Here is a 115,343-nt window from a genome sequence, read left to right on the forward strand (position 1 = left end):
TTGGGTTAAGTCTTCATTTAAAACCAGCGATTAATCGCTATAAGTTTGGGATGAATATACGGAATCCGATGCTTTCGGATATTAAGAAAAACTATCCCCTTGCCTTTTCTGCAGCAGTCATTGCCGGTAGTGCCATTGGGGAATTAACCGGAACAGAAATTGACGAAAACGAAATCGGTTATCTCGCCTTACATATCGGCGCTGCGATCGAACGGAAAAAGATGCAATCGGGTCCGAAGCGATGTATCGTCGTCTGTGCATCCGGATTTGGAACCGCCCAATTGATATATTATAAACTAAAGGCGTATTTTGGGAATAATTTGGAAGTCGTGGGGACGACCGAATATTACAATTTACATGATATGAATTTACGGGATCTTGACTTTATCGTAAGTTCCATTCCAATTGAAGAATCCTTTTCGATTCCGGTCATTGAAGTGAATGCCGTTTTAGGTGAACAAGATTTGAAAAAAATCGAAACGTTTATCGTTGAAAAAAACCAACCGTTACAACATTATTTTTACAGGGAATTTATGTTTTTAAGACAAAACTTTTCTACGAAAGAGGAAGTTTTGCAATTTTTGAATGATGAATTAATGAAAAAAGGACTAGTGGATGAGACCTTTCTCGAATCGGTATACGAAAGGGAGAATGTAGCACCGACTTCCTTTGGGAACTTAGTTGCCATTCCCCATCCGATCACACCAAAGACGGAGAAAACCTTTATGGCCGTCTGTACCTTAGAAAAACCAATTGAATGGAGTGGGAAGCCCGTTCAACTCGTTTGCATGCTTTGTGTAAAAAAGAATAGTCAGGAAGATTTACAAGAAATGTACAATCTGATGATTCATATTATCGATCATTCCGAAATCGTTGATAAATTAATTAAAGCTAAATCCTATGAAACATTTATGAAAATATTATTGGAAAAAGAATTAAGATAAACATGATGGGGATTTTGCGTTAAGATTGGATGAATTAATCACAAGAAAAGAGTTTTAGCTTATTTAAACAATCACCGATTCACAATTAGGAAAAATCATGTGGAAAAGTCCAAGGGGATATTTTTGAAGATTTCTATGAATTATTTTGCTATTCGTTACACGGATATAATGAAAGGGGAAGAAAGAAGAGTAGAAAAAATCCCGGCCGGTTTCGGTCGGGTTTTTTCAGTGAGTGGTTTGAATTCCTCGATTCCATTCATTTAAAAAGTCGCCAATTTTTTCTTTATTAATGACTACATCTGCATACATATCAAAGGAAGTCGATTCCATATTCACAATCATTAATTTCGCTCCACTTTCTTTTGCAATCAATGGGAACTGGTTCGCTGGTGTAACGGAAAGGGATGAGCCGAGGACGATGAACAATTCCGCCTTTTGTGACTCTTCCAAAGCCCGTTGAAATGCATCTTGAGGCAGTGGCTCACCAAATAATACGACGGATGGACGCAAGATTCCCTCGCAAGTACAGTAATAGTCTTTATGAACGTATTGTTCACTATCGTATTCTTTTCCACAAGACTCACAATGAAGTTTTTGCAACGTACCGTGTAGTTCGATTACTTGTTCACTTCCTGCTTGTTGATGGAATCCGTCGACATTTTGAGTAATAATCGATTGAACCAATCCCTTTTTCTCCCATTCTGCTAAAATGTGATGTCCTTTATGGGGACCAAATTCTTTTACTCCCAAAACCCGTTCTCTGTAAAATTCAATAAACTCTTCCACATTGTGATTTAATGCATCGATGGAAGCAATTTTTCCCGGAGCTTTTTTCTTCCATAGTCCTGTTTTTTTCGAGCGAAAATCAGGCAACCCGCTTTCTGTTGACATGCCTGCACCGGTAAAGACGACGGTGTAATTTGAATCGAGAAGCCAATGTTTCCATTGCATCGATGTCACCCCCGTTGAAAATGAAAAGCATTGAAAAAAGCGACCTATTATAGGTCACATCTAAAAAGATTGGAATGAATTAGAATTTTTTACATGGACCTTGAAAAACCTTCCATCTTTAGTATGAATAAAAAGAATCGAAAAATCAATAATTCATATTTTACAAAAACGGTTATTTGTTCGTACCGTTGGACCTGTTTATTGGTAATGTTAATTATCCTCCTTGAAATCGAACCATCTTCAGCTTAGATCATTGACAGAACGAAAAATATATGATATGACAAAATGTGTATTAGCACTCGATTATTCAGAGTGCTAAATCTATGACCTATTTTTGAAAAGGGGAGTGAACGCCATGGAAAAGAAACAATTTCAAGCGGAATCGAAACGACTATTGGAAATGATGATCAACTCCATTTATACGAAAAAGGAAATTTTTTTACGGGAGTTAATTTCAAATGCCAGCGATGCGATCGACAAAATTTATTACAAAGCGTTAACAGATGACTCGTTAACCTTTGATAAAGATCAATATTACATAAAAATTATCCCGAATAAAGAAAATCGGACGTTAACCGTTTTAGATACGGGAATTGGTATGACGAAGGAAGAGTTGGGAACGAATCTCGGTACCATTGCAAAAAGCGGCTCCCTTTCTTTCAAAAAGGAACATGAAATGAAAGACGGGTTTGACATCATCGGTCAATTCGGTGTCGGTTTTTATGCAGCCTTTATGGTTAGTGATGTGGTAACAGTCAAATCAAAGGCTTTTGGGGAAAATCAAGCATACGAATGGCAATCGGAAGGAACTGAAGGATACACCATTTCACCATGTGATAAAGCTGATGTCGGAACGGAAGTGATTTTAAAATTAAAGGAAAATACGGAAGATGACAATTTTGATGAATTTCTCGAAGAATGGCGATTAAAAGAAATCGTGAAAAAATATTCAGATTTTATTCGTTACCCGATTAAAATGGATGTCACAAAGCATAAACCGAAAGAGGAAGGTAGCGACGAATATGTTGAATATAAGGAAGAAGAAATTATTAACAGTATGGTTCCCATTTGGCGGAAAAACAAAAACGAATTAACGGATGACGACTATATCAATTTTTACAATGAAAAACGATATGGATTTGACAAACCGTTAAAACATATTCATTTATCTGTAGATGGTACCGTTCGTTATCAAGCGATTTTATATATTCCGGAACGGGCTCCTTACGATTATTACACCCCTGAATATGAAAAGGGACTGGAGCTCTATTCAAATGGTGTCCTCATTATGGGAAAAAGTCCGGATCTATTGCCTGACTACTTCAGTTTTGTAAAAGGAATGGTCGATTCGGAAGATTTGTCGTTGAATATCTCGAGGGAAATGTTGCAACATGATCGGCAATTAAAGTTCATTGCGAAAAATATTAAAAATAAAATTAAGCGGGAACTCGAATTAATGCTGAAAAACGAACGGGAAAAATATGAAACCTTTTATAAAGCCTTTGGTAGACAATTGAAATTTGGTGTCTATTCCGATTTTGGTGCAAATAAAGATATATTACAAGATTTATTAATGTTCTATTCATCAAAGGAAAAGAAACTCGTCACACTAGACGAATACGTTTCCCGCATGGCTGAAGATCAAAAATATATTTATTATGCGACGGGAGAGTCGATTGATCGGATTGAAAAATTACCACAGACTGAACTCGTTTTGGAAAAGGGATACGAAATTTTATATCTCACAGAAGATATCGATGAATTTGCCATTAAAATGTTAGTGAAATACAAAGAAAAAGAATTCCGATCCGTATCCGGCGATGATTTAGGCATTGAAACGGAAGATGAGTCAAAAGAAAACGAATCACAAGAAGAAGAAAATAAAGAAATGTTTGCTTACATGAAAGAAGTTTTAGGAGACAAGGTGAAAAGCGTAAAAGCATCAAAACGGTTAAAAACCCATCCTGTCTGCTTCTCAACGGAAGGGGAAATTACAATTGAAATGGAAAAGGTTATAAACAGCATGCCGAATAGCCAAAAGGTGAAAGCGGAAAAAGTATTGGAGATCAACCCGAATCACGAAGTATTCCAATCGCTGAAAAAAGCCTTTGAAACGGATAAAGAAAAGCTCGCCCTTTATACGAAACTCCTTTATAACCAAGCTTTGCTGATCGAAGGATTGCAAGTGGAAGATCCAGTGGAATTTACGATCGATATGTGTAAAGTGATGGTTTAAAAATCATTCTCATTTTAACGGCTTTCTGGGAAATTACCTAGAAAGTCGTTTGTTTTTTTGAATAAATAGGGGTTTCATGAGCAGTTTTAACGGATAATCGTTTGAAAATTCTGTCGAATATTTGTCCTCCATCCTGATTTCTGGTATATTATTAATATATTGTTCTAGTAACGGAGGGCCAAATATGTTTAAATTTATCCATTGTGCCGACCTTCATTTAGATAGTCCATTAAAGGGGCTTCAATTGGAAGATGATGCTCCATTGGAAGAAATCCGAACGGCAACGAGAAAAGCGTTGGAAAACTTAGTGGACGTAAGTATTGAAGAATCTGTGAAATTTATTGTTATTGCAGGGGATATTTACGATGGGGATTGGCAAGATTATTCCACCGGATTGTTTTTTAATTCGATGATGGCAAGACTTCGTGACCATGGCATAAAAGTATTTATCATTAAAGGAAACCACGATGCGGCAAGCCAAATTTCGAAACGACTCGTTTTGCCGGATAATGTCGTCGAATTTCGTACGGACAAACCGGAAACATATAAAATTGAAGATCTCCATGTTGCCATTCATGGTTGGAGTTATAAAGAACGGGAAGTATGGAGCAATATGGCCATTCAATACCCGGATGCTCTCCCGGGCTATTTCAACATCGGTCTCCTTCATACATCCTTGGAGGGACAAGCGGGACATGAACGGTATGCCCCGTGTAAAAGGAGTGAATTAATCGAAAAGGGATACGATTACTGGGCACTCGGTCATATTCATAAGCGACAAGTCGTTTCTGAAAAACCGTATATCATTTTTCCCGGGAACATCCAAGGCCGACATATCCGTGAAACAGGGGAAAAAGGTTGCACCCTCGTTACAGTCGATGGTAGGGATGTAACGGTTGAACATCGAAATTTAGATGTTCTACGCTGGTACCTTTGTCAAGTCGATTTGTCGGACGTTACGACTGATGTGGATTTTACAGCAAAAGTTTCCGACGTAATCAGTGAAACGATTGAAAACGAACCTCATCCGGTAGCTGTCCGGGTCGTCCTCCATGGTCGAACGGATTTGCATAGTCGCTTATTACAAGAAAGGGAAAGATACGTATCGGAAGTAAAAAATGCCGCACAAATTTCTGGTGGGAATCAAATTTGGATTGAAAAAGTAAAATTTAAAACGGAACCTCCCTACGAAGAAAACTGGCAAGGTGAACATAAAGATGCAATATCTGAAATGATCAATGCTATCGGATTGGACGAATTGGAAGATGATTTTATTGATTCCTATATTCAAGATATAAAGGCGATTCAAAATCGGCTGAGTTCTTATATTAAACAAGAGGATGCAATTCGAATCGAAGGAAAGGGAGATATCGATTCGATTTTAAATGACGCGAAGGAATTATTGTTAGGAATGGTTTCGAAGGGAGGAAGCGCCCGATGAAAATACAAAAGATTGGTATTGAATCGGTTTTGCATTTTAAACGTTTTGAAATCGATTTAGGAAGGGACAATTCCTTTCATATCTTTTATGGACCGAATGAAGCTGGAAAAAGTACACTACTGAAATTACTTATCGACTTATTATTCGGTGGTAAAATCGACGAAGATTTAAAGCAGCACTTTGATACCCGTTCCAGACTCGAAGCCATCCTCCATCATACTTCTTTGCCATTGATTCATTTCTATCGAAAAAGGCGATACAGTAAGTTAGTCCTTGTCGGAGAGGACGGGAAAGATTTAAGTCATGACATATTGTCCCCTTATTTAAGTGGCTATCAAAAGGAACAATATGCATTACTTTTCGGATTTGACCATGAGCGTTTACGAAAAGGTGGTGAAAGTTTACTACAATCGGGGGGGCATGCAGGAATTAGTTTATTTGAATCCGGAGGCGGCATTCAATATTTACAGCAAATTTTACAACAGTTAAATGACCGAACGAAGGAGTTACTCGATCCAACTTTTCGAAAAAGTTCATCGAAATTATTAAATAAATCATGGAAACAGTATAAGGATTCGATGAATGCTGTTAAAGAAAAGGGCTTACGGGGAGAAGATTGGCATAAAAAGGCAAATGAGATTGATGAGAAGAAGAAAGCCCTAACCCTACTTCAAGAAGAGTTAGAAAAGATTCAAGGGGAAATCGCTAAAAAAAGGAGAGGGCAACGAATTTGGAAGCCGTATCGAGACCGAAAAAATTTACTTTCCCAATTCGAAACGTTGAAGGGAATCCCAACCCTTTCTGAAGAAATGATTCAATATGTAACCGATGTTTTAGAAAATTACCAAAAAGTAAAAGGGGAAAAGGCGAAGGGGAAAGCAAAATATACACAGAAACAATCGTTAGAAGAACAGATCCGTTATGATCAAAAAATCTTGCAACTCGGTACGGAAATTCATTCTTTAAATGAGAAGGTGCAACAATATATTACAAGGAAAATGAAAGAGATTCCTGAAGATCGTCGTTCGATGAATGAATGGAAGGAAGAAGCACGTTTATTACTTGCATCGATCGCTCCTTCTGTACCGATTCAAGAAGCAGATCAGCTCCAAATCCCTTATTCCGATGAAGAGGATATATTAATGTTAGCTGAGGATATTAAAAAATGGGAATTAAGCCTTCAAGGAGAAAGGGAACGATTGGACGAACAATCCTTTGAACGTTCAAAGATTCAAAGGGAATTGGATGGGATGAAAGATCCGGTTGATCCCGCTCCATTTGAACAACTTATTCGACAAGTACAAAGGGAAGGGGATATCGACGATCAAATTGAAAAAACAAAACGTGAATGGGAAATGGGGAAACAGACGATTCGTCGAATTCAAAAGGAACAAAATATCTGGACGGAAAGCATACAGAAATTAGCTGATATATCCATTCCCCTTCAGGAAACGATCGAAAAATACACCGAACGATGGACTGAATTAGAAAAGAAAAAGGAAGAGATCGAACAAGGTTTAGTAAAAGAAAAACAACAGTTGAAGGATACAATCGACCGGTTGGAACAAATCGAACTAGGTGGATACGTGCCAGTGGAGGATGATTTAAAAAGGGCACGGATGAATCGGAATGAACATTGGGATCAAGTAAAATCCGTTTGGTTGGAAAACCAGAAGGAAGAGAATTGGGATTTTTCCGATATCGAGTCCCTTGCTACTACCTTTGAACGATCGATGGAAGAGGCGGATGAAATTGCGGATTTGATGAGAAGGGAATCGGATCGATCGGCAAAAAGGGCGAATCTTCTTTTACAAAAACAGCAAACGGAAAAGGGGATTGGTCAATTAGAAGAACGATTACTAGCAAATGAGCGGGAATTTTCCGCTCTTAAGGAGAATTGGGAAAAAGAATGGGAAATCAGTGGTATTGAACCGAAATCTCCAAGGGAAATGAAAGAATGGTTAAATGCCTTTTATCGTCCGGTTTTAGAAGAATGGAAGAAAGTGAAGGAGTCGGAACACCAATATGATGACATGCTGCGCAAAAAGGCTACTCTTCTCAACGAGTTAAAGAATGCGGTTCAAACAATTGGTTTTCAATCCCCTTCCGATGAAGAACATATTGAAATCTTTCTTCAAAAAATTGAAACCTTTGTCAAAAAGGCTGAGGAGAAACGGATCAATATTGAAAATTTGAAAAATCGATTGAAAGATTCCGAATTAAAAATTGCTGTACAAAAACAAAAGGTGGAACAGTTGGATAAACAACTCCAAATTGCAAAAGAAAAATGGGAAAAAATCCAACGAAAATATCCCCATTTGGGGGAAAATCCAGAGGTTGCGAAAAGTACGATTGAAAAACTTCGGAAATTGTTCCAAATCATATCGAATATGAATCGCACAGAGCAATCGATTCGTAACAAAAATGCAGACTGTGAGGATTTTGAAAATCAGGTGAAAGATTTAGCCAAACGTCTTTCTGAAAACCTATCTGACTATCCGTCTATCGAAAGTTTCGTTCGGACATTAAGAGAAACATATGAGATGGAAAAGGAGAAAAAAACGAAGGCCGATGAAATTCGAAAACAGTTAAAAGAAATTGAGATGGAAATTTTGGAAAATGAACAAAAGGAAGCGGAATACAAACAAATTCTCGAATCGTATATGAATACGTATCATTGCACAACTTACGATGAACTTCAAGAACTCCTTCACCGAGCCATTCATAAAAAAGATCTTGAAGAAAAAATACAGGATACTGAAGAACGGCTCATGGAAGCGGGTGACTTTTTACCCCTTGACCAATTGGAAAAGGAAGCGGAATCCATTGAAAATCCGGATATTCTTCCAAATCAAATCGAACAATTGGAAGAAAAATTCGAGGAACTTGAAACACGGATGAAAGATGAAAAGGAACATTTATGGCAATTGGAACGGGAATTTGAAGAAATGAATGAAACAAAAACCGATGCGATTATGTATTCACAAAAGGCTGAATCGTATTTAGCAGAAGTGGATCAATATTGGAATGAATATCTTCGATTTGAACTGGCAAAGCGTTTATTACAACGGGCGATTGATCAATATCGACGGAAAAACGAATCGACGGTGATTAAAAAGGCGAGCAATTTCTTTCAACAACTAACGATCGACCATTATAAACAATTAATAATTGACTATGAGGAAAATGTACCGTTGCTCGTTGCGATTGACAGAAGGGGAGAAAAACGAAAGGTGCATGAAATGAGCGATGGCACAAGGGATCAATTATATCTTGCTTTACGGCTCGCTTTTGTCGAAAACCATCTCGATGATTCCGATCCACTCCCATTAATTATGGACGATATTTTCGTTCATTTCGATGACGAAAGGACGAAAGCAACGTTGGCAATTCTAAATGAGTTCGCATCGAAAACGCAAATTTTATATTTCACCCACCATCAATTTGTTGTGGATGCGGCAAAGCATATCGGAGCAAATTTACGCATTCACCATATTGAAAATAAGCAAATGGAACCGGTTGAATGATCAAAAGGGGGGATTTGGCCTCCCTTTCTAATTGATTTTTTTCAATAACTCCACTTCTTTTTTTATCGATTGAATTAATATAAAGTACGTGTATCCAAAGGGAAAGGAACGAAAAATCTGGGGGGAGAATGGTGAAGTTTGTTATTGCAGGGGGAACTGGATTCATCGGTGATCATTTATCCAATAAATTACTTGAACAAGGGCATGATGTAACGATTTTAACAAGATATCCTCCAAAAGGAAAAAGTGGAACAATGAAGTATGTAAAATGGCTTGGAAAGGGAGATAAACCGGAAAAAGAAATGGAGGATATCGATTGCCTGATTAATCTTGCAGGAAGATCGTTAAATCAAGGTCGTTGGAATGAAAAAGGGAAGGCAGAAATTTTAGATAGCCGCATCCATTCGGTAGAAGAATTGATTCGCATCGTCTCAAAACTTAAAACTAAACCAAAAGTTTTTATTAATGCGAGTGCCATCGGGATCTATCCACCATCGGAACATGCGGTTTATACGGAACGATCGGAAAATAGGGCAGAGGATTTCCTAGGAACGGTTGTAAAAAAATGGGAAGAAAAGGCAAAACGTTTGAATGATCTACAAATACGAACGGTATTAGCCCGCTTTGGAGTCGTACTGGCAAAGGACGGAGGAGCTTATCCCCTTTTGAAAATACCTTATCGACTGTTTTTCGGTGGCAAAATCGGTTCAGGAAAACAATGGATGTCATGGATTCATATCGACGATGTCATACGGGCCCTTTTGTTTATCGTGGAAAACGAGCAAATTAAAGGACCCGTCAATATAACTGCACCAAATCCGGTGAGGATGGATAAGTTTGGAAAAACCATTGCTCGAGTTTTAAAAAGACCCCATTGGTTTTCAGTTCCTTCAAATCTAGTGAAAATGGTTCTTCGTGAAAAAAGTACCCTCGTTTTAGAAGGCCAATATGTACTACCAGAAACATTGACGACGAATGGTTTTTCCTTTTTGTATCCGAATTTATATTCAGCATTACAACATTTAGAAAACATCGGTTAAAAACAACTTTAAGAAAAAATACAACGGACAGGTTCTTTGTCATTAAAAATTAAAAGTTTTTTCCTTCTTTTTTTTGATAAAATAAGAAAGTGATTTAGGAACATGAAAGAAAAAAGAGGGTTGTTGCTTTGGAACTTACGATTACGTTCATCATTTTATCGATTACGATTTTTCTTTTTATTATTGGAAAAATAAGAGCTGATCTCGTCGCTTTATTATCTCTACTCGCTTTAACCGTTACAGGAATTTTAGATGTTCAAGAGGCATTAGCAGGATTTGCAAATTCCACGGTCATCATGTTAGCGGGTTTATTTATCGTCGGTGGGGGAATCGTACGTACAGGTCTTGCTCAAATGGCCGGCAGATTTCTTTTACGCTTTGCTGGAGAAAGTGAAACAAGATTATTCATCTTGCTTTTTCTTGTCGTAGCGATTGTCGGTTCATTCATTAGTAACACAGGTACAGTAGCGATTATGTTACCGATTGTTGTAACGATGGCCATCAGTATGAAATTGAGTCCTTCTACATATTTAATTCCATTAGCCTTTGCCAGTAGTTTATCCGGATTTATGACGTTAATTTCTACGCCGACGAATTTAATCGTTAGTGAAACATTAGTTGAAAATGGATTTGAAAAACTGAGCTTTTTTTCTATTACACCGTTAGGAATCATCGCTTTTATCACTGGGATTGTATACATATTGTCCGTCCGTCATTTACTCCCGAAAGACGATCGAAAAAAAAGAGCGAATCAAAGTGGACGATCACCAAATGAATTAATTAAACAATACCGTTTATCGGAAAAATTACATCGGGTCATCATTCCTTCCCATTCAAAACTTGTTAACCGAGTGTTAGGTGAGCTAAATATTCCTTCCCGCTATCATGTCATCGTACTTGCAATCGAACATAAAAACGGGGAAGGTTTTTCATTGCTTAATCATCCTCAACAGGAAATGGCAGGTCCTGATAGCAAACTACAACCGAATGATATTTTATATTTGGAGGGGGCTCCAGAAAACGTCGCCCGATTTGCCGTCGATTACGAATTACAGATCGAGCCTCACGATGAAACTGAACAATTTGTGTCAAAAACGATCGGTATTGCAGAAGCCTTGTTAACACCAAACTCCAAATTTATCCATAAAACTATCAGTGAAGCAGGTTTTCGAAAACGATATGGGGTAAATGTAATAGGTGTGAATCGAAAGGGACAATATATATTGGAAAATATTTCTGATTTGTCCCTACGCTTTGGTGATGCCCTTTTATTACAAGGGACATGGGAAGATATCGAATATTTATCCCAGGATACAAAGGACATGGTCATCGTCGGTCAGCCGAAAAAACACGCATCAGAGGCTGCCGCAATGGGAAAGGCGCCGATTGCCTTTGGGATATTGTTTATGATGGTCATGTTTATGGTATTGGATATTTTTCCCACGGTCGTTTCCGTTTCGATTGCAGCTATTGGGATGATCTTAACCGGGTGTTTGCGAAATATGGACGATGCGTACAGTCATATTAATTGGGAAAGTCTCGTATTAATTGCGGCCATGTTGCCGATGGGTACGGCGTTAGAAAAAACGGGGGGGATTGCCCTTCTATCCGAATTTGTTATTCATTATTTAGGTGAATACGGTCCGATCGGTATCCTTGCCGGGATTTACTTATTAACAGCCCTATTTGGTCAGTTTGTTAGTAATACGGCAACAGCAGTTTTATTTGCCCCCATCGCGATAAATGCTGCTGTAGGAATCGGTGCAAATCCAATTCCGTTTGTGATGGCGGTGGCGGTTGCAGCAGCCACATCCTTTGCTACTCCTTTTTCGACGCCAGCCAATGCCCTTGTCATGACAGCGGGTAATTTTACGTTTATGGATTTCTTTAAAGTTGGGATGCCATTAGTACTCATTATGTTTATTGTGATGATCATTTTTATCCCAATCATTTATCCTTTCTAAGTTAAACGGGAAGCTTTAGAAACATTTACATAATTGAAAAGGAGAAGTAACGTTCCGCTTATATGGGTTTGGAGTGTTATTGATCGTTGTGATTTATTAGGATTAATGGAACATGACCACTTCATCTAAAGGAGTTATTCTTAAAAATCGAAGAAATTGACAAAATTCAGCAATCTCTGTCATTGAGATTGCTATTTTTCTGCCATATACTAAAATTATGAAATATTACAATTTTTTTGAAAAGGAGCGATAATATGTTAAATGTTTCTAATGAAGAAAAAGGTTTGGCACAGATTCAACGGATTCGGAGAAATACATTAGGGGATCTGTTAGCACGCACAAGGGACAGGTTTCAAAATAAATTCGCAATCGCTTACAAAAATATTCGCCTTACCTATTCGGAGTTGGATGATCTCGTCAATCAAACCGCACATGCCTTTTTAAATGATGGGATTAAAAAAGGGGACATGATTGCAATTATGTCGAAAAATAGTCTCGATTTTGTAATCTCCACCTTTGCATTGGCGAGAATCGGTGCAGTTATGATTCCGATCAACTATATGTTAACGGACTCAGATGTTCGCTACATTTTAGACCATGCGAAAGTAACCGGTGTGTTGGCAGCTGACGAATATACACCAATTATTGACCAAGCGGGAGAAGGATTAATGATCAATCATCGATTTTTGATGGATAAATGGGAAGGAGAGGATGATAAAAATTATTCTTCTAAATGGACTCCCTTATCCGTTGCAAGGAAGGATGAATCAAAGGAGTTTATCGATGCGGACATCGATGATGAAGATCTTGCACATGTTTTATATACGAGCGGAACAGAATCGAGACCAAAAGGGGTAATGCTCACCCATAAAAGTATCGTGAGTGAATACGTAAGTACGATCGTTAGTGGTGGAATGTCGGAAACCGATGTTTGCATACACGCACTTCCCCTTTATCATAGTGCCCAACTCCATTGCTTTTTAGGTCCAAGCATTTATCTTGGTTCGAGTGGAATTATTTTAGAAAATGCAAAACCGGACAAAATTTTAGAGACGATAGAAAAGGAAAAAATCACCCAACTATTTTGTCCTCCTACCGTTTGGATTGCCCTATTGAGACATCCAGATTTCAACAAACGTGATTTATCATCCTTGCAAAAATGTTACTATGGTGCAGCAATTATGCCTCGAGAAATATTAAAAGAATTATCCGAACGACTTCCAAATGCACGTTTTTGGAATTTTTACGGACAGACGGAAGTAGCTCCCCTTGCAACAGCTCTTCAACCGGAGGATCAAATGCGCAAACTTGGATCTGCAGGAAAACCGACATTAAATGTTCAAACAAGAATTGTTGATGAAAATGGAAATGAAGTTCCTCCAGGTGTGATTGGTGAAATTGTTCATCGAACGCCCCATGCGATGAAAGGCTATTTGCATGATACGGAAAAAACCCTCAAAGCCTTTCGAAGTGGATGGTTTCATAGCGGTGACTTGGGAGTAATGGATGAGGAAGGTTATATTACCATCATCGACCGAAAAAAAGATATGATTAATACGGGCGGAGTGAACGTTTCCAGTAGGGAAGTGGAAGAAGTAATTTATCAAATGGAAGGGGTATCGGAAGTTGCAGTGATCAGCATTCCGGATCCGTATTGGATTGAAGCAGTAACGGCTGTCATCGTTCCGAAAGAGGGGGTAAAGTTGACTGAAGAAGATGTAATTTCCTTTTGTAAAGAACGACTATCAACATTTAAAGTACCGAAATATGTGGAATTTACCGATCGCTTACCGAAAAATCCGAGCGGAAAACTATTAAAACGAAAATTAAGGGAAATGTATCGTCACTTAAAGGATAAAAGAGAATAATAACCGTTTTATTCAATGAAAAGACGATTGCGCATTTAGCAATCGTTTTTAATATGTCGGCCGAAAACAATCTCCAATGGAAGGGCATAAGACATCCATACAAACTAATACATTATTAACGTGAAAAGAAAGGGGGAAATTTCAATGGCTGAGGCTAATTTTGACAATCGAAATCCGTATTCTCGAAACCCACAATTACGATCCTATGTCGATCCGTATCTTTATCAACGTTTAAATCAGTTACTTAATCGAAACCTTGTCGTCCAAACGGTCAAGGATTCGGTTCGCGGCACTTTAAAACAAGTGTATCCCGATCATATCACAGTTTCGGTGGATGGAAGTCATTTTTTTGTACGAACCGCCCAAATTATTTGGATCAAACCGGATAGATGAATGAAAAAAGGGGGGATGGAAGTTGATTGAACGGATCAATGAAATTGCAATTGAATTACCTAGGCCAAAGGATCCGGATCCGAATGCCGCATCTGCCGTTCAAGAATTGTTAGGCGGACGTTACGGAGAAATGTCCACTTTCAATAATTATTTGTTCCAATCCTTCAATTTCAAAAATAAGAAAAAATTAAAACCGTTTTATGACTTAATTGCAAGTATTGCCGCGGAGGAATTTGGTCATTTGGAGTTGGTAACCCATGCGATTAATATATTGATGGAAGGTAGTTCTTTTCCAGGGGACCCCGATATTGCTCCATTGCGGAATGCAAAGGATCAACGGAATCATTATGCCTTTATCGATACGGCCCAAAGTGGAAAACCTGGCGATTCCCAAGGAAGACCATGGACAGGTGACAATGTGTTTAATAGCGGAAATTTAATTGTCGATCTTTTGCACAATTATTTTTTAGAAATTGGTGCCCGAACCCATAAAATGCGGGTATATGAAATGACGAGTCATCCGACAGCGAGAGAAATGATCGGCTATTTGCTCGTTCGAGGTGGAACGCATATTGTCGCTTATGCAAAGGCGTTGGAAGTGGCAACAGGTGTCAATGTTACGAAAATGTTACCCGTACCAAATTTATCGAACCGATCCTTTGATACAGCTAGGAAATACGAGGAAAAGGGAGCCCATAGGAAATTGTATACGTTTAGTAAAAAGGATTATCGTGGAATTCAACAGATTTGGAAAGGGACTCATCCGGAAACGAAAGAACCGTTGGAAGTGGTGATCGGAACCCCGAAAGGTGCTCCCGTACCTGATTATTCGGAGATTTGTGAAGAATTTGCCCCTGGAATAAGTGCGGAAGACTTTCAAGAAATTGCGAAACGATTGCAAAAAAATGCAGGGTTAACATAATTAAAGAAATACAGTTTCTTTTTTTTTGCCTAAAACAAAGATTGCAAAAAACAGGTGTGATCCATTGGATTTAAATAGGTTTTTAACCCGAATTACAAATAATTATAAATATAAAAAAAGAATAGTACTATTTTAGTATAAAGTTTGACACGGGAAACATTCGTGAGTAAAATAAACTTATAAATGTTGGTTACGGTAAACATTGTAATCCACAGCCAATTTTTCGGTAGGAGGCGTACTGATGTGTAATAACAATCTTATTTCTCTCGACCAAGCAGAAATCGGGGACTGTATAAAAATTAAGAGATTAGAAGTTACCGGAACGATGAGAAGGCGTCTTTTAGATTTAGGATTTGTCCCGTCGGCCAAAGTCGTTGCTGTGCAAAAAAGTCCTCTCGGAGATCCGATTGCATATGAAGTAAGTCAAACGATTATTGCTCTTCGTAAAGAGGAAAGCTCAAAAATTTTCGGGGAGGTTGTGAAAAATGAATCAAAAACAGACGATTAAAATTGCCTTAGCGGGAAATCCAAACGTTGGTAAAAGCACCTTATTTAATACACTTACAGGTTTAAAGCAGCATACGGGAAATTGGCCGGGGAAAACAGTTATTCTTGCAAAAGGTTCTTTTTCATATAAAGGAAAAGACTATACGATTTACGACCTACCGGGTACTTACTCACTCTTGTCCAATTCGACGGATGAAGAGGTAGCAAGAGATTTTATTGTTTTTGAAAAACCGGATATTACTATTGTAGTTTTAGACGCAACGACCATTGAAAGGAATTTAAATCTCGCTTTGCAAGTCATGGAGATCACCGACCAAGTCATCATTTGTATCAATTTAATCGATGAGGCTAAGAAAAAGGGAATTATCATTAATGAAAATGTGATGATGGACAAACTCGGTGTTCCTGTTATTAAAATATCTGCAAGAAACAAAGTCGGGATCAACTTACTTCTCGATACAATCGATCGGATGATTACTGGAAATATTTCAACCACCCCTTATCAAATCAAATATTCCAATGAGGTGGAAGAGAAATTAAAACAATTGATTCCGAAAATGGATAAAATCGTAGGCGATGATATATCTCCTCGATGGCTTGCCTTACGACTATTGGATGGAGATGAATCTATATTAAAGACGTATATGAGAAGGAAACAGATGGGTGAGGGGGAAGAGAAGAGCGATGGGTACAAATAATGAACTAAAACAATATGATGAAATTATCAATTTAGCAAATTCCCTTTCATCGGATAATCTTCGAGATGAAATTGTTACAAATATATATGAACAATCGAAATCCATTTGTAATCAAACCATCCGTTATCAATCACCCGAAAAATTACGTCAAACGGAAAAACTCGATCGAATTTTCACATCGAAAATTTTCGGGTTTCCAATTATGTTAGCAATGCTCGGGGTTGTTTTTTATATTACAATCGCGGGGGCAAATTATCCTTCCTCCTTATTGGCAAATTTATTTAATTGGTTTGAAGGATATTTAACAATGTTTTTTCATTGGATTCATGCTCCTGAATGGCTTTATGGCGTAATCGTTTTAGGTCTTTATCGAGGAACAGCGTGGGTTGTTAGCGTTATGTTGCCGCCGATGGCGATCTTTTTTCCGATGTTCGCTTTACTGGAAAACTACGGGTATTTACCCCGTGTCGCATTTAATTTAGACCGATTGTTTAAACGGGTAGGTGCCCACGGTAAACAAGCGTTATCGATGGCAATGGGATTTGGTTGTAATGCGGCTGCCATTTTGTCAACAAGAATCATCGAATCTCCTAGGGAAAGAATGATTGCCATATTAACGAATAATTTTGTCCCGTGTAATGGAAGATGGCCGACGCTTATATTGTTGTCATCTTTGTTTATGGCTGTTGGATTACCTAAAACAATGGGGACTTTCGTAACAGCTGCGGTAGTTATGGGAATTGTACTGTTCGGAATCGTCGTTACGTATTTCGTTTCATGGGCTTTATCGAAAACTTTACTCCGAGGCGTACCGACCCATTATACGTTGGAACTGCCACCGTATCGGATTCCTAAATTTTGGCAGACCGTTCTCCGTGCAACATTAGATAAATCGTTGTTCGTATTGAAAAGGGCAGTAGTTATTGCAGCCCCTGCAGGTATGTTAACGTGGGTTGCAGCCAATATAATGATCGGAGATACGAGTATATTGATGTATATCGTACAATTTTTCGATCCCTTTGGCCAGTTGCTAGGATTAGATGGTTATATTTTAACTGCCTTTTTATTTGGACTCCCAGCAAACGAAATCGTATTACCGATTTTGCTCATGGGCTATTTATCAACGGGGGCGATGACAGAAGTAGAAGAGTTATCTGCAATTAAACATATTTTTGTTGATCACGGATGGACATGGTTAACTGCATTAAATATGATGCTTTTTTCATTGCTTCATTTTCCATGCGGTACTACGATGCTAAATATTTATAAGGAAACCCATAGCAAGAAATGGACTTTCGTTGCTTTCGCATTACCGACATCCATTGCAATTGTCGTTACTTTGATCGTTGCTCAAGTGGTCAGAGGTTTCGGTTGGGTATAATTGTATATAAAATGTTTTAATCATCCGGTTCGTTGATGAGGAATTCATCAGCAACCGGTTTTTTCGTTTTATTTTTCACAAATAAAGGGAAATGAATAAAGGATCGACTCGGTGGCTTATGATCGATTATTTTAAAATTCATTCGTGGAATAAAAAGATGAAATATCGTTAATTGTTGAAATGAATTGTTTTTTGCAGAAAGAATAAATCGTTTAACGAATGGCAATTTTACCAATAGTGATAAAAGAAGGGGAAGTGGCCAAAACTCGTTAAAATTTTCTAGTTTACATAACATAAATTATACGAAGTTGAGGGGAAAAGAAATCTCGGTATCTCAATACCGAAGTATACTTGTTATTTTGAGACGGAAACAATATTTAATAAACTATATATATTTTAATTTGTTTTGTCCAATTTTTCCAGTCGTAAAATAAAAATGTTACGTAGAAATAAACTAAAATCTTGTAAAAAAAATTGTCCGTTGATTTAACACGGTTTTTATTTCTTGATTTTCTATACAAATTATTTATTATTTGTATTGATCTACTTTCTATTTATTTTTCAAAATTTTAGTTAACATAATATTGTTATGGTTAAAATTTCTATTTTACTTAATTTTTCTTTCACTCACTTCACATTTTCTTCTATTCTTTTATTCGAATAAAAAAGAGTGCGTAAATGCACCCTTTTTTAATCCTTTACATGATTCGTCTATTCATCTTTTTCTTCATTCGGTTTCGTCGGTCCGGTTAATATCTTGTGGATTGCTATTACCGTACCGTCTTCCTTTTCGTCGACAAAAAAGGAGCCGTTTGAATATCGATCGTTTAGTCGTAACGTATCTACAGGAATGATTTCTTGATGTTTTTTATCGGTTTCGATGATTACTTGATCCGATTCTTTACCAAATACGAATCCGACGAGTCGATGAGCATGGTTTTTTAGCTCTCTAAACATGACGACTCCCCGTTTCGCCCGTGACATTCGTTCAAATTGATCGAGAGCCATTCGTTTTACAGCTCCCCGTTGGCTTACAACGATTAGAGATGATTGTTTATCACGTATAAATTTACCTCCGACGACAAAATCTCCTTCTTTTAAATTGATTCCTTTCACCCCTGCTGCTCGGACACCAATCGGATTGATTTCATCGATGTTAAACCGTAAACCGTATCCAAAATAGGAAGCTAAAAATAGATCTTCTCTCCCACTCGTTAAATGTACTTCTAGCAATTCATCTTCTTTTAAATTAATTGCAATTAACGGTTTCGAATGGCGCTGTGCTTTATATTGACTGAGTTCGGTTTTTTTGATTAAACCATTTTTCGTAACAAATAGTAAATATTGGGAGGATGAGAAATCTTTAACCGGGATGGCGGAAACTATTTGTTCATCCCTTTCAATTGGAATCATTCCTGCCACATGTTGTCCCACATCTTTCCAGCGTATCTCTGGAATATGATGGACAGGAAAATACAGATAATTTCCTTTATTTGTGAATAAAAGGAGCACATCGATCGTCGTCATTTCATAGGAAGCTAATATTCGATCGTCCTCTTTTAAACCGAATTCTTCCCATCCGGATGCATTATAGGAACGGATGGTCGTCCGTTTTATATAACCTCCCTTTGTAACTGTAACAATCACATCTTCATTCGGTACTAAAACTTCCAGTCCAATTTTCAATTCTTCTACTTTTTCTTCGATCGTCGTTTTTCGATCGTCGGCGTATGTTTTTCGAATCCCGTTCAATTCTTGCGTAATTACTTTTAATAATTGCTTTTCATTGGATAGGATTTTTGTTAACTGATTGATTTTTTTCTTTAATTCTGTTTCTTCCTTTTTTAATGCGGTAATATCCGTATTCGTTAACCGATACAATTGTAGGGACACGATGGCTTCCGACTGGGGTTCGGTAAATTCGTATCGATTCATTAAATTATTTTTCGCATCCCGTTTATCCTTCGATTTTCGAATTGTTGCAATGACTTCATCTAAAATCGATATCGCCTTTATCAATCCTTGGACGATATGCAACCGTTCTTCCGCCTTTTTTAAATCAAACTTCGTCCGTCTTTTTACGACCTCCTTTTGATGATTGATATACGCATCTAAAAGGCTTGGAAGGTTCATCAGTTTTGGTCTTCGGTTATGGATCGCCACCATATTAAAATGATAAGTAATTTGTAAGTCGCTATTTTTATATAAGAAATTTAGAATTCCTTGGGCGTCTACATCTTTTTTTAATTCGATTACGATCCGTAGTCCCGTTCGATCCGTTTCATCCCGTACTTCCGATATTCCTTCGATTTTTCGATCGTTTCGAAATTCGTCGATTTTTTTTACTAAGTTCGCTTTATTTACGTCATATGGGATTTCGGTAATAACAATTTGTTTACGCCCACCACGAATCGACTCAATTTCTGCCTTTCCTCTGACGATGATTTTACCCTTTCCCGTTTCATATGCCTTTTTAATTCCGTCAAACCCTTGAATAATTCCACCAGTTGGAAAATCCGGTCCTTTAATAACTTTTAATAAATCATCGACGGTACAATGAGGATTTTCAATGCGTAAAATAACTCCGTCAATAATTTCACCTAAATTATGGGGAGGGATATCTGTTGCATAGCCGGCGGAAATACCCGTTGAACCGTTCACGAGTAAATTTGGAAATCTCGAAGGTAATACTACCGGTTCCTGGTCCGTATCATCGAAATTGGGAATAAAATCGACCGTTTGTTTGTCGATGTCTCTTAATAATTCTGCGCTAATTTTTGATAATCTCGCTTCCGTATACCTCATAGCAGCAGGTGGATCTCCATCGATACTTCCGTTATTCCCGTGCATTTCGATTAAGATATTTCGCATTTTCCATTCTTGGCTCATGCGCACCATCGCTTCATAAACGGAGGAATCTCCGTGTGGGTGAAAGTTCCCAATCACGTTTCCGACGGTTTTTGCTGCTTTTCGAAAGCCTTTATCTGCGGTATTTCCTTCCACATGCATAGCGTACAGTATACGTCTTTGTACAGGTTTTAACCCGTCTCTTGCATCAGGAAGGGCGCGGTCTTGGATAATATATTTACTGTATCGACCGAAACGATCTCCTAATATATCTTCTAAAGGTAAATCTTTTAATATTTCCGTTTGACTTTCCATTATCGATCCTCCCGATTCGTTCCTTGAATATTATCGTTATCGAGGAGACTGCCATCATCTTCCATTCCAAAATCAACATGGTTTTCGATCCATTTTCTCCTTGGTTCTACTTTATCTCCCATTAATGTCGTTACGCGTTTTTCAGCGCGAGCGATATCATCGATTCGAACGCGGATCAACGTACGGGTTTCCGGATTCATCGTCGTTTCCCAAAGTTGATCAGCATTCATTTCCCCGAGTCCCTTATACCGCTGAACGTCATATCCCCTTCTTAACTTTTTCGTAATCGCCTTCAATTCATCATCTGTCCATGCGTAATGGATTACTTCCTTTTTTCCAATCCCTTTACTAATTTTATAAAGGGGTGGTAAAGCGATATATACTTTTCCAGATTCGATTAGTGGACGCATATATCGATAGAAGAAAGTTAGCAGTAAGACTTGGATATGGGCACCATCCGTATCCGCATCGGTCATAATAATCACTTTATCGTAATTTACTTCATTCAATTGAAAGTCTGCTCCAACACCCGCTCCAATGGTATAGATAATCGTATTGATTTCTTCATTTTTTAAAATATCCGCTAATTTCGCCTTTTCTGTATTAATCACTTTTCCTCTTAAAGGCAATACCGCTTGAAAACGCCTGTCCCGTCCTTGTTTCGCAGAACCACCTGCAGAATCTCCTTCCACTAAAAATAATTCATTTTTTTTCGGATTTCTCGATTGCGCTGGCGTTAATTTTCCAGAAAGAAGGGCCTCTGATTTTTTTCGTTTTTTCCCATTTCTCGCCTCTTCCCGGGCTTTCCTTGCTGCTTCCCGTGCCTGAGCGGCCTTTATCGCCTTTTTTATTAACATTTCACTAATATCGGGATTTTCTTGTAAATAATAGGACAATTGTTCAGAGACGATGGCTTCAACTGCACTTCTTGCTTCACTAGTCCCGAGCTTGCTTTTCGTTTGCCCTTCGAACTGTAATAAATTTTCAGGGATTCGAACGGATACGACAGCGGTTAGTCCTTCTCGAATATCCGATCCATCGAGTTTCTCTTTTTCTTTCAATAATCCGCTTTTTCTTGCGTATTCATTGAAAGCGCGGGTAATTGCGGTTTTTGCCCCGATTTCATGGGTGCCTCCGTCTTTTGTTCGAACGTTATTGACGAAGGAAAGCATATTTTCCGAATATCCATCATGAAATTGAAAGGCGAAATCGACTTCAATGTCGTTTTGCTCTCCCTCAAAACTAACGACTGGATGGAGAGAATCTTTATCCTCATTTAAATAATCGACAAAGGCTTGAATCCCATTTTCATATTGGAACGTTTCATGGGTTCCTGTCCGTTCGTCGATTATTTCAATTTTTAACCCTTTCAATAAAAAAGCGGACTCTTGGAGACGTTCGGATAAGATTTCATACTGGAACACAGTTGTAGAAAAAACCGTTGCATCTGGTTTGAAATGAATTGTTGTCCCAGTTTGATTCGTTTTTCCAACTTTTTTTAACGTCGTTACCGGCTTTCCACCGTTTTCAAAACGTTGTTCATAAATATTGCCATCCCTTTTGATCGTCACCGTTAAAAATTCCGATAGGGCATTTACAACAGATGCACCAACTCCATGCAGACCTCCACTCGTTTTATAGCTCGTTTGGCCAAATTTTCCCCCTGCATGTAAAACGGTAAAAATAACTTCTGTTGTCGGTTTTCCTGTTTTATGAATTCCCGTTGGCATTCCACGACCAAAGTCTGTGACGCTCACACTGTTATCCTTATGAATTTTAACGATGATCTGATTGCCAAATCCTGCTAATGCTTCATCCACCGCATTATCGACAATTTCAAATACGAGATGGTGAAGACCGCGGGCATCCGTACTTCCAATATACATACCCGGCCGTTTTCTAACAGCTTCTAATCCCTCCAACACTTGGATGGAATCATCATTATATTGAATCGGTTGATTTGTGGCCACTACCATTCCCCTTTCAAACGCTAATCAAATAACTATTGTTTATTTTAAACGAAAAGTTTTCCTTTTGTCCATATAGGCAGGGAACATTTGTTTGTTTTTCTCGGTTTACCCCTCCTTTTGGACATAGAAAAAGGTTGGAACGTAAAAACAGTCCAACCTTTTTTACACCATCCGAAATGGTGGAAGTTCCATATTATGATGCTTTAACTAAGGCATGCATCACTTTAATGCAACGGTCCATAATTACGGGAACGCCTTCCTTTTTCAACCGCTCATAAACTTCTTCATGGATGATTCCTTGTTGTGCCCAAAAAACATCCGCATCAATCTGTAAAAATTCCTCAGCAATGTCAGGTAAAAATTCACTTCTTCTAAAAATATTAACGATGTCAACGTGTCCCTCAATTTCTTTTAAAGATTTTACAGCTTTAACCCCTAACACTTCATCAACCATCGGGTTAACCGGAATAATTTCGTACCCGGCATCTTGCATCGCTTTGGCAATTTGGTAACTCGTTCGTTCAGGATTATTGCTTAAGCCAACAACGGCAATTCGTTTTGCACGGTTTAATATATCACGAATTTCATCCATTGACGGGTTTTGGATCATCTTTATCCTCCTACCTTTCATATCGATTTCCAAACAGTTTCAGAGCTTAAAACTAAAAATTATCTAAGCGTTAAATAAAGGAAATAAGACTGTTATTTATTTTAAAACACAAAAATTGAATTTTGTCTACTCTTTCAACCGTGTAAAAGGGAAAAGTTTTAAAATTGGACGATTTGCAACGTTTCTAATCTTTAATTGAACGAGTACTTATTGTTACCTTTCGGATTTGAATGTATAAATAAGATAGTGAATCGCTTCTTTTTCTTCTTTTGTTAAATTGGCAAATATCCGATCCATCGTTGAAATTTCTTGATAGGTGGCCCGACTTTCATGAATCAATTGGTGAAAATTTGTACGTTCTTCAAGTAGACGAAAAAAATCAACGAGGGACATTTGGCAAATGATGCAAAACCGACTTAGTAATGAAATGGAAACGGGTTGGTTTCCTGTTTCAATCCGAGATAGTTTTGGTTGGGAAATATGTAATTTTTCAGCCATTTTTGTCGATGTGAAGCCTTTATTTTTCCTAATTTCTCTCATTAATTGTCCGACATGTACTTCATCGATCATTTCAATCCACTCCCTACTCGAACACATTTATGCTTGAATAAAGAAATGGAAATAAGGGTTATTTCATCAAACAATTTTTCATTTACAAAACAGAATGAATCATATATTCTAAAATTAGTTATGACGTTTTATATATTCAAATATTGAATAAAGGAGATGTGGGGATGCAGTCTTCTACATTCAATCAACAATTTCAGGCAATTGCTTTGGAACGAATAGAAAATATCCGATTGAAATTTGAAAAAAATAAGAATTTTCAAATATATGGTGAATTCAAAGAAAATATCGAGCAAATTGAAACTCTTTTACCAAAAGATCAGCAGCATTTAGCGTCAAAAATGAAAGATTTACTTATTCAAATGAAAGATGAATATGATGTGCAAATATTCAAGCAAGGTTTTATCGATGGCATGTTATTTTATAAAGAATTCCTTGAAAAAGGATCGTATCATGGATAGGAAATATGTTCTTTTTCATTATATCATGGATCATCTTAGATATCTGTTATTTGAACGAAAGTCGAGGATTTTTCGACTTTTTTTTATCCCTCCTTCATATGATTCAGCTACGAACATCTCGATTCTTCCTTTCAACGATCTCAACGATCCTTTCGACGACAATCCAATTTTTTCGTAAACAATCGATGTCATATCGTGTATGTTATCTTTTTCAAAATTTATTCCCATAACAATGCAAAAAAAGTTTTCTATTGGAAAGAAATAAAATATAATCGGTAGTAGAATCTAACGTTTTACCGATGAAAAAATGATGAAAAAGGGGTAAAAATTATATGTATATGCTTGTTTTTACTATTAGTTACTTGCTTGGTTCCATCCCTTCTGGCCTGATTATAGGTAAGGTTTTTTACAAAACGGACATACGGGAGCATGGCAGTGGAAATTTGGGTGGGACGAACACATTCCGAACGTTAGGAGTAAAAGCCGGATTAATCGTAACTTCGGCAGATATTTTAAAAGGAACATTAGCAGCCGCCTTACCTTTTATCTTAACTAACGTAACCGGTACAGAAATCGATATTCATCCGTTGTTGGCAGGGATGTTTGCAGTCGTCGGTCATATGTATCCGATCTTTGCTGGTTTTCGGGGTGGGAAAGCCGTTGCCACATCGGCAGGTGTTGTTTTGTTTTATCAACCGCTTCTTTTTGTCATCCTTATACTATCCTTTTTTATAAGCTTGTATATTTCCAAATACGTATCCCTTTCTTCGATGATTTCGGCGGTCTTAGCTATTATTTATTCCCTATTTACAAAGGATTGGCTGCTGATTCTCGTCGTTGTGATCTTTAGTGTGTTTATTTTTTATCGCCATCGGGCAAATATTAAACGTATTAAAAATAAAACGGAACCGAAAGTGAAATGGTTGTAAATTCCTTTCGAAGGGAAAATCGAATGGGACAGTCTGATCAATCCCTATGTTAATGAAAGGTGGCGGCGATTTCAGCAGAAGCAGCACGAGCCAAAGCCCCCACAACCGAACTTGCGAGTCGAAAAGACTAGGTCGCGCCCGCGGTGCCTCCACCAAAATGAATCATGCGCATTTTTGAATGGGGCTGTACCTATTGGGCAGCTCCATTATTTCAACCGTTTACTTCGACTGCATCTTTAAAGTAATACTCGGCAAATATTTCTGCAAATAGATCGACAGTGTTATATAATTCGTCTAGTGTATTTTCTGGTCCCCCGATTTCGATAATTACCGACCTTTCGGATAAATCTTGATTATAAACTCCGTTACCAGTCGTTTTATCCTTTCGGGCAATTCCCCTCGTTAAAGTCGGGTATTTTTCTTCAATCATTCGATTTAATTCAATTGCAAATTTTTCATTCTCTTTATAATTCTCGTGGCTTTTTCCGATTACGAAATATATTTTTGCATAGGTTTTTCCGTCAATGGTTGTCGTCGTTGCCTTTCTTCCAACTGAATCTCGATGGATATCGAATAAATATAGGAAATGTTCGTTCGTTGCTAGTGCCTCTTCAACGACTTCCCTTGATACATCATAGGATTGCCTATACTTCCAATTTCTTTCGTATAAGATGGAAGCGACATCCGTCGTATCGACAACGGCACCGATTCCTTTTTTAATTAATTGATCTCCTAAACGTTTTCCGACTAATGTAATATTAATCTCTTTATGTTGAGCCGATGAAGCATCGAAACTATCTTTCAAATGTGGAATGAATGATTCCCGATTATGGGAATGATAAATGAAAACAGTATTTTTCTCTGGTTGGATGTAAGGGGCCTTCGGGGTTTCTTTCGGAATTTTTTCAAGGCTGTTTTCCTTTATTTCCCGATCCTTTAACAATTCTTCAATCGGTGGCGAAGATTCGATCGGTATATTTGTAAAATCCGTTCCCTCTCCGGCGACAATGATTTCTGATGTAATGGTAAACATCCCTGGGATTTCCTCATAAATGAAACTACGAACATCTTTTAAATTAATATTTGTGGTAAGTTGCAATGCATGATGTATAATAGAATCATCGGCACGATTCGATGGGTCGTAAAAATAATGATTCTCTGAAGATAACATCCGAACAAGCGTGTCTATATGTACGTGCTTAGATTTGCGATCTTGGATGAGTGTCGAAAAAAACACATTAGTTTCATTAACGATTATTGATGAAAAAACCGTAATCAGGGAAAAAATTGTAAAAATAAATTTCATCAACTCTTTCATATCCATCACCTATCGTTTTGTTCTTTGTAAATAGATATGAAAGAGTAGACGATCATAGAAGAGAAAAATAGAAATGAATCGTTCTTGACTTTTTTTTCCGATTCGTTAAAATTGAAAACATGTGAAGACGTGATGGGCGGATAACGATAAAAGGAGCTTTTTTATGATTGAGTTTTTCACAAATCATACACAGGAATTCGTTTTTTATTCAATGTATTTTCAATTTGTTTTTTATATATTTTGGATTGTCTCCTATCAATGGGTAAAAAATCATTACTCAACAGGTAATTATCATCGACTTTTTCATATATCCTTTCAATTGAGAAAAAAAACCGGCCAGTTTCAACATCAAACGAATGAATACTTAATGATTCATCTATTGAGATCCATTCGACGGAAGACTTGTCGTGGAGATGATCCAGACGAACCAATATTCCTTTTTCGTAACATTTCATAACATTTCATAAGGAGGAATATTGGTGCGAAAAAAATTACTATTGTTTATTACCCTTACTTTGGGAGTATTTTTGTTGTCTGGTTGTGCTAGTGCAGAAACGGAAGGGGAATTTTTCCATGACTACTTTGTTTATCCCTTTTCATTCTTAATTCGCACGTTAGGAAATATTTTTAACAATAATTATGGGTTAGCCATTATCGCCATTACATTAATTGTCCGGACGGCTCTCTTACCCCTCGCCTTGCGAATGGCTGCAAAGCAAAAGGTTATGAGGGAAAAAATGGAAATTATTAAACCGGAAATGGAAGCCATCCAAAAACAAATAAAGGCAGCAAAAACGAAAGAAGAGCAAATGAAAGCTCAGCAAGAAATGATGCAGCTATATCAAAAACATAATTTCAATCCTTTTTCGATCGGATGTTTGCCTGCGTTATTACAAATCCCCATTTGGATGGGATTATATTATGCAATCCGCATCACCCCTGAAATCGCTGAACATTCCTTTTTATGGTTTAACTTAGGCGAAACGGACCTTGTTTTAGCTGGATTAGCTGCTGTAGCTTATTATTTCCAATTTAAAGTTTCCATGTTCAATATGCCACCGGAGCAACAGCAACAGATGAAAATTATGGCTTTGTTCTCCCCTGTAATGATTTTAATCGCATCCTTGTCCACTGCATCCGCTTTAGCATTGTATTGGGTTGTCAGCGGTCTGTTTTTAATCGGACAAACTTATTTAACGAAAAAGCTATACGGTCCTGTACCGCAAGCAGTTGGAAATGCTAAAGGGATGAAAGATACAAGTGGATTATCTAAGAAGAAATAAAAGGAATGAAAAAAAGAGGGTTGTCATTCAGCGCCCTCTTTTTTATATCCGTTCAATCCGTTTTTAATTTTGATCGTCAGTGATATTAGGATTTCCAACAATAATCGTTTTCTTTGGCATAACGTGCATCCTTCGTGCTGTTACATGGACTTGAACGACATAAACCCCTTCTGAATCAAATTGTAAGTCCAAATAGTATTTTCCATCTTCTTGCTTCGTAAAGTCAATCATGTCACTATTCGCTTTTTTTCCTTCCTCCCAAACTTCAAAAACAACTTCATCGGCATCCGCCACTTCTTCATCCCCTTGAGTCACATGTGCAACGACGGTCACTTCTTCACCGACTTCAGCCTTTTCTGGTACTTGCAAATCAACTTCGACGATTTCCCCAAGTTCATCATCTGTCTCCGTTTCTTTTTCATTACAGGAGGACAGGAGAAAAATTGATGAAAGGAGCAATATGGTAAATAGTGCTTTTTTCAAATTATCCCCTCCCCTTTGGTCATTGCTTTCTAAAGTTTATAATAAAGCCTTTTTTGTACATATGGTTAATAAATTGTGACAAATTTAGTAACATCCCCTTCAGATTTGAATAGGATGTGAAGATTCATCAGCCCTTCTTTTTTCCTAGTAAAAAATCCCTAATTTTTTTACATTTTTTTTAAAAATATTCTTGATTTTAAATTGTTTTTATAATATATTAACTATAACAAAAATTCATTATTGTTATAATATTTTAAGGAGTGGTTTTCATTGAAAGATACAATCCTTCCTTTACTTGAAAATCAATTGATTATTACCGAATTTACATACGCTATTCAACCGGTGTTCGAAGGTGAATACCAATCGATTATTTATTCAGAACACGGTCTTTTTTACTCCCAAAAAAAACCGCTCACATTAATCAAAGATGCTTGCGATGCTAGTTTTTCCACCTTTGAAGAGCGGAGAAGAATGATTATTCGAGAATTTCGATACAACTTTCGTGTCCCGATTCCCGTGTCGCTAGAGCATGATATATTCGCTTTTCCGACGGAGGCGATTCAATCCCCCTTTTGTGAATGGTATTTTGTTAACAATATCGTCAATATCATCCCGGCAAAAGGAGGATCAAAGGTCATATTTCTAAACGGTTCTTCGGTGACGACTAGCATACCCGTTCATTTATTGATTAAACAATTGGAAAGGGCTAGTCGCTGTATGACTGCTTTGAAAAATTATCGAAAAATGATGAAATTCTTAGAAGAAAAGAAAAACAGTTAAATGTTCTAATTTAATATCTGCTTTTTTTTAAAGCATCAACCAATGGATGCTTTTTATTATTTTTAAAAAACGTTTAATCAATATATTCGTTTTTTGAATATATTGATTATCATATTCTTATTATGAATAGATTTAAATGATTCAATCGATTAATATTTCCCCTTCCATTTCTTTTATTTTGTATTATATTTATAGTAAGGGAAAAGGACTGGAAGAGAAATAAGGATTGGAAAAAGGAGTCATTTTATGAGAAAATCGCTTTTATTTATACCTATTTTCATCTTAACGATTTTAACCGTTATTATTTTTATTTATTTTCAAGGGAAAAATCAAGTGGATGCCAATATTGCAGTTGCTTGGAATGGATCAAAACAAATGGCTAATCCTGTTTATAAAACATGGGAATCATCCGCTACGATTGGAAGTATTGGTGATATATTAATCCACGATTGGGTGTATGAGGATGCGAAAACAAATGATGGCTACAATTTTAAACCGATGTTTGAACCGATAAAATTCGCATTAGAGAAACCGGATATACTGATTGCCAATCAAGAAACGGTTTTAGGCGGAGCAGAAATTGGTTTATCGAGCTACCCAACTTTCAATAGTCCGTATGAAGTTGGTGATGCACTAATTGATAGTGGTGTAGATATCGTTTCAACGGCGAACAATCATACGTTGGATCGGGGCGAAAGTGCGATTCAAAATGCGATTCAATATTATGAACGGGTTGGTCTTCCGTATGTTGGCCATTTTAAAGACTTTGAAGACCAAAAACAATTACGCATTTTAACTAAAAATGGGATTCGTTTTGCCTTTCTTTCCTACACATATGGAACGAATGGGATTCCGGTTCCAGAGGGAAAGGAATATTTGGTCAATTTAATCGATCTGGCCAAGATGAAGGAAGAAATTGAACGGGCGAAACAGGAAGCGGATGTGATTGTAATGAGTATTCATTGGGGATATGAATATCATCGGTATCCTTCTGATGAACAAAGGATGATTGCTAATGAACTGGCCTCATACGGTGTGGATATTATCTTTGGGCATCACCCCCATGTATTGCAACCATTCGAGTGGATTCAAACAGATGAAAAACGGGTATTTGTCGCCTATTCGTTGGGGAATTTCCTATCCGGTCAAATGTGGGATTATAAGGATATCGGTGGGGTCGTTTCTTTACAAGTAACGAAGAAGGTAACGGATGAAGGGGTTGATATTCAACTATCCAATCCAAAATTTCAGCCTACCTATGTTTCAAATACAAATTTGAAAAATTACCGGGTCGTTCCCCTTGAAGAGGCAGGTGCTTACGGTTTACAAAATGCACAGGAAAAGTATGATGAAATAATGAACCATATGTTTCAATGGATCGAATAATAATTGGAAAGAAAACCGTTTGTCGAATGAGACAAATGGTTTTTAATCGTCAAATGGATAAGGAATGCCTTCCTGTTGCAATATTTCCCTTTCACGTTTTCCTAATAAGTCAAAATGGGAATAACCGTCATCACGGATATGAATCCATTCTCGTTTTAAGCCGTAACGTTTTCCCCATTGTATTAATTTATTCAAATCTTTACATCCTACTTTTGTGACAGTTTTCATTTCTGGAAACCGAACATCTGACCATAAATGGGTTAAAAAGGCGATTTCGTTTCGGTCGACCTTTTCTTTCCATTCCATTAGTTCTTTCTTTGTAATCCCAAAAGCCATAACCCTCTTCCTTCACATTTATTTTTTCTTCGCTTTTTCATATGCTTCATGCCAAGCTGGAAGAATTTTTCGTACGGATATCGGTTGGAAATTTTCTTTTTTCACACAAACATGGGAGGATGTGCCGGTAGCTGCCAATTCCCCAACTCCATTATATATTTCATATCCATAAACGATGCGGACGCCATTGTAATAATCGATCCATGTACGGATGACGACCTTCTCTCCATATTTACAAGGCTTTTTATAATCGACATTTACATTATAAACCGGTGCTAAAATGCCCATTCTTTCCATATCCGCATAATGGAACCCTAAGTCCTCGATTAATTCAGATCTACCCATCTCCATCCATACTAAATAATTCGCATGATAAACAACACCCATCTGATCGGTTTCTGAGTAACGGACTTTTGCTTCGACTGTTGAAATATGCATGAAGTTTCTCTCCCTTGCTATAATACGTAATTTTTATGTTTATTTACTTATTTTACCATAAAATATTTACGTCGGTTTAAAGATGATTTAAAAATGTAAATTTGTCTTTTTCCGAAAGTAAACGAAATCCTTTAAAATCTTTCAAAAAAGTGGATTTGAACATGAATATGGAAAGAGAAAAAGGTTGTTTCCATTTTAATAAACAAAATCGCGGAAGAAACATACTCGTTCCTTCCGCCTTCTTTGTTTATTCTTTCATGTCTCTATATTCATCTTTAATTTCTTCCCGCATGGCTTCAATACTTTCTCGTCTTCGTTCATTTTTCCTTTGAATTTCTTCCCGCTGTTGTTCGTCAGCAGTTGCCATCGACTGTTCGGATTCGTGAATATTTTCAATCGTATTTTGTATATGTTGCTGGATTTTTTTAATATTATCCGAACGATCCTCCCGTTTAGATGAAGTCATAAAAATACCTCCTTTTTAATAAGGATACATTTTTATTATGGGTTGAAAACAATAGAATATGTAAAAAAACCTCTGGATTTTCATTCCAGAGGTACGTCCCATAAGTAAATTCATGAAAAAGCGTTTACATTTTATGCCAATTTCATTGTGCTTTTTTTACATGTTTTTCTTCTAATTTACGTTCGATTCTTTCCAATTCTCCTCGATCTTTCATAATTTCTATTTTATTTTCATTTACTAATTCAGAAAATGATCGTTTTTTCATCTTCCTCACACGACATCACACTCCTTTACAAGTATAAGTATATCATCTATTATTTCCTAAAAACGTTGTAACTATGACAACTTTTTGAAAATTATTTGTTTAGAAAAGATTAGATAAAAGAAAGTCGTTGATGAGATTACTTTATTATAAAAAAACGGGTCAGGGAAAATCCCTTGACCCGTATAGTGGATTAATTATTTTTCAGTTTGTCTCTTAAAACCATTTGTAAAATTCCGCCATGACGGTAGTAGTCAATTTCTACTTCCGAATCGAATCGAACGAGAGCTTCAAACTGAACAACTTCGCCGTTTTCTTTTTTCGCTGTCACTTTTACATATTCTCTCGGTTTGATGTTTTCGTCAATTTCAATATCGAATTGTTCTTTTCCACTCAGTCCTAAAGTTTCAGCGCTTTCACCTGGCTTGAATTGTAAAGGTAAGACACCCATCAAAACTAAGTTTGAACGATGGATTCTTTCAAAGCTTTGGGCGATAACCGTTTTAATCCCGAGTAAGTTCGTTCCCTTCGCTGCCCAGTCGCGGGATGATCCCATACCGTAATCATGTCCGGCAAGAACGACAAGTCCGGTTCCATCTTCCTTATATTTCATTGCAGCATCATAAATGGACATCACTTCACCTGTTGGCCAGTATGTCGTGTAACCACCTTCTGTACCAGGAGCAATTTGGTTACGGATGCGAATATTTGCGAAAGTACCACGCATCATTACTTCATGGTTACCTCGACGGGAACCGTAAGAATTAAAGTTTCTCGGTTGAACGCCCTTTTCTAATAAATACTTTCCAGCAGGGGTATTTTTGCCGATTGCACCAGCTGGAGAAATATGGTCCGTTGTTACCGAATCACCAAATTTACCGATGACGCGAAGTTCACGTAACGGTTTGATTTCTTCTGGATTTGGTGATAATTGTTCGAAGAAAGGCGGATTTTGAATGTAAGTGGATTCATCATCCCAGTTATATAACGGTTCATCGCTCGTTTCGATCGCATTCCAACGTTCGTTATCATCAAATACCCGTTCATATTCTTTTTGGAACAGTTCTGGAGTAACCGTCCGTTTAATATATTCATTTACTTCTTCTGTTGTTGGCCAAATTTCATGGAGATACACATCTTTTCCGTCTTTACCTTTTCCGATCGGTTCTTTTTCCAAATCGATATCGACGGTTCCTGCTAACGCATAGGCAACAACAAGCGGTGGCGAAGCTAAATAATTCGCTTTCACTAACGGATGAATCCGTCCTTCAAAGTTTCGGTTTCCGGATAGTACACTCGTTACAAGTAAATCATTTTCCGTAATCGTCTCTTCGATCTCTTTAAGAAGAGGTCCAGAGTTTCCGATACAAGTTGTACAACCGTAACCAACGAGATTGAATCGGATTTTTTCTAAGTATTCCAATAAACCGGAATCACGTAAATAGCCGGTAACGACTTTGGAACCAGGAGCTAAAGAGGTTTTTACGTATTTCGGTGGTTCCAATCCTTTTTCGACGGCTTTTTTGGCAACTAACCCTGCAGCAAGCATTACATATGGGTTTGATGTATTCGTACAACTTGTAATGGCTGCAATGGCTACTGCTCCCGTTTTCATCGTTTCTTTCGTTCCATCCGCATATTGGACGGTTCCTTCTTTTTTCAATTCATCCTTAGAAAGGCCGAATCCTTGGTTTCCAGCAGGAGCTTCAATTGCCTTTCTAAAGGATTCTTTCATTTTGGAAAGTGGAATTAAATCTTGCGGTCGTTTCGGACCGGATAAATTTGCCTCAACAGTCGATAAATCGAGCTCTAATACATCGGTATAAATTGGATCTTCTTTTTCAGGTGTAAAGAACAGATCATTCTTTTCTAAATACGTTTTTACTAATTGTATATGTTCTTCACTTCTACCTGTTAGACGTAGGTATTCTAGTGATTCTTCATCTACAGGGAAAAATCCACAGGTAGCACCGTATTCTGGAGCCATATTGGCAATGGTTGCCCGGTCAGCTAACGGCAATGTGGAAACCCCAGGTCCGAAAAACTCGACGAATTTTCCTACGACTCCTTTTTGACGTAACATTTGAGTTACTTTTAAAGCTAAATCTGTTGCTGTAGCACCGTTTGGCAAACGATTCGTTAATTTTACACCGATTACTTCCGGAATTGGGAAATAGGATGGTTGTCCGAGCATACCAGCTTCCGCTTCAATTCCACCGACCCCCCAACCGAGAACACCGAGACCATTGATCATCGTCGTATGGGAATCAGTACCGACTAATGTATCAGGGTAAGTAATTAATTCTCCATTTTCTCCCTTTTCTGTATGAACAACACTTGCCAAGTATTCAAGGTTTACTTGGTGGACAATTCCGGTTGCAGGAGGAACGACTCGATAATTATCAAATGCTTTTTGTGCCCAATTTAAAAATTGATAACGTTCTGCATTTCGTTCAAACTCCAATTCCATATTTAATTGAAGGGCTTCTGGTGTACCGTATTTATCGACTTGTACAGAGTGGTCAATAACAAGATCAACTGGAATTTCCGGATTGATTTTGTCCGGATCTCCTCCCATATCTGCCATCGCTTTACGTAAGGATGCCAAATCGACGACCGCAGGAACTCCTGTAAAGTCTTGTAAAATAACGCGAGATGGTTTAAAGGGAACTTCTGCACCTTTTACTTCTGGAGTTCCCCATTTCGCTAAACTTTCCACATGTTCCTTTTTAATCGATCGACCATCTACTTGACGCAAAACAGATTCTAATAATACTTTAATGGAATAAGGTAGTTTCGAAATGTTTGCAACACCTGCATCTTCAATCGATTTTAATCGAAAGTAGTGATACGTTTTTCCGTTTAATTCAAAGGACTGTCTTGCATCATACAAAACATTTTCAGTCAAAATTCATACCCCCCTTAGGATCAAAACCAAAATAATTGAAAAGTTACAAAAAGACTCCCACCTAACTTTTCTTATATTTTATAGTAATATAAAAATTTATATAAGTAAAATATTAGATTTTTATCGTCAAATATAATTTATTCTTATCAATTTTTTGAAGATCGTAACTGGATTTGTCCATTACTAATGGCATTTTTTATCCCCTTTTATTTCCCTTTTACCAAATGGAAATTAGGGCTTTTCACTCACTATATTAACAAAATAAATTGTTCAATTAAAAAAGAAGTGGAAAACGGAATTTTCAATTTTCAAATCTACCCTGATTTGGAAGACAAAAGAAATCTTACTTTCTATATCGCAAATATTTTCAAACCGTTAAATCTAAACAAAATGATTGTGCTTACAGCAATTCTTATTTTCTTTGGAATCATCGTTAGGAAAAAATGATGAAAACTTACTTAGATCGTCGCCTATTTTTAATCGTGTTTGTCATGGGATTCTTCATAAATCAAATCGTTTTATTTGCTAAATATGTACAGTGATTCGTGAAGGCATTTCAAATATTCAAAATTTAAACGTGTTTAATAGTTTAAAAATTTGATTTTCTCATCTTTGGTCGTTGTTATTCTTATTAAGAAATAAACTTCTTTTTCTAGAGAATTTAACGATCACATTCAAACCATATGAAATGTTTCTATAGCCAGAAGTAAGTTTTGACAGCCAATTCCACGTGGAAATATATTCCTGTAGATGAGTTTCATATCTTCAAAAATTGTTTTTTTATTTGAACCCTTCACTTATCTTTTTTTCTTGTGGTTTCCGGATAAAACGTGCTCTTTTTTGTTTAAAATTGTCTAGAAAACCCAATATTTAGTTATAGAGCCTAAAATAAAAGGACTGTTCAACGACAGTCCTTTTAAGATTAGTATATGGGGCATGCAGGGATCGAACCTGCGACCCGCTTATTAAGAGTCAGCTGCTCTGCCAAACTGAGCTAATACCCCGTTTCTTATTGATAAAAATTATTCTAACATATTTATTTAAAGAGTGCAATACATATTTTCGGTATGTATGATTCATTTCATTGGATCGTTGGATTGTCTTTTAATCTAGTGGTCGATGGACATTTCATTAGCCAGTAGTAAAGGGAAATTTGGATTATAGTTGCGTTACCTTCCGTTGATGAAAAACAATTTCGAAACCTTCTCCCATTACTCATCCTTTTTTTAAAATAATAAAAGAGAAAAAAGCGCCAAAATGAAGACGCTTCGTTCTCATCCTTTTTTATCCACTGAAAAGGTCCAAGATACAGGATGATCCTCCGTCAATTGGAAGATGAATTGATATTCATCTGTATTAACACAGTCGTACACAATTTGTTTCGTAACGGTTTTACCGGCTGGGACTTCAGTTGCTAATTCACTTACCCCTTCAATATACGCCAAGTCTTGTGGTTGATCTACCACAAGTAAAGAAAAATGTCTCAAACTAGAAAGCTCAACTGTCTCTTCCCTTTCATTTGTAATCTCCATTTTAATAGAAATAAATCGATCCTTACTTGCTTGAATCGTTTCAGGAATGTATTCCTGAATTTCGGTAATTTTCAATGTAATACCATCAACCGTTTCTTCTTCCAAATTTAAGGTTTGTTCTTGTTCTTGCTGTTTTTCTTCCGTACCCTCTTTTTCAACAACGGATTCATCCTCTTTTACTTCCTCTTCATTCTCTGCTTTTTGTTCTTTCTCTTCTACTTGTTCGTTTTCATCCTTTGCTGTTTCTTTTTCCGTCGTACTCTTTTCCTCTACTTTATTCGTAGGCTCGTCCATTTGATCGGCCGACTTTGTACTTTGACAACCGACCGATAAAAACAAAAGGAGGAATGCAACAAAACCAATCAGCCCTATTTTTTTCATCATGTACCTCCGCTCGTTCGAAATCTATTCATATTTTAAAATATAATAGAAAAGATGTAAAGAAACGGTACGGCAATTTGCCACGGATTATGAACTTGGTGAATTTTCCTCTATTTTCCATGAAACGTTCAGATATTCCATTGAAACGACGAACTTTACTTTTCCCACTAACAATTTTAAGATGAACGTATAGACGATTATAAAAATTGGAACCCATTTCATAAGGAGGGATATACCGATGAAAGACGCAGTTTCTTCACTTCTTTATCTCGGATTAGGCATTGCAGCAAAAGGGAAAGAACAGATGGAAAATACGTTACAAAACTTGGTCGAAAAAGGAAAAATTACATCCCAACAATCTTCAGATATTTTAAAGGAATTTGTTAAAAAGGGAAAAGAAAGCAGCGAACAATTCGAAAATATGACGAAAGAGCGACTTCAAGAACTATTTCACGAATTGAATCTAGTTACGAAGGATGAATACGATGAATTGAAAAATCGGATTCTTCGTCTCGAAAAACTGTTAGAAGAAAAGGAAAAAGATAATTTGAAATAAAGGATTCCTTTTATATTCCGGGGTGGGTTGAATGGTAAAAAGCAGATGGAAATATTCTCAACGATATCATGAAATTTTAAATGTTTTAATGAAAAATGGTTTCGGTTTTTTTATAAAAGATTTAGGTCCCTTCAATTTTCTATCCAAAAAAAATATGCCCGAATCTTCTGTCCTAACGAAATCGATTAGTGAACGGATTCGATTAAGCTTGGAACAATTAGGACCAACATTTATTAAACTTGGACAATTGGCAAGTACCCGTCTAGATTTGATTCCAGCAGATATCGCTGAAGAATTGGCGAAGCTTCAAGACCATGTTTATCCAACGCCGACGGAGGAAGTAATCACGGTGATTGAGAAGGAACTTGGTCAAAGGGTTGATACATTGTTTTTAGAATTTTCGCCAAAACCCGTTGCATCCGCTTCCATCGGACAAGTTTATCAGGCGAAACTGTTTGATGGATCGGATGTGGCGGTAAAAGTTCAAAGACCGAATATTGAAGAAACGATTGAAAAAGATTTATCGATTTTAACCGATTTGGCAAGACTTATGGAGAATCGATACGAATGGGCGAGAAATTATCAATTAGTAGATATTGTGGATGAACTGGCGAAATCATTAAAAAATGAATTGGATTATACGATGGAAGGAAAACATGCGGAAAAACTAAGACGAAATTTACAATCCTTCGACAACGTTACGATTCCGAAAATCCGTTGGACATATACAACAAAAAAAGTGTTGACGATGGATTTTATTCATGCCAAAAAATTTCGTCAGTTTGTAGAGGAAGCCCTAGAAAGCGAAAAAAAATCCATGGCGAACACGTTTATTCGTTCGATGTTCCACCAAATTTTTTTAGACGGATTTTTCCACGGTGATCCCCATCCCGGAAACTTGTTTATTAAAGATCATAATCATCTAATTTATATCGATTTTGGAATGATCGGTCGAATTCCTACTTCATTAAAATATGACTTGGCCTCCATGATCATCGCTTTAAAAAATGAACAATTGGAGAAACTAACCTATTTAGTCTTAAAAGTCGGTAAGCCATTGCAAACTGTCGACACGATTGAATTGCATTCGGATATTGAGGAGATTATTTTTAAATATATCGATGCCCCTTTAGACAAAATTAGCTTAGGCGAGTTAGTGAATGATTTATTGTATGTGTCCTTCAAACATAAAATTCGAATGCCCAAAGCATTAACCTTACTCGGCAAAACGTTGATCACGATGGAATGTATTATTTCTGAATTGGATTCTGATCTTTCTATGATCGATATGGTTGAGCCCTTTGGAAAAGAGCTCATGAAAAATCGGTTAAAACCGAAAAATGTGTTGAACGATATCGAAGGAAAAATTAGAGACTTTTTTGATATGTTATCCGATACAAAAAAGGCATTAAAATCCCTTTCGAAAAAGGGGAAATTTGAAGTGGAAATGCATGTTCCGGAAATCGAATCGTTTATCCATAAGCTTGATCGAATTAGTAATCAACTATCCTTTAGTATCGTATTACTCGCCTTTTCCATTTTGATGGCTAGTTTAATCATCGGTGCATCCATATCCGGTCAAGGGACTTTTTTATGGGACTTTCCAGTCATTGAAGTAGGGAGTATTGTCGCCACGTTAATGTTTTTATGGCTATTATATGGAATTTTCCGTTCGGGAAGATTTTAAAGAATTCCTTTAAAGGTTCGGATTTTTGAACCTTTTTTTCTCGACAATATGTTTTTCCATATCTCGGAATGAAATTGTATAACCAATACCGGGATTTTTATTAACGGCAATTTTTCCTTCATGATGGTTGATTTCCGGCTCAATAATATCCGTATCCCAATATCGGTTTGATGCTGAAATATCTCCAGGATAGCGGAATTGTTCCAACGAAGCTAAGGCGATATTCATTGCCCGACCAACTCCCGATTCCAACATTCCTCCACACCAAAGGGGGATACGATTTTCTTTGCTGAATTGATGCATTTCAATCGCTTCTGAAAGACCGCCGATTCTTCCAATTTTTATATTAAAAATCTTTCCACTTCCTAGTTTCGTCGCTAATTTCAAATCGTCGATCGTCCGAATACTTTCATCTAAACAAATTGGAGTATGTAACTGCTTTTGAAGTTCGGCATGTTCCAAAAACTCCCTTTCACCAAATGGTTGTTCGATCATTAATAAATGAAAGGTATCGAGTTTCTTTAATGTTTCGATGTCTTTTAATGAATATGCTGAATTTGCATCAACCATTATTGGAATTTGTGGAAAAACCTTTCGAACTTCTTTTAACACATCAATATCATAGCCGGGTTTGATTTTCAATTTTATTCGTTTATAGCCTTCTTGCAAATAATGTTCGATTTTTTTCAATAAAGTTGTAATCGACGGTTGGATACCTATACTAACTCCAACTTCTACTTCCGTACGCACTCCCCCGATCAATTCCCATAAGGGCTGATTGAATCGTTTTGCGTATAAGTCCCAATAAGCCCCTTCTAACGCCGATTTTGCCATTGGATTTCCTTTTACAACTTGAAACCTTTTTGCTACTTCCCGCGGGTGTTGGAATGGATGTTGGAATAGAAGTGGAATTAAAAATACTTCCATCATATGCTCAACGGTTGTTACCGTCTCATCCGTATACCATGGGCTTATAAAGGCGACGGATTCACCGTAACCTATCGTCTTTTGATCATCGATTATTTCAATAATAAAAAATTCCTTTTCCGTTAATGTACCGAAGCTTGTCGAAAAGGGATGTTTTAAATTCATGCGCAACCGATATAATCGGACTTCCTCAATTTGTATATAATTGTTCTTCATTTTTTCCTCCATAAAAAAATTTTTCATCTATATCTTACCAGTTTTTTTGCAAACAGACGAAAGATACGGATAGCTCTAGAATTTTTTATTTTTTTGGAGTACAATCGATAGTAATTCAAAATTCTTTAACCTCGGAGGGATGAAAGGATTATGGGACAAGCGTTTCAACAATATTTAAAAGATCATCGCAATCAACATCTCGAACAATTGAAAGAGTTTTTAAAAATTCCAAGTATTAGTTCCCTTTCCGAACATAAGGCAGATGTAAAAAAAGCAGCAGAATGGTTACAACATGAACTTTCTCTGGTCGGAATGGAAAATGTACAGATCTTTGAAACGGATGGACATCCGATCGTGTATGCCGATTGGCTCCATGCAGATGAAAAACCAACCGTCCTCATTTACGGACATTATGATGTTCAACCGGTTGATCCCATCGATTTATGGGAAACTCCTCCCTTTGAACCGTCCATTCGTGATGAAAAGATTTTTGCTCGAGGTGCCAGTGACGATAAAGGACAAGTATTTATGCATATTAAAGCAGTTGAAGCCCTTTTTCAAACGATGGGACGTCTTCCAGTGAACATTAAATTGATTATTGAAGGAGAAGAAGAAATCGGAAGTCCCCATCTTCCTGGATTTGTGGAGGAATATCGGAACCTTTTAAAAGCCGATTTTCTCGTAATCTCGGATACAGGGATAATTGAAAAAGGAAAACCTTCCATATGTTACGGATTAAGAGGCCTTTGTGGTTTACAAATCGATGTAAAGGGTGCAAAAACGGATCTCCATTCCGGTCAGTTCGGTGGAGCAGTACAAAATGCTGCCCATGCCCTCGTAGAGTTGTTAGCATCTTTCCATGATCAGGACGGGAAAGTAACCGTTGAAGGGTTTTATGATAAAGTCTTGCCTTTGACCGAAGAAGAAAAGAAAGCTTTCCTTGCACTAAACACGGATGAAGAACAAATTCGTGAGGAATTAGGTGTTCCAGAATTATTCGGAGAAAAGGGTTTTAATTTTAATGAGCGTACATGGGTTCGCCCTACATTAGAAATTAATGGAATGGCAAGTGGATTCCAAGGAGAAGGAATTAAAACCGTACTTCCATCTGAAGCCATGGCGAAAATCACTTGCCGACTTGTTCCAGATCAAGATCCGGAGGAAATTTACAATCTTTTAGTCAAACATATTGAAAAACATAAACCGAAGGGCGTAACAGTATCGGTGACTCCATTTGATCAAGGTGCACCATTTCTTACTCCTTTCGATCATCCGGCGATCCAAGCTGCCGGTCGAGCTTATGAAAAAGTTTATGGCGTTCCAACTGCTTTTACAAGAAGTGGCGGTTCCATTCCGATTGTTGCAGATTTCGACCGAATTTTAGGATTGCCCGTCGTTTTGATGGGGTTTGGACTTCCAAATGAAAATTTCCATGCACCGAATGAACATTTCCATTTGGAAAACTTTGACAAAGGTATGGAAACAATTTGTCATTATTGGTTAGACATTTCAACCCTTTCCCTTCGTTAGTTTAACTATTTTAATATCCGAGGTGTTAGAATGGAAATTACATGTATTGCGACTGACATGGACGGCACATTACTCAATGAAAATAGGAAAATTAGTGAAGAAAGTAAGAAAGCAATCTTTTTAGCGAAAGAAGCGGGAATTGATATCGTTATTGCGACGGGTCGTTCCCCAGAATTTGCTCGTGTTCCATTACAAGAATCGGGCATCGAATTACCAGTCATTTGTATGAATGGTGCTCAAATCTATTCGGAAAAAATGGAACGTCTTTTTTCTAAACAGTTGGAAACAAAAGAAATTGAAAAGGTATCCCAAATTTTAACAGAAAAACAAGTGTATTTTGAGTTTTATACGAATCAAGGTCACTATTCTTTCAATCAAGATTTAGCCCTTTTGACTTTAAAGGAAATGATTGAATTTGAAAAAATTCACTCCTTTGATAAAAATGATATTTTGAAATTAGTAAAGGAACGATTTAAAAAAGGAAATGTAACATTTTTAAGCGGATTGAATGAGTTATTCCAAGTGCCGAATTTGGAAATCTATAAAATAATTGCCTTTTCCATGGACATGGATCGGTTAAAACAGATCATGGAGTTATTGTCTGAAAATGAGAATATTGCCGTCACCTCATCTGGACCCGGTAATATCGAAGTGACCCATGTTCATGCGCAAAAGGGATTAGCGTTGGAATGGTTCGTACAGTCAAAAGGCTGTTCTTTGGATGGAACGATGGCGATCGGGGATAGTTTTAATGATCTGTCCATGTTAAAAAGAGTTGCCTATCCGGTCGCTATGGGAAATGCGCCAGAGGAACTTAAAAAAATCGCCCGTTACATCACAGATACGAATCGTAACGAAGGTTTTGCAAAAGCTGTTTACAAAATTTTAGATGAAAAGTTAAAACGATAGTCATTAAAAAGACGTCTAGCCATTATTGATATTGAGGCTAGACGTCGATCTATATTATAATGATTGTTTTATCATTCTCGGTGATGTTGTTAATAACAATCCAATAATTACAGCACAAAATATGCCCGAACCAATTCCAGATAGACCATTTGTCCAAAAGGAAAAAAAGAATCCTTTTTCCTCTGGTATTTTTAAAATATCAACCCAAAAGAAATAGCCTGCAAGAAAATGCCAAAAATATCGGGATAAACTACCGGCTAATATAGCGATCACAGTTATAATTAAACCACTCTTCTTATCTGCAATGACTTCTTTTTGAATCCGATTTTTGAATAAACCAGCTACCCCGATAAATGCTAAGGCTATGATATATTCCATGATTACTTGAATTGGGTGAAGAATCCAAGCCTCACCGGTGATGATTTGTAAAAGCCCCCAAATCATACCAGCTATTGCACTAGGTATGACTCCCCTACGAAAGGCAAGGATAAATATCGGGATCATCGAAAAATTTAAATATACACTAGGTATTGGTTTGATCGATGGAATGAATAGATCGATTACAAATGCCAATGCAGCTAACAAAGCGATTTCTACCATCACTTGCAACGATAGTTTTTTTTCCATAAAAAAACCCCCTATGATTTTATTAAACGTTCCATAGGAGAAGAAGACGGAAAATAGGAAACCGTCTTAATCCACAATCCCTACGCTAGCATTAACTAGACCAGGTTCAAAGGGTCTGAACATTTACCTAGAAAGGCCAATGTTCACTCTCAGCGTACAGCTCCCCCTGTGGAAACGTTTGATTATTAAATTATTAAATTTATTATAATATAAATAAAGGTAAAATCAATACATTTTTTTGAAAATAATGACCAACTCACTGATTACGAGTTGGTCAAAATCGGTACACACTTGTTTAAAAACGATCTCCTTTTTTATTGGGCAGCGGTAAGCCCTGTATCTTTCTGCTCATCTTTCGGTCGTCGTATTTGAACAATGTAAATGGAAACTAATACGATGAAACCTGCGAGACTCACATAAAGGTTCGGTATAATTAAGGACATGCCACCTGCAAATAATAGCCATCGTTCCCACCAAAGGGCTTTTCGAGCAAAGTAACCGATCATCGAACTACTGATTCCGACCATTCCAAGTAGTGCCGTTATAACTGAAAGGGTTAATGAGGAAGATTCGGCACCAATTAAAATTAATTCCGGATGAATGACAAAAATATACGGAATGATATAGGCAGCTGTCGCTAGTTTAAAGGCCGTTAATCCTGTTTTGAACGGATTAGCACGGGCTAAACCTGCTCCTGCATAGGCTGCAAGGCTGACAGGTGGTGTAATATCAGCAACAATACCAAAGTAGAAAACGAACATATGGGCCGCTAATACCGGCACATCCAAACCGAGTACTAAAGCGGGAGCAGCCATGGAAGCTGTCACGATATAATTAGCTGTCGTAGGTAATCCCATACCAAGGATGAGGCTGGCGACCATCGTAAAAAATAGCGTTGGAATGATCATACCACTACCGAGGGCAATAACCCCATTGGCAATTCGGGAACCTAAACCAGTTTGGACGACGACACCGACGATAATTCCTGCAGAACCACAGGCGGCAATAACTGGTAAAGCTGTTCGGGCACCTTCTTCAAAGGCTTTAATAAGTTTCTTTGGAGTAAGTCTCGTTTCCCTTTGAAATAAACCGACTATAAAGGAAACGAGAATGGCAATTAAAGCCGCTCGCATCGGAGTCCTTCCTGATAAAAGGGTATAAAAGATAACGACCAGTGGCAAAATCAAGTATCCTCTTTTAATTAAAAGCCGTTTTAAACTCGGTAATTCGCTTTTTGGGACTCCAACGATTCCTAACTTTTTTGATTCGAAATGAACGCCAAGAAAAACGCCTGAAAAATATAACAGAGCGGGAATAATGGCGGCAAGCATAACGAAACTGTATGGAGTTTCGGTATACATGGCCATAATGAAGGCAGCAGCACCCATGATTGGGGGCATGATTTGTCCTCCGGTAGATGCACTTGCTTCTGTTGCAGCGGCAAATTCCGGCTTATATCCAGCCTTTTTCATCATCGGAATGGTAAAAGATCCACTTCCTACTGTATTCGCAACAGAGCTTCCAGATACCATTCCTTGCATAAGGCTAGCGACAACCGCTGCTTTCGCTTGTCCACCGGTGAATCTTCCGGTCAGTGCATAAGCTAAATCATTAAAAAATTGACCGACCCCTGTTTTTATTAAAATAACGCCGAACAAAAGGAATAAGAAAATAAAGGTTGAGGACACTTGAATGGGGGTACTATATATTCCCTTTGTTGTTAAATGAGTGTTTTGCAAAATTTGATTTTCTACAAAAAAAGCGTTTAAAAAATGCTGATTATAATCAGATGTTTTATTACAATAATTTTGATAAAGTTTAGAAAGGGATCAATCCACAAATTTGAGCATACTTACAGAATTTATGAATTTTTATTATTTTTAAATAGCAATTTGCTTTCTACTTTGCTTGTTCATTGCTAGTGCTGAAGCTATTAACACAATTGCATTTAAATAGATATGGGTTTTTACTTTTTCAATTCCTCTTATGTGTAAAGAATTTGCGGTTAAATAACTTTTCATTCTTGAATTACAGCGTTCTACACTCGTTCGTTCATTATATAGTTCTTTCCAACGCTTTGTATCACGATGAGGAATCGAATATCTTCGTAAATCTTTAAGAGTGTTTACTTTTACAACCATCCCATAGTTGGAAGAAGAACATGCAGTCATGCCCAAAGGGCAATCAACTTTTCCAGTAGCATGGGGACACCTAAACTTAAGTTGATTCTTTTCGGATCCCCAATAAGTCATATGATATCCCATAGAACAACGTGGGGTTCCATTTGAAGCGATTCCTGCTGGAGGTTCTTTTTCATTACGCAAATTCAATGGGATAATTGCTTGTGCCCCAATGTTCTTGGCGGATTCGTAATTTTTCAGTTGGTCATAGCCTGCATCCATAATCAAATATTCGATTTTCGTTTTTACACATTGGTTGACTTGCTCAATTAATTGTGGGGCAACATCTCCGTCATTCATATGAGCGGGGGTTACTTCAATTGCCATCGGCAATTCGCTTTTGGTATCAACTGAAAGGTGCATCTTATAACCAAACCAAGTAATTTTATTGCCAAATGAATCAAACTTAGCACCCCAATTTGCATTGCCTGTATGCTCACATCTTTTCTTAGGTCGTTTCTTTTCATAAGCATCGATGGCAGCACTATCAATGGCTTGATGGCTTCCATCGATTATTCCTTCATCTTGAGCAATTGAGACGAGATCATGAAAAATCTGTTTTGCCAGACCTTTTCGAGTTAGATCTGAAAACACCCGACTTAGCGTAGAAATAGACGGTGCAGGACGACTAATATCTAATCCACATTGGTATCGAAAGCGCACATCATTTTTTAAACGATTGTGAAGTTCAGTGAAGGTATCAATTTTTTCTAATGGGGCGGCGATAAGAGCCCTTAATATCCCCTCTCTACAATAGCCTTCAGCCCCTTGGGGTGAAGAACTTTTCAATTGTTTAGCATAAGGACGCAAATCTAGAGCACTAAAAAAGATCGGTAATTTCTCTTTTGACTCTAAAATTTGCAATTCTTCAAAGGAAAATAGACTTTCTTGTAGAATATACAAAGTGACTTCCTCCTTATGAATTTTGTTTTTGGGTCACTTCAAAATTCTATAAATAAGGGGTGAAGTCCTTTTTTATTTCGTTAAAAACCTTGTAACTCTTGGGTTAAAAAATCTGCAAAATGCTCAAATATAAATCTGTCACAACCGTTTCCCAAGAAAATCCACGATGGGAAAATAGTTTTGTAGGAATATAGTTACCGAACATCGCATAAAGGATGGCGATACTAGCAACAATTACAATCGGAAGCCCGACGCTTCTACGTGCCGCTTCCAATACGAGTAAAACGCCAAGTGAGGCGACGATTACATCGAGCGTATTATAACCGAAAACGATTCGTTCGGTTACAAGTTCTTCATAGAAGATCACATTGTAATAACCTACGAAAAGGGCAGTGAAGGCAAGGATCACATCATACCATGGGACCCCTTTTTGTTTTCGATGTAGCCCTTTTTTTGCGGGATACAATAAAAAAATTAATCCAAGAGCAGTACCGAGATGAATCGGTCCTTGGATTTGTGACGCAAAAGCCCCCCGATATCCGGTGTATAAATGAAAGAGGGTTAAACTAACACCGATAAATGTTACAACCCATGACCATTTACCGAGATTTCTCCGATACGTACTTTCCCTATCGTATTTTTCTAATATTTGTTCAGCGGAAAGTGACTCTGTTTCCATCTCTTTCTTCTTTTTTTTAAATAATGCCATTTACAACACCTCTACTTCAAAATTCTTGTTGCCAATCGATTATCATTTTTCCTTCCTCCTGTAATGTTTAAACATAGTTTTGGAAAAGGCCAGAACAAATGTCTGGCCCAAATGATTTATCGTAATCCGATCTCTTTATAATATCTTTCAGCTCCTGGATGCAGTAGCAAGTCTCCCAATCCATTTAATGCATTTTCCTTCGTTGTATGTTTTGATTGAGGATGGGTGTTTTCGTCAGCATTTTCAATCATAACCTTCGCCAATTGATAAGCAGTATCATCGTCTACTGTATCGGTATTGGCGACTAAGATCGCAAAGGCAGAAACTGTTTGGACATCTTCTTGAAGCCATTCATAGGAGTCTGCAGGAATGGTAAATGCCGAATACCCTCCATTTTCTTCAACATAGCTGAGGGCATCCCCCTCAATATTTAAAATTTTTACGTCTCCAACGGCTACATTTAATTCATCGATACTGGAACTCGGTAACCCGAGGAGTCCAAAGGAAGCATCGATCGTTCCGTCTTGTAATTTCGCCTTCGCATCTCCAAACCCTTCTTGATATTGCTCATAATCTCCATCTTCAATTCCATATGCTGCTAAAACGATTTTCGCTGCTGTTTGCGTACCACTTCCCGGTGGTCCGATGGCGATTCGTTTACCCTTTAAGTCTGCGATACTATTAATCCCAGTACTTTCCCTTGTGACTACTTGCAATACTTCCGGATAAATGTGACCGATAAAGGCAAAATTTTCTACCTTTTTGCCTTCAAACTCACCTTCGCCATTTAAAGCGTTGTAGGCAGGCAAATTTACGGTCATTCCGAGATCGAAATCACCGCTTGCAATTTTTCCTAGGTTTTCAATGGATGCACCGGATTCAGTCGCTGTTACGTTGAGCCCCTCAATGTTGTTATTCCAAACATTCGCCATTTCATTTCCTAACCCGAAATATGTTCCACCTTGAGAACCGGTACCCATTAATAAATCTGACTTACCATCTCCGTCCGAACTATCCGAAGGTTTGGAATTTGAACAAGCGGATAATACGAGCATCAACCCCAATGCAATCATTGCAAAAATTGACCACTTTCTCCTTTTCAATTCGATACCCCTTTCTTTTTTTGTTATGCCCATAATAAAATGAATTTTCTACCATGTCAAAATTATCAAACTTAAAACAACAGTATCGAGATAGAGCTTTCATTTTATTATGGGTAGATAAAAATAAGTATAAAATAGATTCGTATAGTCCTAATTTTATTGATTTCGAGAATATTTCGCAAGTCTTTTACATAATTTTTTCTAAATTCTAAGATTGATCGAGCCTTTTATATGTGCAAATTCACCCTTTGAAAACAAAAAACTCCGAAGCCATTTGCGGCCTCGAAGTTGATTTTTAGTTGGTTCCCGTCTGAACGGATATCGATTGTTTTTTTCCATCGCGGTAAATATCCAACGTGACTTTTTCCCCAGGTTTTACTTGTTGATATAAATATTTCCGTAGATCTGTCGCCGTCTCTACTTCTTCTCCATTAATTGCAACAATTACATCATTTTCTTGGAGTCCCGCCACATCTGCAGGTGATCCTTTTTCCACGCTAGTGATAAAGATGCCCTTTTCTAACGAGCCGACTAAACTTTTCCGATAAAATTCTGCAATATCAGATACATTGTATAGTTGTATGCCTAAATAAGCCCGTTTCACTGCGCCGTGTTTCATTAGTTCCTCAGCGATTGGAATCACATCATTACTTGGGATAGCAAATCCGATTCCTTCCACCTCCGTTTGGGCAATTTTTAAACTGTTGATCCCGATGACTTCCCCTTGACTGTTAATTAACGCACCGCCACTATTACCTGGATTAATAGCTGCATCCGTTTGTAATACCGTTAATTCCCAGTCCCCTGCCGATGTTTCTACCGTAATCGTCCGTTCAGTTCCACTAATAATTCCCCGGGTGACTGTTCGGGAAAATTCCAAACCGAGGGGATTCCCGATGGCAATGACCTCATCTCCTGTACGCAATGTTTGTGAATCTCCAAAAGTAGCCACTTTATCTACATATTTTTCGTCGATTCGAAGAACTGCCATGTCGGTTAGTGCATCGGTACCAACGATTTCCGCTTCAACTTGCTTTCCGTTGTAGAGAGAAACTTTAATATTACTAGCTCCTTCAATAACATGATTGTTCGTAATAATATAACCGTATTGATCATCTTTATAAAAGATCACACCCGATCCAGAGCCCGATTCTACTTCTTTTGTTTCAAGATTAAATCGGTTTTGCATTTCTTGCAAATTGACAACCCCGACTATGGCTGGTGAAACTTCCTCTACAATGTCAGCGATCGTCGTTTCACCCGTTTGTTGAAATGTACTAGTATATTGTGCATCCGATGAATTTTGTAAATGGAGTTCTGCGCTTTCTTCCGCTTGAATAGAAGAATCATCATGAAATCGTGGAAAATCCGTAAAGGAAACAACCGATAAAGTTAATAAGGAACTTGTGACGCCAACGACCACATTCGTCATCAAACCTTTGACAACGGATTTTTTCCCTTTACTATTTTTTTTAGAAGATATTGCCTCTTTTGTTTCATCCTTTTTCTCTCCTTTTCTTTCAATCATTTCATCCCTTTGATTAAATTCTTCTTCTTTGGTAAAAGAGAATTCTATTCCCTCAGATTCATCTCTTTCTTTTTGATTCATCTCCTTTTCAGTACTTTCCTCCGATTTTTTATTTAAATTTTGTTCATCCAATTTACTCACTCCTTGTTATTTGTCATTGCATTCGAAAAGCTTGAAATACAACCAGGAAAAGACTCCGACGGACGAATATCTTTAGATGTTCGCCCATTATGGATATGTTCATGTGAAACCTTTTTTCGTTCTATGTTTTATCGGAGATTTGGTCTTTCTTCTCCTTTAACCACCTCTTCTATTTTGATCATAGTCGAAAAAAATGAACAAATTATGACAGTAGATGGAAATAATTATGAAGTCGTTCCTTTTTTATTCTCCATCATTTATATACCCATTTTTTTTATGATTTTTACAAAAAAGTTGTTCAGGTCTTGAATCGTATTATTGAAACTTTTGTCATATTGGAGTGATCTGGATGTACAACAAAGGATGTCCAAGGGAAAGGGGAGCTTTTACAAACTCTCAAATTAATCAAAGGTTCAACATACTAAGGGATCGAGACTAGTATTTCAACAAATAAGGGTTCTTATGGCGTAGATCCTTCGTTCGTTGACAAGGTCGTTTAAATTCGTAATCGTCGATGAAAAAGTCAAAAAAATATGTATTCGGACTCGGAGAGATATGTTTTCAGATTAAAAAAGGTGTCTCTAAGCCGGCAAACGGCCTTCAAAAGACACCTTTTTCTCCTTTATACGTTTTTAATTCGTTCCGTATTCAAAATGTTCAACAATATGGACATTTCGTTTTTTCATTTCCTTAATATACAAATCCCCAGGGACGATTTCTTCAGGAGCAAAGACACCCCTTTTTCCAATCGTTCCGTTTCCGATCATTTGGGCGACGACGGAAATCGTTCCCGCTGTTGCCTTAGCCATTGCGGTAATTCCTTTTTCCTCATCTTTATACGTCACCATTTCGTAAGTGATTGTCGCCTGTTTATCGGACTTTTTACCGGATACAATTACCCTTAACAATACGACATCTTGATCCTTTTCTTTTAAGGAAAGCCTTGGTGCCAATACTTTCAATAACATCTCTCTAGGGGAGATCGATTTTGAATCACCAAAATGAATCGGTTCGTTGCTCAAAAGTTGAAGATCCTTTAATAATTGAATGTTTTTGGCATGTCCTGGATAGCGAATCGTTTTATACTCTAGTCCATCCAAGTTGGGAAATGTTTTCGGTAATGTGGACGTCCCTCCAGATGTATGGAAAGCTTCCAATGGGCCAAATTTATCAAAATATACCGTTTCAATTTCCGATAAGGATGGAACAGTCATTTGTTTACCATTTCGGATGATTCGTGCTGGATCCGAATAATGATCCATTAAACCATCTAAAGAAAATACATGATTATAGTAAAGGGGTGGTTCCGGTCGTAATGGAATGCCGCCCACATAAAGTTTCACAGACTTTGTTTCTGTTAATTTACTCGCACCGTAACCGGCTAAAATGTTGATCATTCCTGGGGCGACACCGAGGTCTGGAATGATTGTAACGTTTGCCTTTTTCGCTTCTTCCTTCCATTCCAATATTTCATCCGTAATCTGTTGAATATGTCCACCTAAATCAACGGAATGAGTACCGGTTTTGATCGCTGTTTTTGCAACGATTTTATTAAATTTATAAAATAGTGCATTAATGACGACATCATAGTTTTTCATCAGCTTTGCTAAATCATGTTCATTACTGGCATCCAGTTGATAGGCTTTAAGTTTCGGATGATTTATTCCTTGACAGATCTCCTTTGCTTTCTCATAATCGATATCGGCTAATCCGACTTGTTTTACCTCCGAACTTTCAACCAAATCCCTGGCTGCCTCTTTCCCCATCAATCCGGCCCCTAATACGGCGATTTTCAAATCCTTCACCCCTATTCGTTCGATTCTATGTCAATTTGTGCCCGTTGAAGCTTTCCACTGTAATCTACGTAAACGGTACGCCATTCGGTAAAAACATCTAACGCTTGGACACCCGAATCCCGATGTCCATTACCCGTTCCCTTCGTTCCCCCGAAAGGTAAGTGGATTTCTGCCCCGATCGTTCCAGCATTTACATATACGATTCCCGTATCCAAATCCCGTTGTGCTTTAAAGACACGGTTTACATCTCTAGTGAAAATCGAACTAGACAAACCGTAAGAAACTTGATTATTTACTTCAATCGCTTCTTCTAAACTGGAAACAGATATAATACTTACGACCGGACCGAATATTTCTTCTTGAGCGATGCGCATATTTGGATGGACGTTGGTAAATAAGGTCGGTGCGTAAAACCATCCATATTTATATTCATTCTCTGTTAATGGGAAACCTCCTGCAAGTAATTTTGCCCCTTCTCGTTTTCCAAGTTCCACGTATCCATGAATTTTTTCCAAACTGGATTGATTAATGATCGGACCAACTTTTACCTGCTCATCCAGTCCATTTCCAATCGTTAATTGTTCCATCTTTTCCAACAAACGTTTTTCAAGTTCCTTTTGAACATCTTTATGGACAATCACTCGACTGCAAGCGGTACAACGTTGGCCACTCGTACCAAAGGCGCTCCAAATAATCCCATCGACAGCGAGATCGAGATCCGCATCATCCATTACAATCACTGCGTTTTTCCCGCCCATTTCAAGGGATACTTTTTTCAGTTGACGACCACATTCGCTAGCAATTGTACGACCGACTTCATTTGATCCCGTGAAAGAAACGACTTGAATATCCGGATGTTGAACGATCGCTTCACCCACTATTGAACCTTTTCCGAAAACGACATTTAATACTCCCTTTGGAAGACCTGCTTCTTCAAATATTTTTGCCAATTCATACGCCATGATCGGTGTTTCCGTAGCTGGTTTCCAAATGACCGCATTCCCTGCGACAATCGCCGGGAATGATTTCCAAGTGGCAATGGCGATGGGAAAATTCCAAGGAGTTACGATTGCGACAACTCCGACGGGAACCCGGATGCTCATGGCAAATTTGTCCTTTAATTCTGCAGGTGTCGTTTGACCGAAAAGACGTCTGCCTTCACCAGCCATATAAAAAGCCATATCGATTCCTTCTTGAACTTCTCCTCGGGCTTCCTCAATTACTTTCCCATTTTCTAATGTTAATAATCTTGCAAGTTCTTCCTTCCGTTCTTTCATTATGTTCCCAACTTTATACAATACTTCGGCCCGCTGTGGTGCAGGTACTTTCGCCCATTGCTTTTGTGCTATTTTTGCCGCTTGAACAGCTTCATCTACTTCTTTTTCACTTGACAAAGGTACCTTTGCAATAATCTCACCATTCGCAGGATTGATCACATCGGTTAATGTACTGTGTCCTTTCCATTTACCATCAATATAATTTTCCAACATTCGGATTTTTGTCCTTTTCGTTCCCAATTTTATATCCTCCTTTTTCATTTATTTTGTAGTTTTGTCAATGTGTGATGGACAGAAATCTGTTCTTTTCCAGTTATAATTTCGATTACCGATGGTCGAAGATTCCTTAAGGCCAAATGAAGGGCTTGTTCAAATTCCACCCTGTTTTTTGCACGATAGCCATTTGCTCCGACGCTTTTTGCCAAATCTATAAATGAAATGTTGCCTAAGTCTGTTCCAATTGGTCGATTCGGATACTCGATTTCTTGATGCATTCGAATCGTTCCGTACATTTCATTATTAAATACTAACGATATAATCGGTATTTCATATCGTACCGCTGTTTCTAACTCTTGGAAGGTCATGAAAAATCCACCGTCACCGGAAAGGGAAACAACCGTTCGCTGGGGGGTTGCTATTTTTGCCCCAATAGCTGCAGGTAAACCATAGCCCATTGCACCTGAAGTCGGTCCGATATACGTTTGCGGTTTTTCAAAGGGATAAAATTGATGTAGCCAGCCGGCAAAATTCCCTGCATCATTCGTAATGATCGTATTCTTCGGTAAATTGTTCCGTAATACATCGATTACTTGTTTATAGATTGAAGATTGTTCAAAGAATTGTTGACGGACGGATTCTTGATATCTTCTCCCCTTTAACAACGCCCATTCTTTCCACGGAACGGATTTTGGGAAATCGATGTGTAATAATTCCTTCAATCCTTCTTTAATATCCGATAAAATGCCAAGGGTAGGAGGAAAGCTTTTTCCAATCGTGTCATATTCTATGTCAATATGAATGAGTGTTTTATCATGTGTTATGAGTTGATAATCATTCGTTGTAATTTCCGATAATCTCGTTCCTAAGGCGAAAATGAGATCTGCTTCTTGTACGGTTTGAATCACTTCCTTCCCCATTCCTATTCCCATATGACCGACGTATAATGGATGATTGTTTGGGAATACATCGTGCCGTCGAAAGGAGGCGAAAACGGGAAATGAAAATGTTTCAGCTACTTGAACTAGGACTGTTTCCGCCTTCGCTTGTTTAACTCCCCCTCCAGCAATGATTACCGGTCTTTTTGCCCTTTCCATCCAACTTTTTATTTCTTTTAATTCATCGGAGGAGGGCTTTGGTTTTGGTCGCATCATTTTCGGAGCAAAATTCATTACCCCCTCCTTTTTTAATACATCTTCTGGAAGGGAGATGACCACAGGACCTGGTCGGCCGCTTTGAGCGATGCGGAATCCCCGTTGAACGAGTTCAGGAATTCTTTCTGGATCTTGAATCTCCACGGTCCATTTGGCGATCGGTTGGAATAGACGGGGAATATCGATTTCTTGAAATCCTTCTCTCCCTAAAAATTTGCTGTGTACTTGTCCGATAAAGATGATCATTGGAGTGGAATCTTGTTTTGCCGTATGAACCCCAATGGATAAATTTGTAGCACCGACTCCCCTCGTCGCAAAGACAACCCCTGGTTTTAAAGACGCCTTTGCATATCCTTCTGCCATAAAGGCTGCTCCCCCTTCGTGACGGGCGGAAATAACTTGGATTTTTTTTTCGTCATATAAAGCATCCAATATCGGCAAAAAGCTTTCTCCAGGGACAGTGAAAACCTTTGAAACCCCTTCAATTTTTAAACATTCAACAACCGCTTTTGCACCATTGATTTTCTGTTTCATGTTAACCCACCTCAAATGGATCCCACTTTTCTAACCGCTTTTCGATTTGTTCAATGGATTTTTCATTTACCGATAAGGATATGCGTACATACCCTTCACCCCGTTTTCCGAAGGCTGTTCCCGGTGTGACAACAATCCCCCTTTGATCCAATAGTTTTGCGGCAAATGAAACGGATGTGAATGGAGGGGGAATTTTCGCCCAAAGAAAAATCGTTCCTTTTGGTTTTTGGATTTGTAAACCTTTTTTCGTAAATATTTCATACATTTTTTTCATCCGCTTTTCGAAAATTCGGTTGTTTTCAAAAACAGCGGATAAATCACTTGTTAATGCAGTAGCTGCTGCCTTTTGAATCGGTAAAAATTGGGATGTATCCACATGGCTTTTCAAGATCGATAAGGATCGAATTAAATCCGGATTTCCAACAACATAACCGATCCGCCATCCTGTCATATTGAAACTTTTCGATAAGCTACCGAACTCCACGGCTATTTCTTTTGCTTTGGGCACTTGTAAAATACTCGGTGATCGATAATTTCCAAAGGTGACAAGATCGTAGGCATTGTCATGGGCGATGAAAATGCCGTGGACTTTTCCAAATTCGATGGCTTCTTTAAAAAGATTTAAATTGGCCGTAGCTGTTGTAGGATTTGAAGGATAATTTAATATCATCAATTTTCCCGTTTCTTTCTGTTCCTCCGTAATCTTCTGATACATTGGTTTAAATCCGTTTTGTTCATCTAATGGTAAATCGATTACCGTTCCCCGTGCTAAATGAACGGCCGAACGATAGACGGGATACCCAGGATCTGGTACAAGCACACCATCGTTCGGATCAATGACCGCTTGGATGAAATTTGCGATACCTTCCTTTGAACCGATTAAAGCTAAAATCTCTGAGTCTGGATCTAAATTGACATCGTATCTTTTTTTGTAATAATACTGAACGGCTTCTTTAAATTCTTGACAACCTTCATACGGAGAATATCGATGATTCGAAGGATTTTTCGCCTCTTCGATCATTCGATCCACGATAAACTGGGGTGTTGGCAAATCAGGGGAACCGATGCCTAAGTCGATAATTTCGACCCCCCGTTGTTCCAGTTCCTTTTTCTTTTGATGGAACTGGGAAAATAAATACGGTGGTAACGTCCCGATTTTTTTTGAAGCAAATTGCATTCAATTCCCCCTTTCAAAATATATAAGTCCTTTTCGTAACGAACTTTATTTTAATTAATATTAAACTCCCTTTTTTTCATCCGTTATTTTTGGGGAAGTTTTCATTTGGAAAAACAAAAAGATGGCGATTAACATTAGGAAAACAGTTGCGAATCCAACCCAAACATTTCCAGTTAGTCCGAGGACAAGATAGCCGATACTTGCAATAGTTGCTGAAGTAAGCGCATAAGGTAATTGGGTCGTCACATGGTCAATATGATGACAATTGGCACCAGTCGATGACAAAATGGTTGTATCGGAAATGGGTGAACAATGGTCGCCAAATACCGCCCCTGCTAAAACGGAAGCCATCATTGGAAGTATCAATGAGGGTTCTGTATTGGCAGCAATCGTTCCCGCAATCGGTAATAAAAGGGCAAAGGAACCCCAGGATGTCCCGGTGGAAAGGGCGATAAATCCTGCAGTGATAAACATCATAAATGGAAGAAACATCGGATTTAAATTGGACGTCTCGATTACACCTGCTAAATAAGCCCCTGTTTTTAATTCATCGATTAAGGAAGTAATCATCCAGGCGAAAACCAAAATCAATAGGGCAGGTACCATGGATTTACTACCTTCTTTGATTCCTAATAAAAGCAATCGATGTAGTTGATCATTTTTTCGATTTCCAATCAACAACAAAATCATCGTTAAACAGACGGTAAAAAGTCCACCATATAGTAAAGCTAAAGAAACATCCGCACTTCCGAAAATTTGAATGAGGTCACCTTCAGACTCCAAATTTTGCTTTCCGTTCATGTACATGACGATAATTGTGGAAAGAAATAATCCGATAATCGGGATGAATAAATCTCGAATAGTACCGTTTTCATTTATTGGCAACTTTCTTTTTTGTATCGATGGTTGAAATTGTTCTTCCATCCCTTCTTCTCTCTCTGAATGCATCCTTTTTTGTTCGAAATGTTTCATCGGTCCAAAATCTTTTTTCGTTACGATGATTATAAAAAGGAAGCCTAACGCTGCCCATACGTAAAAATTCATTGGAATCATTTCTATAAAACTACCTAAAGCGCTTTTTCCGGTGATGCCAATGGTCATGAAAACTGAACCGATCAAGCCGATAATATAGGCCCCCCAGCTTGAAATCGGAGAAATCACACAAATCGGTGCTGCTGTCGAATCGACGATATAAGCTAATTTCGCCCGTGAAATATGATGACGATCCGTCAACGGTCGAGCAACTTGACCGACAGCTAAACTATTAAAATAGTCATCGATAAAAACGATTATCCCGAGCACCATCGTCATTAGTTGGGCACCGACCTTTGTTTTCACACGCATCATCATCCAATCACCAAAAGCTTTCGCTCCACCGGTCATCGTTACGAAGGTGGTGATGACGCCAAGCATGAGAATAAATAATAAAATAAACACATTCCACGTATTGATCTGACCGTTATCCCAAAATACTCCGAAAAAACTATCCCGAAGGTAAGAGAAAGTCGTGATTGGTTGGAAATTTGCAACAAATAAAGCTGAAAACAAAATACCGATTCCTAAAGAAAGCAAGACCCGTTTCGTTAATAGCACCATGATAATCGCAATCAGTGGTGGTATTATGGACCACACTGTACCTGCCATCGTTTTCCCTCCAGAGTTTTGAAAAAATTTGACAATGAATCTTTGAAATATCCAATTGTTCTACCCTTTTTGTCGATTTCCCTCTTTTAAGTTATCGAAATGATGGGTAGCATATTAATTTTCAAAATGTCCTTCCCACGGGGGCAGTGTTTTATGAAGTGGTTTGTCCTTTCTTATGCCGAGCACGTATTCCGCCTGCATGATCGTATGAATTTCCCGTGTTCCTTCATATATGACCGGTGCCTTCGAATTTCGTAAATAACGTTCAACCGGGTATTCATCGGAATAACCGTATGCGCCGTGAATTTGAACGGCATCATCGGCTGCTTTATTAGCGAAATCACACGCTTGCCATTTAGCTAAAGAGGTTTCACGGGTATTTCGTTTTCCTTGATTTTTTAATTCCCCTGCCCGGTACACAAGTAAACGACTCATTTGCAGGCCTGCTTCCATATTGGCAATCATTTGTTGAACGAGTTGATGGTGTCCAATCGGTTTTCCAAAGGTTTCTCGTTCTTTACAATATTTCACGCTCGCTTCAAGACAAGCGCTAATTAGTCCGACAGCACCGGCAGCAACGGTAAAGCGACCATTATCTAGTGCACTCATGGCAATTTTAAACCCTTCTCCTTCTTCGCCAAGCAAATTTTCTTTCGGTACTTTAACATGATCGAAAAATAATTCCCCTGTATTCCCTGCTCGAATTCCGAGTTTTCCTTTTATCGGACGGGTCGAAAACCCTTCCATTCCTCTTTCAACAATGAAGGCGGATATCCCGTGATGCTTTTTTGATCGGTCCGTATAGGCGAAGACGATAAAATGGTCGGCAAGATCGGAAAGGGAAATCCATGTTTTTTGGCCATTTAATATATACCAATCTCCATCCCTTACTGCTCTCGTTTGTATAGCTGCCACGTCGGATCCTGCTTGAGGTTCCGTTAATCCGAATGCACCGATCTTCTCCCCTTTCGCTTGGGGAACTAAATATTTTTGTTTTTGTTCCTCCGTACCCCATTGAAGCAATGTTAAACTATTTAATCCGGTATGGACGCTTACGGCCGTGCGAAAGGCAGTATCTCCCCGTTCCAACTCTTCACATACGATGGCAAGGGAGTTATAATCCATCCCACTTCCACCGTACTTTTCTGGAATACAAACTCCCATCAAACCGAGTTCGGCTAATCGTTTTAAAATATTCGGATCGAAATATCCTTGCCGATCCCATTTCCGTATATTGGGCATAATTTCCCGATCGACAAACTGCCGAACGGTTTTTCGTAATAAAATTTGTTCTTCTGTAAAATCAAAATTCATCGAAACGTTACCTCCCCTCAACTTCTATAGTTCGATTCCGTATGTTTGTTGAATATAATCGTTGTGCTCACCGACATTCGGTGGATGGTATCGATACGTAACCGGGGTCCGAGAAAGTTTTAATGGACTTCCGATCATTTTTAATTTCCCAGCAGTTGGATGATGGCATTCAATGAACATTTCCCTTTCTCTTAACTGTGGGTCTGTTACCACCTCATCGATCGTTTGAATCGGTCCACATGGAATCCCGTTTTCAATACATTTTTCTTGCCAATAGGCCGTAGATTTCCTTTGAAAGATCGATTGAAGTATTTCCGTCAATCTTTTCCGATTTCGTACCCGATCGGGATTCGTTCGGAAACGGGGGTCCGTTTTGTATTGGGGTTTGTCGATGATCGTACATAGTTTTTGAAACTGATCATCGTTTCCAACGGCGATTACCATTTCTCCATCAAATGTGCGGAAGGTTTGATATGGAACGATATTGGCGTGATGGTTTCCGAGACGTTTCGGTATTTCTCCAGACATGAGATAATTGCTACCGATATTTACTAATGCGCTTACCGCTGCATCGTAGAGGGATATGTCCAACTTCTGTCCCCTACCCGATCGATTCCGTTCAATCAGTGCTCCTTGGATTCCGATGCATGCATATAGGCCCGTTAAAATATCTGTAATGGCTACACCGGTCTTTTGTGGACCAGATTTTTCATCACCCGTAATGCTCATCAATCCACTCATTCCTTGAATAATAAAGTCATAGCCAGGTAAATGTTTGTATGGACCCGTTTCACCAAAACCGGTGATTGTACAATAGATTAATTTCGGATTAATCGAATGTAATGTTTCGTATCCGAGTCCTAATCGTTCCATCGTGCCCGTTTTAAAATTATGAATCAGGACATCGAAATCTTTGACAAGTTCTTTAATTGCTTCTTGTCCTTTTTCTGTCTTTAAATCGATCGTAATACATCGTTTATTCCGATTTACACAAGCATAATAGGCACTGACTCCCTTTTGAAAAGGAGGTCCCCATTTTCTTGTATCATCGCTTCCACCCGGTGCCTCTACTTTGATTACTTCCGCCCCAAGGTCCCCTAAAATCATCGAACAAAGGGGGCCTGCTAAAACTCTTGATAAATCCAATACTTTGATGCGTTCTAAAGCACTTGTCAATACTTGTCCCTCCCAAATGTTCGATTCAATATATTGTATTCAGCAAATAGAAAAAAATATCTAAAAACGGAAAAAAGCCAGTCCGTTTTGAACAACTATGATAGGAAGTTGTAAAAATAACGAACTGGCTTTTTTATGGGAATTTTTCAATATGTACATGTTTAAGTAATGATAAAAAGTAGAATACTTAAAGCAAAACAATAATAGGCAAAGTATTTTAGATTTCCCCGTTCGACAATCCCCTTAAACCACTTTAAAGAAATATAGGAAAAAATAAAGGATAAAATAAAAGCAATCGTATTCGGGATCAACAATTCATTCACTTGAAAATCTTTGAAGGATAAAATTGCTGTTCCTAAACTGACGGGAATGTACAATAAAAATGAAAATAAAAAGGCTGTCTCCCGTTTCATCCCGATTCCTAAAGCAGCAACAATCGTCGCACCGGAACGACTAATGCCGGGGATTAAAGCGAAACTTTGGGCCACTCCAACGACGAGGGCGTCAGTTATTGATATATTTTTCTCCCCTTTTCTCCCTTTTAAGTTTCGAATCATCCATAAAGCGAACCCGGTAATAAATAGGGCACCTGCTAGATAATGCAAATCTTTAAAGGTTTCAGCAATTTCATCTTCAAATAAAATGCCGACAACTCCGGCAGGAACGGTGGCAATGATTAGATAAAAAACAAATAAAAAGGAAGCTTTTTTTTCATCCCTTCTCGTAACGATATAGTCGATTGAACCTTTTGCTAGGGATAAAATATCCTTTTTAAAAAGGAGTAATACGGCCAAAAGGGAGGCAAAATTCATCAAGATTTCAAAACTCATATCTTCATTTGTGCCTATACCAAAAAGCTTTTGGACGATTACCAAATGCCCGCTGGAAGAAACGGGGATCGGTTCGGTAATTCCTTGTAAAATACCAAGGAAAGCATATTTTACTAAAACAATGAACGATTCCAAAGGATTCACCTCAAACAGATAGATTTACGTATTATATCATAGCATACTGCCAATGGATGTAGTAACACTTGTATAAAAATATGCAAAAGGAAAAAATATAAGACATTTCTCAAACATTTCATTTCAAATTTATTTTCCAATATAGGAAAGAAACCCCGATTAGGGAAGATTCTCGCTTCCACTAGTCGGGGTAACTTGTCATCATATAAAATCACTAATTGAAAAAAGTGCAATCCGATTAAAGAGAAACGCTTTTTTGTTCATATAATTCTTCATTGTAAATTTTTTCGGCTCGCTTTTCTTCCCTTGCCCTTTCTGTCTCAGAGACAATCAGAGCACAAACCGCATCTCCTGTCACGTTAACGGCAGTTCTCGTCATGTCGAGAAGACGATCGATTCCAATGATCAAGGCGATTCCCTCAACAGGTAGGTTAACTGTTTGAAGGACCATCGCAAGCATAATCAACCCAGCACTAGGAACACTGGCTGTACCGATACTAGCTAAAACGGCTGTTAATACGACTGCTAAAAGTTGTCCCATCGATAAGTCGGATCCAACGACTTGTGCGATAAAAATCGTTGCGACTCCTTGCATAATCGCTGTTCCATCCATATTTATCGTTGCACCTAACGGTTGGACGAAACTAGATATGGATTTCGGTACATTTAATTTTTTCTGTGCAATATTCATCGACACTGGCAAGGTAGCACTACTGCTCGATGTACTAAAGGCGACCCCCATAGCTGGAAAGAGCGTTTTAAAGACATTGAATGGGTTTTGTTTTGTAAACAGAAATATGGATGTTCCGTACGTGACGAAAAGATGTAAAAATAAAGCTATAATGATGACGATCATATACACGCCCATCGCCTGTATCGCATCGAATCCTTGTTCTCCAATGGCTTTGGCGATGAGTCCAAATGTTCCTAATGGCGCGAATTTCATTACCATATTGACTAGGAACATCATAATTTCATTTCCTTGTTCAACAAAACGATAAACGATATTTGCCTTTTTACCTAAATAGCTTAAAGCTAACCCGATAAAAATTGAAAAAACGATAATTTGCAACATGTTTCCTTCCACGAACGATTGAACTGGATTCGTCGGGATCATATTGAGGAGAGTGTCTATCATGGACGGGGCTTGTTTTGCGCTGAATTCGGCATTGGCTAAATCAAACTCGCCAACTTTCCCAGGTTTTAATACGTAGGCCAATCCGATTCCGAGGCTAATGGCAATACTCGTCGTAATTAAAAAGAATGAGATCGTTTTTAACCCGATTCTACCCAATTTCTTCGGATCGCCTAATCCGGCTGTTCCCAATACGATTGAGAAAAATACGAGTGGAACGACGAGCATTTTAATTAAATTTAAGAAAATGGTGCCTAAAGGGGTGAATACAAATTTGTTCACATACGGGAACATATTGTCAGCATACAAGTTCATGAATAAACCGACGATTGCTCCGAAAATGAGTGCAAAAATAATTTGTTTTGTTAATTTCAATAGAATTCCTCCTTCTTTTTCATGTTAAAATTTCAAAAGTAAGAAATAAATTTCACGATTTAATGAATAAAAAAACACAGAGGTAAAAACTCTGTGCAGGACAAAAGTTTCCCCCTATCGCCTACGAGGTTAGCTGTCGGGTTCGGGTTGAGAGATTACCCTACCTTAAAAAGGATTCACCCCAAAAAATTGGTTCCCCCGCTCAAAAAGATTCAGCGCCATATAAATTATGTAACAAAAAATAAACTAAAGTTTTTAAAATTTTACTGATATAATTAAATCAAATTCATTTCCATTTGTCAAACAGAAATGAATTTCACAGAAAAATTTGAAAAAGAGGCTAAAAAGCCCCTTTTTTGAATCACTGATTTTTTACTAGAAATAATAACGAAATTACCAGCTTCCGAATCCGGATCCATAACCTCCATTATTCCCACCCCATCCGAAGGGAAATCCAATAACCCCCCAATGGTGCGGATGATGAGGATGATGGGGGTGATGGTGAGGGTGATGAGGATGATGGTGGGGGTGATGGTGATGTCCGTGCCAATTGCCGTGCCATGGTCCATACCAATTGCCATGATGACCGAAACCTCCATGCCAATTGCCGTACGGGCGTCGGATGTCGCCTATAAAACTTGGAAAGTGTTGATTCATTTGTCTACCTCCTAATGTTTTTCAACATTATACGTATGTAACGTCCAAGTTTTCGGTGCATGGCTAGGAGGGAAAAAACGATTGAATTCTTATATTTCTTGCAAATTCGATGGATGACGAAAACAAGTAATTTCGTGATCATTGACGATTCCAATCGCTTGCAAGTAGGAATAAATAATCGTTGGACCGACAAAGGAAAACCCACGGGATTTTAGATCTTTACTAATTTTTTTACTCAATTCCGTTTCCGTTGGTACTTGATTAAAACTTTCCCAATGATTTACGATCGGTTTTCCATCGACAAAATTCCATAAATAATTGGAAAAGGTTCCGAACTGTTGTTGAATTTTTAAGAAGGCTTTCGCATTTTGAATTGCCGATCGAATCTTTTTTTCGTTTCGGACGATTCCTGGATTTAATAGCAGTTGTCTTATCTTATCCTCATTGTATTGGGCAATTTTTTCAGGATCGAATTGGTCGAACGCTTTTCGATAAGACTCACGTTTTTTTAAAATTGTAATCCAACTTAATCCTGCTTGTGCACTTTCTAACAGAAGTAGTTCGAACAATTTTTGATCAGAAAATACCGGATTTCCCCACTCCTGATCGTGATAATCAATATATAGAGGATCAGACGTTACCCAACTACATCGATTCATACATTTCCTCCTTGTGTTCCGTTGAAATCCTCTTCAGATTGGGCAAAAAAAGCAATCAGTTCCTTACTCTGATTTTTTCTCGTTTTCCGATATCTCGCTCGCCGTTGTCCCGTCTCGTTTAACCATTTTTCTTGATTCGTTTCAGGGACCACCTTTGGAACTGGTTTCGGCTTTCCACTTTCATCTAAGGAAACAAATGTGAGGAATGAAAGGGCTGCGATTGATTTTTCCCCTGTCATCAAATGTTCGGCGGTTACTTTTACGAGGACTTCCATTGAAGATCGACCGGTCCATGTAACCATTGCTTCTAACGTGACTGAATCCCCCTCTCTAATCGGTTTAATAAAATCTACCGAATCGATGGATGCAGTGACAACCGGTCCCCTACATAATTTCATTGCAGAAATGGATGCGATGTCATCAATATATGCCAATAATTTCCCCCCAAACATCGTCCCATGCATGTTCGTATCTTGGGGAAATACGAGAGCAGTTTTAATCGAGACTGTATCTTTCATTCGTACTGTTTTTTCTTCCATTTTATTCACCTCGAAAGCATTATAGCAAGGATACCGATCCTTTACCACAAATTGAACAAAGGATTCCTTTAAAATTATTTTATTAACATAGAGAAAAGCTTACAAATTTTGTTTGAAAAATTTGTTAAAAATAATATTTCCGATTGTTATGTAAAAGACAACGATTCAAAAGTTCAAATTTTACATAGGAATTCATTCTTTTAAGCTATAAAATATAAAAGATTGCCGCATGCGCAGCAACCTTTAATCTTTGCTCTTCATTGGCTAACCTACGTAGGCGACACCGACAATGATCAACAAAATAAACAACACGACAATTAAGGCAAAGCCAGCGCCGTATCCACCGCTGTGTCCACTCATATGGCTCAACCTCCTTTCTTTCACTTATACACTATGCAAAATTCAATTTTACGGCATTGATATTGGAGGAAAAAAATAAAAATAGATGATTGCCTAGGTTTCATGTTACACTATAGAAAAAGAATTTCCTTAAAGGGAAAAGGAGTTTTGTTGTATGGATTGGAGCATCATAATGGACGATGAAAATTTACTTCATTCTTTCATCGGAATCGGCATTTTTCTGTTTTTCCTCTTATTGCGAAAATTATTTACGAAATATTTGTTCCGAGCGATTTTGAAAATGTTAAAAAAAACACCAAACGAATTCTTTTCTTCCGTTTGGATTTCATTCGAACAACCGGTTCGTTGGTTATTTATCATCATCGGTTTTTATTTCGGTGCCAAGTATTTCCCTTACATACATACTGACGAACCGATGTTTTTAAAAATTTATCGGTCGATCGTCATCGCTTTAATTACATGGGGATTTTATAACTTATCTTCTTCTGCATCGGTAATGTTTCACAAATTAAATCGCCAAATGAATTTTCAAATCGATCAAATTCTCATTCCTTTTCTTTCCAAGACGATCCGGTTTATCATCATTGCTATTAGTTTTACCATTATTATTCAAGAATTCGGTTATAATATTTCTGGTTTTATTGCCGGACTCGGATTAGGAGGCTTAGCCTTTGCTTTAGCTGCTCAAGATGCATTAAAAAATTTCTTCGGTGGAATTGTCATTATTTTTGAAAAACCCTTTTCAATCGGCGACTGGATTTTAACACCGAGTGTCGAAGGAACGGTGGAAGATATTACCTTTCGCAGTACTAAAATTCGTACATTTGCCCAAGCGCTCGTAACGGTCCCAAACTCCACCCTATCCAATGAAACAATTACGAATTGGAGTAAAATGGGAAAACGAAGAATCGATTTTCGTTTAGGTGTGAGCTATCATACACCACCGGAAAAATTGGAAAAGGTTATCCATGAAATCCGAGAATTTTTACAAAATGATCCGGATATCCATAAGGAAACGATTTTTGTTCATTTTGATCGGTTTGCCGACAGTAGTTTGGAGTTGTTTTTCTATTTCTTTACAAAGACGACCGTATGGGGAGAATATTTAGACGTAAAGCAACGAATAAATTTCCGCATTATGGAAATTTTAGCGCGGGAAGGAGTCGATATTCCGTTTCCAACCCAAACATTGTATGTGGAAACCGTGGAAAAATCGAAGGGAGAAAATCAACCGGGTGTACAATAGAAGTCATCAAGCAATCCACAGCGTATCGCTTGTGGATTTTTTTTATAAGGTTTTTTCCTCTTTGATTAGTTCATCATTCAATTGTTTTCGAATGGATTGAATGGTAGTAAAATTGGACGCCTGATCATATATTTCTTTTAATTTGTCTTCGAATTGTTTGACTTCTTTCAATTTTTCAATTCCCTTTTTCATATCTCTTTTATAACGTTCGGTCGTTTCTTGAATATCGGAGGCATATTTTTCATCGGTACCGGGAGTAATTGTTAATGCATATAAATCAAGGATTGTGTCATTTGTTTTCGATGGAAAATATTCATGGGGAGCTGTACTGTCAAATATGGCCCAATCCAGTTCTCGGACAATTACCATATCTAAACTTTTCGGATCGAATCCGCAATGATAAATTTCAGTCGTATATCCTTGATTTAAGGCCGCCTTTGCAATCTTTTTTAACATGGTCGACTTTCCACTTCCCGGCCTTCCTTTAATAAAATATCTGTTCGTTATCGTTTCCGTTATATTTTCAACAAAATCGATCGGTCCATTCGGGGTAGATGCTCCTAAAAATCGGTGCTTCTCGACAGGGTTGGATCCTCTTTTTCCTTCTGGTATATGATCTTTTATCCATTCATTTGTCAGTTGATCCGCTTTGTCTCGGTTGATTTCCTTAATGTAATAGGATTCCAATTGATCGTGTTCTTTTAAAGCCCTTTGAAAGGTCTCGTATACACTTTTGTATCCCCTTTGAATCACATCAAATAAATGGATGATGTCCTCTTTTCTTCGTATCAATGCATCCCGATGATAAGCAACATCGAGATTTACATATTCACCGACTACTATCGGAATGCGAGGTTCAATCATATAGGGATCCGTCCCGTCCACGATTCCTACTTTCAGTTGTGGAATAATAAGGCCATCGATCAAATCAACATCCTTTGTACTTCGAATCCATTCCACATCATATCCCTTTTCATTCCATTCATTTCCGATTGATTTCATGATGGTCGATTTTCCTATTCCTGGTCCACCTTTTAAAATAAATAATCGATTCAATTGTTGGAAATTCGTTTCAAAATAATGTACAAAACCGTATGCAGTATTTCCTCCACCAAAATAATTGATTTCTTTTCCCTTCAATACGCTAGGCTCCTTTCTAAGATGATTCATCTATTTTTTCCTTCCCTTTACCATATGAGATAAAGGGGGAATAGGTGAAAGCCTACTTATATCATGCCTCAAAAAAAGAAGAGGAACCCGTCTTGTCCCATCTTTTTTATAAAAAAATTGATTTGATTGGATAATTTTTATCTGTTCGATAGCTTGTACCCATTGGTGAAAATTATAGCTTCGAAATCCGTTCAGGTAAACGATCGATGGATTGAATTACTTGATCCAATTTCGTTTCAATTCGATAAAGTAAAATTAACGTCACGGCGATTGGAAACCCAACTTCACTAATGAAAGGAAGGACATCCAACATCATTCCACCTCCAAGCTGTTTTTATAAAAAATTTAAAATATAGGTTGAAAGAGGTCTGAGGGATTAATCATTAAGTTTAGAAAAGGGAAGGTGGCGGCGATCCTTTCGGGAACAGCATGAAGCGAAGAGCCTACAGAGGAGCTTCCAAGTCGAAAAGGCTAAGCTGTACCAGGGAAAAATGCCGCCACCGAAATGAACCGTATTTTATGAAAGGAGCTATAATTTATAGATAGCTCCGATAAGATCAATTTTATTCGAGTTCAATCGAGACGACATTCCGTTCGACTAACCGTGCCTCTTTTGCTGAAACAAAGGATCCCGATGTTGAAAAAAATACCCCAGATGAAACGATTTGGTCCATCGCTGCCTTAATTTCAGAACCTGTTAAATCTTCTTTTGGATCATTGACGGTCAAACGGGCTGTTTTTCCTTCTTCTGTAAGGAAATACAGATCCAATGTTTTTTCCAAATGTATCACCTCCTATTAATTTTTTCTAATTACTCGATAATTTCCGTCCGATCGTTTCGCTCAATCGTAAAAAGGGGCAAGCTACAGAGGGATGCTAAAGCTTGAGCAGCAGAATAAAGATCATCGGCCGTCGCATCCGTATGAATGTTGTTATACGTTTTCCTTTTTACGATCATATTTCCTTCTTGATCCGTCCCCGCTTCATAAACGAGGCGAATATTAGAATCAAGAATTTTAGACTCGGCCATTATCTTTCACCTCCCTTTCACTAATGTTATAGATTGAAAAGGGAAAAAGGGATAAAAATACTATTTTTTATAACTTTCCCTTTCCTTTTTCGATTCATTTTTGCTATTTTATAAGGGAACGGAATTGATACTTATAACGAGCGAAAAAAGGAACAAAGGGGGAAAATTATGCTTGAGGGTTGGTTCCTATGGTTTATTTTATTTTGGGTAATCTTTTTAATTTTTTCCATGAGTATCGGTGGCTATTTTATGTTTCGTAAATTTTTAAAGAAATTACCAAAATCCGATGGGAAATCGGATATGGATTGGGAAATTTATTATATTGAAAAGACAAAACATTTATGGACAGACGAAAAATTATCCTTTTTAAATGAATTAGTCAGTCCAGTCCCAGAATTATTTCGTGATACAGCGAAACAAAAAATCGCGGGGAAAATTGGGGAGTTAGCCTTAAAGGAAAAGGCTCAAGAAATGACGATGGATTTAATTATTCGAGGCTATATTTTAGCTACACCGAAGCGGGATCATAAATTTTTACGAAAAAAATTAGACGAATTACAAATTCAAATACAAGAATACGAACATTATTTCTCATAATAGCTCTGTATAAGATGATTTGCACATAATTACCGTGAAAATAGAAAGAACCCTTTGTTATGCATAAAGGGTTCTTTCTGATGTTCAACAAAAGTTATGGTAAAAAGATTATTGGAATTGCGGTTTCTTATGGAGCAAATGCTTTAATAGATTAATATTTGAAAGAATCTATTTTGTTATATGACGGAATTACATCGTGTGGCGTTCGATTGTATCGACGATTCTCATTTCTTCAAAAGGTTTGACGATAAAATCCTTTGCCCCTGCTTCAATCGCATCCATAACAATTTTTTGCTGAGCCATTGCTGAACAAATAATAATTTGGGCATCAGGGTATTCATTTTTAATCATTTTGATCGCTTCGATTCCGTTCATATCTGGCATCGTAATATCCATGAATACTAAGTCCGGTCGATGGAATCTATACAATTGTACAGCTTCCTTACCCGTCTTCGCTTCAGCAGCCACTTCATGGTTTAATTTCCGAATGATATTTGATAACGTCATCCTCATAAATTGAGAATCGTCGACAATTAATATTTTGCCCATACGATGTCATCCTCCTAAACCGTGCAAAAAATTTAAAAGCCCATAAAACCGCCAAAAAAGGGAATTAACCAGTTGATAAATTTTGTCATTAAATCAAAGTACAGCATTACACCGATGGCAATCATAAATCCGCCACCGACTTTCATGATCGTTACGTTATGTTTTTGAATCCAATGCATTCTCCCAATAAAGAAGGAAAGCAAGACAAAGGGTAATGAAAAGCCGAGAACGTAACTAAACATGTAAATATAACTTTGCTCGGGATTGCTCGCTGCCATGGCGAGAATTGCCCCTAAAATCGGACCGGTACACGGCGTCCACCCGGCTGCAAAGGCTAATCCGATCAATACGGAACCGAGATACCCGCTTGGACGGTTTTTAAAAGTAAAACGTCTTTCCTTCATTAACAGTTCTGGCTTAATGATTCCGACAATCATCAATCCGAAAAGGACGATAAAGATCGCTCCAATTTGTCGAATCAAATCGGCACTATCGATAAACACGCTGTAAAAATAGTTCGTTCCATAGCCGATAACGATAAACACAATGGAAAAGCCTATTAAAAAGAAAAGAGTATGTAATAAGCTTCTCCGATGTAAAAAAATGTTTTCATCCTTTAATTCGTCGACACTCATTCCTGTAATATAAGATAAAAAGGCTGGATAAAGCGGCAGTACACATGGCGATATAAAACTTAAAAAGCCCGCACCAAAAGCAGCAAAAACAGTTAACTCGTCCAAAACCATTCCCCCTTTTACATCCCCCGCCCAAATTAAATGGCGTAACTTACAACCATTTTAACAAAAGAAATAAAAAGAAAGGTAGAAAACTGATTGTGAATATTTTGTGACGGTCCAAAGGAGAATCTGATTATTCTTTCACTGCATCAACCATATTTTCCGATAAGCCATTTTGTAACAAATACATTTTATAATACAATCCTTTTTTAGAAAGCAACTGTTGATGGGTACCCCGCTCAACGATTTCCCCTTTGTGCAATACGATAATCTGATCCGCATCTTGGATGGTCGAAAGTCTATGGGCAATAGCAATGGTCGTTCGTCCCTTTCTCATTCGGACTAACGCTTCTTGGATTAGTTCTTCCGTTTCCGTATCGATATTCGCCGTCGCTTCATCTAAAATTAATATTTTCGGATTTATCGCAATCGTTCTGGCGAAAGTGATTAACTGTCTTTGACCGGTGGAAAAAGTAGATCCCCTTTCTGTTACATGATAATTATATCCGTTAGGTAATTTTTCAATAAAGGAATGGGCTTGAACAAATCGGGCAGCATCTCTTATTTGATCATCGGAAATTTGTTCATTATATAGACGAATATTATCTTTGATTGTTCCATAAAACAGAAAAGGATCTTGCAAAACGAGTCCCATTTTTTTCCGAATCTCTTGAATCGGGAAAGTTTTAATCGATTGGCCATCGATATAAATGTCCCCACGGTCAAATTCATAAAAACGCATTAGTAAATTAACAATGGAGCTCTTCCCACTACCGGTATGTCCGACAAGGGCGATTGTTTCACCAGGTTCCGCTGTAAAACTAATATTTTTTAAAACGTCTGTTTTCCCATCATAGGAAAAGGATACATTTCGAAATTCTACCCTCCCGGATGTTATTTTTGCCGCTGGACTTTCCTCTTGGCTTGGAGCTAGTTCTTTCTCATCGAGCAGCTGAAATACCCGGGAAGCAGATACAATGGCCTGCTGGAAAAAGCTCAATTGCTGCATTGCTTGGTTGACCGGTTCAAAAAAACGATTCAAGTAATGAACGAAGGCAAACAAAACCCCGATTTCAATCGATGTATTCATCGAAGTAACCCCAAAAAAACTAAGAACAATGATGATTCCAAAAATATAAACTAAATCTACTGCTGGTCTTAAAAGCAACCCGTCAATTTTAATATTTTTTAACCCCGCTTGGAAATGTTCATCATTAATTTTACCGAACTCCTTTTTCATCCTTTCTTCTTGCCGAAACATTTGAACGATTGCCATACCTTGGAGCGATTCGTTCAATTTCGTGTTTAACTGACTCAGTTTTTCGCGTAAAGTTTGGTAAAATTGGGAACTGAATTGACGATACGATTTGATAATCCAAAACAAAACGGGTAAAAATAATAGACAAAGTAAAGCAAGCTTAACATCAAGATAAAACATAGCGATAAAGGTACCGATAATAAATAACCCACTTTGAAGAAAAATGGCAAGGACGCTAACGAACATTTCTTTAATGGCTTCCGTATCGTTTGTCACACGGGAAACAATCCCCCCACCTGGCGTTTGGTCAAAAAATCGCATACCCAGTTTCTGTACTTTACTAAAGACATCCACACGTAATTGCTGAATTATTTTTAATGCTATTACTTGAAATTGGACCGATTGGAAATACATAAGAAATCCGTTTGCCACGATGATGAAAAAATAAATACTACCAAGAAGAAATAATTCATCAAATGGAAAAACCGCCGGTGCTACGTAATCGTCGATAAAAATTTTCACGAAAATTGGACCGATTACATCACCGATGGTGGCGAGCACAAGTAATAAAAATGCAAAGATCATTTGCTTTTTATGGGGCTTTGTATATGACATTAATCGAATCAAAACTTGTCTTTGTTCCTTAGAGTTCAACTGTTTATTTTCCATTACTGGAACTTCCCCCCCTTTTTACTTCCATTTCCAACTGTTGTTGGTGATACATATCCCGATACCATCCTTCTTTAGTCATCAATTGTTCATGGGTTCCTTTCTCGACCAGTTTTCCATTTTCAATAACGATAATAAGATCCGCATGTTGAATGGCACTTAATCGATGGGATGTAATAATCGTCGTTTTCCCTTTTCGATTCTCTTTTAAAGCGGTTAAAATCGCTTCTTCTGTTTTTGCATCAACACTTGATAAAGCATCATCTAAAATTAAAATTTCCGGATTTAAAAGGAGTGCACGGGCGATCGAAATTCGTTGCTTCTGACCACCAGATAAACTAACCCCCCGTTCACCGACAACGGTCATATACCCATTTGGAAAAGAGAGAATATCTTCGTGAACCGATGCAATTTTTGCTGCCTCTTCAATTTCTTCCATCGATGCATTTGGATTGGCAAAAGCGATATTTTCTTTAATCGTTGTTGAAAACAAAAAATGATCTTGTGGTACATAACCGAATGCCCTTCGATAGAAATCCAATTTCATATTTTGAATGGGAATGTTTCCGATTTTAATTTCTCCTTCAAAATTTTCGAACTCCCGAATGAGTAATTTTAAAATGCTCGTTTTCCCTGCACCCGTTTTTCCGACAATTCCTAACGTTTGTCCCCGTTTAATGGAAAAATGAATCGTATCTAATGCATATCGGTCTGTATTTGGATAGGAAAAGCGATCGACACGATATTTAATATCTCCACTTGGAACGAGTTCGACGGCTTCCGGCTGATCTTTTACATCCGCCCGTTCATTTAATAATGATAAAATCCGATTGTATGAAGCATGTCCCCGTTCCACGATATTGAAAAACCAACCGAACGCTAACATCGGCCAAATTAACATTCCGAGATACGTATTAAATGCGATGAGTTCTCCAATTGTAAGGGATCCTTCCACCACATACTTTGCACCGAAACCGATTGATAAAAAGAAGGATAAACCGACGACAACGGAAATCGTAGGATCATATAAACTATCGATTTTTGCCACAGCGATATTTTTCCGAACAACATCTTCCGATTGATCGCGAAAGGAGGCAATATTTTCTTCCTCCTGTCCAAACGCTTTCAGAACTTTGATCCCGGATATGCTTTCTTGGGTTTTATCATTTAATGAAGAAAAGGCTTCTTGCGCCACACGAAATCGCTTATGGAGCTTCTTACCGTATAAACTCGTTAAGAATGCGATAATTGGCATTGGCAATAAACTTATCAATGTTAGTTTCCAACTAATTGTCGTAGCCATAGCTAAAATGACAAATCCACCGGTTGCAATGGAATCAACGAGGGTTAAGATTCCTGCCCCTGCCGTTTGTTGAACAGCTTGTATGTCATTTGTCGCATGGGCCATTAAATCGCCGATCCGTTTTTTTTGATAAAAGATTGAAGACATTTTTGTAAAATGGTCATACAATTGGGTTCGTAACTGTTTTGCCAATTTCACCGATGAACCAAAAATGTATATACGCCAGTAATACCTTAGCCCATACATGGTAAGCCCAGTTAAAATGAGAAGTAAAAGCCAACCGAAAAGTTCTTTAGCAGTTAAAGTTCTGCCACCGATTTCATCGGCAACAATCCCGATGATTTTCGGGGGGACTAATTGCAAAATCGCAACAAAAAATAACATACCAATACCGATCAAATATGATTTCCGCTCTTGTTTAAAAAACCAGCGCAAAAGAATAAATACTTTCATCGATCTTCCCCCGTATAATTCAAATTCAGTCTTTTCTAAACTCATATATTTTAACAAATTTTTATTTAATCGGGAAGGTGTTTAAAGAAAAATAATTATTAACATATGTTGACTAAATATAATACATGTAATAAAATTATTACATGAAAAACATACAAAGTGGAGATGACCTGTTGCAAGTGTTGGAAGCTTTATCGAACCCCTATCGGCTAAAAATCATTTCCATTCTCTACCAGGAAAGACAATATGTCAGTCAATTAGCAAGACTTTTAGAAATTAGCCGACCTCTTCTTTATTTGCATTTGCAAAAATTAGAGGATGCTGGATTAATCTGTGGAAAATTGGAATTATCCGAGGAAGGGAAGGCGGTGAAATATTACGAACTGATTCCTTTTTCCATACCGTTAAACCCTGAAAAAATTGGGGAATTATCCGAAAGTTTAACATTAAAAAAACAAAAGAAGAATCGATAACGTTTTGTTTTACGGAAGGAGTTGTTATTATATGTTCAACTGGTTCGATGCATTGTATCAATTAATCATGCTTTTCAGTTGGCTTGCTCCGATTGCATTTATTCTTTTCGCCATCATATATGGTTATCGTGTGTTAAAAAGGGTGGAAAAGCGGTCGGAGGAAAAACTTCAGATCAATCGAGAGTCCGTTCATTTACAAAGGAAACAAATGGAAATTATTGATCAGGTGGATCATCAATTGATTACCATTGAAAAAGTATTAAAAAATTTACAATAAAAGCAAAAACAGGAGGGTACGTCATCGATGGGAATGTTAATGGTCGGAATAATCCCTTTCGTTTTCTTATTCATCATCATTCCAATCCTTTTAATGATTTTAATATATCATTTTGTTAAACGTGCTGAAATGCGGGCAGATGAAAAACTAAATATCGAACGGGAGAATTTGAAACTTCAAAAAGAGCAAATTAGTCGATTAGAACAATTACAACAACGGATTCATCAAATTGAACATATGTTAACAAATGTAGATTAAAAAACAAAAATCACCTTGTCGGTCGAATATTTTTCCGGTTCAAGGTGATTTTTCTATTGGTAAGTGTTCTTCGCAAGATGTATTAAGATTTCGTTTGTTGTTTGTTTAATGCATTCATCATTTGGTTAATTTTCTTTTGTGATGGTTTCATACCCATTTGCATCATCATAACACGAATCATTTGCTCATTAATGGGTGGATTTTTCTTTAAATAATCCATCATATATTTTCTGGCAATAAAAAAGCCGATGGCAATTCCTGCAAGCAATGCTGCAGCAACGATTAAATAACCCCACCATTCCATTCATTAAATCCTCCTTCTTGTTGTCTATTTAACAGTGTACTAAAGGAAGTCCATTTTTACAATATATAACAATGATTTTTTTCCTGGACCATCGGATTTCGATTTATCATAATGGTTTCACTTTACATATTTTCGATCTTTTAAAGGTTTTAACCATCCGAATCGTTCATTTTCCAAGTCTAATGCGAAAAAATGAATATCCAAACTTTTCAATGTGTCCATAAAAATGAATTCGGCAAACATATCCCCACTAGATTTCACATGAAGTTTTTTGTGCTCCAAGAAAAGTTCCGTATCTCCCCTTTTGTTTACTATTAGGAAAGATTTCCTTTTAATGATCAAATCCGTTCGTTTACCTAACTCCTGAAGGATATGTGAATATATGTATTTCGTAGGAATTGGCTTTGTAATATATTCCACCTGTTTGATCAGTATATCCTTGATTCCTTCTCCCGATTCATGGCATTCCTTAAATAATTGAAAGAACATTTGTTCCCTTCCGTAAAAGTATATAGCGAATAAATCCTCGATAATATATAAATCATATTGTCGCATTCTTTTATCTCCTTTCCGAATGTTCAACGGCATTTTTCCAATTCATTCATCCATTCTACTAATCTTTATACTAGTTTAACGGAAAGGAAATAAAATGATTGTCGAATTTTACTGGAAAAGGATACAAATTTTATCGAAAATTTACAATTAAATGGAATATATCATTTCAAGTCCTTTTTCCGATTATACAATAACCAATGTTTGAAAGAAAAAATGGGAATTCAAAGAATTAGAACCCTTTGAATTCCCAAGAGGTTTTATGAAAGTAAATGTTTCACTTGTTTCACAACATTTTCCACAGTAAATCCATATTCTTGCATGATTAATTCACCTTTTCCAGATGCACCGAACCGATCGATGGCTAAAACTTCACCCTCATCGCCGATATATCGTTCCCAACCGAGAGATGCACCCATTTCAAGGGCCAAGCGTTTTTTCACTTGTTTCGGTAAAACTGATTGTTTATATTCTTCCGATTGTTTTCCAAAGCGATCCCAGCTCGGCATACTAATTACAGCTACGTCAATTCCATCTTCGGCCAATATTTTTTGTGCTTCTACTGCTAGACTGACTTCCGAACCGGTAGCAAGTAATAATGCTTGCGGTTCTCCTTTCGCAGGTGAAAGAACGTATGCCCCTTTCGATACACCTTCATAAGCCTTTTGATCCGTACCTTCTAAAGTTGGAAGGTTTTGTCTTGTTAAAACTAAGGCTGTAGGCGTATTTTCTGATTCTAAGGCGAGTTTCCATGCGGCAGCTGTTTCGTTTGCATCCGCAGGACGAATGACAGAAAGGTTAGGCATTGCTCGTAATGAGGCCAATTGTTCAATCGGTTCATGGGTTGGTCCGTCTTCACCTACAGCGATACTATCATGGGTGAAAACATATGTGACCGGTAATCCCATTAACGCTGCTAGGCGAATCGCTGGACGTAAGTAATCAGAGAAAACGAAAAAGGTCCCTCCGAATACTTTTAAACCACCGTGTAATGCCATCCCGTTTAATGCAGCACCCATCGCAAATTCCCGAACGCCAAACCAAATATTTCTACCTTCATAAGCATTAGGTAAAAAGTCTTGTCCATCTTTGATCGTCGTTTTGTTCGAACTTGCTAAATCTGCCGATCCACCGAAAAAGTAAGGAACGCGTTTAGCAATAGCGTTCAGTACTTCACCTGATGAAGCACGACTTGCTAATTTGGAACCCGTCTCATATACTGGAATATCCTTGTCCCAGTCTTCAGGTAATTGGCCATTGATCGCTAATTCCAACTGTTTTCCTAATTGTGGATAAGCTTTTTTGTATTGTTCAAATAAACGATTCCATTCCTCTTCCGCCTGTTTCCCTTTTTCAACAACATATTTTTTAAATTGAGCATATACCTCATCTGGAACATGGAATTCGTCATATTTCCAATTATAATTTTCCTTCGTCAATTGTAGTTCATCTTTTCCAAGGGGAGCTCCATGAACACTGGATGTCCCTGCCTTGTTCGGTGAACCGTAACCGATGACCGTTTTCACCTCAATCATCGTCGGTCTTGAAACATCCTTTTTCGCCTCTTCAATAGCCTTAGCAATTTCATCCAAGTTATTTCCGTCTTCCACTAAAATATATTGCCAGCCGTAAGATTTAAATCGGTCGGCGACACTTTCGGAGAAGGATTTATTTAAATCTCCATCTAAGGAAATATCATTTGAATCATACAAAACGATTAACCGCCCGAGTTTTAAATGTCCTGCCAATGAGGCTGCCTCTGCGGAAACTCCTTCCATCAAATCACCGTCACCACAAAGGGCATATGTATAGTGGTTAATGATCTCAAATGAATCTTTATTGTAAGTAGCAGCTAAATGCCGTTCAGCCATCGCCATCCCTACAGCCATGGCAATTCCTTGTCCAAGGGGCCCAGTCGTTGCTTCAACCCCTGGCGTATGTCCAAATTCAGGATGACCAGGTGTTTTACTTCCTAGTTGGCGGAATTGTTTTAAATCTTCCATCGTTACGTCATAACCGGATAAATGTAGAAGGCTATATAAAAGAGCCGAGCCGTGTCCAGCTGACAAAACGAAGCGATCACGATTAAACCATTTTGGATTATTAGGATTATGATTCATAAACCGCGTCCAGAGGGTATATGCCATCGGCGCACTTCCCATTGGCATACCCGGGTGGCCGGAATTTGCCTGTTCAATTGCGTCAATCGATAACGTTCGAATCGTATTGACAGCCAATTCATCAACGTGATTAAACACTAAAATCAATCCTTTCAAAAATATAATCGTACTCTTTTATATTAATATTGATTACAAATATTAACAACTAGAACATTGAAAATAAAGGAAACGTTTTTCGAAAAATCGTTGAACACTTTTTAGAAAACAAGTACGAAGCATCCAACGATTCCATCAAATACCTTCGCACCGAAAAAACTACTTCCCCTAAATATCCATTGATACATAATCGGAGAGTCAATGGCATTTTAAAAGGAACATCCAAAAAAATGCTAAGAAATGATAGCATAAATCCCGTTGAAAAAAGGAAAGGAATTAGAATTTATTCGATTGAAAAAAAGTTGTGACTGACTTTCGAATAGTAGGAAAGGGTTGAAAACTTTTCGAAATCAGAGAAAATCGTAGTACAAATCGTTGGAGATTGATGGTTCTTTTATATGTCGAACCTGTTTCCTAATGGAAATATTTTTTGTTTTTTATCCGTTTGATTTTTTCTGGTGTAACATCATTTCCATTCGGATCGATAATCGTCACATTTTCAATTGTATGTTTCATCGATTGGCGGAAGGCTTGTAAATATTCTGCTCGTAACTTCGATTGTTCCCTTGCCTCGTCCATCGTTAAACCTTCCCGCTTTTTCTTCGCAGCCAGTTCATTAATTCGAGCGATTTTTTCCTTCGACAACATCATAAAAACTCCTTCCTGATGTATATGATTTCATATTATAACGATTTTTATCATTCGTTATGGTAGCTACCGAGTATCACAATCGATCATTATCATACTTTTCCTATCGTACAAAAATGATGAAACCTTTGCAAATGTTCCAACCGATGTTCAGTTTTTCTCATCTTTTTTCTCTTTATATTCTTGGTATCGGCGATGAACGGTAGCTTTTGAAAGATCATATCCAAATCCCCTCAAAGTCGCCGCAATTTCATGGAAGGTAAGCCCCATGTTTCTTAGTCGAACGATTTCTTCGATTGGTACCTCTTTCTTCTCCCTTCCACCTGGATTTCCACGATGTTTTAAATTCTTTTCCGGACGATAACCTAATTCAACAGCTCGTTTCATTCCCCTTTGAATTTTAATATTATGTAATTTCCGTTGATATTCTTCAACGAGACTGATGATTTGCAATACCATGGAATCGGCCTCTGAAATTTGTAATTGACCTTGATGGGAAATTGTATAAATTTGAACACTATATTTTAACAATAAATGTAAAAGGACAATCTTTCCATTCCCCCGCCCTAATCGGGTTTCGTCTTGAACGAGTAGTGCGTTAATCTTTCCATCCCGAGCAAGTTCTAAAATTTCAAGCAATCCTTCCCTTTCTAGGTCGTAGCCACTCGCCTTTTCCTTAATCGTTCGAATCACTTCAATACCGTACGTTTGAGCAAGGGATAATAACTCTTCTTCTTGTCTAGCTAAAGAAGTCTCTTGTGTCTCTTTTGTCGTACTCACTCTACAATAAATGGCTGCTTTCAAAAAATCACCTTCAATATTCATGATGTTTACAATCGGTCTGTTGATCGATTTCCTGCATGGAAGAAATCTTACATCTTACACCCACCACCATACGATAAGATGGGAGTTTAAAAAATGCATCTAAAGTATTAGATTCAATCGAATGGATTCGAATTTAAAGAGTTATCGACGATTTGCATTTCGACCCTTTCCTTTTCCATATTTGTATTAGATTCATTTTTCGTCAATAGATGAACGGAAAGAAGTCCACATATGAAAGTTACAATTAATAATAATATTACATAACTATATCGTTCCCACAACCTTTGGATTAACATACTTTTCACTCCCGTGCGAATATTTGTTCGATATTTACATTTTAGTACGAACATACATTTGTGTCAATAAAAATTCGAACTAATGTTTGCTAGTAAAGTTTGGAATATGGTATACTATTAAAAAATATGTCGCGAGGTGTAATATATGACCAAACTATCGAAACGACAGCAGGAAATATTGAATTTTATTAAAAGTGAAGTGAAAGAAAAGGGATATCCCCCATCTGTTCGGGAAATTGGTGAAGCTGTCGGATTATCATCTAGTTCAACGGTCCATGGTCATTTAGCAAGGTTGGAGAGCAAAGGACTCATCCGTCGTGATCCGACAAAACCGAGGGCAATCGAGATTCTCGACGATTTTCGAGAGGATGAAGAGGATATACCCGTTCGAAAAGTACCGATCGTCGGAAAAGTCACAGCAGGATTACCAATTACGGCGATCGAAAATATTGAAGATTATTTCCCTTTACCGGAAAGGATTGCACCGAGTGGTGAAAAAGTGTTTATGTTGGAAATTATGGGAGATAGTATGATTGATGCTGGAATTTTAGATGGGGATTACGTCGTCGTCCGCCAACAAAATACGGCTGAAAATGGCGATATTGTCGTTGCTATGACGGAAGAAAATGAGGCGACGGTGAAACGGTTTTATAAAGAAAAACATTTTATTCGCCTTCAACCGGAAAATCCGACGATGGATCCCATTATCGTACCAAATGTAACGATTTTAGGAAAAGTTATCGGTGTGTTTCGACACATATATTAAGAAAAAATGTTTATAATACTTACTAGTAATTTTAACCATATGTATTGTGGCACAAAAACACGATGTGTTCATTGTGCCTCATTTCATGTTAAAAGAGATTTTTTGATTAAATCAAATGGATACTTAGACGTATGTGAGGTATGCGTATGAATGTTACAATTTCCATTCATTATAAGAAAAATGATGTGAAGGTTGTTCAACGGGGAACATTTCCAGTTGATTATCGACGGTTTAAAGAAAATGAGCAGTTGGAAGTCACAAACGTAGCCAAAGGGTTTTTGTCTGATATTAAGAAAGAGATGGGAAAAATTGATATTGAAAAAGTGACATACAACGAAAAATACGATATTACAAGTGCACTAATTCCATTTATTTAATTTTTCAATCTTTAACCAGTGAGGGGCGATGAACCTCCGTCCCCCACTGAAAGCTTCCATGCCCTCTGCGATTGTCTCTTTGATGAGGGGTATTCATCTTGATTCAATCAACATATCACAGCTTTCACGTCGATTAAATGGAATGAAAGCTAAATTTCAAGGTAATTCTTTATTCGGGGAAATACAAGTTAAGACACATTACACAAATATAAATATGGTGTTAAAGAGCATTAACTCAATAAACAATCCACTAAAGCTGAAATGAAGTTTATTTTTTTATTGTTTGTGGGTGTTTTGTAGGTGCGGTTGTGAGTGGATATATAAAAGCACGGCTTTTTGGCCGTGCTTAATTTTTAATTATACATTGAAAATAGCCCTTAATATGTAAGATCTAAACTTCTGGGCTGACGAAAGGTATCATCGACACAACAAAGTTTCAATCCCTCATAGGTAAGATCTAAACTGAATTTGTATGCTTCTTTCAGGACAATCCGAGCTTGGTTTCAATCCCTCATAGGTAAGATCTAAACCGTTTCAACCAACGCATAAGCAAACGGGTCAAATGCGGTGTTTCAATCCCTTATAGGTAAGATCTAAACCGCCTGCCGTCCGATATGCCGTATTGCCCTCCGACACAAGTTTCAATCCCTTATAGGTAAGATCTAAACTTTTCCGCCAAAAACGTTTTGAGTGACGCTTGTACATCGTAGTTTCAATCCCTCATAGGTAAGATCTAAACCCAAAAAATGTTGATAAATCAACGTTTTTTATTTATTCAATTTTTCGGGAATATTATAACAAATCGGTTCTTTTTTGACAAGTATTGGTTGAAAAGCGTTGATCTATCAAGGTATAGAAAGGATTGTGAAAAAATCACAAACTGTCGTCGATCCCCAGGGGTTTTTGCACTACTGGAGGTCGACGACAATTTTATTACGATAATTTTATCTCAAATGTTCGTAATGAAATATCCCGACTCATCACATTAAAGAATATGTTTTAGTAGGAATACCCTTTTCTAATGCTTTTGTTCCAAATTTATTGATAGATTATATCATATAAATGAACGACTACATGGTTTTACTTGATCTGTACTTTTTGCACCGGGAAATTATCGGGCATTTTTTTTAAATGAATGTTCAAACCTAAAATCACCCGATAATCAAAAACCCCTTGGCAATTGATTTACCAAGGGGTTTTTGCGATTAATACATCTTCAAATATTGCTCCCGTTCCCAAGGGTGAACTTGTGAGCGGAACATATCCCATTCGATTTCCTTCGCTTCGATAAAATGTTCGACGATATGATCGCCTAAGGCAGATACGATGACCTCATCTTCTTTCATTTTTTGTAATGCTTCAAACAATGTTCCAGGTAGATCAATAATCCCTTCTGCTAGGCGTTCTTCCTTCGTCATCACATATATATTTCGGTCAACCGGTTCCGGTGGTGTCATTTTATTTTTAATTCCATCAAGCCCCGCCTTTAATATGACGGCCATCGCCAAATATGGATTTGCAGAAGGATCGACACTTCGAAGTTCCAAACGGGTACTTAAACCGCGAGATGAAGGAATCCGAACCAACGGACTTCGGTTTTTCGCTGACCAAGCGACATACACAGGTGCTTCATATCCTGGAACGAGTCGTTTATAAGAATTGACCGTCGGATTTGTTACAGCGGTAAAATTCGGTGCATGTTTTAAAATGCCCGCTAAAAATTGATACGCAGTTTCACTCAATTGCAATCGACCATTTGGATCATAAAAAGCATTTTCCTTTCCTTTAAACAGAGAAATATTCGAATGCATGCCAGAACCGTTAATGCCGAATAACGGTTTTGGCATAAAGGTCGCATGAAGATTGTGTTTTCTAGCAATCGTTTTAACTACGAGTTTAAATGTTTGAATTTCATCGCATGCCTTCACTGCATCTTCATATTTAAAATCGATTTCATGCTGACCAGGTGCCACCTCATGGTGAGAGGCTTCGATTTCAAAACCCATTTCTTCCAATTCGACGACGATATCTTTTCGACAGTTCTCCCCTAAGTCCGTGGGAGCTAAATCAAAATATCCACCATTATCGTTTAATTCCAAAGTCGGCTCCCCTTTTTCGTCCAATTTAAAAAGGAAAAACTCCGGTTCAGGTCCTAAGTTAAATTGGGTAAAGCCCAATTCTTCCATTTCCTTTAATACCCGTTTCAAATTATTCCGCGGGTCCCCCATAAACGGTGTGCCGTCCGGATTATAAATATCACAGATCAATCGAGCGACTTTTCCCCTACCGGCTGTCCATGGAAAGACGACCCAAGTGTCCAAATCGGGGTATAAATACATATCCGATTCTTCAATTCGAACAAATCCTTGAATGGAAGAACCATCGAACATCATTTTATTATCTAATGCTTTCGGTAATTGGTTAATTGGGATTTCCACATTTTTAATCGTTCCTAAAATATCTGTAAATTGTAATCGAATAAATTTCACATTTTCTTCCTTTGCAAATCGCATAATATCTTCTCTCGTATATTTTCCCATCGACTTTCCTCCTATTTTTTCTTCATTTAATGATAAAATCGCGACATATCCCCTTGTCTGAGATGGGGTCGGTGGAATTGCCCTTCTCTCATTAATTCTTCCCGTAGGATTTTACGTAACTCTTTGTCGGAAATCTCACCTTTCCTAACCAGAATTTTGGATGCTTGTTCTTTTTGCAATTCTTTCATTGCAAAGATTTGTTTGATTCCTGCAATATTGATACCTTGATCTAATAAATCTTTAATTTCTAACAATTTATCAATATCGTTTAAAGAAAACATCCGCAGTTTTCCTTTCGTTCTCGCAGGTGATACAAGGCCATGTTCTTCGTAATAACGGATTTGCCGAGCACTTAAATCGGTCAATTCCATTACGGTACTGATCGGAAATAAAGGAAGTGAACGGCGGATTTCCTTTCCAGTCAATCCAATCCCCCCCTACTCGCTTTTAATAAAAAGAGTTTATATTATGTTAGGTTATTTGTCAAATTGATGTTAGAAAATATAACATAAGAATCGAAAAAACGTTTGGAAAAATCCAAACGTTTCAACAGTTATTATTCTTATTTTCAAATTAGATGAGTCCTTTTGCTAACAACTGATCGACCGCAGTTATAATCGCGATTTTCACGTGTTCATACGTTAATCCCCCTTGCACGTATGCCACATAGGGCGGACGGATTGGTCCATCTGCAGAAAGTTCAATACTTGCTCCTTGAATAAATGTTCCCGCAGCCATGATTACATCATCTTCATATCCTGGCATTGGACTCGGTAATGGGGTGAAGTGGGAATTGACCGGGGATGCGAATTGAATCGCTTGGCAAAAGGCAATCATTCGATCTTTATCTTGAAACTCGACGGACTGGATTAAATCGGTTCTTTTTGCATCCCATTTTGGTTCGGAATTTAGCCCGATTTCTTCCAACATCGCCGCTGTAAATACAGCACCCTTTAGTGCTTGACCAACGATATGGGGTGCGAGAAAAAAGCCTTGGTACATTTCCAATAAACTATATAATGAGGCACCAGCTTCAGCTCCAATTCCAGGTGCAGTCAATCGATAGGAGCAGGCTTCGACCAGTTCTTTTTTTCCAACAATATAGCCACCCGTTTTAGCGAGGCCTCCACCGGGATTTTTAATCAGTGAACCGGCCATAAGATCAGCCCCGACATGGCAAGGTTCCTGCTCTTCAACAAACTCCCCGTAACAATTGTCGACAAAAACGATAACATCCTCCTTGATTTCCTTAACGAAATCGATCATTTCTTTAATTTCAGCGATCGTAAAGGACGGTCGATTGGCATACCCTTTTGATCGTTGAATACCAATAACCTTTGTTTTTTCCGAAATGGATTTGGAAATTCCTTGGAAATCCGGTTTTCCTTCTTCTGTCAGAGGTACGACTCGGTACCCGATCTGAAATTCTTTGAAACTGCCGACACCCGTTCCTCGAATACCGACGATTTCTTCCAACGTATCGTAAGGATTGCCCGTAATATATAATAGTTCATCACCGGGACGTAAAATGCCGAAAAGTGCTGTTGCGATCGCATGGGTTCCGGAAATAATTTGTGGACGGACAAGGGCACTTTCTCCCCCAAAACAGTCTGCATAAACCTTTTCCAACGTATCCCTTCCAAGATCATCATAACCGTAACCGGTCGATGGGATAAAATGGCTATCGCTCACTTCATTCTTTTGAAAACTTTTTAATACGCGATATTGATTTTGTTCAACGATGCGATCAATTTCCCGATGGATCGGTGTAATTTTTTGTTCAACTTTCTCAATGATCGGGATTAATTTTTCTTTGTTTTCTAGCTGAGAATACATTCTTTTTCCCATCTCCATTTGTATATTTTTTTAATTCACCCATAATCGGATGATCGGGTAAACAAAATCCCCTACATTTATATATGGATTTGTTTTCATCATAGACTAATTCCTTCACTATAGTTTCCTGTTTTAGCTTTACGATCAGTTCTCCCCTATGGTCAGGAATCGATACCGTATAAGGTTTCGTCACTTCCAATACCATCTCTTCGATTTTCTCTTTTAATCTTTGTCGATCAGATGGGGAAAAAGCACATATTTGTATATTTTCTCCATTTGCTGTTGGAAAAAAATGATCCATCATCCGGTCGGCTTTATTATAAACGGTCAAAATGGGAATCTTCTCTGCGTTCAATTCCTTGAGAATCGTCTGTACCGTTTGTTCGTGGCGATCGTAGTTTGGATGGGAACTATCTACGATGTGGAGTAACAAATCTGCTTCTGTCACTTCTTCTAAAGTAGAACGAAAGGCTGCGATTAATTCCGTCGGTAAATCTTCAATAAACCCAACGGTATCACTAACTAAACAAGTATAACCGCTCGGTAACATCATTTTTCTTGTTAATGGATCCAATGTGGCAAATAATTGGTCTTCCTCAACCGTTTGCTCTGTAGTGAGCCGATTGAATAGGGTCGATTTTCCCGCATTCGTATAACCGATCAACGCGATACGAAAACGGTTATTTCGTTTTCTTCTCGTTCGATAACGCAGCCGATGTTTTACGATTACATCCAATTGTTCTTTAAGATCATGAATACGGCGACGGATATACCGACGATCCGTTTCTAACTTCGTTTCTCCAGGTCCGCGGGTTCCAATACCCCCTCCAAGTCTCGAAAGTTCTTTTCCTTTCCCAGCTAATCGGGGAAGTAAATATTCTAATTGAGCTAATTCCACTTGAAGTTTTCCTTCCTTTGAACGAGCACGTTGGGCAAAAATATCTAAAATCAATTGGGTACGATCAATAACTTTTACCTGGAGAACATTCGTTAAGTTCCTTAATTGACTCGGTGTCAATTCATCATTAAATATCACCACATCTGCTTCCCATTGTATACAGAGCTGACCCAATTCCTCCAACTTTCCACGTCCGATATAGTGGGATGGATCGGGTCGTTTTCGCTTTTGAGTGAGAACGAAAATAACATTTCCATTCGCCGTCTCCGTTAACGAGGATAGTTCATTCATCGATTGTTTAAATCGAAAATCATCCATATTTTCCAATTGGCAGCCGACGAGAATTGCCTTTTCCACCATGTGAATCCTACCTTTTTTCTATCGTTTAAAACGATATAAGATTTGGTTTTTGTTAAAAAACACATCTGGTATTCATATTACATGAAAAATAAATCAATGCAAGTGGGCGAAAATCATGGAGATTTAAAAAAAGCCGTTTTCTCCGGCTTGGAGAAAACGGCTTCCGCCTTGTTTTATGAATTAACATGGGTCATAATACCTTCTGGGTCGAATCCTAAAACCCAATGACCGTTCACATTAATTTGTGGCACACCAAGTTGACCTGTCGCTTGAATTAACCGTTGTGCAGCAATTGGATCTTGTTGTACATTAATTTCAGTATAAGGCAAACCTTGTGCTTCTAAAAAATTTTTTACCATTACACAATACGGACAAGTACTAGTTGTATACACTTTAATGTCATTCATCTTACCGAACCTCCTTCTTAATACCCCTATAGGTATAATAAAGAAGAGCGATTAAAAAGTCAATTTTTTGATACGAAAAAAATCGGATCTTTATCTGTGTAGACGTACTGACTAAGGGGTGCGGTTCCCATTTGGAAAAACGAGGTCATCGCTTCGAACGGTCATTAAATCATCCCGTCCATATTGGTTTGCCCGTAACAACCGCATCGCTTGGGAACGGATCGATTTTTCGATGATGTTTCGAATATACCGACCATTAGAAAATCGATTTCTGTGAAAGGTAGATCTCACTTGGATTAAATGATCCTTTAACTTTCGGATCGCTTCCTCACTAAATACATATTCTTTTTCTCCAATCATCTGTTTTGCAATTTGAAGCAGTTCATCAACTGAATAATCTGGGAATTCAATAATGATTGGAAATCGGGATTCAAGTCCCGGGTTCAGAGATAAAAAGGTGTCCATTTCACGGGAATATCCCGCTAATATTAAGACGAAATCATGCTGGTGATCTTCCATATGTTTAACAAGGGTATCGATTGCTTCTTTCCCAAAATCCTTTTCTCCTCCCCTGCCGAGGGAATAAGCTTCATCGATAAATAAAATACCCCCCATTGCTTTTTTTACTAAATCTCTCGTTTTTTGGGCGGTATGTCCGATATATTCGCCAACTAAATCAGCTCGTTCACATTCGATTAAATGCCCCTTCGATAAAACATCCAATTTATAAAATAATTTACCGATGAGCCTCGCTACTGTCGTTTTACCGGTTCCAGGATTTCCTTTAAACATCATATGCAAAACTTGTTTTGATGCTTTTAATCCCATTTCTTCCCGTTTTTTGTTTACGATAATCCACGCATATATTTCTCGAATCATCTGTTTGACCGTTTCCAATCCGACTAAAGCGCGTAGTTCCTCTTCGATCTCTGTTAAGATTTCATGTTCGCCGGTTGTTTCTTTTACCACATGAATATTTGGAACCGATTCAATATTCTCTCTCCGTCTCGGATGTAGTGTGATACTAATTTGTCCGTTATTTTTCATACGAATAGGTTCATTCAATCCGTTCACCTCTCTGTCTTAACTACAGTATATGAGAAGATATAAAAATGGTGACATTCGCCCAATTTTTCCCTGATTGACACTGATTTTGACAAAATATATCCTTTCACGACAAATGGTGGAAAGAAGTTGTCTAAACTTGCGCTTTCCCGAGAAATAGATTTCATCGGAATCCATGTTTGGTGGAAAAAGGAGATAATTTTATGGAGTAAAGTAGGAAAGGATTATCTTTTCATCTAATGTTTATTGTATTCAATCAAGTGACCGGTCATGTCAATGTCAACTAGGAAATGGATTGAAAGGAATCGGGAAATGTGGAAAAATGAAAAAGGATTCAGAGGCGGAAAACCAATGAATCCTTTTTGGAAAACATTTATTCTATTTCAATTTGGACATTACGAACGGGTGAAAAGGTGGAAATGGCATGTTTAAAAACAAGTTGTTGCTTTCCATCAGATTCCAATAAAACGGTGAAATTGTCAAAACCTTTTACAAACCCACGAATTTGAAATCCGTTTAATAAAAAAACAGTGACATTGATATTTTCTTTTCGTAATTGATTTAAAAACTGATCTTGAATGTTTACCGATTGTTTCATCTTTTGTCCTCCTCATGATTCTCTTACTTATTTTATTCGCTTTTTATTTCATCTTTCCTGCTATAAAATTACATATTTTTTCAAAAAAAATTTCATATGTCACATCTGTCGCATCGAACCAATGTACATCCATTTTATTACGGAACCAGGTTAATTGTCGTTTTGCGAATTTCCGAGTGTTTTGTTTTAAATTGGAAATCGCTTCTTCTAACGTAACCTTTCCATCAAAGTAATCGAATAATTCCTTATACCCGATCGCTTGTGTCGATTGGACATCGGTTAATCCTTGATCGTATAACATTTTCGCTTCTTGAACGAGCCCGTTATCAATCATCTCATCAACTCTTTCGTTGATTCGTTCATACAACCGATTTCTTTCCATCGTCAAACCGATGATTAAGGAATCGTATATCGGATCTTTCATTTGGTTTTTTTGCCATTCGGTCATCGTCTTACCCGTTGAATAATACACTTCTAGGGCTCGAATCACCCGCCTTTTATTATTCGGATGAATTAATTGTGCGTATTCGTGGTCGATGTTTAATAGTTTACGATAAAGAAAGTCGATTCCTTCTTGTTCTGCTTGTTTTTCTAGCTGTTCTCGAAGTTTTCCTTCAACATTTGGGAACTGATAATTATAGATGACCGATTGGATGTATAATCCGGTACCCCCAACAAGGATCGGTAAACGACCCCAATTGGAAATTTCCGTAATTTTTTCTCGAACGAGTTGTTGAAATTCTGCAACGGAGAAGGATTCATCTGGATTTTTAATATCCAATAAATGATGGGGAATACCTTCCATTTCGTCGGGGGAGATTTTTGCAGTCCCGATATCCATTCCCCGATAGATTTGCATCGAGTCCCCACTAATAATTTCTCCTGAAAGTTTCTTTGCCAAATCGATACTTAATTTCGTTTTACCGACTGCGGTAGGACCGATAATTACTAGAAGCTTTTCCTTCTTTTCCAACGTATTCACTGCTTTCAATATTTGATAAAATCATTTTACACAAAAATGATCCAAAGTCAAAAAAATTACCACATTTTTCTAAATGAGAGACACTGAAATCAGTGTTTCCATCATACTTTAAAATATACGTATGAAACGTTTGATTCCTTTTGACCATATGTCACATGATTCGCTTAAACATTTTCTCCAAATCATATGTGGAGAAGTGGATGATAATCGGCCTTCCATGGGGGCAAGTAAACGGATCTTTCGTCGTTCGTAACGTATCGAGCAATTGCAAAATTTCATCATTTCTTAACCGATGATTGGCTTTAATGGAACCTTTACAACTCATCATAATCGCGGTCTCTTCTCGTAATTTTTTTAAATCCACATGTTTCATCGTCAACACTTGATCGATGATATGTCGAATCATCGTCTCTTCTTCCCCGGGTGGAAACCATTGGGGGTGGTTTCGGATCATAAAGGTATTTGTACCGAACGGCTCTAAAAATACTCCGAATGTTTTTAATTCATCTAAATGGTCCTGGAGTTTAACATATTCATCATTGGAAAATTGCAATGTCATCGGTATTAACATCTCTTGTAATTCATTTTGTACTTCACCGATTTTTTCCCGGTAATATTCATATTTGATTCGCTCTTGGGCCGCATGTTGGTCAATAATAAATAAACCATTTTCATTTTCAGCTAAAATATAGGTTCCATGCATTTGACCGATTGGATATAATGGTGGAATTCGCTCGGTTTCCTTCGACGGATTCTCTATATCTTCTACCCTTGTTTCTTTTTCTCCAGGCTTTTCTTCAAAGGTTTCCCCTTTTCCTTCTTTTATAAAGGGCATATCCCCTTCAGAAGATATGGTATCTTTTACTGGCGACAATTCGTATGGCTCCTTTAAAGGATCCTTGTTCGTCTTTAGTTGGGGATTAGAATCATCTATTTCTGGTTTTTCTTTCTCATCATCATCCCGTTCAGTGAAGGATTTTAAAAAGGATTGTGCCACCTCCCTTTCTTTTTTAGTTAAATACGATCGATGTTTGTTTTCGTTTCGTTTTTGTAAATGGTCGAGTTGAAATTGAATTTGTTCGGATTTTCTTTTCCCTTTTTCCTTTTTCGCTATCGAAGGAATCAAGCTTTCTTTTCGAAAAGCTTCTTGAATAGTTTTGGTGATCAAATCGCATAACGATTGTTCTTTACTAATTCGCACTTCCATTTTTGCGGGATGAACGTTTACATCCACTAATTTTGGATCCATTTTTATATGCAAAAAAGCAATTGGGTATCTACCGATGGGTAAAAGGGTATGGTATCCGGAAATGATGGCACGATTCAACGCATAGTTTTTAATATATCTTCCATTGATCATCGTTGATATGTAGTTTCTCGATGCTCGATTTACTTCCGGTAAAGCGATATATCCGGAAATTTCAAAGTCTAAAGACTCGCTTGCAATCGGGATCATTTTTTTTGCGGTGTTGATTCCGTAAATGGAAGCGAGAACTTGTAATGTATCACCGTTTCCCGCTGTTTGTAACAATTTTCGACCGTTATGAATGAGTTTCATCGCAATTTCCGGATGAGCCAAAGCCATTTTGTTCATAACATCGGTAATATTACCAAGTTCCGTATGAATCGATTTCATATATTTTAATCTTGCAGGCGTATTATAAAACAAATCGGTGACAATGATTTCCGTTCCTTTTCTTGATGGGGCGATTTCTTTTGCAATACGTTTTCCGCCTTTTATGACAATTCGGATTCCCGGTTTTTCACCGGTACTTGTGATCATTTCCATTTGGGAAACGGAGGCAATACTCGGGAGCGCTTCCCCTCGGAAACCTAATGTTTGGATTCGAAATAAATCAACCTCGTCTTTAATTTTACTCGTTGCATGGCGTTCGAAGGCAAGTAGGGCGTCGTCTTCTTCCATACCGTCGCCGTTGTCGATGACACGAATTTTGGCAAGGCCCGCCTCCTCCACTTCCACTTGAATGACCGTACTATTTGCGTCGATCGCATTTTCAATTAGTTCTTTAACGACAGAAGCTGGACGTTCGACCACTTCTCCAGCAGCAATTTTATTGGAAAGTTGTTCATTCAATTGGATGATTTTTCCCACGGTTTATCCCCTCTTTCTGTCAGGGCTTTTTCATTTATCGTAGTTTTTTTTGTAAGCGATAAAGGTTGTTTAATGCATCGATCGGTGTCATGTTCAATAAATCTAATGATTGCAACTCTTTGATTACTTTTTTCTCTTTATCACCGATCTTTTCCGTTTTCTTTTTGACAATCGGTTCTTCAAATAAGGATAGTTGTGTTTCTTCTATTGGTTCATCCTTTGGCTGATCCTGCTCCTCTGAAAGTTGCTGTTTTTCCTTCGACGGTTTTCCATTTTCCTGTTCCAAAGATTGTAAAATCGTCTCTGCCCGATCGATCACTTCCTGAGGCAATTCGGCAAGTTTCGCTACGTGGATTCCATAACTTTTGTCCGCAGCTCCGTCTTTTATTTTATGTAAGAAGACGAGGTGACCATTTTGCTCGATCGCACTTACATGGACGTTTTTCAATTTCGGCAACTGTTTTTCCAATGCGGTTAATTCGTGATAGTGGGTGGAAAACAACGTCTTCGCCCCTATTTTATCATGAATGTATTCAATCATAGCTTGGGCAAGGGCCATTCCATCATAGGTAGATGTGCCTCTACCGATTTCATCAAATAAGATTAAACTATCCGCAGTCGCACCTGTGATTGCATTTTTTGCCTCCAACATTTCCACCATAAATGTACTTTGTCCACTAATTAGATCGTCTGCCGCACCAATTCGGGTAAATATTTGATCGAAAATAGGTAAATCTGCTTTTTTGGCGGGTACGAAACAGCCGATTTGTGCGAGGATACTAATGAGCGCAATTTGCCGCATATACGTGCTTTTTCCCGACATATTGGGCCCGGTAATGAGTAAAATTTCTTGATCATTTCCCATTTCACAACTATTTGGAACATACGACTGAACTTCCATCACTTTTTCGACTACTGGGTGACGACCATCGACGATCTGTACCCTTCTTTCATTATTAAAGGTCGGTTTGACATACATTCTTTCCTCACTAACCGTGGCAAAACATTGGAGACAATCCCATTCGCTAATTTCCTTTGCTAAAAATTGTAATCGATGAATATGCCCCTTTACTTCATCGCGAATTTTCGTAAACAATTCATATTCCAATTCCATACTTTTTTCTTCCGACTCTAAAATGAGCGTTTCCATTTCTTTTAATTCAGGTGTAATAAATCGTTCCGCATTTGCTAACGTTTGTTTCCGCTCGTAATTCGTATCTTTCAATAAACGTAAATTGGCTTTTGTCACTTCGATGTAATAACCGAATACCCGGTTATATCCGACTTTTAATGATTTAATCCCCGTTCTTTCTCGTTCTGTCTTCTCCAAATTGGCAATCCATGTTTTTCCGTTTCTACTCGCATCGCGAAAACGATCCAATTGTTCATGATAGCCGTCTCGAATGAGATTTCCTTCCTTGACGGAAAGGGGCGGTTGATCGACGATGGCCTGATCGATTAATTCCGCAACTTCCGTACATGGATCGAGTTTTTCCGCTCGCTGTTGAATGGTCTCATCTGGTATAGAACGCAATATATGAATGATTTCTGGAATTTGTTTTAACGTCATTTTTAAACTAACTAAATCCCGAGCATTCGCATTTCCAAAGGCGACCTTCCCCGCTAATCGTTCGATATCGTAAACATTTTTCAGTCGTTCTCGCAATTCTTGTCTTTCAAAATAGTGATCTTTTAAAACTTCGACAAAATGTAACCGTCGTTCGATTTGATCCCTTGATAATAGCGGACGATGAATCCACTGTTTTAACAAACGTCCCCCCATTGATGTCATCGTCTCATCCAATAACCAAAGGAGGGACCCTTTTTTTCCACGGGATCGGATCGTTTCTGTCAACTCTAGGTTTCTTTTCGAATAATAATCGATATTCATATATTGATGGATTTGATACGTCTCAAAAGGTTGGATATGATCTAAACTTCTTTTTTGCGTGCGAAATAAATAGTGTAAAATACGGGCAGCCGTCAGCTTAAGTTTTTCCTGTTGTAAGGATTGTAATGTCTCGGCAAATTCAATTTGTTCATTTGTTTGATCCTCTTGGGAAATCGTTGTAACACCACGAGTTTTTATTTCTTTAACGAAATCTTCAGGAAAGTCAGAGGAAAGGACGACTTCCTTTGTTTGAATTGTACTAATTTCATCCAAAACCATCGTCCAATGATCCGTAATTAAGGTGACACGACTTTCGCCAGTGGATAGATCAACATAGGCTAAACCGTATGTTTCATCTGGGAAAAGGGAGATGGTAGCGATAAAATTATTTTCTTTATCACTCAAGTTCTTTCCTTCCATCATCGTACCCGGGGTGATCAATTGGATGACTTCCCTTTTCACAACCCCTTTTGCTGATTTTGGATCTTCCACTTGTTCACAAATTGCTACCTTATATCCTCTTTCAATTAACGTTTCTATATATCCTTGAGCCGAATGGTAAGGGACGCCACACATCGGGATCTTTTCATCCACTCCCCCATCACGGGCGGTTAACGTAATTTCCAATTCTCGACTCGCTTTAATAGCATCATCAAAAAACAATTCATAAAAATCGCCTAAGCGAAAAAATAAAAAGGCATCTTCATATTCTGCCTTAATTTTTAAATATTGTTGAATCATCGGCGTATATTTTTTCATTTTCCCAACACCTTTTCTTTCTTTTCAAAAACTAATTATAACATAACGCTCTTCCTTTTTGCATGATTGGAAAAATAAATGCTCTCATCCGTTCAAAGGGATGGACGTCATGGACATAAAAAAAGCCGATGATTCGGTTAGTTCCAATCATCGGCGCTGATTCGTTTTTATTTAAAGGAATCGGGAAATACTGATGGTTCAATTCCCCATGCGAAAGGCAAATAAAAGTAGACAAAAATCGAAATGATGATAATGGAAACGATATTCATCCAAAATCCAGCTTTAACCATATCGGTAATTTTTAATTCTCCTGAACCAAAAACGATTGCATTTGGTGGAGTAGCAACGGGCAACATGAAGGCACAGGAAGCAGCTAAACCTGCAGCTACCATTAAAACAAAGGGATGGACGTTGATGGCAATTGCTAAAGATGCCATAATTGGAAACATCATCGTTGCTGTTGCCGTATTAGACGTAATTTCGGTTAAAAAAATGACTAAAGCCGTTACGATGACGATCATAAATATGAAATGAATATTTTGTAAAACGGTTAATTGTTCTCCAATCCATTGGGCCAGACCTGTTGTACTAAACCCTTTGGCGATGGCTAGACCTCCACCAAACAGTAATAAAATCCCCCAAGGAACTTTTTTTGCATCGTCCCAGTTCAGTAATGTCCGATTTTCCGATTGTTTAGATGGAAGTAAAAATAAAACAACTGCCGCTGTTAAAGCGATCAATGTATCATCGATTCTCGGAATCAATTTTTTTAATAGGAAGGATCTTGTAATCCAAGCAAAGGCAGTCAGTGAAAATACGGTTAAAACTAACTTTTCTTCAAAACTCATTCGACCAATTTTTCGTTTTTCATATACGATTGCATCCCTTCCGCCAGGGATTTCTTTCATTTTTAATGGAAAGGCGATTTTGATTAAATAAATCCAAGTAAAAGCAATTAATATAACGGAAAGAGGAACACCAAAGGCCATCCAAGTAGCAAAGGATATTTCCTCATGAAATAGTTCTTCCACTACACTCGCAAAGATAACGTTCGGCGGAGTACCGATTAACGTTCCTAATCCACCGATGGATGCAGAATAAGCGATTCCAAGCATGATTGCCTTTCCAAAATTTTCCCCCATCATCGTTTTCTTTTGTTCCTCAAGTAATTTCGTCACATGGGTAATGACTGCTAAAGCGATCGGTAACATCATCATTGCAGTAGCCGTATTAGAAATCCACATCGAAATAAAGCCTGTGGCAACCATAAAACCTAATACTAGACGATTTGTGTTCGTCCCTACAAACAAAATAATGTTTAATGCGATTCGTCGATGAAGATTCCATTTTTCCATTCCGATTGCAATGATAAAACCACCTAAAAATAGAAAAATATTTTTATTTCCATATTCTGATGTGATTGATCCAATATCATCAATCGCACCTGTTAACGGAAATAAAATGGCCGGTAAAAGACTTGTAGCTGGAATCGGAATTGCCTCTGTAATCCACCATGTTGCAATCCAAACGGTCGAAGCGAGAACACCAATGGCCTCATCGCTCATCCCTTTTGGAGATATACCAAATAAAATGAAAAAAAACAGTATTGGTCCTAAGATTAGCCCCAATCTTTTCCGCATGTTATTCCGAGGCTTTTGAACAACATTCTTTTTTGCTGCCATTGGTTGTGAAGAATCGGTATTCCTTTGTGGAGTTTGTCCCATCGCTATAAATCGTAATATCGTTTTTGTTTGCTCATGCATCCCCCATAATTGTTCTTGCAACATTGAAAAGGTTCCCATCATGCTCCTCCTGTTCGTAAATTACTCAACCGGTATAAAGTATATATTATTTTATAATTATGTTATACTATTTTTGTAGAATATTGTCAAACTATTCTCTTTTTGATGAAAAAATATCATTCTTTTCTTTTAAACTTGTCATTTTTTTCGAAAGGCAAACAAAAAAGGCTATCTAGTTGGTAGCTAGCATAGCCTGTAAAAAGGAATAGATCGGTTAATTTTCCATTTGTTTTCCACTTTTTCCTATTCTTCCTCTCCTTTTGCAAGAAAGTCTGGATTTAAATCTTCCAGCTCTTCATCATCCACATCAAGATCCCAATCGTCATCTTCTTCCTCGTCATCTAATAACATGACCATAACCTTCGTTTCACCAATTAACTCGACAAGCAATTCCCGTTCAGCCGTTACCACAATTTTATTCCCGTTAGAAGAGATGACCGCCTCTGAACAATTTGGTTGCTGTAAAACTTTAACGATTACATCCTTGTCTTCAATCGTTTTGTCATCTTTATACTTCAATTTTATTACATCTTTATAAGACACGCGCTCGGTTGCCACTTCCGTTTTCGTATTCTCATTGCATGAATACCAGCAGTTGATTTCATACTGACCGTAAACTTCGACGGCACCTTCGACTTTTTTCGCTTCGAATGTATGGTTGATTATCCAACAACCGAGTATGCTTGACGGGGCATGGGGTGGACGGATCGTATGATTGGAAGTCGTAAATTTACGTCCCTTGGCAACGACCGCTTTTGTAATAATCTCTCTTTTATCTGCCATGCGAGCGTAACCTCCTCAAGTGTTATCACTTCATCCTATGCGGGGCAATAGACTATTGTGCAATACATATTTCGGATTTTGACCGTGTAAAAATAAAAAAACATAAAATGAAGTGGTACCTTCACCTTATGTTTTTTCATGAAAAATGTTCCGTTTTTCCTTTTATATGAATGAGGTGCGTTTCCGCCCTTGCCCAAAATCGTAGTGGAAGCATCGTCGTTCCATAGCCGTTGCTAATTAAATAATCGATTCGATCTGTTTGGACAAACCTTCCCTTCGGATAAGGGGATAGTCCGAAAAAATTTATTTGTCCTCCGTGGGTATGTCCGCTTAAAAGTAGGTTGATTGAATGGTCTTCTGGTAGTTTTGAAAGGATGGCTGGATTATGGCAAACACCTATTTTAAATGCATCCTGATCCACATTTTGAAGGGCCAGCCAAACACTATCCAACTGAAAACTGACTTCTCCAAATCCAATTAAATTTACACGTTTTTTGCCATTACAATCGATTGGGACACTTCGATTTTCTAATATTTCGACCCCGTTTTGAATGAGCAGTTTTCTGAATTCACTTTCATGGACTTCGTAATCATTATTTCCCCACACGAAATAAATTGGGCCAATTCGGTTCAGTTGGTTCAAATTGTCCTTGGTCCGTTTTAATGGTACTCCTTTTTCCGTTAAATCGCCTCCAATAATGACTAAATCTGCCTTCCCAACTACTTGATCGATGAAATTCGTCGAAATCCGTCTCCGATGTATATCTGTAATAAAAAAGATTGAAAGGGTACAATCCGTTTCGGGAAATTGTTCATAATGGAGGGTGATTTCGTTGATATGATTCCGGTAGGCCTCTTTAAACATATACAGCAAAAGAAGGGTGAAAAAAGATAAAGAAACTATAATCGTAATCGTCATACAGACACCTTCAAACTTCTTGGGAATTTGTATCGATGGAGGGGATGGATAAAATAAAAAAACACCTATTATTCATCAATCGAAAAAAGGGTACGGAAAAATTCCAACCCTTTTTTCGACGAAATGTTCGAACGGTGATCTTAATCCGTTGGTCCTTTTAAAGTTTGTTCATCCTTCATTTTTGTTATTTCTTCCGTTACCGTTTCTGCGATTTTTTTCGTCACAATTTGTAAAAGTTCATTGACTTCATATTGGGAATCTTTAAAATCTTGAACAATCGGAATTTCGTTAATTTCCTTTTCCAATTGATCGATTTTTTCTTCCACCCGTTGGAGGGCGTTCGTTTTTCCATAGTTTTGTAAGTTCACCGCTTGCTTTTGTAGCCCCTTTATTTCAGCAATCTTTTCTTGAACTTTCCGATTCCCATTGATTTTCGCTTCTACTTTTTTAAAATAATTTACTTCATCCGTTTCTGCAATCATACGGGCGAGTTCTTCCGCTTTTTCGAGAATCATTTCTCTTGAAAATTTTCCCATGTTCATCCCACCTCGATCGTTTCATCGACCATGACTCCACTTAATGTCCACGTTTTTGCTTCCGTAATCTTCACTTTCACCAATTTTCCAATGGCAGACTTTGGACCATTGAAGTTCACCAACTTATTTTTTCTCGTATATCCGGATAAAACGTCCGGATTATTTTTCGATTCACCTTCGACTAACACTTCCACAACTTTTCCTTCCATTTCTTTCATTTTCTTTAAGGAAATTTCATTCACTAAGTCATTTAAACGTTGTAGCCGTTGTTTTTTAACTTCCATTGGAACGTTATCTTTCATTTTTGCCGCTGGTGTACCTTCCCTTGGAGAATAAATGAACGTGAAGGCTGAATCGAATTCCACTTCCCGATAGAGGGATAAGGTTTCTTCAAATTGTTCTTCCGTTTCATTTGGAAAACCGACAATAATATCAGTCGTTAAGGCGACATCTGGAATCGCTGCTTTAATTTTTCGAACGAGCTCTAGATAGGATTCTCTCGTATATTTTCGTGCCATTATTTTCAAAATCCCATTTGAACCGGATTGCACGGGAAGATGAATATGTTCCACGAGGTTTCCACGTTTAGCCAACACTTCGATGAGGTGGTCATCGAAATCGCGGGGATGGCTCGTTGTAAATCGAATTCGAGGAATATCGATTTTTCGCAAATCGTCCATCAAATCCCCGAATCGATAATCGATATCTTCAAAATCCTTTCCATAGGCGTTGACATTTTGACCGAGGAGAGTGATTTCCTGATACCCTTTAGCAGCCAATTCCCGTACTTCCTGAATAATATCTTCCGGTCGACGACTTCTTTCTTTCCCACGGGTATATGGAACGATACAGTAGGTGCAAAATTTATCGCAACCGTACATAATATTGACCCATGCTTTAATATTTCCTTTGCGAAGTTTCGGAAGGTTTTCGACCACGTTTCCTTCCTTGGACCAAACTTCCACAACCATTTCTTTCGACATATATGCTTCTTTTAAAATATAAGGGAGTCGATGGATATTATGGGTACCGAATACCATATCCACATGTTGATACTTTTGTAAAATACGATTAACGACCCCTTCTTCTTGGGCCATGCAACCACAAACGCCTAAAAGCAAATCCGGTTTTTCTAATTTTAATGATTTCAAATGACCCAATTCACCAAATACCCGATTTTCCGCATTTTCTCGAATAGCACACGTATTAAGCAAAATGACATCGGCATCATCTGTATTTTCCGTCGGTTCATAACCTAATTCAACGAATATACCTGCCATTACTTCCGTATCATGTTCATTCATTTGACAACCGTACGTACGAATAAAAAATTTCTTCCCGTTTCCCATTCCTTTTAATTCTTCCGGGACTTCATAATCCTTTAAATACTCAATTTGTTCTTTTCCACGTCGTTTCGCTTCCTTTAAGGAAGGAGGCATATACACCCGTTGAAAATATTTGCTGTAGTCCTTTTCTCCGGAAGCGGATTTTTTGTCCGTCGGAGATAGTTCTTTGTCCTGTTGACCATTTGTCAAATTCTGTTTGTTATCCATGTTAAATCTCCTTTCAAAAACCGACTATAAATCCTATCCAAAAAATGATAATAACAAGTAAATGGTAACGGTAAATCGTCAGTTTCAATTTAACATTATAACTGTTTCAACGGAAATAAACAACAACCATCTTTATTTTGTTTTCACTGAAGAATTGCATAGTTTTCGTGGAAAGAATATTGATCCGTGTGGCATGGAAAAAAGCAAGAAAAAAACAGGCATCGAATGTGCACCTGTTTCATCAATCCTATCATTTACATAAATTCTGTGATCAATTGATGAAATTCCTCCGTAGTTAAATGAAGATTTGCCTTTGTTAACGGTTGGTCACTATAATCAGGTAACAGATCTTGATAGGATAGTTGATTTTTATTTTGATAAATTAAACCGGTGATTAACCCGCCCGTTTCCATCACTGTTTTCATCGCCATTTGTCGATCGAAAGGATGATAGTTTTCAATATCCGATACTTTTTTCAAATGGGTTTTAAACCATTGATACGTATTTACTTTATTGTACGTTACACATGGACTGAACACATTAATAAAGGAAAACCCTTTATGGCGAATTCCTTCTTCAATTAATGAGGTTAACTCTTTAACATTTGAAGAAAAGCTTTGAGCAACAAACGTAGCACCGGAAGCTAAAGCGACCTCTAAAGGAGAGATCGGTTGATCAATCGATCCGGTCGGTGTCGATTGGGTGATGAAACCCGAATCAGATCGAGGCGATGTTTGCCCTTTCGTCAATCCATATACTTGGTTATCCATGACGATATACGTTATATCCATATTTCGTCGAATCGCATGAATCGTATGTCCCAATCCAATGGCAAAACCGTCTCCATCTCCTCCAGAAGCAATAACGGTTAAATCCCGATTCGCCATTTTTAATCCTTGGGCGATTGGCAAACTTCTACCGTGAATGCCATGAAATCCGTATGCGTAAATATAACCGGAGATACGACCCGAACAACCGATCCCTGAAACGATAACGAGATTTTCTGGAGTCAATCCGAGATTTGCCGCTGCCCTTTGTATACTCGCTTGTACGGAAAAGTCCCCACAACCGGGACACCAATTTGGTTTTACTTGATTACGAAAATCTTTAAAAGTGACCATTTTTCGCCTCCTGTCCTAGGCCCGGTTTTATTAAATAACCCTTTAATCATAAAGGGAAAAATTTCGTTTCCTCATATGATTGTTTGCGAACCTTTTCTATGTTTCTTCCTTTTTCGTTTTTATCATCCCTTTAATACGATGAAATAGCTCATTCGGTAATAATGGTGTTCCATCATATTTATTAATAGAAAACGTTCGATCGAAAAAACCGAGATGCATATGGATGAGATTTTTTAGTTGTCCGGTAGCATTTTGTTCGATGATTATAATCTGCTTTGCCGCTTCCATATACGGTTTTATTTCCTCTTTTGGAAAGGGATGTAGAAGGCGGATATGAAGGTGATTGACAACGTATCCTTCCGAGATCAGCCTTTCTGTTGCCTCTTCGATCGCCCCCCTAGTCGAATTAAATCCTATCAATAAAAGATCCGGATGTTCCCCATAAATTTTTTTTACGAAGGGGGATTGGATTGTAAACGTTTGTAATTTTGTCATCCGTTTATCCATTTGTTTTTTCCGATTTAATGCCGATTCTACCGGTCTTCCCGTTTCGTCATGCTCCACCCCTGTTACATGGTGAATGCCACCTCTCGTCCCAGGAAAAACCCGGTTTGAAATACCGCTTGGGACAAGTTCATACCGTTTAAAGTATGATTTGTTTTTTTCGTCTTTTTCCCCTTCCATTTCTTCCGTTATTTTTCCACGCCGTATTTCCGTACGCTCAAGTTTAAAAGGTTTCGTCGTTTGTTTTCCGAGGGATAATTGTAAATCCGTCAACAAGATGACAGGTATTTGATATTCTTCCGCTATATTAAAAGCTTCCACCGTGTCATAAAACGCTTCCTCCACCGTACTTGGAGCGATGACCACCTTTGGTATTTCCCCGTGATTACCAAAGATCATGGCGAATACATCGGAATGTTCTTGTTTTGTCGGTAAGCCGGTTGAGGGACCTCCCCGTTGGGTGTTAACAATTACAACGGGGGTTTCCGTCATCCCGGCCAAACCGATGGACTCCATCATTAATGAAAGTCCTGGACCACTGGATGCAGTAAAGGCACGAACACCCCCGTAATTAGCTCCGATCGCCATCGTACAGGCGGCTATTTCATCCTCCGTTTGAATAACGGTTCCCCCAAATTTCGGCAATTTTTTAATTAAATATTCCATAATATCGGAAGCAGGTGTAATTGGATAGGCGAACATTAAGCGACATCCTGCAGCGATGGTTCCGAGTCCGATGGCTTCATTTCCCGTTAAATACATTTTCTGTTCCTTTTTTGGTGGGGCCAAAGGGATAGTTTGTAAAGGATGGATCTCTCTCTGGACATATTCATATCCTTCTTGTAAAGCTTTTACATTCCGTTGAATGATTGTATTTCCCTTATGTTGGAACATATCTTCTATAATCGGTTTAAACATGCTCGGTTGAAGATCTAATATGGCACAAGTTGCACCGATGGCAACCATATTTTTCATGACCACATTTCCTAGATTCATAGCGATCTTTGTAAAAGGAATCGGATAAAAGCGGGCAGGACAATCGGCAGGTTTTTTCGGACTCCCTTTTAAATCAACGAGGATGAAACCATTTTTGTTCAATTCTCGATAATTTATATCGATCGTTTCCTGATCAAAAGCAATGAGGATGTCCAAATCATCGTTAATTGTATAAATCGGTTTTGTGCTGATCCTGACCTTAATATTGGTATGGCCCCCTTTAATGCGGGAGGAAAAATGTCTGTATGCATTTAAAAAATAACCGAGCTTATGAAATCCAGCGGAAAAAATTTCCCCCGTACTTTCGATACCTTCTCCTTGCTGACCCCCTATTTTCCAAGAAAGCTGTCTCATGAAATATTTCACCTCTCATTGTTAAAGGAAAAACTTTCTCCCAAATAAACGTACCGAATTCGACAAGATGATGTGAAAAATAGGGCCTGTTTGCACGGGCAAAACAGGCGAATGATCAATCCTATCGAAAGGTCATCTTGGCTCGACGATCAGTTTAATGGCCGTTCGCTCTTCACCATCAATTTGAATATCGGTAAAAGCGGGAATACATATTAGATCCACACCACTTGGGGCAACAAATCCCCTTGCAATCGCCACTGCTTTTACCGCTTGATTCAAGGCACCGGCTCCAATCGCTTGAATTTCTGCGCCTCCCCTTTCCCGTAAAACGCCTGCAAGAGCACCGGCTACGGAATTCGGATTTGATTTTGCTGAAACTTTTAATATTTCCATACTTGCTCCTCCTTGAATTTTAACTAGTTTCAATTTAATTTAGGACTGACCTTTTGCGATAAATCATTCCATTGCTACTATATTCAAAAAAAGATAGCCTTATGCCAAGCATTCATTTTTTCTCCGAATTGTTCATGGCCAATTTTACATAAAAAAAAAAGCCAATGTTATTGAAACATTGACTGATCATCATTTATTAGAATTCGTTTAATTCCTTTTGCCAACCCGGTTTTTTCATCGATTTCAATCAGCACCCCATTTAACTGGGTGCGACCATTTTTCGGAATTTCAAATTTGGTAGGAAGACTTGTTAAAAATTTACGCAAGACAGCCTCTTTATCAACACCGATAATCCCATCGTAAATTCCCGTCATTCCGACATCGGTAATATACGCCGTTCCTTTTGGTAATATTCGATTGTCTGCCGTTTGTACATGGGTGTGGGTGCCGACAACAGCGGTTACCTGTCCGTCAAGAAACCAGCCCAACGCCTGTTTTTCACTCGTCGCTTCCGCATGGAAATCGACAAAAATAAATGGGGTTCGTTTCTTTGCCTCAGTAATCAAATCCTTTGCCTTTTGAAAGGGACAATCGATCGCAGAGAGAAAGGTTCGACCTTGTAAATTAATGATCGCAATTTCCAACGCGTTTACTTTCAGAAAAATCATCCCTTTTCCGGGTACACCTTCTGGAAAATTTGCAGGACGGACTAAGTATTTTTCCTCATCGATAAACTCAAAAATTTCTTTGTTATCCCAAGAATGGTTTCCTAATGTAATGGCATGTACACCCATCTCTAAAAATTGTCGATATATTTTTTGGGTAATCCCTTTTCCACTGGCCGCATTTTCACCGTTTACAATCGTTATCGTAGGGTGATATTTTTCCTTTAGTTTCGGCAATTGTTCTTTAAGAGCCTTCCTTCCTGGAGCACCAACTACATCACCGATAAATAAAATATTCATTTGTATTCCTTTCTATTTTTCCAATTTCTTGTAATATAAAGTCATTTGAAATGTACTAGTTTTATCATATCAAATCAGAGAATAAATGGAAAGGTTGATGTGGTAAACACATCAACCTCCTCCATTATTTTGCATATTCAACTGCTCGAGTTTCACGAATGACCGTCACTTTAATATGACCAGGGTAATCCAATTCTTCCTCGATCCGTTTCCGTATATCCCGAGCTAAACGGTGAGATTCCAAATCGTCGATCATATCGGGTTTAACGATAATACGCACTTCTCTACCCGCTTGAATAGCATAGGATTTTTCCACACCGTCATAGGATTCCGAAATTTCTTCGAGTTTTTCCAAACGACGGATATAGTTTTCTAATGTTTCACTTCTTGCCCCTGGTCTTGCGGCAGACAACGCATCTGCTGCAGCGACGAGGACTGCAATGATCGAGTTCGGTTCCTGATCACCATGATGGGAAGCAATACTGTCGATTACAACCGGATGTTCTTTATACTTTGTGGCTAATTCCACGCCAATTTCTACGTGGCTACCTTCAATTTCATGGTCTACAGCCTTTCCAATATCATGAAGCAATCCAGCCCTTCTTGCGAGCATTTCATCTTCACCGAGTTCAGCAGCCATCAATCCGGATAGGTGAGCGACTTCGATGGAATGTTTCAAAACATTTTGCCCGTAACTTGTACGGAATTTCAGTCGACCGAGAATTTTAATTAAATCCGGATGTAAGCCGTGAACCCCTACCTCAAAGGTTGTCTGTTCGCCGATCTCGCGGATATGTTCGTCGACTTCTCGCCTTGCCTTTTCCACCATTTCTTCGATCCTTGCCGGATGAATCCGACCGTCGAGAACGAGTTTTTCTAAAGCAAGTCTTGCCGTTTCTCTTCGAATCGGGTCGAATCCGGATAAAATTACCGCTTCCGGTGTGTCATCGATGATCAAATCAATACCGGTTAATGTCTCAATCGTACGAATATTTCTTCCTTCTCTTCCGATGATTCGCCCTTTCATTTCATCGTTCGGCAAGTTAACGACAGAGACGGTTGTTTCAGCTACATGATCGGCAGCACAACGTTGGATGGCAAGGGAAAGAATATTTTTCGCCTTTTTATCCGCTTCTTCTTTTATACGATTTTCCGCTTCTTTCACCTTAAAGGCGATTTCGTGGGAAAGTTCTTTTTCCACCCGTTCAAGAATGATGGTTTTCGCTTGATCCCTTGTCAATCCGGAAATTCGTTCTAATTCCGATTGTTGAATACGTACCATCTCTTCCACTTTGCTTTCCATCTGTTCAATATGCTGTTGTCTTTGGTTTAGAGAATCCTCCTTTTTTTCTAATAAAATTTCACGTTTATCTAACGTTTCATCTTTACGATCAAGATTCTCCTCTTTTTGCAACAAACGGTTTTCTTGTTTTTGCAGTTCGCTTCTCCGTTCTCGGAGTTCACGTTCCGTTTCTGTTCGAAGTTTGTGAATTTCATCCTTTGCTTCTAACAGGGCTTCTTTCTTTAATGATTCCGCTTCTCGTTTTGCATCATCTAATATTTTTTCAGCGGCATCTTTCGCTCCTGTTATTTTCGCTTCAGCAATGGATTTTCGAATGAAATACCCAGCAATAAAACCGACGGGGAACAGCAAAATGGAGATGATGATTTCATTTAATCCCATCATTTCACCTCCTCTTGCTATGAACTTTTCACCTTTCATTTCGTGTCGGTATGTTCGTTTCATACACTCATCTTTATACAGTTCATACGGTATACTGGATGAAAAAAAGTTGACCAAACACAAGAAAAAATTGTAAAATATACAATCTAATTTTAAAGGCGTGAAAATTGATTGTCAAGGGCAACGGATTTTTGAAAGGATATGGAAAGGAAAAATCGGAGTTAGGACTGGTTATTTATAAAAAAAAAGTAAGTGGTGAGAAATATTCTTTTTTCCACTTACTTTCATTTAAACAGGACGCCCGAATCTTCCTTTTAATTTAATTCTTTAAATTAAATCTTCTTGATTTTCCTGTTCGGGTTCGGATTTAATTGGAGCGAGCTGATAATGCTCACGAATTTTACCTAAAATTTCTTTCTTTAATTCCGGGTGCTCTTTGATAAATATCTTTGCATTTTCCCTTCCTTGACCGAGCCGTTCACCCTCATAGGAATACCATGCACCACTTTTTTGGACGATATCAAGTTCAGATCCGATATCGATGATCTCCCCTTCTAATGATATTCCCTCACCGTACATAATATCCACTTCAGCTGTTTTAAATGGTGGAGCAACTTTATTTTTTACAACTTTTATTTTCGTCTTATTTCCAACCATTTCATTTCCTTGTTTCAATTGTTCTGCTCGACGAACTTCTAATCGAACGGTACTATAAAATTTCAATGCTCGGCCTCCCGGTGTTGTTTCCGGATTTCCGAACATGACACCGACCTTTTCGCGAATTTGGTTAATAAAAATGGCGATCGTTTTCGATTTATTGATGGCACCAGACAATTTTCGTAACGCTTGAGACATAAGTCGGGCCTGCAAACCGACGTGGGCATCCCCCATTTCCCCTTCGATTTCCGCCTTTGGAACTAAAGCGGCAACCGAGTCGACGACGATAATATCGATGGCACCACTGCGCACGAGTGCTTCTGCAATCTCTAACGCTTGTTCTCCTGTATCCGGTTGGGAAAGAAGCAATTCATCGATATTTACACCTAAATTTTTCGCATATTGGGGATCTAATGCATGTTCGGCATCGATAAAGGCGGCTTGACCACCTTCCGCTTGTACTTGGGCAATGGCATGTAAAGCAACGGTCGTTTTTCCGGAACTTTCCGGACCGTAGATTTCAATAATCCTTCCACGGGGATAACCACCGACACCTAATGCGATATCGAGGGCTAAAGATCCGCTGGATACGGTGGAAACTTGTCGATCCGTTTGTTCGCCTAATTTCATGACCGATCCTTTCCCAAATTGTTTTTCGATTTGTTTTAACGCCTGTTCTAAGGCGGCTTGACGATCACTCACTCAATTTCCTCCTTACATTCCTATTAATTCAAATCATTGCATGTCCTCTTTTCATACCTAAATATACTATATACTTTTTTCATCTTCTTGCCAAGTATTTTACCGAACATTCATTCGTGAATTTTCCAAGGAAAAAGTTCAAAAATGGAAAGGGTTTTTTTTACAAAAATGAAAAACCCCCCTATTTTTTCAGCAATATTTTATTTTTAAAAAAACAAAAATTTCATCTAAAAAATGTTATAATATTTAGCAATCAATACAATTTCCATTTTTCTGTAAAGGAGGACATGTAATGGATGTTCATCAAATTAATCAACATCTTGCATTACGGCTCGTCGATCTCGATGACGCAGAGGGATTGTTTACTTTAACAAATACAAATCGAGACTATTTAAAGCAATGGCTTCCTTGGTTAAACGGAACAAAAAGGGTAGAAGATACACGGGCCTTTATTCATAAAGCGAAACTTGCTTACGATGATCAAAAGGGAATGACTTTTGTTATTCTTTGGAAGGAAAAAATCGTCGGGGTTATTAGCTATAACTCGATCGATTGGACGAATAAAATTGCATACATCGGTTACTGGCTAAGCGCAGCCGTTCAAGGGAACGGGATTATGACAAAATCGACGAAATTTTTGACAGACTATGCCTTTTCTCATTTAAACATGAACCGTGTTGAAATCGCAGCTGCTGTGGAAAATAAAAAGAGCCGAGCAATTCCCGAACGACTCGGTTTTCAGTTGGAAGGAATTCGCCGTGAAGCAGAATGGTTGTATGATCATTACGTAGATCATGCCATATACGGGATGTTGAAAAGGGAATGGGATACGAAAAAGAAGAAAATGGAATAAATAAAGGCACCAATGTTTTGCCAAGGTCCAGTTCAAAACACAAGCCGTTTACAAAAGATTAAAAGTAAAAGAACCATTCGGTGATGAATCGATTATAACCGTTTAGATTTCTCACATCGAACGTTGACTACAAATCGTGCCTTGAGAACCGATCCGCTGAAAAAATACGTAGAAAAAGTGGGGAGAATATGAATACAAATATAACGATCCGCTATAAGAAACGATTTCATGTCGATCTACGAGATGTCGACTTTATGAAACAATTAAAATTAAGTTCACTATTTTCCTATTTTCAAGAAGTAGCAAGTGAAGCGGCTGATTCATTAGGCTTTGGAATCGACCGCTTGCAAAAGGAATTCAATGTAGCATGGGTGTTAGTTCGGATGCGAGTGGAAATTATCCGTAATCCGAATTGGAACGAAACGATTACGATTGAAACATGGCCACTGGAACCAAATCGGTTGGAGTTCCACCGGGATTTTCTCGTCTATGATGAAAGGGGAAACATTCTGATCAGAGCTATATCTGACTGGGTGATTATGGATATTGACCAACGGAAATTGAAGCGAAGTGAACATATCGGTATCGTTTATCCTGAGATGATTAAAGAACGGGCAATCGATAAAAAATTAAGTAGATTGAAGGATTTTGGCAATCTACAGGAATCGTATAAAAAGGTGATCGGTTACAGCGATATCGATATTAATGGGCATTTAAATAACTCCAACTACGTGGATTATATTATGGATTGTTTCCCTGTTGAGGAACATAAAAAATATAAAACGAAAGCCATTGAGGTTCATTTTCTTCACGAGTTATTACCTGGAGAAACACTCACATTACGTAGGGATGTATCTGCTTTTAATTCCCACCTCGTATATATTGATGGAGTAAACGGTCGAGAACAAACGGTCTTTAAAGCCCAACTAGAAATTGAAAATCGTTAATTGGTCTTTTCTGTTGTATTTCCTTAGGGAATTTATAGGACGGTTGATTCGATTTATCGGGAAAGATACGATAAAATAGGGATGAAATACCCAAATGGGTATAAAACAGAAAATGCGAATAGGTGATCGGAATGACGTATATACAAATTGGAAATATTACCATCTCTTCCCTTTGGTTAGCCGTCTTTTTAGGCTTGTCCACCGCCTATCTTTTCCTTCGGTTTGTCCTTAGGAGACCATTACATGATTGGTATTGGAATGCCTTTTTCCTATATTTTATTATATGGAAATTTAGTTATATTGTATTTGAATTTCCCATGTTTGTAAAAACCCCTCTATCTGCCCTATATTTCAGTGGTGGCATTCGTGGACATATATTGGCTATAAGCATCGTTATCGTCTATTTGTTTTTACGGATGAGAAAAAAGGATTCCACATTCAAACGGGAAGGATTGAACGTACTCATCCTTTTTTTCATCAGTTTTGAATTCATCTATCATTTATTGGAGCAAAATCTTTTTGTCATTTACGCACAGATTTTACTCATTATCTTAGGTGTCGGAATACATATTTTTTGGAAAAGACAAGGAAAACAAAATGAAAAGGTGCTTCTCCTCCTTCTCTTTTTCGGTCAGTTAGTGATCAAAATTTTATTTCAAACATTCTTTTCTACTACGACATGGACCTTTAGTCTGTTGGCGCTTCTCTTTTTCATTTTTCTTGAAACAAAAGAAAAAAAGGTTGAAATATGGAATTTAAAACAATTTCGCCTTCCCTTTTTAGCGTTAATCGCCTTTTCCATCCTATTTTTACTCCTTCAGCCATCCTTTCCAGACGGTGGCGTGGAAGCGAAAGGAACAAAAACTGAAAAGGCAGCCGTCGGTTATCTTGCACCCGATTTCGAATTAACGACATTAGATGGAAAAACGGTTCGCCTTTCCGATTACCGGGGAAAAAAACTCATCGTGAATTTCTGGGCATCCTGGTGTCCACCATGTCGATCGGAAATGCCCCATATGCAAGCATTTTATGAAAAACAAAATCAAAATCAAATTGAAATATTGGCTGTCAATTTAACAACGAAAGATGATGGAATTGAAAAAGTACAACAATTCGTTTCCGACTTTGGACTGACTTTCCCGATTCCGTCAGACGAAGAAGGGAAAGTGGGAAAAATCTACCCATCGGTATCGATACCGACAAGTTATTTCATTGACTCAAAGGGAATAATTAGGGGTAAAATTGTCGGTCCAATGGATCAGGAAACGATGAAAAAAATGATAAAACATATGGAATAGAGGGGACTGTCCCCTCAATGTCCCTTTACCCCGTATAAGATGCATGCAACACCGATAAAAATCCAAAAAATACCTGAAAAAGAGATTTTTTCGCTAAGACCGACTACACCGATTGAAGTCGTGACAATTAAAATAATTGGTCCAATGATAGCTAAGGAACTGTTTACTAATAACGCCTTTTCAATATCGTTCAGTTTTAAAATGATAAAAGCCACAATGATTTCTATACTGCCAGAAAACATTCGAAGGAATGCCATGCTTAAAATCGCTTTCTCAAACATAATGCTCCTCCTTTCCATTCTTACTGTCAATGTATGCGTAATAGTTGGAAACAAGGACAAGTTTCAAGCATGGCATTTTCCATTTTTCATGATTCAAATAGGTTAGTCCATCTCTAATGTGACCATTAATTCATTAAGTGAAATATTCTAAGGCTGCATTTGGGAAAAACTTTCTCATGTACCCAAATAAAAGCGTTTTGATCTCCTCCTCCGCTTCCTTTTGGTAAATAAACTTTCCAATACCATATTTCCCCCATTTAATCCGTCTTGCATCTTCGTCCAGTTCCAATTTCGTCTTTGGATAATTTTTTTGAATCATTCGTTTCGCTGGTTGGGTAAAACGATGCTGGATGAATTCAAATGTAATCCTGTCCTTCACAACTTGGGGGAGTTCGGACTCTAGACGTTCAAACATGTCATAATATCCCTTTTGCCAACCGTCGTGTAAATAAATGGGGGCCACAATAAATCCAAGGGGATACCCTGCCTCTGCTACTTTCTTTGCAGCATTAATTCGATTCGATAAGGAAGATGTCCCTGGTTCGAACTGTTTAATCACATAATCGGCATTTATACTAAAACGAAAACGGGTGTTCCCATTATGTTTAGCATCGAGCAAATGGTCCACGTGATGGAATTTGGTCACAAAACGGAGCCTTCCCAATTCCTTTTTCCCAAAAAATTCAATAGCTCGTTTGAGCGTATGGGTAAGATGATCGATTCCAACGATATCCGATGTACATGAAGCTTCAAATCTGGTGATTTCCGGTGCTCTTTCTTTCATATACTGGTCCGCCCGTTCCAAAATTTCATCCACATTCACATAAATACGGATATAAGGTTTTGTTCCCATCGTCGTTTGCAAATAACAATAATGGCAATGGCCCATACATCCCGTCGCAAAAGGAATGGCGTATTCGGCTGACGGTTTGGACGAATCGAACCGTAACGTTTTCCGGATGCCGACGACTAACGTTGATTTGGCAATTCGATATTTTTGAAAATCCGTATCTCCGGGTAGATCGCGAATTTGATTGTGGGACGTTGTATATCGGATTTCAACTCCCATCTGTTGAAATTTTGAAAATAGTTGTTTTCCAAGGGGATAGTCTAAGGCTTTCGGTTCAAAATAAACTAGTTTTGGTTCAAAAGGTCCTCTACTCATCGATGAAATCTCCTTTCAAATATATTCCCCTTTTCCCCTCTTTTCTCGAAACGATCGTGACAGTGTAAGAAAATAATCATTCCCTTTCCATCGCTCAATCACTATAACTACATAAATAGAATTTGAAAAAATGATGCCTAAGATTCATCATGCTTCATCCTTTACAACTACCGCCTTTTTACAAGTACGATTATTTTTCCTATTTTTTAAAGAATATATTTGTCATTTTCCTTTCATCTTTTTGAACAAAATCCAATGATTACATGGAAATAAAAAAGCCATTCATTTTGATTCAAATCAAAACGAATGACTCTTCCCTTTAAAAAGGCTTTTAGATATATGATGTGCAATTGATTCCAAATCTTATTTTAAATGACCATTTCCCTTTTCTGTTGACTTTTGGCCATTTGATCACTTCGGTAAGCCGCATAAGTCATCCAACCACCGTCGATATTTTTCACATTGAAACCGTTACTCTTTAAGATCCGATAAGCAATATAGCCCCGTAAGCCTACTTGACAATATACGTAAATCGGTTGCTGTTTCGGTAATAAGGATATTTTTTCCCTCAATTGACCGAGGGGGATATTGAACGATCCCTCGATTTTACCGACGGTCAACTCTTCTTCCTCCCGAACATCAATGATGATTCCTTTATGCTTCACTTGATCAACGTCATACCATTGAATTTGTTCCAAATCCCCCAATCGGATATTGGACGCCACATAACCAGCCATATTAACCGGATCCTTTGCAGAAGAATAGGGTGGTGCATAGGCGAGTTCCACATTTGTTAAATCTTCTACAGTCAAGCCACCTTTAATCGCCGTTGCAAGTACATCGATTCGTTTATCGACCCCTTCCATTCCAACGGCTTGAGCACCGTATATTTTCCCTGTTTCTTTATCAAAAATGAATTTCAAATTAATCGGCATAGCTCCCGGATAATATCCTGCATGGGATAAGGGATGGATGTGTATCACTTCATAAGAAATACCGAGCCTTTTTAATGTTTTTTCATTATTTCCTGTTACCGCAACTGTTAAATCAAAAACTTTTGCAATGGAGGTTCCTAAAACACCTTCGTATTTTTCCCGTTTCCCCATCATGTTATTGGCCGCAATCCGACCTTGCCTATTCGCCGGACCTGCTAAAGGAAGCTGGGTCTTTTCACCGTTTAAAACGTTTGTTACTTCAATGGCATCACCTACAGCATAAATGTTTTCATCTGACGTTTGTAAATATTCATTAACGATAATGCCGCCTTTTTCCCCGATGGAAAGCTCCGCCTTTTTAGCCAAATCATTTTCAGGTTGAACACCGATCGATAGAATGGTCAAATCCGTTTCTAGGATGGTCCCATCCGACAATACGATTTTCTTGCCACGATCTTGAAAAGCTTTTACACCATTTTCAAGTACTAATTTGACGCCCTTTTCCCGTATATGATTGTGAAGGAGGCAAGCCATTTCATAATCGATCGGTGTCATAGTCTGTTGTGCCATTTCGACAATCGTCACATCTAAACCTCTACGGTGAAGATTTTCCGCCATTTCAATCCCGATAAAACCGCCTCCGACAACGACCGCCTTTTTCGGTTTCCGTTCATCTACAAAAGATTTGATTCGATCCGTATCAGGAATATTTCGAAGCGTAAATACACTTTCGTTTTCATCCATTCCTGAAATAGTTGGAACGATCGGCTTTGCGCCAGGTGATAAAAGCAAGCGATCATATGTTTCATCATAGATTTCACCTGTTTTCAAGTTTTTAACGGTGACCGTTTGTTCCTTTCGATTTATGCTCATTACTTCACTTAAAGTACGGATGGTCATATTAAATTTCTTTGCCATTCCTTCCACCGTTTGGACAATTAATTCATTTCGTTCTTTAATCGTTTCTCCGATAAAATAAGGTAGTCCACAATTGGCGAAGGAAATATATTCTCCTCGCTCAAACATAACGATTTCCACATCTTCACTAATTCTTCTAAGTCTTGCAGCAGCCGATGCACCACCTGCTACTCCACCAACAATGACAATCTTTTTCACCATTTGTAACCCCTCCTATATGAATTTCTAATTTGCTCATTCTTTCACTTAAAATGTTCTAATTTGGTTTGAAAAATCCATCCGATCGTTCAATCGGGTTCAACATACATGATTGGAATATAAATTTAAACGTGATTGTTTTCACATATATTTGCATGCTTTTAAGCAACATTCTTTCCTTGTCCTCACCCTTCCGTTAACAATCATTTCTTTTGTCAGGAAATGTTCTTCATACATGATCTTATACCGGTATAGGTATTTTTGTCAATTGTTGAATTCTTAACAAATTCTATTACAAGTTAGTCATACGCGAATTTTGAACTTTTTTTCACCCTTTTTTACGTCTTTTTAAAGGCTTAACGCCGATATGAATTATATGTGAAATATTTTCAAAATTCCCCACTTTGTGTCGTTTCAGGAATATAATTATACCTATAGAAGTATTTTTTATTCCGATATGATTCCATTTTAAAAAGGGAGGAAATAAAATGGCCGTACTTCCGAAAAAAAATGATTTAGGATTTTATGAAATTCGCTTGGAATCGATTGGAGGACTCGGTGCAAATTTGGCCGGTAAAATGTTGGCTGAGGCAGGCGTGATCGGGCAAGGGTTAAATGGTACGAATTTTTCCTCCTATGGTTCAGAAAAAAAAGGTACTCCTGTGAAAAGCTTTATTCGTTTTGCCGAACCTGGTGTGGAAATACATGATCATAGTCCTGTTTTAGAGCCACATGTGATCGGCATTTTTCACGAAGCCCTTTATAAAACGGTAGATGTCCTTCGCGGGCTTCGAAAGGATGGAATCGTCCTTGTCAATTCGGCCCGAACCTTTGAAGAAGTAAAATCCGATTTCAATCTATCCTATGGAACTTTAGCCATTGTCGATGCACTTGGAATATCCGTAGAAGAGCGAACACGGGTGAACACCGCTACCATATGACAACTACATCTGGCGTAGGAAAATACCAACGGGGAAAAACGTTCCATCATAAAGATACACCACAAATTATGGCGGCAACAGGCATCCCGTATGTATTTACAGGAACGGAAGCTTATCCACAAGATTTAATTAAAAAGGCAGCAAAAGCCCAATGGTATGCGCAGCACGAAGGTGTCGCTTATGGAAA

102 protein-coding genes, 1 tRNA gene, 3 pseudogenes, 1 CRISPR repeat array and 2 riboswitches (2 of these 109 running past the window's edge) are annotated in these 115,343 nt (G+C 38.0%); of the genes and pseudogenes, 33 read left to right on the top strand and 73 right to left on the bottom strand.

The window, feature by feature from the left end:
• Positions 1–944, top strand: partial view of a BglG family transcription antiterminator gene (locus OE105_RS04830; RefSeq protein ID WP_275421607.1) — the end only. Its footprint begins 976 nt before the window's first position; 944 of the gene's 1,920 nt are visible here — the last part of the coding sequence; its start codon lies beyond the left edge, outside the window; the stop codon is at positions 942–944.
• A 225-nt stretch (positions 945–1,169) separates the two neighbouring features.
• Here the strand turns inward: OE105_RS04830 and OE105_RS04835 are convergent, their stop codons facing one another.
• Positions 1,170–1,895 (bottom strand): NAD-dependent protein deacylase, encoded by a 726-nt coding sequence (locus OE105_RS04835; RefSeq protein WP_275421608.1) that lies wholly within the window; start codon positions 1,893–1,895, stop codon positions 1,170–1,172.
• 355 nt (positions 1,896–2,250) lie between these two features.
• Between OE105_RS04835 and htpG the strand changes: the two genes are divergently transcribed.
• The 11 genes from htpG to OE105_RS04890 all read left to right on the top strand — a co-directional run bounded on the left by htpG (position 2,251) and on the right by OE105_RS04890 (position 17,872).
• On the top strand, positions 2,251–4,131 hold the full coding sequence (gene htpG, locus OE105_RS04840; protein WP_275421609.1) for a molecular chaperone HtpG: 1,881 nt from the start codon (positions 2,251–2,253) through the stop codon (positions 4,129–4,131).
• Between the two features lie 184 nt (positions 4,132–4,315).
• On the top strand, positions 4,316–5,572 hold the full coding sequence (locus tag OE105_RS04845; protein WP_275421610.1) for a metallophosphoesterase family protein: 1,257 nt from the start codon (positions 4,316–4,318) through the stop codon (positions 5,570–5,572).
• Positions 5,569–9,099, top strand: a complete 3,531-nt coding sequence (locus OE105_RS04850; RefSeq protein WP_275421611.1) for an AAA family ATPase — start codon at positions 5,569–5,571, stop codon at positions 9,097–9,099. Before OE105_RS04845 ends, OE105_RS04850 begins: the two co-directional genes overlap by 4 nt.
• A gap of 128 nt (positions 9,100–9,227) precedes the next feature.
• A complete protein-coding gene (locus OE105_RS04855) occupies positions 9,228–10,139 on the top strand; it encodes a TIGR01777 family oxidoreductase (RefSeq protein ID WP_420842572.1) in 912 nt (303 codons plus the stop codon).
• Between the two features lie 128 nt (positions 10,140–10,267).
• The gene (locus OE105_RS04860; RefSeq protein ID WP_275421613.1) at positions 10,268–12,103 is read left to right on the top strand and encodes an SLC13 family permease; all 1,836 of its coding nucleotides are present in this window, start codon (positions 10,268–10,270) and stop codon (positions 12,101–12,103) included.
• Between the two features lie 254 nt (positions 12,104–12,357).
• Positions 12,358–13,971, top strand: coding sequence for an acyl-CoA synthetase (locus OE105_RS04865; protein ID WP_275421614.1), 1,614 nt, complete (start codon positions 12,358–12,360; stop codon positions 13,969–13,971).
• Between the two features lie 144 nt (positions 13,972–14,115).
• Positions 14,116–14,364 carry a YuzF family protein gene (locus OE105_RS04870; RefSeq protein ID WP_275421615.1) on the top strand — a complete coding sequence of 83 codons (249 nt, stop codon included), beginning with the start codon at positions 14,116–14,118 and terminating at the stop codon, positions 14,362–14,364.
• 22 nt (positions 14,365–14,386) lie between these two features.
• Positions 14,387–15,286 (top strand): manganese catalase family protein, encoded by a 900-nt coding sequence (locus OE105_RS04875; protein ID WP_275421617.1) that lies wholly within the window; start codon positions 14,387–14,389, stop codon positions 15,284–15,286.
• 241 nt (positions 15,287–15,527) lie between these two features.
• Positions 15,528–15,794: a FeoA family protein gene (locus tag OE105_RS04880; protein WP_275421618.1), complete on the top strand. Its 267-nt coding sequence runs from the start codon at positions 15,528–15,530 to the stop codon at positions 15,792–15,794.
• On the top strand, positions 15,772–16,491 hold the full coding sequence (locus tag OE105_RS04885; RefSeq protein ID WP_275421619.1) for a FeoB small GTPase domain-containing protein: 720 nt from the start codon (positions 15,772–15,774) through the stop codon (positions 16,489–16,491). The genes OE105_RS04880 and OE105_RS04885 overlap by 23 nt, the downstream gene beginning before the upstream one ends.
• Positions 16,478–17,872, top strand: coding sequence for a nucleoside recognition domain-containing protein (locus OE105_RS04890; RefSeq protein ID WP_275421620.1), 1,395 nt, complete (start codon positions 16,478–16,480; stop codon positions 17,870–17,872). The genes OE105_RS04885 and OE105_RS04890 overlap by 14 nt, the downstream gene beginning before the upstream one ends.
• A 16-nt stretch (positions 17,873–17,888) precedes the next feature.
• Here the strand turns inward: OE105_RS04890 and OE105_RS04895 are convergent, their stop codons facing one another.
• From OE105_RS04895 to OE105_RS04915, 5 genes are all read right to left on the bottom strand, one after another.
• Positions 17,889–18,167, bottom strand: a complete 279-nt coding sequence (locus tag OE105_RS04895) for a hypothetical protein (RefSeq protein ID WP_275421621.1) — start codon at positions 18,165–18,167, stop codon at positions 17,889–17,891.
• 416 nt (positions 18,168–18,583) lie between these two features.
• A complete protein-coding gene (gene parC / locus OE105_RS04900; protein WP_275421622.1) occupies positions 18,584–21,034 on the bottom strand; it encodes a DNA topoisomerase IV subunit A in 2,451 nt (816 codons plus the stop codon).
• Positions 21,034–23,004, bottom strand: coding sequence for a DNA topoisomerase IV subunit B (gene parE, locus OE105_RS04905; protein ID WP_338030925.1), 1,971 nt, complete (start codon positions 23,002–23,004; stop codon positions 21,034–21,036). The genes parC and parE overlap by 1 nt, the downstream gene beginning before the upstream one ends.
• A gap of 193 nt (positions 23,005–23,197) precedes the next feature.
• The gene (locus tag OE105_RS04910; RefSeq protein WP_275421624.1) at positions 23,198–23,614 is read right to left on the bottom strand and encodes a CoA-binding protein; all 417 of its coding nucleotides are present in this window, start codon (positions 23,612–23,614) and stop codon (positions 23,198–23,200) included.
• A 213-nt stretch (positions 23,615–23,827) separates the two neighbouring features.
• Positions 23,828–24,184, bottom strand: coding sequence for a helix-turn-helix domain-containing protein (locus OE105_RS04915; protein ID WP_275421625.1), 357 nt, complete (start codon positions 24,182–24,184; stop codon positions 23,828–23,830).
• Between the two features lie 164 nt (positions 24,185–24,348).
• Here OE105_RS04915 and OE105_RS04920 point away from each other — a divergent pair, with 164 nt between their 5' ends.
• Together OE105_RS04920 and plsY are read left to right on the top strand one after the other, a co-directional pair.
• On the top strand, positions 24,349–24,642 hold the full coding sequence (locus OE105_RS04920) for a hypothetical protein (protein WP_275421626.1): 294 nt from the start codon (positions 24,349–24,351) through the stop codon (positions 24,640–24,642).
• 332 nt (positions 24,643–24,974) lie between these two features.
• Positions 24,975–25,571, top strand: a complete 597-nt coding sequence (plsY, locus tag OE105_RS04925) for a glycerol-3-phosphate 1-O-acyltransferase PlsY (protein WP_275421627.1) — start codon at positions 24,975–24,977, stop codon at positions 25,569–25,571.
• A gap of 211 nt (positions 25,572–25,782) precedes the next feature.
• On the opposite strand, the gene spoIIP is transcribed toward plsY, so the two are convergent.
• Positions 25,783–26,604 (bottom strand): stage II sporulation protein P, encoded by an 822-nt coding sequence (gene spoIIP, locus OE105_RS04930; RefSeq protein WP_275421628.1) that lies wholly within the window; start codon positions 26,602–26,604, stop codon positions 25,783–25,785.
• Positions 26,605–27,368: 764 nt separating this feature from the next.
• Between spoIIP and yidC the strand changes: the two genes are divergently transcribed.
• Entirely contained in the window at positions 27,369–28,172 is an 804-nt protein-coding gene (gene yidC / locus OE105_RS04935) for a membrane protein insertase YidC (protein ID WP_275421629.1), read from the top strand.
• A gap of 63 nt (positions 28,173–28,235) precedes the next feature.
• Here the strand turns inward: yidC and OE105_RS04940 are convergent, their stop codons facing one another.
• Positions 28,236–28,655 carry a FixH family protein gene (locus tag OE105_RS04940; RefSeq protein ID WP_275421630.1) on the bottom strand — a complete coding sequence of 140 codons (420 nt, stop codon included), beginning with the start codon at positions 28,653–28,655 and terminating at the stop codon, positions 28,236–28,238.
• A 270-nt stretch (positions 28,656–28,925) separates the two neighbouring features.
• On the opposite strand from OE105_RS04940, the gene OE105_RS04945 reads away from it, so the two are divergent.
• Both OE105_RS04945 and OE105_RS04950 read left to right on the top strand, forming a co-directional pair.
• Positions 28,926–29,435 (top strand): competence protein ComK, encoded by a 510-nt coding sequence (locus OE105_RS04945; protein WP_275421631.1) that lies wholly within the window; start codon positions 28,926–28,928, stop codon positions 29,433–29,435.
• A 246-nt stretch (positions 29,436–29,681) separates the two neighbouring features.
• Positions 29,682–30,821, top strand: coding sequence for a CapA family protein (locus OE105_RS04950; protein WP_275421632.1), 1,140 nt, complete (start codon positions 29,682–29,684; stop codon positions 30,819–30,821).
• Positions 30,822–30,863: 42 nt separating this feature from the next.
• Here OE105_RS04950 and OE105_RS04955 read toward each other — a convergent pair whose 3' ends face one another.
• The 7 genes from OE105_RS04955 to OE105_RS04985 form a co-directional block, all read right to left on the bottom strand.
• Positions 30,864–31,157: a hypothetical protein gene (locus OE105_RS04955; protein ID WP_275421633.1), complete on the bottom strand. Its 294-nt coding sequence runs from the start codon at positions 31,155–31,157 to the stop codon at positions 30,864–30,866.
• Positions 31,158–31,175: 18 nt separating this feature from the next.
• Complete coding sequence (locus OE105_RS04960) at positions 31,176–31,595, bottom strand: acyl-CoA thioesterase (protein ID WP_275421634.1); 420 nt, start codon at positions 31,593–31,595, stop codon at positions 31,176–31,178.
• Between the two features lie 247 nt (positions 31,596–31,842).
• On the bottom strand, positions 31,843–32,061 hold the full coding sequence (tlp, locus tag OE105_RS04965; RefSeq protein ID WP_275421635.1) for a small acid-soluble spore protein Tlp: 219 nt from the start codon (positions 32,059–32,061) through the stop codon (positions 31,843–31,845).
• 142 nt (positions 32,062–32,203) lie between these two features.
• Positions 32,204–32,326, bottom strand: coding sequence for an FbpB family small basic protein (locus tag OE105_RS04970; RefSeq protein ID WP_420842587.1), 123 nt, complete (start codon positions 32,324–32,326; stop codon positions 32,204–32,206).
• Positions 32,327–32,516: 190 nt separating this feature from the next.
• Entirely contained in the window at positions 32,517–35,231 is a 2,715-nt protein-coding gene (acnA, locus tag OE105_RS04975) for an aconitate hydratase AcnA (protein ID WP_275421637.1), read from the bottom strand.
• Between the two features lie 930 nt (positions 35,232–36,161).
• Positions 36,162–36,235, bottom strand: a tRNA-Lys gene (locus OE105_RS04980).
• Positions 36,236–36,505: 270 nt separating this feature from the next.
• Complete coding sequence (locus tag OE105_RS04985) at positions 36,506–37,144, bottom strand: hypothetical protein (RefSeq protein WP_275421638.1); 639 nt, start codon at positions 37,142–37,144, stop codon at positions 36,506–36,508.
• 238 nt (positions 37,145–37,382) lie between these two features.
• Between OE105_RS04985 and OE105_RS04990 the strand changes: the two genes are divergently transcribed.
• Both OE105_RS04990 and OE105_RS04995 read left to right on the top strand, forming a co-directional pair.
• Positions 37,383–37,700: a phasin family protein gene (locus OE105_RS04990; RefSeq protein WP_275421639.1), complete on the top strand. Its 318-nt coding sequence runs from the start codon at positions 37,383–37,385 to the stop codon at positions 37,698–37,700.
• A gap of 31 nt (positions 37,701–37,731) precedes the next feature.
• The gene (locus tag OE105_RS04995) at positions 37,732–39,387 is read left to right on the top strand and encodes an ABC1 kinase family protein (protein WP_275421640.1); all 1,656 of its coding nucleotides are present in this window, start codon (positions 37,732–37,734) and stop codon (positions 39,385–39,387) included.
• A 9-nt stretch (positions 39,388–39,396) separates the two neighbouring features.
• Here OE105_RS04995 and menC read toward each other — a convergent pair whose 3' ends face one another.
• Positions 39,397–40,530 (bottom strand): o-succinylbenzoate synthase, encoded by a 1,134-nt coding sequence (gene menC, locus OE105_RS05000; RefSeq protein WP_275421641.1) that lies wholly within the window; start codon positions 40,528–40,530, stop codon positions 39,397–39,399.
• Positions 40,531–40,680: 150 nt separating this feature from the next.
• Here menC and OE105_RS05005 point away from each other — a divergent pair, with 150 nt between their 5' ends.
• Together OE105_RS05005 and OE105_RS05010 are read left to right on the top strand one after the other, a co-directional pair.
• Entirely contained in the window at positions 40,681–42,060 is a 1,380-nt protein-coding gene (locus tag OE105_RS05005; protein ID WP_275421642.1) for a dipeptidase, read from the top strand.
• Between the two features lie 30 nt (positions 42,061–42,090).
• Entirely contained in the window at positions 42,091–42,969 is an 879-nt protein-coding gene (locus OE105_RS05010) for a Cof-type HAD-IIB family hydrolase (protein ID WP_275421643.1), read from the top strand.
• 54 nt (positions 42,970–43,023) lie between these two features.
• Here the strand turns inward: OE105_RS05010 and thiT are convergent, their stop codons facing one another.
• The 19 genes and pseudogenes from thiT to OE105_RS05105 all read right to left on the bottom strand — a co-directional run bounded on the left by thiT (position 43,024) and on the right by OE105_RS05105 (position 65,138).
• Positions 43,024–43,596 carry an energy-coupled thiamine transporter ThiT gene (gene thiT / locus OE105_RS05015; RefSeq protein WP_275421644.1) on the bottom strand — a complete coding sequence of 191 codons (573 nt, stop codon included), beginning with the start codon at positions 43,594–43,596 and terminating at the stop codon, positions 43,024–43,026.
• 59 nt (positions 43,597–43,655) lie between these two features.
• Positions 43,656–43,773: riboswitch (TPP riboswitch) on the bottom strand.
• A gap of 137 nt (positions 43,774–43,910) precedes the next feature.
• Positions 43,911–45,335 (bottom strand): annotated as a pseudogene (locus OE105_RS05020) (TRAP transporter permease); the annotation flags it as partial.
• Between the two features lie 141 nt (positions 45,336–45,476).
• Positions 45,477–46,679 (bottom strand): transposase, encoded by a 1,203-nt coding sequence (locus tag OE105_RS05025; RefSeq protein ID WP_275419523.1) that lies wholly within the window; start codon positions 46,677–46,679, stop codon positions 45,477–45,479.
• A gap of 103 nt (positions 46,680–46,782) precedes the next feature.
• Positions 46,783–47,388 carry a hypothetical protein gene (locus OE105_RS05030; RefSeq protein ID WP_275421645.1) on the bottom strand — a complete coding sequence of 202 codons (606 nt, stop codon included), beginning with the start codon at positions 47,386–47,388 and terminating at the stop codon, positions 46,783–46,785.
• A gap of 116 nt (positions 47,389–47,504) precedes the next feature.
• On the bottom strand, positions 47,505–48,491 hold the full coding sequence (locus OE105_RS05035; RefSeq protein ID WP_275421646.1) for a TAXI family TRAP transporter solute-binding subunit: 987 nt from the start codon (positions 48,489–48,491) through the stop codon (positions 47,505–47,507).
• A gap of 295 nt (positions 48,492–48,786) precedes the next feature.
• Positions 48,787–50,160 carry a S1C family serine protease gene (locus tag OE105_RS05040; protein WP_275421647.1) on the bottom strand — a complete coding sequence of 458 codons (1,374 nt, stop codon included), beginning with the start codon at positions 50,158–50,160 and terminating at the stop codon, positions 48,787–48,789.
• Between the two features lie 632 nt (positions 50,161–50,792).
• Positions 50,793–51,956 carry a saccharopine dehydrogenase family protein gene (locus OE105_RS05045; protein ID WP_275421648.1) on the bottom strand — a complete coding sequence of 388 codons (1,164 nt, stop codon included), beginning with the start codon at positions 51,954–51,956 and terminating at the stop codon, positions 50,793–50,795.
• A gap of 11 nt (positions 51,957–51,967) precedes the next feature.
• Positions 51,968–53,446 (bottom strand): aldehyde dehydrogenase family protein, encoded by a 1,479-nt coding sequence (locus OE105_RS05050; RefSeq protein ID WP_275422097.1) that lies wholly within the window; start codon positions 53,444–53,446, stop codon positions 51,968–51,970.
• 44 nt (positions 53,447–53,490) lie between these two features.
• Positions 53,491–55,137, bottom strand: coding sequence for a thiamine pyrophosphate-dependent enzyme (locus tag OE105_RS05055; RefSeq protein ID WP_275421649.1), 1,647 nt, complete (start codon positions 55,135–55,137; stop codon positions 53,491–53,493).
• 1 nt (position 55,138) lies between these two features.
• Positions 55,139–56,314 (bottom strand): aminotransferase class I/II-fold pyridoxal phosphate-dependent enzyme, encoded by a 1,176-nt coding sequence (locus OE105_RS05060; protein WP_275421650.1) that lies wholly within the window; start codon positions 56,312–56,314, stop codon positions 55,139–55,141.
• Positions 56,315–56,374: 60 nt separating this feature from the next.
• Entirely contained in the window at positions 56,375–57,958 is a 1,584-nt protein-coding gene (locus OE105_RS05065; protein ID WP_275421652.1) for a Na+/H+ antiporter NhaC family protein, read from the bottom strand.
• Between the two features lie 114 nt (positions 57,959–58,072).
• A complete protein-coding gene (locus tag OE105_RS05070) occupies positions 58,073–59,272 on the bottom strand; it encodes an acyl-CoA dehydrogenase family protein (RefSeq protein ID WP_275421654.1) in 1,200 nt (399 codons plus the stop codon).
• Positions 59,273–59,296: 24 nt separating this feature from the next.
• Positions 59,297–60,448, bottom strand: coding sequence for a CaiB/BaiF CoA transferase family protein (locus OE105_RS05075; protein WP_275421656.1), 1,152 nt, complete (start codon positions 60,446–60,448; stop codon positions 59,297–59,299).
• Positions 60,449–60,609: 161 nt separating this feature from the next.
• Positions 60,610–61,413, bottom strand: coding sequence for an undecaprenyl-diphosphate phosphatase (locus OE105_RS05080; RefSeq protein WP_275421658.1), 804 nt, complete (start codon positions 61,411–61,413; stop codon positions 60,610–60,612).
• A gap of 238 nt (positions 61,414–61,651) precedes the next feature.
• Positions 61,652–62,923 carry a dicarboxylate/amino acid:cation symporter gene (locus OE105_RS05085; protein ID WP_275421660.1) on the bottom strand — a complete coding sequence of 424 codons (1,272 nt, stop codon included), beginning with the start codon at positions 62,921–62,923 and terminating at the stop codon, positions 61,652–61,654.
• Between the two features lie 103 nt (positions 62,924–63,026).
• Positions 63,027–63,151: riboswitch (cyclic di-AMP (ydaO/yuaA leader) on the bottom strand.
• A 71-nt stretch (positions 63,152–63,222) separates the two neighbouring features.
• On the bottom strand, positions 63,223–63,504 hold the full coding sequence (locus OE105_RS05090; protein WP_275421661.1) for a hypothetical protein: 282 nt from the start codon (positions 63,502–63,504) through the stop codon (positions 63,223–63,225).
• A 165-nt stretch (positions 63,505–63,669) separates the two neighbouring features.
• Positions 63,670–64,239: a DNA-3-methyladenine glycosylase I gene (locus OE105_RS05095; protein WP_275421662.1), complete on the bottom strand. Its 570-nt coding sequence runs from the start codon at positions 64,237–64,239 to the stop codon at positions 63,670–63,672.
• Positions 64,236–64,778: an acyl-CoA thioesterase gene (locus tag OE105_RS05100; protein WP_275421663.1), complete on the bottom strand. Its 543-nt coding sequence runs from the start codon at positions 64,776–64,778 to the stop codon at positions 64,236–64,238. The genes OE105_RS05095 and OE105_RS05100 overlap by 4 nt, the downstream gene beginning before the upstream one ends.
• A 264-nt stretch (positions 64,779–65,042) precedes the next feature.
• Positions 65,043–65,138 carry a YjcZ family sporulation protein gene (locus OE105_RS05105; protein ID WP_275421664.1) on the bottom strand — a complete coding sequence of 32 codons (96 nt, stop codon included), beginning with the start codon at positions 65,136–65,138 and terminating at the stop codon, positions 65,043–65,045.
• A gap of 154 nt (positions 65,139–65,292) precedes the next feature.
• Here OE105_RS05105 and OE105_RS05110 point away from each other — a divergent pair, with 154 nt between their 5' ends.
• Positions 65,293–66,384, top strand: coding sequence for a mechanosensitive ion channel family protein (locus OE105_RS05110; protein WP_275421665.1), 1,092 nt, complete (start codon positions 65,293–65,295; stop codon positions 66,382–66,384).
• Between the two features lie 42 nt (positions 66,385–66,426).
• On the opposite strand, the gene OE105_RS05115 is transcribed toward OE105_RS05110, so the two are convergent.
• The 4 genes from OE105_RS05115 to OE105_RS05130 all read right to left on the bottom strand — a co-directional run bounded on the left by OE105_RS05115 (position 66,427) and on the right by OE105_RS05130 (position 68,584).
• The gene (locus OE105_RS05115; RefSeq protein WP_275422098.1) at positions 66,427–67,524 is read right to left on the bottom strand and encodes a PRK06851 family protein; all 1,098 of its coding nucleotides are present in this window, start codon (positions 67,522–67,524) and stop codon (positions 66,427–66,429) included.
• 202 nt (positions 67,525–67,726) lie between these two features.
• Positions 67,727–67,867 carry a YvrJ family protein gene (locus tag OE105_RS05120; protein ID WP_275421666.1) on the bottom strand — a complete coding sequence of 47 codons (141 nt, stop codon included), beginning with the start codon at positions 67,865–67,867 and terminating at the stop codon, positions 67,727–67,729.
• 250 nt (positions 67,868–68,117) lie between these two features.
• Complete coding sequence (locus tag OE105_RS05125) at positions 68,118–68,336, bottom strand: DUF2922 domain-containing protein (protein WP_275421667.1); 219 nt, start codon at positions 68,334–68,336, stop codon at positions 68,118–68,120.
• Between the two features lie 29 nt (positions 68,337–68,365).
• On the bottom strand, positions 68,366–68,584 hold the full coding sequence (locus OE105_RS05130) for a DUF1659 domain-containing protein (protein WP_275421668.1): 219 nt from the start codon (positions 68,582–68,584) through the stop codon (positions 68,366–68,368).
• Positions 68,585–68,752: 168 nt separating this feature from the next.
• Here OE105_RS05130 and OE105_RS05135 point away from each other — a divergent pair, with 168 nt between their 5' ends.
• Positions 68,753–69,181: a DUF2621 domain-containing protein gene (locus OE105_RS05135; RefSeq protein ID WP_275421669.1), complete on the top strand. Its 429-nt coding sequence runs from the start codon at positions 68,753–68,755 to the stop codon at positions 69,179–69,181.
• Positions 69,182–69,370: 189 nt separating this feature from the next.
• On the opposite strand, the gene OE105_RS05140 is transcribed toward OE105_RS05135, so the two are convergent.
• From OE105_RS05140 to OE105_RS05155, 4 genes are all read right to left on the bottom strand, one after another.
• Complete coding sequence (locus OE105_RS05140) at positions 69,371–69,730, bottom strand: response regulator (RefSeq protein ID WP_275421670.1); 360 nt, start codon at positions 69,728–69,730, stop codon at positions 69,371–69,373.
• Positions 69,731–69,762: 32 nt separating this feature from the next.
• The gene (locus OE105_RS05145) at positions 69,763–70,476 is read right to left on the bottom strand and encodes a cytochrome c biogenesis CcdA family protein (RefSeq protein ID WP_275421671.1); all 714 of its coding nucleotides are present in this window, start codon (positions 70,474–70,476) and stop codon (positions 69,763–69,765) included.
• Positions 70,477–70,600: 124 nt separating this feature from the next.
• Positions 70,601–72,394 carry an ABC transporter ATP-binding protein gene (locus tag OE105_RS05150; protein WP_275421672.1) on the bottom strand — a complete coding sequence of 598 codons (1,794 nt, stop codon included), beginning with the start codon at positions 72,392–72,394 and terminating at the stop codon, positions 70,601–70,603.
• On the bottom strand, positions 72,384–74,150 hold the full coding sequence (locus OE105_RS05155) for an ABC transporter transmembrane domain-containing protein (RefSeq protein WP_275421673.1): 1,767 nt from the start codon (positions 74,148–74,150) through the stop codon (positions 72,384–72,386). Before OE105_RS05155 ends, OE105_RS05150 begins: the two co-directional genes overlap by 11 nt.
• Positions 74,151–74,329: 179 nt before the next feature.
• Between OE105_RS05155 and OE105_RS05160 the strand changes: the two genes are divergently transcribed.
• Genes OE105_RS05160 through OE105_RS05170 form a run of 3 tightly spaced genes read left to right on the top strand, consistent with a single transcriptional unit; the run spans position 74,330 to position 75,158 of the window.
• The gene (locus OE105_RS05160) at positions 74,330–74,623 is read left to right on the top strand and encodes an ArsR/SmtB family transcription factor (RefSeq protein ID WP_275422099.1); all 294 of its coding nucleotides are present in this window, start codon (positions 74,330–74,332) and stop codon (positions 74,621–74,623) included.
• 31 nt (positions 74,624–74,654) lie between these two features.
• A complete protein-coding gene (locus tag OE105_RS05165; RefSeq protein ID WP_275421674.1) occupies positions 74,655–74,900 on the top strand; it encodes a hypothetical protein in 246 nt (81 codons plus the stop codon).
• A 27-nt stretch (positions 74,901–74,927) separates the two neighbouring features.
• Complete coding sequence (locus OE105_RS05170; RefSeq protein WP_275421675.1) at positions 74,928–75,158, top strand: hypothetical protein; 231 nt, start codon at positions 74,928–74,930, stop codon at positions 75,156–75,158.
• 82 nt (positions 75,159–75,240) lie between these two features.
• On the opposite strand, the gene OE105_RS05175 is transcribed toward OE105_RS05170, so the two are convergent.
• From OE105_RS05175 to OE105_RS05200, 6 genes are all read right to left on the bottom strand, one after another.
• Complete coding sequence (locus OE105_RS05175) at positions 75,241–75,462, bottom strand: YneF family protein (protein WP_275421676.1); 222 nt, start codon at positions 75,460–75,462, stop codon at positions 75,241–75,243.
• 117 nt (positions 75,463–75,579) lie between these two features.
• Positions 75,580–76,017 carry a sporulation inhibitor of replication protein SirA gene (gene sirA, locus OE105_RS05180; RefSeq protein ID WP_275421677.1) on the bottom strand — a complete coding sequence of 146 codons (438 nt, stop codon included), beginning with the start codon at positions 76,015–76,017 and terminating at the stop codon, positions 75,580–75,582.
• A 257-nt stretch (positions 76,018–76,274) separates the two neighbouring features.
• Positions 76,275–78,272 (bottom strand): transketolase, encoded by a 1,998-nt coding sequence (gene tkt / locus OE105_RS05185; RefSeq protein WP_275421678.1) that lies wholly within the window; start codon positions 78,270–78,272, stop codon positions 76,275–76,277.
• A 432-nt stretch (positions 78,273–78,704) separates the two neighbouring features.
• A complete protein-coding gene (locus tag OE105_RS05190; protein WP_275422100.1) occupies positions 78,705–78,938 on the bottom strand; it encodes a DUF896 domain-containing protein in 234 nt (77 codons plus the stop codon).
• A 150-nt stretch (positions 78,939–79,088) separates the two neighbouring features.
• Complete coding sequence (locus tag OE105_RS05195) at positions 79,089–79,742, bottom strand: YneB family resolvase-like protein (RefSeq protein WP_275421679.1); 654 nt, start codon at positions 79,740–79,742, stop codon at positions 79,089–79,091.
• 134 nt (positions 79,743–79,876) lie between these two features.
• Complete coding sequence (locus OE105_RS05200; RefSeq protein WP_275421680.1) at positions 79,877–80,059, bottom strand: hypothetical protein; 183 nt, start codon at positions 80,057–80,059, stop codon at positions 79,877–79,879.
• A gap of 145 nt (positions 80,060–80,204) precedes the next feature.
• Between OE105_RS05200 and lexA the strand changes: the two genes are divergently transcribed.
• Positions 80,205–80,825 carry a transcriptional repressor LexA gene (lexA, locus tag OE105_RS05205; RefSeq protein WP_275421681.1) on the top strand — a complete coding sequence of 207 codons (621 nt, stop codon included), beginning with the start codon at positions 80,205–80,207 and terminating at the stop codon, positions 80,823–80,825.
• 146 nt (positions 80,826–80,971) lie between these two features.
• A complete protein-coding gene (locus tag OE105_RS05210) occupies positions 80,972–81,202 on the top strand; it encodes a hypothetical protein (RefSeq protein WP_275421682.1) in 231 nt (76 codons plus the stop codon).
• 433 nt (positions 81,203–81,635) lie between these two features.
• Positions 81,636–81,941: direct repeats of the CRISPR family, unit length 30 nt; unit sequence GTTTCAATCCCTCATAGGTAAGATCTAAAC.
• Positions 81,942–82,407: 466 nt separating this feature from the next.
• Here OE105_RS05210 and glnA read toward each other — a convergent pair.
• The 21 genes from glnA to recA all read right to left on the bottom strand — a co-directional run bounded on the left by glnA (position 82,408) and on the right by recA (position 107,620).
• Complete coding sequence (gene glnA, locus OE105_RS05215) at positions 82,408–83,742, bottom strand: type I glutamate--ammonia ligase (RefSeq protein WP_275421683.1); 1,335 nt, start codon at positions 83,740–83,742, stop codon at positions 82,408–82,410.
• A 26-nt stretch (positions 83,743–83,768) separates the two neighbouring features.
• A complete protein-coding gene (locus OE105_RS05220; protein ID WP_275422101.1) occupies positions 83,769–84,113 on the bottom strand; it encodes a MerR family transcriptional regulator in 345 nt (114 codons plus the stop codon).
• Between the two features lie 202 nt (positions 84,114–84,315).
• Positions 84,316–85,578, bottom strand: coding sequence for a methionine gamma-lyase family protein (locus OE105_RS05225; RefSeq protein ID WP_275421684.1), 1,263 nt, complete (start codon positions 85,576–85,578; stop codon positions 84,316–84,318).
• Positions 85,532–86,836, bottom strand: a complete 1,305-nt coding sequence (gene hflX, locus OE105_RS05230; RefSeq protein ID WP_275421685.1) for a GTPase HflX — start codon at positions 86,834–86,836, stop codon at positions 85,532–85,534. Before hflX ends, OE105_RS05225 begins: the two co-directional genes overlap by 47 nt.
• A gap of 173 nt (positions 86,837–87,009) precedes the next feature.
• The gene (locus tag OE105_RS05235; protein ID WP_275421686.1) at positions 87,010–87,243 is read right to left on the bottom strand and encodes a glutaredoxin family protein; all 234 of its coding nucleotides are present in this window, start codon (positions 87,241–87,243) and stop codon (positions 87,010–87,012) included.
• Positions 87,244–87,354: 111 nt separating this feature from the next.
• A complete protein-coding gene (spoVK, locus tag OE105_RS05240) occupies positions 87,355–88,308 on the bottom strand; it encodes a stage V sporulation protein K (RefSeq protein WP_275421687.1) in 954 nt (317 codons plus the stop codon).
• Positions 88,309–88,681: 373 nt separating this feature from the next.
• The gene (gene hfq / locus OE105_RS05245) at positions 88,682–88,906 is read right to left on the bottom strand and encodes an RNA chaperone Hfq (RefSeq protein WP_275421688.1); all 225 of its coding nucleotides are present in this window, start codon (positions 88,904–88,906) and stop codon (positions 88,682–88,684) included.
• Between the two features lie 43 nt (positions 88,907–88,949).
• The gene (miaA, locus tag OE105_RS05250) at positions 88,950–89,879 is read right to left on the bottom strand and encodes a tRNA (adenosine(37)-N6)-dimethylallyltransferase MiaA (protein WP_275421689.1); all 930 of its coding nucleotides are present in this window, start codon (positions 89,877–89,879) and stop codon (positions 88,950–88,952) included.
• A 160-nt stretch (positions 89,880–90,039) separates the two neighbouring features.
• Positions 90,040–92,001: a DNA mismatch repair endonuclease MutL gene (gene mutL / locus OE105_RS05255; protein ID WP_275421690.1), complete on the bottom strand. Its 1,962-nt coding sequence runs from the start codon at positions 91,999–92,001 to the stop codon at positions 90,040–90,042.
• 34 nt (positions 92,002–92,035) lie between these two features.
• Positions 92,036–94,651: a DNA mismatch repair protein MutS gene (gene mutS, locus OE105_RS05260; protein ID WP_275421691.1), complete on the bottom strand. Its 2,616-nt coding sequence runs from the start codon at positions 94,649–94,651 to the stop codon at positions 92,036–92,038.
• A gap of 167 nt (positions 94,652–94,818) precedes the next feature.
• Positions 94,819–96,453 (bottom strand): SLC13 family permease, encoded by a 1,635-nt coding sequence (locus OE105_RS05265; RefSeq protein ID WP_275421692.1) that lies wholly within the window; start codon positions 96,451–96,453, stop codon positions 94,819–94,821.
• A gap of 243 nt (positions 96,454–96,696) precedes the next feature.
• Positions 96,697–97,236 (bottom strand): outer spore coat protein CotE, encoded by a 540-nt coding sequence (gene cotE / locus OE105_RS05270; protein WP_275421693.1) that lies wholly within the window; start codon positions 97,234–97,236, stop codon positions 96,697–96,699.
• Between the two features lie 136 nt (positions 97,237–97,372).
• Entirely contained in the window at positions 97,373–98,155 is a 783-nt protein-coding gene (locus OE105_RS05275) for a metallophosphoesterase (protein WP_275421694.1), read from the bottom strand.
• A gap of 140 nt (positions 98,156–98,295) precedes the next feature.
• Positions 98,296–98,691 (bottom strand): YlbF/YmcA family competence regulator, encoded by a 396-nt coding sequence (locus OE105_RS05280; protein ID WP_275421695.1) that lies wholly within the window; start codon positions 98,689–98,691, stop codon positions 98,296–98,298.
• Positions 98,692–98,693: 2 nt separating this feature from the next.
• Complete coding sequence (gene miaB, locus OE105_RS05285) at positions 98,694–100,244, bottom strand: tRNA (N6-isopentenyl adenosine(37)-C2)-methylthiotransferase MiaB (RefSeq protein WP_275421696.1); 1,551 nt, start codon at positions 100,242–100,244, stop codon at positions 98,694–98,696.
• A 254-nt stretch (positions 100,245–100,498) separates the two neighbouring features.
• Positions 100,499–101,365, bottom strand: a complete 867-nt coding sequence (locus OE105_RS05290) for a 2-oxoacid:ferredoxin oxidoreductase subunit beta (protein WP_275421698.1) — start codon at positions 101,363–101,365, stop codon at positions 100,499–100,501.
• 96 nt (positions 101,366–101,461) lie between these two features.
• A complete protein-coding gene (locus tag OE105_RS05295) occupies positions 101,462–103,219 on the bottom strand; it encodes a 2-oxoacid:acceptor oxidoreductase subunit alpha (RefSeq protein WP_275421699.1) in 1,758 nt (585 codons plus the stop codon).
• Positions 103,220–103,351: 132 nt separating this feature from the next.
• The gene (spoVS, locus tag OE105_RS05300; protein ID WP_019391885.1) at positions 103,352–103,612 is read right to left on the bottom strand and encodes a stage V sporulation protein SpoVS; all 261 of its coding nucleotides are present in this window, start codon (positions 103,610–103,612) and stop codon (positions 103,352–103,354) included.
• 167 nt (positions 103,613–103,779) lie between these two features.
• On the bottom strand, positions 103,780–104,577 hold the full coding sequence (locus OE105_RS05305; protein ID WP_275421700.1) for a TIGR00282 family metallophosphoesterase: 798 nt from the start codon (positions 104,575–104,577) through the stop codon (positions 103,780–103,782).
• A gap of 124 nt (positions 104,578–104,701) precedes the next feature.
• Entirely contained in the window at positions 104,702–106,261 is a 1,560-nt protein-coding gene (rny, locus tag OE105_RS05310) for a ribonuclease Y (RefSeq protein ID WP_420842573.1), read from the bottom strand.
• Positions 106,262–106,588: 327 nt separating this feature from the next.
• A complete protein-coding gene (recA, locus tag OE105_RS05315) occupies positions 106,589–107,620 on the bottom strand; it encodes a recombinase RecA (protein ID WP_275421702.1) in 1,032 nt (343 codons plus the stop codon).
• Positions 107,621–107,912: 292 nt separating this feature from the next.
• Here recA and OE105_RS05320 point away from each other — a divergent pair, with 292 nt between their 5' ends.
• From OE105_RS05320 to OE105_RS05330, 3 genes are all read left to right on the top strand, one after another.
• Entirely contained in the window at positions 107,913–108,473 is a 561-nt protein-coding gene (locus tag OE105_RS05320; RefSeq protein WP_275421703.1) for a GNAT family N-acetyltransferase, read from the top strand.
• 188 nt (positions 108,474–108,661) lie between these two features.
• Positions 108,662–109,420, top strand: a complete 759-nt coding sequence (locus OE105_RS05325; RefSeq protein ID WP_275421704.1) for an acyl-[acyl-carrier-protein] thioesterase — start codon at positions 108,662–108,664, stop codon at positions 109,418–109,420.
• Between the two features lie 131 nt (positions 109,421–109,551).
• Positions 109,552–110,718, top strand: a complete 1,167-nt coding sequence (locus tag OE105_RS05330; RefSeq protein ID WP_275421705.1) for a TlpA disulfide reductase family protein — start codon at positions 109,552–109,554, stop codon at positions 110,716–110,718.
• A gap of 14 nt (positions 110,719–110,732) precedes the next feature.
• Here OE105_RS05330 and OE105_RS05335 read toward each other — a convergent pair whose 3' ends face one another.
• The 3 genes from OE105_RS05335 to OE105_RS05345 form a co-directional block, all read right to left on the bottom strand.
• Positions 110,733–110,999 carry a YqhV family protein gene (locus OE105_RS05335; RefSeq protein WP_275421706.1) on the bottom strand — a complete coding sequence of 89 codons (267 nt, stop codon included), beginning with the start codon at positions 110,997–110,999 and terminating at the stop codon, positions 110,733–110,735.
• Positions 111,000–111,132: 133 nt separating this feature from the next.
• Entirely contained in the window at positions 111,133–112,164 is a 1,032-nt protein-coding gene (gene splB, locus OE105_RS05340) for a spore photoproduct lyase (RefSeq protein WP_275421707.1), read from the bottom strand.
• A 368-nt stretch (positions 112,165–112,532) separates the two neighbouring features.
• Positions 112,533–114,218, bottom strand: a complete 1,686-nt coding sequence (locus OE105_RS05345) for a CoA-disulfide reductase (RefSeq protein ID WP_275421708.1) — start codon at positions 114,216–114,218, stop codon at positions 112,533–112,535.
• A 485-nt stretch (positions 114,219–114,703) separates the two neighbouring features.
• Between OE105_RS05345 and OE105_RS05350 the strand changes: the two are divergent.
• A pseudogene (locus OE105_RS05350) lies at positions 114,704–115,153 on the top strand (2-oxoacid:acceptor oxidoreductase family protein); the annotation flags it as partial.
• Positions 115,150–115,343, top strand: a pseudogene (locus tag OE105_RS05355) (thiamine pyrophosphate-dependent enzyme) (its annotated part continues 301 nt past the right edge of the window); the annotation flags it as partial. The pseudogenes OE105_RS05350 and OE105_RS05355, both read left to right, overlap by 4 nt.

The sequence above is a fragment of the Fervidibacillus halotolerans genome (assembly GCF_026547205.1).
Taxonomy (GTDB): domain Bacteria; phylum Bacillota; class Bacilli; order Bacillales; family Caldibacillaceae; genus Fervidibacillus; species Fervidibacillus halotolerans.

Coding starts and splice junctions, on each gene's coding strand:
- OE105_RS05225 (WP_275421684.1), bottom strand. CDS start 85,578: ATGTATTCTCAGCTAGAAAACAAAGAAAAATTAATCCCGATCATTGAG.
- OE105_RS04995 (WP_275421640.1), top strand. CDS start 37,732: ATGGTAAAAAGCAGATGGAAATATTCTCAACGATATCATGAAATTTTA.
- OE105_RS04895 (WP_275421621.1), bottom strand. CDS start 18,167: ATGTTATGTAAACTAGAAAATTTTAACGAGTTTTGGCCACTTCCCCTT.
- OE105_RS05030 (WP_275421645.1), bottom strand. CDS start 47,388: ATGGCATTATTTAAAAAAAAGAAGAAAGAGATGGAAACAGAGTCACTT.
- OE105_RS05210 (WP_275421682.1), top strand. CDS start 80,972: ATGAATGTTACAATTTCCATTCATTATAAGAAAAATGATGTGAAGGTT.
- OE105_RS05090 (WP_275421661.1), bottom strand. CDS start 63,504: ATGGCAATTGGTATGGACCATGGCACGGCAATTGGCACGGACATCACC.
- OE105_RS05110 (WP_275421665.1), top strand. CDS start 65,293: ATGGATTGGAGCATCATAATGGACGATGAAAATTTACTTCATTCTTTC.
- OE105_RS05050 (WP_275422097.1), bottom strand. CDS start 53,446: ATGTTGGAAAATTATATTGATGGTAAATGGAAAGGACACAGTACATTA.
- OE105_RS05155 (WP_275421673.1), bottom strand. CDS start 74,150: ATGAAAGTATTTATTCTTTTGCGCTGGTTTTTTAAACAAGAGCGGAAA.
- mutS (WP_275421691.1), bottom strand. CDS start 94,651: ATGAAAAAATATACGCCGATGATTCAACAATATTTAAAAATTAAGGCA.
- OE105_RS04915 (WP_275421625.1), bottom strand. CDS start 24,184: ATGATCGATGAAGTACATGTCGGACAATTAATGAGAGAAATTAGGAAA.
- OE105_RS04950 (WP_275421632.1), top strand. CDS start 29,682: ATGAGAAAATCGCTTTTATTTATACCTATTTTCATCTTAACGATTTTA.
- menC (WP_275421641.1), bottom strand. CDS start 40,530: ATGAAGAACAATTATATACAAATTGAGGAAGTCCGATTATATCGGTTG.
- OE105_RS05005 (WP_275421642.1), top strand. CDS start 40,681: ATGGGACAAGCGTTTCAACAATATTTAAAAGATCATCGCAATCAACAT.
- spoVS (WP_019391885.1), bottom strand. CDS start 103,612: ATGGAAATATTAAAAGTTTCAGCAAAATCAAATCCGAATTCCGTAGCC.
- lexA (WP_275421681.1), top strand. CDS start 80,205: ATGACCAAACTATCGAAACGACAGCAGGAAATATTGAATTTTATTAAA.
- OE105_RS05070 (WP_275421654.1), bottom strand. CDS start 59,272: ATGAATTTTGATTTTACAGAAGAACAAATTTTATTACGAAAAACCGTT.
- OE105_RS05190 (WP_275422100.1), bottom strand. CDS start 78,938: ATGTTGTCGAAGGAAAAAATCGCTCGAATTAATGAACTGGCTGCGAAG.
- OE105_RS04890 (WP_275421620.1), top strand. CDS start 16,478: ATGGGTACAAATAATGAACTAAAACAATATGATGAAATTATCAATTTA.
- thiT (WP_275421644.1), bottom strand. CDS start 43,596: ATGGAAAAAAAACTATCGTTGCAAGTGATGGTAGAAATCGCTTTGTTA.
- OE105_RS05055 (WP_275421649.1), bottom strand. CDS start 55,137: ATGAAACAGAAAATCAATGGTGCAAAAGCGGTTGTTGAATGTTTAAAA.
- OE105_RS05130 (WP_275421668.1), bottom strand. CDS start 68,584: ATGGCCGAGTCTAAAATTCTTGATTCTAATATTCGCCTCGTTTATGAA.
- plsY (WP_275421627.1), top strand. CDS start 24,975: ATGTATATGCTTGTTTTTACTATTAGTTACTTGCTTGGTTCCATCCCT.
- OE105_RS04985 (WP_275421638.1), bottom strand. CDS start 37,144: ATGAAAAAAATAGGGCTGATTGGTTTTGTTGCATTCCTCCTTTTGTTT.
- OE105_RS05105 (WP_275421664.1), bottom strand. CDS start 65,138: ATGAGTGGACACAGCGGTGGATACGGCGCTGGCTTTGCCTTAATTGTC.
- OE105_RS04920 (WP_275421626.1), top strand. CDS start 24,349: ATGCAGTCTTCTACATTCAATCAACAATTTCAGGCAATTGCTTTGGAA.
- miaB (WP_275421696.1), bottom strand. CDS start 100,244: ATGGATAACAAACAGAATTTGACAAATGGTCAACAGGACAAAGAACTA.
- OE105_RS04910 (WP_275421624.1), bottom strand. CDS start 23,614: ATGATCCAAAACCCGTCAATGGATGAAATTCGTGATATATTAAACCGT.
- OE105_RS05320 (WP_275421703.1), top strand. CDS start 107,913: ATGGATGTTCATCAAATTAATCAACATCTTGCATTACGGCTCGTCGAT.
- OE105_RS04870 (WP_275421615.1), top strand. CDS start 14,116: ATGGCTGAGGCTAATTTTGACAATCGAAATCCGTATTCTCGAAACCCA.
- OE105_RS05275 (WP_275421694.1), bottom strand. CDS start 98,155: ATGACGATTACGATTATAGTTTCTTTATCTTTTTTCACCCTTCTTTTG.
- spoIIP (WP_275421628.1), bottom strand. CDS start 26,604: ATGTTTACCATTACATCAGAAATCATTGTCGCCGGAGAGGGAACGGAT.
- parC (WP_275421622.1), bottom strand. CDS start 21,034: ATGGAAAGTCAAACGGAAATATTAAAAGATTTACCTTTAGAAGATATA.
- OE105_RS04845 (WP_275421610.1), top strand. CDS start 4,316: ATGTTTAAATTTATCCATTGTGCCGACCTTCATTTAGATAGTCCATTA.
- OE105_RS04990 (WP_275421639.1), top strand. CDS start 37,383: ATGAAAGACGCAGTTTCTTCACTTCTTTATCTCGGATTAGGCATTGCA.
- OE105_RS05265 (WP_275421692.1), bottom strand. CDS start 96,453: ATGGGAACCTTTTCAATGTTGCAAGAACAATTATGGGGGATGCATGAG.
- OE105_RS05170 (WP_275421675.1), top strand. CDS start 74,928: ATGGGAATGTTAATGGTCGGAATAATCCCTTTCGTTTTCTTATTCATC.
- OE105_RS04960 (WP_275421634.1), bottom strand. CDS start 31,595: ATGCATATTTCAACAGTCGAAGCAAAAGTCCGTTACTCAGAAACCGAT.
- rny (WP_420842573.1), bottom strand. CDS start 106,261: ATGGGATTAAATGAAATCATCATCTCCATTTTGCTGTTCCCCGTCGGT.
- OE105_RS05290 (WP_275421698.1), bottom strand. CDS start 101,365: ATGGTCACTTTTAAAGATTTTCGTAATCAAGTAAAACCAAATTGGTGT.
- OE105_RS04880 (WP_275421618.1), top strand. CDS start 15,528: ATGTGTAATAACAATCTTATTTCTCTCGACCAAGCAGAAATCGGGGAC.
- OE105_RS04835 (WP_275421608.1), bottom strand. CDS start 1,895: ATGCAATGGAAACATTGGCTTCTCGATTCAAATTACACCGTCGTCTTT.
- htpG (WP_275421609.1), top strand. CDS start 2,251: ATGGAAAAGAAACAATTTCAAGCGGAATCGAAACGACTATTGGAAATG.
- OE105_RS04885 (WP_275421619.1), top strand. CDS start 15,772: ATGAATCAAAAACAGACGATTAAAATTGCCTTAGCGGGAAATCCAAAC.
- OE105_RS05335 (WP_275421706.1), bottom strand. CDS start 110,999: ATGTTTGAGAAAGCGATTTTAAGCATGGCATTCCTTCGAATGTTTTCT.
- OE105_RS05065 (WP_275421652.1), bottom strand. CDS start 57,958: ATGGCAGGTACAGTGTGGTCCATAATACCACCACTGATTGCGATTATC.
- OE105_RS04955 (WP_275421633.1), bottom strand. CDS start 31,157: ATGGCTTTTGGGATTACAAAGAAAGAACTAATGGAATGGAAAGAAAAG.
- OE105_RS05200 (WP_275421680.1), bottom strand. CDS start 80,059: ATGTTAATCCAAAGGTTGTGGGAACGATATAGTTATGTAATATTATTA.
- OE105_RS05165 (WP_275421674.1), top strand. CDS start 74,655: ATGTTCAACTGGTTCGATGCATTGTATCAATTAATCATGCTTTTCAGT.
- OE105_RS05135 (WP_275421669.1), top strand. CDS start 68,753: ATGCTTGAGGGTTGGTTCCTATGGTTTATTTTATTTTGGGTAATCTTT.
- OE105_RS05140 (WP_275421670.1), bottom strand. CDS start 69,730: ATGGGCAAAATATTAATTGTCGACGATTCTCAATTTATGAGGATGACG.
- OE105_RS05175 (WP_275421676.1), bottom strand. CDS start 75,462: ATGGAATGGTGGGGTTATTTAATCGTTGCTGCAGCATTGCTTGCAGGA.
- OE105_RS05120 (WP_275421666.1), bottom strand. CDS start 67,867: ATGTTGGATGTCCTTCCTTTCATTAGTGAAGTTGGGTTTCCAATCGCC.
- OE105_RS05150 (WP_275421672.1), bottom strand. CDS start 72,394: ATGGAAAATAAACAGTTGAACTCTAAGGAACAAAGACAAGTTTTGATT.
- splB (WP_275421707.1), bottom strand. CDS start 112,164: ATGAGTAGAGGACCTTTTGAACCAAAACTAGTTTATTTTGAACCGAAA.
- OE105_RS05100 (WP_275421663.1), bottom strand. CDS start 64,778: ATGGAAGAAAAAACAGTACGAATGAAAGATACAGTCTCGATTAAAACT.
- OE105_RS05345 (WP_275421708.1), bottom strand. CDS start 114,218: ATGGTGAAAAAGATTGTCATTGTTGGTGGAGTAGCAGGTGGTGCATCG.
- OE105_RS04970 (WP_420842587.1), bottom strand. CDS start 32,326: ATGAAAAAACGATCATTTTCTGAATTAGTAAATGAAAATAAAATAGAA.
- OE105_RS05235 (WP_275421686.1), bottom strand. CDS start 87,243: ATGAATGACATTAAAGTGTATACAACTAGTACTTGTCCGTATTGTGTA.
- OE105_RS05280 (WP_275421695.1), bottom strand. CDS start 98,691: ATGGGAAAATTTTCAAGAGAAATGATTCTCGAAAAAGCGGAAGAACTC.
- hfq (WP_275421688.1), bottom strand. CDS start 88,906: ATGAAACAATCGGTAAACATTCAAGATCAGTTTTTAAATCAATTACGA.
- OE105_RS05330 (WP_275421705.1), top strand. CDS start 109,552: ATGACGTATATACAAATTGGAAATATTACCATCTCTTCCCTTTGGTTA.
- OE105_RS04855 (WP_420842572.1), top strand. CDS start 9,228: ATGGTGAAGTTTGTTATTGCAGGGGGAACTGGATTCATCGGTGATCAT.
- OE105_RS04850 (WP_275421611.1), top strand. CDS start 5,569: ATGAAAATACAAAAGATTGGTATTGAATCGGTTTTGCATTTTAAACGT.
- OE105_RS04865 (WP_275421614.1), top strand. CDS start 12,358: ATGTTAAATGTTTCTAATGAAGAAAAAGGTTTGGCACAGATTCAACGG.
- OE105_RS05295 (WP_275421699.1), bottom strand. CDS start 103,219: ATGAGACAGCTTTCTTGGAAAATAGGGGGTCAGCAAGGAGAAGGTATC.
- OE105_RS05220 (WP_275422101.1), bottom strand. CDS start 84,113: ATGGAATTGACCGATTTAAGTGCTCGGCAAATCCGTTATTACGAAGAA.
- hflX (WP_275421685.1), bottom strand. CDS start 86,836: ATGGTGGAAAAGGCAATTCTCGTCGGCTGCCAATTGGAAAATATGGAT.
- OE105_RS05010 (WP_275421643.1), top strand. CDS start 42,091: ATGGAAATTACATGTATTGCGACTGACATGGACGGCACATTACTCAAT.
- OE105_RS05145 (WP_275421671.1), bottom strand. CDS start 70,476: ATGGTTTTGGACGAGTTAACTGTTTTTGCTGCTTTTGGTGCGGGCTTT.
- OE105_RS05060 (WP_275421650.1), bottom strand. CDS start 56,314: ATGCAATTTGCTTCAAAAAAAATCGGGACGTTACCACCGTATTTATTT.
- tlp (WP_275421635.1), bottom strand. CDS start 32,061: ATGACTTCATCTAAACGGGAGGATCGTTCGGATAATATTAAAAAAATC.
- cotE (WP_275421693.1), bottom strand. CDS start 97,236: ATGGCAGATAAAAGAGAGATTATTACAAAAGCGGTCGTTGCCAAGGGA.
- sirA (WP_275421677.1), bottom strand. CDS start 76,017: ATGCGACAATATGATTTATATATTATCGAGGATTTATTCGCTATATAC.
- OE105_RS05325 (WP_275421704.1), top strand. CDS start 108,662: ATGAATACAAATATAACGATCCGCTATAAGAAACGATTTCATGTCGAT.
- OE105_RS05305 (WP_275421700.1), bottom strand. CDS start 104,577: ATGAATATTTTATTTATCGGTGATGTAGTTGGTGCTCCAGGAAGGAAG.
- glnA (WP_275421683.1), bottom strand. CDS start 83,742: ATGGGAAAATATACGAGAGAAGATATTATGCGATTTGCAAAGGAAGAA.
- OE105_RS05095 (WP_275421662.1), bottom strand. CDS start 64,239: ATGAATCGATGTAGTTGGGTAACGTCTGATCCTCTATATATTGATTAT.